The sequence below is a fragment of the Pseudomonas sp. Lb2C2 genome (assembly GCF_052112205.1).
Taxonomy (GTDB): Bacteria; Pseudomonadota; Gammaproteobacteria; order Pseudomonadales; family Pseudomonadaceae; genus Aquipseudomonas; species Aquipseudomonas kilonensis.
Genome location: NZ_JAUTYW010000005.1, coordinates 286,609 through 401,419 on the forward strand (window position 1 = coordinate 286,609; position 114,811 = coordinate 401,419).

General features: G+C 61.6%; 103 protein-coding genes, 1 tRNA gene and 1 pseudogene (1 of these 105 cut by a window edge). 52 read left to right on the top strand and 53 right to left on the bottom strand.

Annotated elements, in window-relative coordinates:
* Positions 1–124 precede the first annotated feature (124 nt).
* The gene (ybaK, locus tag Q7F16_RS16745) at positions 125–595 is read right to left on the bottom strand and encodes a Cys-tRNA(Pro) deacylase (RefSeq protein WP_014339886.1); all 471 of its coding nucleotides are present in this window, start codon (positions 593–595) and stop codon (positions 125–127) included.
* A 323-nt stretch (positions 596–918) separates the two neighbouring features.
* Between ybaK and Q7F16_RS16750 the strand changes: the two genes are divergently transcribed.
* The 11 genes from Q7F16_RS16750 to Q7F16_RS16800 all read left to right on the top strand — a co-directional run bounded on the left by Q7F16_RS16750 (position 919) and on the right by Q7F16_RS16800 (position 13,501).
* A complete protein-coding gene (locus tag Q7F16_RS16750; protein WP_046062607.1) occupies positions 919–1,770 on the top strand; it encodes an MIP/aquaporin family protein in 852 nt (283 codons plus the stop codon).
* Positions 1,771–1,843: 73 nt separating this feature from the next.
* Positions 1,844–3,349, top strand: a complete 1,506-nt coding sequence (glpK, locus tag Q7F16_RS16755) for a glycerol kinase GlpK (protein ID WP_046062608.1) — start codon at positions 1,844–1,846, stop codon at positions 3,347–3,349.
* An 85-nt stretch (positions 3,350–3,434) separates the two neighbouring features.
* Entirely contained in the window at positions 3,435–4,190 is a 756-nt protein-coding gene (locus Q7F16_RS16760) for a DeoR/GlpR family transcriptional regulator (protein ID WP_046062609.1), read from the top strand.
* A gap of 321 nt (positions 4,191–4,511) precedes the next feature.
* Positions 4,512–6,050 carry a glycerol-3-phosphate dehydrogenase gene (gene glpD, locus Q7F16_RS16765; protein WP_409556078.1) on the top strand — a complete coding sequence of 513 codons (1,539 nt, stop codon included), beginning with the start codon at positions 4,512–4,514 and terminating at the stop codon, positions 6,048–6,050.
* A gap of 449 nt (positions 6,051–6,499) precedes the next feature.
* The gene (locus tag Q7F16_RS16770) at positions 6,500–7,414 is read left to right on the top strand and encodes a glutamate/aspartate ABC transporter substrate-binding protein (RefSeq protein WP_014339890.1); all 915 of its coding nucleotides are present in this window, start codon (positions 6,500–6,502) and stop codon (positions 7,412–7,414) included.
* Positions 7,415–7,604: 190 nt separating this feature from the next.
* The gene (locus tag Q7F16_RS16775; RefSeq protein ID WP_014339891.1) at positions 7,605–8,351 is read left to right on the top strand and encodes an amino acid ABC transporter permease; all 747 of its coding nucleotides are present in this window, start codon (positions 7,605–7,607) and stop codon (positions 8,349–8,351) included.
* Positions 8,351–9,022, top strand: coding sequence for an amino acid ABC transporter permease (locus Q7F16_RS16780; protein WP_014339892.1), 672 nt, complete (start codon positions 8,351–8,353; stop codon positions 9,020–9,022). The genes Q7F16_RS16775 and Q7F16_RS16780 overlap by 1 nt, the downstream gene beginning before the upstream one ends.
* On the top strand, positions 9,019–9,753 hold the full coding sequence (locus Q7F16_RS16785; protein ID WP_014339893.1) for an amino acid ABC transporter ATP-binding protein: 735 nt from the start codon (positions 9,019–9,021) through the stop codon (positions 9,751–9,753). The genes Q7F16_RS16780 and Q7F16_RS16785 overlap by 4 nt, the downstream gene beginning before the upstream one ends.
* A gap of 160 nt (positions 9,754–9,913) precedes the next feature.
* Positions 9,914–11,818, top strand: a complete 1,905-nt coding sequence (locus Q7F16_RS16790) for a sensor histidine kinase (RefSeq protein ID WP_046062611.1) — start codon at positions 9,914–9,916, stop codon at positions 11,816–11,818.
* Complete coding sequence (locus Q7F16_RS16795) at positions 11,815–13,143, top strand: sigma-54-dependent transcriptional regulator (protein WP_409556079.1); 1,329 nt, start codon at positions 11,815–11,817, stop codon at positions 13,141–13,143. Before Q7F16_RS16790 ends, Q7F16_RS16795 begins: the two co-directional genes overlap by 4 nt.
* Before the next feature lie 28 nt (positions 13,144–13,171).
* Positions 13,172–13,501: a GlpM family protein gene (locus tag Q7F16_RS16800; RefSeq protein ID WP_167310225.1), complete on the top strand. Its 330-nt coding sequence runs from the start codon at positions 13,172–13,174 to the stop codon at positions 13,499–13,501.
* 9 nt (positions 13,502–13,510) lie between these two features.
* Here the strand turns inward: Q7F16_RS16800 and Q7F16_RS16805 are convergent, their stop codons facing one another.
* Together Q7F16_RS16805 and Q7F16_RS16810 are read right to left on the bottom strand one after the other, a co-directional pair.
* Positions 13,511–14,125, bottom strand: a complete 615-nt coding sequence (locus Q7F16_RS16805) for an NAD(P)-dependent oxidoreductase (protein WP_079303518.1) — start codon at positions 14,123–14,125, stop codon at positions 13,511–13,513.
* Between the two features lie 256 nt (positions 14,126–14,381).
* On the bottom strand, positions 14,382–15,260 hold the full coding sequence (locus tag Q7F16_RS16810; protein ID WP_046062614.1) for an MBL fold metallo-hydrolase: 879 nt from the start codon (positions 15,258–15,260) through the stop codon (positions 14,382–14,384).
* 115 nt (positions 15,261–15,375) lie between these two features.
* Between Q7F16_RS16810 and Q7F16_RS16815 the strand changes: the two genes are divergently transcribed.
* From Q7F16_RS16815 to Q7F16_RS16850, 8 genes are all read left to right on the top strand, one after another.
* Positions 15,376–16,281, top strand: a complete 906-nt coding sequence (locus tag Q7F16_RS16815; protein ID WP_018614206.1) for a LysR family transcriptional regulator — start codon at positions 15,376–15,378, stop codon at positions 16,279–16,281.
* Between the two features lie 218 nt (positions 16,282–16,499).
* Positions 16,500–18,008 (top strand): sigma-54-dependent transcriptional regulator, encoded by a 1,509-nt coding sequence (locus Q7F16_RS16820; RefSeq protein WP_046062616.1) that lies wholly within the window; start codon positions 16,500–16,502, stop codon positions 18,006–18,008.
* 428 nt (positions 18,009–18,436) lie between these two features.
* The gene (gene gcvH / locus Q7F16_RS16825; protein WP_014339901.1) at positions 18,437–18,820 is read left to right on the top strand and encodes a glycine cleavage system protein GcvH; all 384 of its coding nucleotides are present in this window, start codon (positions 18,437–18,439) and stop codon (positions 18,818–18,820) included.
* 10 nt (positions 18,821–18,830) lie between these two features.
* Positions 18,831–21,680, top strand: coding sequence for an aminomethyl-transferring glycine dehydrogenase (gcvP, locus tag Q7F16_RS16830; RefSeq protein WP_409556080.1), 2,850 nt, complete (start codon positions 18,831–18,833; stop codon positions 21,678–21,680).
* 235 nt (positions 21,681–21,915) lie between these two features.
* Positions 21,916–23,292, top strand: coding sequence for an L-serine ammonia-lyase (locus Q7F16_RS16835; RefSeq protein ID WP_079303524.1), 1,377 nt, complete (start codon positions 21,916–21,918; stop codon positions 23,290–23,292).
* A gap of 39 nt (positions 23,293–23,331) precedes the next feature.
* Complete coding sequence (gene gcvT / locus Q7F16_RS16840) at positions 23,332–24,456, top strand: glycine cleavage system aminomethyltransferase GcvT (RefSeq protein ID WP_409556081.1); 1,125 nt, start codon at positions 23,332–23,334, stop codon at positions 24,454–24,456.
* 382 nt (positions 24,457–24,838) lie between these two features.
* Positions 24,839–25,051, top strand: a complete 213-nt coding sequence (locus Q7F16_RS16845; RefSeq protein WP_003175786.1) for a cold-shock protein — start codon at positions 24,839–24,841, stop codon at positions 25,049–25,051.
* Positions 25,052–25,145: 94 nt separating this feature from the next.
* Positions 25,146–25,634, top strand: coding sequence for an RDD family protein (locus tag Q7F16_RS16850; protein WP_014339905.1), 489 nt, complete (start codon positions 25,146–25,148; stop codon positions 25,632–25,634).
* Between the two features lie 196 nt (positions 25,635–25,830).
* Here Q7F16_RS16850 and nadA read toward each other — a convergent pair whose 3' ends face one another.
* Positions 25,831–26,889 (bottom strand): quinolinate synthase NadA, encoded by a 1,059-nt coding sequence (gene nadA, locus Q7F16_RS16855; protein WP_003205010.1) that lies wholly within the window; start codon positions 26,887–26,889, stop codon positions 25,831–25,833.
* A gap of 315 nt (positions 26,890–27,204) precedes the next feature.
* Here nadA and Q7F16_RS16860 point away from each other — a divergent pair, with 315 nt between their 5' ends.
* The 6 genes from Q7F16_RS16860 (at position 27,205) to Q7F16_RS16885 (ending at position 34,238) form a co-directional block, all read left to right on the top strand.
* Positions 27,205–29,022, top strand: a complete 1,818-nt coding sequence (locus Q7F16_RS16860) for a copper resistance system multicopper oxidase (RefSeq protein WP_409556082.1) — start codon at positions 27,205–27,207, stop codon at positions 29,020–29,022.
* A 10-nt stretch (positions 29,023–29,032) separates the two neighbouring features.
* Positions 29,033–29,935 (top strand): copper resistance protein B, encoded by a 903-nt coding sequence (locus tag Q7F16_RS16865; protein WP_409556083.1) that lies wholly within the window; start codon positions 29,033–29,035, stop codon positions 29,933–29,935.
* A gap of 52 nt (positions 29,936–29,987) precedes the next feature.
* Complete coding sequence (copC, locus tag Q7F16_RS16870) at positions 29,988–30,374, top strand: copper homeostasis periplasmic binding protein CopC (RefSeq protein ID WP_409556084.1); 387 nt, start codon at positions 29,988–29,990, stop codon at positions 30,372–30,374.
* A gap of 4 nt (positions 30,375–30,378) precedes the next feature.
* Positions 30,379–31,290 (top strand): copper homeostasis membrane protein CopD, encoded by a 912-nt coding sequence (gene copD / locus Q7F16_RS16875; RefSeq protein WP_046062623.1) that lies wholly within the window; start codon positions 30,379–30,381, stop codon positions 31,288–31,290.
* 232 nt (positions 31,291–31,522) lie between these two features.
* Positions 31,523–32,710 carry a cyanate transporter gene (locus Q7F16_RS16880; protein WP_186650383.1) on the top strand — a complete coding sequence of 396 codons (1,188 nt, stop codon included), beginning with the start codon at positions 31,523–31,525 and terminating at the stop codon, positions 32,708–32,710.
* 97 nt (positions 32,711–32,807) lie between these two features.
* A complete protein-coding gene (locus Q7F16_RS16885; RefSeq protein WP_409556085.1) occupies positions 32,808–34,238 on the top strand; it encodes a hypothetical protein in 1,431 nt (476 codons plus the stop codon).
* Positions 34,239–34,388: 150 nt separating this feature from the next.
* Here Q7F16_RS16885 and Q7F16_RS16890 read toward each other — a convergent pair.
* The 18 genes from Q7F16_RS16890 to Q7F16_RS16975 all read right to left on the bottom strand — a co-directional run bounded on the left by Q7F16_RS16890 (position 34,389) and on the right by Q7F16_RS16975 (position 48,268).
* Positions 34,389–34,464 (bottom strand) — tRNA-Lys (locus tag Q7F16_RS16890).
* A 63-nt stretch (positions 34,465–34,527) separates the two neighbouring features.
* The gene (gene queC, locus Q7F16_RS16895) at positions 34,528–35,202 is read right to left on the bottom strand and encodes a 7-cyano-7-deazaguanine synthase QueC (RefSeq protein ID WP_172436014.1); all 675 of its coding nucleotides are present in this window, start codon (positions 35,200–35,202) and stop codon (positions 34,528–34,530) included.
* Between the two features lie 19 nt (positions 35,203–35,221).
* Entirely contained in the window at positions 35,222–35,869 is a 648-nt protein-coding gene (queE, locus tag Q7F16_RS16900) for a 7-carboxy-7-deazaguanine synthase QueE (protein WP_003205025.1), read from the bottom strand.
* 167 nt (positions 35,870–36,036) lie between these two features.
* The gene (ybgF, locus tag Q7F16_RS16905) at positions 36,037–36,870 is read right to left on the bottom strand and encodes a tol-pal system protein YbgF (RefSeq protein ID WP_409556086.1); all 834 of its coding nucleotides are present in this window, start codon (positions 36,868–36,870) and stop codon (positions 36,037–36,039) included.
* 6 nt (positions 36,871–36,876) lie between these two features.
* A complete protein-coding gene (gene pal / locus Q7F16_RS16910) occupies positions 36,877–37,374 on the bottom strand; it encodes a peptidoglycan-associated lipoprotein Pal (RefSeq protein WP_003205029.1) in 498 nt (165 codons plus the stop codon).
* 52 nt (positions 37,375–37,426) lie between these two features.
* Positions 37,427–38,728, bottom strand: a complete 1,302-nt coding sequence (gene tolB / locus Q7F16_RS16915) for a Tol-Pal system beta propeller repeat protein TolB (protein ID WP_041476111.1) — start codon at positions 38,726–38,728, stop codon at positions 37,427–37,429.
* Positions 38,725–39,804 carry a cell envelope integrity protein TolA gene (gene tolA, locus Q7F16_RS16920; RefSeq protein ID WP_003205033.1) on the bottom strand — a complete coding sequence of 360 codons (1,080 nt, stop codon included), beginning with the start codon at positions 39,802–39,804 and terminating at the stop codon, positions 38,725–38,727. The genes tolB and tolA overlap by 4 nt, the downstream gene beginning before the upstream one ends.
* Positions 39,804–40,256 carry a protein TolR gene (tolR, locus tag Q7F16_RS16925; protein ID WP_409556169.1) on the bottom strand — a complete coding sequence of 151 codons (453 nt, stop codon included), beginning with the start codon at positions 40,254–40,256 and terminating at the stop codon, positions 39,804–39,806. Before tolR ends, tolA begins: the two co-directional genes overlap by 1 nt.
* A gap of 23 nt (positions 40,257–40,279) precedes the next feature.
* Positions 40,280–40,975, bottom strand: a complete 696-nt coding sequence (gene tolQ, locus Q7F16_RS16930) for a protein TolQ (protein ID WP_014339916.1) — start codon at positions 40,973–40,975, stop codon at positions 40,280–40,282.
* A complete protein-coding gene (ybgC, locus tag Q7F16_RS16935) occupies positions 40,965–41,432 on the bottom strand; it encodes a tol-pal system-associated acyl-CoA thioesterase (protein WP_003205037.1) in 468 nt (155 codons plus the stop codon). Before ybgC ends, tolQ begins: the two co-directional genes overlap by 11 nt.
* Positions 41,433–41,559: 127 nt before the next feature.
* The gene (gene ruvB / locus Q7F16_RS16940) at positions 41,560–42,621 is read right to left on the bottom strand and encodes a Holliday junction branch migration DNA helicase RuvB (protein WP_003178599.1); all 1,062 of its coding nucleotides are present in this window, start codon (positions 42,619–42,621) and stop codon (positions 41,560–41,562) included.
* Positions 42,622–43,230: a Holliday junction branch migration protein RuvA gene (gene ruvA, locus Q7F16_RS16945; protein WP_014339918.1), complete on the bottom strand. Its 609-nt coding sequence runs from the start codon at positions 43,228–43,230 to the stop codon at positions 42,622–42,624.
* A 114-nt stretch (positions 43,231–43,344) separates the two neighbouring features.
* Positions 43,345–43,869, bottom strand: coding sequence for a crossover junction endodeoxyribonuclease RuvC (gene ruvC / locus Q7F16_RS16950; protein ID WP_046062629.1), 525 nt, complete (start codon positions 43,867–43,869; stop codon positions 43,345–43,347).
* Between the two features lie 163 nt (positions 43,870–44,032).
* Entirely contained in the window at positions 44,033–44,779 is a 747-nt protein-coding gene (locus Q7F16_RS16955; RefSeq protein WP_018614256.1) for a YebC/PmpR family DNA-binding transcriptional regulator, read from the bottom strand.
* 120 nt (positions 44,780–44,899) lie between these two features.
* Complete coding sequence (gene aspS / locus Q7F16_RS16960; protein ID WP_014339921.1) at positions 44,900–46,675, bottom strand: aspartate--tRNA ligase; 1,776 nt, start codon at positions 46,673–46,675, stop codon at positions 44,900–44,902.
* Positions 46,676–46,750: 75 nt separating this feature from the next.
* Positions 46,751–46,972 (bottom strand): FmdB family zinc ribbon protein, encoded by a 222-nt coding sequence (locus tag Q7F16_RS16965; RefSeq protein ID WP_003178589.1) that lies wholly within the window; start codon positions 46,970–46,972, stop codon positions 46,751–46,753.
* Between the two features lie 275 nt (positions 46,973–47,247).
* Positions 47,248–47,589, bottom strand: a complete 342-nt coding sequence (locus Q7F16_RS16970; RefSeq protein WP_046062630.1) for a ribbon-helix-helix domain-containing protein — start codon at positions 47,587–47,589, stop codon at positions 47,248–47,250.
* A 205-nt stretch (positions 47,590–47,794) separates the two neighbouring features.
* Positions 47,795–48,268: a Dps family protein gene (locus Q7F16_RS16975; protein WP_014339923.1), complete on the bottom strand. Its 474-nt coding sequence runs from the start codon at positions 48,266–48,268 to the stop codon at positions 47,795–47,797.
* 394 nt (positions 48,269–48,662) lie between these two features.
* Here Q7F16_RS16975 and Q7F16_RS16980 point away from each other — a divergent pair, with 394 nt between their 5' ends.
* Positions 48,663–49,268 (top strand): cold-shock protein, encoded by a 606-nt coding sequence (locus Q7F16_RS16980; RefSeq protein WP_003205048.1) that lies wholly within the window; start codon positions 48,663–48,665, stop codon positions 49,266–49,268.
* A 76-nt stretch (positions 49,269–49,344) separates the two neighbouring features.
* On the opposite strand, the gene Q7F16_RS16985 is transcribed toward Q7F16_RS16980, so the two are convergent.
* On the bottom strand, positions 49,345–49,551 hold the full coding sequence (locus tag Q7F16_RS16985) for a SlyX family protein (protein WP_046062631.1): 207 nt from the start codon (positions 49,549–49,551) through the stop codon (positions 49,345–49,347).
* Between the two features lie 3 nt (positions 49,552–49,554).
* On the bottom strand, positions 49,555–49,980 hold the full coding sequence (locus Q7F16_RS16990; protein ID WP_046062632.1) for an HIT family protein: 426 nt from the start codon (positions 49,978–49,980) through the stop codon (positions 49,555–49,557).
* Between the two features lie 883 nt (positions 49,981–50,863).
* On the opposite strand from Q7F16_RS16990, the gene Q7F16_RS16995 reads away from it, so the two are divergent.
* The gene (locus Q7F16_RS16995) at positions 50,864–52,156 is read left to right on the top strand and encodes an OprD family porin (protein ID WP_046062633.1); all 1,293 of its coding nucleotides are present in this window, start codon (positions 50,864–50,866) and stop codon (positions 52,154–52,156) included.
* Between the two features lie 164 nt (positions 52,157–52,320).
* Here the strand turns inward: Q7F16_RS16995 and Q7F16_RS17000 are convergent, their stop codons facing one another.
* Positions 52,321–53,163, bottom strand: a complete 843-nt coding sequence (locus tag Q7F16_RS17000; protein WP_003205055.1) for a mechanosensitive ion channel family protein — start codon at positions 53,161–53,163, stop codon at positions 52,321–52,323.
* A 144-nt stretch (positions 53,164–53,307) separates the two neighbouring features.
* Positions 53,308–53,793, bottom strand: coding sequence for a YajQ family cyclic di-GMP-binding protein (locus tag Q7F16_RS17005; protein WP_003205057.1), 486 nt, complete (start codon positions 53,791–53,793; stop codon positions 53,308–53,310).
* A gap of 142 nt (positions 53,794–53,935) precedes the next feature.
* Between Q7F16_RS17005 and Q7F16_RS17010 the strand changes: the two genes are divergently transcribed.
* From Q7F16_RS17010 to Q7F16_RS17020, 3 genes are read left to right on the top strand one after another with little or no spacing between them, the layout of a single operon-like run.
* The gene (locus Q7F16_RS17010; RefSeq protein WP_014339929.1) at positions 53,936–54,853 is read left to right on the top strand and encodes a putative 2-dehydropantoate 2-reductase; all 918 of its coding nucleotides are present in this window, start codon (positions 53,936–53,938) and stop codon (positions 54,851–54,853) included.
* 46 nt (positions 54,854–54,899) lie between these two features.
* Complete coding sequence (locus tag Q7F16_RS17015) at positions 54,900–56,936, top strand: sensor histidine kinase (RefSeq protein ID WP_409556087.1); 2,037 nt, start codon at positions 54,900–54,902, stop codon at positions 56,934–56,936.
* 2 nt (positions 56,937–56,938) lie between these two features.
* The gene (locus tag Q7F16_RS17020; RefSeq protein ID WP_409556088.1) at positions 56,939–57,520 is read left to right on the top strand and encodes a cob(I)yrinic acid a,c-diamide adenosyltransferase; all 582 of its coding nucleotides are present in this window, start codon (positions 56,939–56,941) and stop codon (positions 57,518–57,520) included.
* A 102-nt stretch (positions 57,521–57,622) separates the two neighbouring features.
* Here Q7F16_RS17020 and Q7F16_RS17025 read toward each other — a convergent pair whose 3' ends face one another.
* From Q7F16_RS17025 to secA, 4 genes and pseudogenes are all read right to left on the bottom strand, one after another.
* Positions 57,623–58,567, bottom strand: a complete 945-nt coding sequence (locus tag Q7F16_RS17025; RefSeq protein WP_046062636.1) for a Nudix family hydrolase — start codon at positions 58,565–58,567, stop codon at positions 57,623–57,625.
* Positions 58,564–58,993: pseudogene (locus tag Q7F16_RS17030) on the bottom strand (glutathione S-transferase). The gene Q7F16_RS17025 and the pseudogene Q7F16_RS17030 overlap by 4 nt, the downstream one beginning before the upstream one ends.
* Positions 58,994–59,153: 160 nt before the next feature.
* Complete coding sequence (gene argJ / locus Q7F16_RS17035) at positions 59,154–60,371, bottom strand: bifunctional glutamate N-acetyltransferase/amino-acid acetyltransferase ArgJ (protein WP_046062637.1); 1,218 nt, start codon at positions 60,369–60,371, stop codon at positions 59,154–59,156.
* Between the two features lie 122 nt (positions 60,372–60,493).
* On the bottom strand, positions 60,494–63,229 hold the full coding sequence (gene secA, locus Q7F16_RS17040; RefSeq protein ID WP_014339935.1) for a preprotein translocase subunit SecA: 2,736 nt from the start codon (positions 63,227–63,229) through the stop codon (positions 60,494–60,496).
* A gap of 306 nt (positions 63,230–63,535) precedes the next feature.
* Here secA and Q7F16_RS17045 point away from each other — a divergent pair, with 306 nt between their 5' ends.
* On the top strand, positions 63,536–63,991 hold the full coding sequence (locus tag Q7F16_RS17045) for a DUF721 domain-containing protein (RefSeq protein ID WP_014339936.1): 456 nt from the start codon (positions 63,536–63,538) through the stop codon (positions 63,989–63,991).
* Positions 63,992–64,263: 272 nt separating this feature from the next.
* On the opposite strand, the gene Q7F16_RS17050 is transcribed toward Q7F16_RS17045, so the two are convergent.
* Positions 64,264–65,751 (bottom strand): helicase HerA-like domain-containing protein, encoded by a 1,488-nt coding sequence (locus Q7F16_RS17050; RefSeq protein ID WP_046062638.1) that lies wholly within the window; start codon positions 65,749–65,751, stop codon positions 64,264–64,266.
* A gap of 289 nt (positions 65,752–66,040) precedes the next feature.
* Here Q7F16_RS17050 and Q7F16_RS17055 point away from each other — a divergent pair, with 289 nt between their 5' ends.
* Genes Q7F16_RS17055 through Q7F16_RS17065 form a run of 3 tightly spaced genes read left to right on the top strand, consistent with a single transcriptional unit; the run spans position 66,041 to position 68,938 of the window.
* Positions 66,041–67,162, top strand: a complete 1,122-nt coding sequence (locus tag Q7F16_RS17055) for a glycosyltransferase family 4 protein (RefSeq protein ID WP_046062639.1) — start codon at positions 66,041–66,043, stop codon at positions 67,160–67,162.
* Between the two features lie 16 nt (positions 67,163–67,178).
* Complete coding sequence (locus Q7F16_RS17060) at positions 67,179–67,946, top strand: DUF2334 domain-containing protein (RefSeq protein WP_409556089.1); 768 nt, start codon at positions 67,179–67,181, stop codon at positions 67,944–67,946.
* Positions 67,943–68,938: a lysylphosphatidylglycerol synthase transmembrane domain-containing protein gene (locus Q7F16_RS17065; RefSeq protein WP_409556090.1), complete on the top strand. Its 996-nt coding sequence runs from the start codon at positions 67,943–67,945 to the stop codon at positions 68,936–68,938. The genes Q7F16_RS17060 and Q7F16_RS17065 overlap by 4 nt, the downstream gene beginning before the upstream one ends.
* Positions 68,939–68,942: 4 nt before the next feature.
* On the opposite strand, the gene Q7F16_RS17070 is transcribed toward Q7F16_RS17065, so the two are convergent.
* Positions 68,943–69,116, bottom strand: coding sequence for a hypothetical protein (locus tag Q7F16_RS17070; protein ID WP_003205087.1), 174 nt, complete (start codon positions 69,114–69,116; stop codon positions 68,943–68,945).
* A gap of 221 nt (positions 69,117–69,337) precedes the next feature.
* Positions 69,338–70,186, bottom strand: coding sequence for a formyltetrahydrofolate deformylase (purU, locus tag Q7F16_RS17075; RefSeq protein WP_018614294.1), 849 nt, complete (start codon positions 70,184–70,186; stop codon positions 69,338–69,340).
* A 306-nt stretch (positions 70,187–70,492) separates the two neighbouring features.
* On the opposite strand from purU, the gene mvaT reads away from it, so the two are divergent.
* Complete coding sequence (gene mvaT / locus Q7F16_RS17080; RefSeq protein ID WP_003205091.1) at positions 70,493–70,870, top strand: histone-like nucleoid-structuring protein MvaT; 378 nt, start codon at positions 70,493–70,495, stop codon at positions 70,868–70,870.
* Between the two features lie 85 nt (positions 70,871–70,955).
* On the opposite strand, the gene sbcB is transcribed toward mvaT, so the two are convergent.
* Complete coding sequence (gene sbcB / locus Q7F16_RS17085; RefSeq protein WP_409556091.1) at positions 70,956–72,389, bottom strand: exodeoxyribonuclease I; 1,434 nt, start codon at positions 72,387–72,389, stop codon at positions 70,956–70,958.
* 331 nt (positions 72,390–72,720) lie between these two features.
* Between sbcB and Q7F16_RS17090 the strand changes: the two genes are divergently transcribed.
* The 7 genes from Q7F16_RS17090 to Q7F16_RS17120 all read left to right on the top strand — a co-directional run bounded on the left by Q7F16_RS17090 (position 72,721) and on the right by Q7F16_RS17120 (position 80,374).
* Complete coding sequence (locus tag Q7F16_RS17090) at positions 72,721–73,446, top strand: RDD family protein (RefSeq protein WP_409556092.1); 726 nt, start codon at positions 72,721–72,723, stop codon at positions 73,444–73,446.
* Positions 73,443–74,417, top strand: a complete 975-nt coding sequence (locus Q7F16_RS17095; RefSeq protein WP_018614300.1) for a stage II sporulation protein M — start codon at positions 73,443–73,445, stop codon at positions 74,415–74,417. The genes Q7F16_RS17090 and Q7F16_RS17095 overlap by 4 nt, the downstream gene beginning before the upstream one ends.
* Positions 74,404–75,948, top strand: a complete 1,545-nt coding sequence (locus tag Q7F16_RS17100; RefSeq protein ID WP_409556093.1) for a DUF4129 domain-containing protein — start codon at positions 74,404–74,406, stop codon at positions 75,946–75,948. The genes Q7F16_RS17095 and Q7F16_RS17100 overlap by 14 nt, the downstream gene beginning before the upstream one ends.
* The gene (locus Q7F16_RS17105) at positions 75,945–77,108 is read left to right on the top strand and encodes a DUF4350 domain-containing protein (RefSeq protein ID WP_409556094.1); all 1,164 of its coding nucleotides are present in this window, start codon (positions 75,945–75,947) and stop codon (positions 77,106–77,108) included. Before Q7F16_RS17100 ends, Q7F16_RS17105 begins: the two co-directional genes overlap by 4 nt.
* The gene (locus tag Q7F16_RS17110) at positions 77,105–78,109 is read left to right on the top strand and encodes an AAA family ATPase (protein ID WP_409556095.1); all 1,005 of its coding nucleotides are present in this window, start codon (positions 77,105–77,107) and stop codon (positions 78,107–78,109) included. The genes Q7F16_RS17105 and Q7F16_RS17110 overlap by 4 nt, the downstream gene beginning before the upstream one ends.
* 235 nt (positions 78,110–78,344) lie before the next feature.
* Positions 78,345–79,676 (top strand): DUF58 domain-containing protein, encoded by a 1,332-nt coding sequence (locus Q7F16_RS17115; RefSeq protein WP_409556096.1) that lies wholly within the window; start codon positions 78,345–78,347, stop codon positions 79,674–79,676.
* Between the two features lie 341 nt (positions 79,677–80,017).
* Complete coding sequence (locus tag Q7F16_RS17120; protein WP_409556097.1) at positions 80,018–80,374, top strand: DUF6124 family protein; 357 nt, start codon at positions 80,018–80,020, stop codon at positions 80,372–80,374.
* Between the two features lie 87 nt (positions 80,375–80,461).
* On the opposite strand, the gene Q7F16_RS17125 is transcribed toward Q7F16_RS17120, so the two are convergent.
* On the bottom strand, positions 80,462–80,821 hold the full coding sequence (locus Q7F16_RS17125; RefSeq protein ID WP_409556098.1) for a PilZ domain-containing protein: 360 nt from the start codon (positions 80,819–80,821) through the stop codon (positions 80,462–80,464).
* Between the two features lie 290 nt (positions 80,822–81,111).
* Positions 81,112–81,486, bottom strand: coding sequence for a tetratricopeptide repeat protein (locus Q7F16_RS17130; protein ID WP_079303549.1), 375 nt, complete (start codon positions 81,484–81,486; stop codon positions 81,112–81,114).
* Positions 81,487–81,811: 325 nt separating this feature from the next.
* On the opposite strand from Q7F16_RS17130, the gene pyk reads away from it, so the two are divergent.
* On the top strand, positions 81,812–83,263 hold the full coding sequence (gene pyk / locus Q7F16_RS17135) for a pyruvate kinase (RefSeq protein ID WP_018605630.1): 1,452 nt from the start codon (positions 81,812–81,814) through the stop codon (positions 83,261–83,263).
* A 285-nt stretch (positions 83,264–83,548) separates the two neighbouring features.
* Here the strand turns inward: pyk and Q7F16_RS17140 are convergent, their stop codons facing one another.
* A complete protein-coding gene (locus Q7F16_RS17140) occupies positions 83,549–84,484 on the bottom strand; it encodes an iron-sulfur-binding ferredoxin reductase (RefSeq protein WP_409556099.1) in 936 nt (311 codons plus the stop codon).
* Positions 84,477–85,583 (bottom strand): GGDEF domain-containing protein, encoded by a 1,107-nt coding sequence (locus tag Q7F16_RS17145; protein ID WP_046062689.1) that lies wholly within the window; start codon positions 85,581–85,583, stop codon positions 84,477–84,479. The genes Q7F16_RS17140 and Q7F16_RS17145 overlap by 8 nt, the downstream gene beginning before the upstream one ends.
* 500 nt (positions 85,584–86,083) lie before the next feature.
* Between Q7F16_RS17145 and Q7F16_RS17150 the strand changes: the two genes are divergently transcribed.
* The 6 genes from Q7F16_RS17150 to Q7F16_RS17175 all read left to right on the top strand — a co-directional run bounded on the left by Q7F16_RS17150 (position 86,084) and on the right by Q7F16_RS17175 (position 94,229).
* On the top strand, positions 86,084–87,607 hold the full coding sequence (locus Q7F16_RS17150) for a fumarate hydratase (protein WP_014339954.1): 1,524 nt from the start codon (positions 86,084–86,086) through the stop codon (positions 87,605–87,607).
* A gap of 290 nt (positions 87,608–87,897) precedes the next feature.
* Entirely contained in the window at positions 87,898–89,664 is a 1,767-nt protein-coding gene (locus Q7F16_RS17155) for a sensor histidine kinase (RefSeq protein WP_409556100.1), read from the top strand.
* Entirely contained in the window at positions 89,657–90,982 is a 1,326-nt protein-coding gene (locus tag Q7F16_RS17160) for a sigma-54-dependent transcriptional regulator (protein ID WP_014339956.1), read from the top strand. Before Q7F16_RS17155 ends, Q7F16_RS17160 begins: the two co-directional genes overlap by 8 nt.
* Before the next feature lie 308 nt (positions 90,983–91,290).
* A complete protein-coding gene (locus tag Q7F16_RS17165) occupies positions 91,291–92,610 on the top strand; it encodes an MFS transporter (RefSeq protein WP_079303553.1) in 1,320 nt (439 codons plus the stop codon).
* A gap of 297 nt (positions 92,611–92,907) precedes the next feature.
* The gene (locus Q7F16_RS17170) at positions 92,908–93,318 is read left to right on the top strand and encodes a hypothetical protein (RefSeq protein ID WP_057452574.1); all 411 of its coding nucleotides are present in this window, start codon (positions 92,908–92,910) and stop codon (positions 93,316–93,318) included.
* Between the two features lie 290 nt (positions 93,319–93,608).
* A complete protein-coding gene (locus tag Q7F16_RS17175; protein WP_079303554.1) occupies positions 93,609–94,229 on the top strand; it encodes a flavin reductase family protein in 621 nt (206 codons plus the stop codon).
* A 131-nt stretch (positions 94,230–94,360) separates the two neighbouring features.
* Here Q7F16_RS17175 and Q7F16_RS17180 read toward each other — a convergent pair whose 3' ends face one another.
* Both Q7F16_RS17180 and Q7F16_RS17185 read right to left on the bottom strand, forming a co-directional pair.
* Entirely contained in the window at positions 94,361–94,594 is a 234-nt protein-coding gene (locus Q7F16_RS17180; RefSeq protein WP_046062691.1) for a hypothetical protein, read from the bottom strand.
* Between the two features lie 43 nt (positions 94,595–94,637).
* Positions 94,638–94,991: a putative quinol monooxygenase gene (locus Q7F16_RS17185; protein WP_046062656.1), complete on the bottom strand. Its 354-nt coding sequence runs from the start codon at positions 94,989–94,991 to the stop codon at positions 94,638–94,640.
* Between the two features lie 328 nt (positions 94,992–95,319).
* Here Q7F16_RS17185 and Q7F16_RS17190 point away from each other — a divergent pair, with 328 nt between their 5' ends.
* Positions 95,320–96,249 carry an AraC family transcriptional regulator gene (locus Q7F16_RS17190; protein ID WP_046062657.1) on the top strand — a complete coding sequence of 310 codons (930 nt, stop codon included), beginning with the start codon at positions 95,320–95,322 and terminating at the stop codon, positions 96,247–96,249.
* Between the two features lie 135 nt (positions 96,250–96,384).
* Here the strand turns inward: Q7F16_RS17190 and Q7F16_RS17195 are convergent, their stop codons facing one another.
* The 6 genes from Q7F16_RS17195 to Q7F16_RS17220 all read right to left on the bottom strand — a co-directional run bounded on the left by Q7F16_RS17195 (position 96,385) and on the right by Q7F16_RS17220 (position 103,973).
* Positions 96,385–97,440 carry an ABC transporter ATP-binding protein gene (locus Q7F16_RS17195; protein WP_409556101.1) on the bottom strand — a complete coding sequence of 352 codons (1,056 nt, stop codon included), beginning with the start codon at positions 97,438–97,440 and terminating at the stop codon, positions 96,385–96,387.
* A 15-nt stretch (positions 97,441–97,455) separates the two neighbouring features.
* A complete protein-coding gene (locus Q7F16_RS17200) occupies positions 97,456–98,304 on the bottom strand; it encodes an ABC transporter permease (protein ID WP_409556102.1) in 849 nt (282 codons plus the stop codon).
* Positions 98,301–99,209 (bottom strand): ABC transporter permease, encoded by a 909-nt coding sequence (locus Q7F16_RS17205; RefSeq protein ID WP_014339965.1) that lies wholly within the window; start codon positions 99,207–99,209, stop codon positions 98,301–98,303. The genes Q7F16_RS17200 and Q7F16_RS17205 overlap by 4 nt, the downstream gene beginning before the upstream one ends.
* A gap of 361 nt (positions 99,210–99,570) precedes the next feature.
* Positions 99,571–100,674, bottom strand: coding sequence for an ABC transporter substrate-binding protein (locus Q7F16_RS17210; RefSeq protein WP_046062661.1), 1,104 nt, complete (start codon positions 100,672–100,674; stop codon positions 99,571–99,573).
* Between the two features lie 216 nt (positions 100,675–100,890).
* Entirely contained in the window at positions 100,891–102,339 is a 1,449-nt protein-coding gene (locus Q7F16_RS17215) for an aldehyde dehydrogenase family protein (protein ID WP_409556103.1), read from the bottom strand.
* Entirely contained in the window at positions 102,336–103,973 is a 1,638-nt protein-coding gene (locus Q7F16_RS17220; RefSeq protein WP_409556170.1) for a 5-guanidino-2-oxopentanoate decarboxylase, read from the bottom strand. Before Q7F16_RS17220 ends, Q7F16_RS17215 begins: the two co-directional genes overlap by 4 nt.
* A gap of 160 nt (positions 103,974–104,133) precedes the next feature.
* Between Q7F16_RS17220 and Q7F16_RS17225 the strand changes: the two genes are divergently transcribed.
* Positions 104,134–105,015 carry a LysR substrate-binding domain-containing protein gene (locus tag Q7F16_RS17225; protein ID WP_046062663.1) on the top strand — a complete coding sequence of 294 codons (882 nt, stop codon included), beginning with the start codon at positions 104,134–104,136 and terminating at the stop codon, positions 105,013–105,015.
* A gap of 174 nt (positions 105,016–105,189) precedes the next feature.
* Here Q7F16_RS17225 and Q7F16_RS17230 read toward each other — a convergent pair whose 3' ends face one another.
* Positions 105,190–106,209, bottom strand: a complete 1,020-nt coding sequence (locus tag Q7F16_RS17230; protein ID WP_046062664.1) for an alpha/beta fold hydrolase — start codon at positions 106,207–106,209, stop codon at positions 105,190–105,192.
* Between the two features lie 273 nt (positions 106,210–106,482).
* Positions 106,483–108,795: a 5-methyltetrahydropteroyltriglutamate--homocysteine S-methyltransferase gene (metE, locus tag Q7F16_RS17235; RefSeq protein WP_409556104.1), complete on the bottom strand. Its 2,313-nt coding sequence runs from the start codon at positions 108,793–108,795 to the stop codon at positions 106,483–106,485.
* 109 nt (positions 108,796–108,904) lie between these two features.
* Here metE and metR point away from each other — a divergent pair, with 109 nt between their 5' ends.
* Positions 108,905–109,822 (top strand): transcriptional regulator MetR, encoded by a 918-nt coding sequence (gene metR / locus Q7F16_RS17240; RefSeq protein WP_003205167.1) that lies wholly within the window; start codon positions 108,905–108,907, stop codon positions 109,820–109,822.
* Positions 109,823–109,927: 105 nt separating this feature from the next.
* Here the strand turns inward: metR and Q7F16_RS17245 are convergent, their stop codons facing one another.
* From Q7F16_RS17245 to Q7F16_RS17265, 5 genes are all read right to left on the bottom strand, one after another.
* Positions 109,928–110,425, bottom strand: coding sequence for a GNAT family N-acetyltransferase (locus Q7F16_RS17245; protein ID WP_046062666.1), 498 nt, complete (start codon positions 110,423–110,425; stop codon positions 109,928–109,930).
* Positions 110,422–111,060, bottom strand: coding sequence for a LysE family translocator (locus Q7F16_RS17250; RefSeq protein WP_409556105.1), 639 nt, complete (start codon positions 111,058–111,060; stop codon positions 110,422–110,424). Before Q7F16_RS17250 ends, Q7F16_RS17245 begins: the two co-directional genes overlap by 4 nt.
* A gap of 24 nt (positions 111,061–111,084) precedes the next feature.
* Positions 111,085–111,501, bottom strand: coding sequence for an NUDIX hydrolase (locus tag Q7F16_RS17255; RefSeq protein WP_046062667.1), 417 nt, complete (start codon positions 111,499–111,501; stop codon positions 111,085–111,087).
* Positions 111,502–112,082: 581 nt separating this feature from the next.
* Complete coding sequence (locus Q7F16_RS17260; protein WP_003205177.1) at positions 112,083–112,415, bottom strand: DUF6124 family protein; 333 nt, start codon at positions 112,413–112,415, stop codon at positions 112,083–112,085.
* 1,172 nt (positions 112,416–113,587) lie between these two features.
* On the bottom strand, positions 113,588–114,811 hold the 3' portion of the coding sequence (locus Q7F16_RS17265) for an HD domain-containing phosphohydrolase (RefSeq protein ID WP_409556106.1). 144 nt of this gene lie beyond the right edge of the window; 1,224 of the gene's 1,368 nt are visible here — the last part of the coding sequence; the start codon falls outside the window, past its right edge; it ends in the stop codon at positions 113,588–113,590.

Genomic DNA, 114,811 nt, shown 5'->3' on the forward strand with positions numbered 1-114,811 from the left:
CTTATCCAGTGACAGATCAGCAGAATTTTCACCCTACAGCGCCGGATAAAAACACCGACCAGGCCTTACACCCCTGTGGCGAGGGCGCTTGCTCCCGCTTGGCTGCGCAGCAGCCACCCGGCTATCAAGTCCGCCCAATATCGGCAAACGTCGCCCCGGTGTGCTCCTTCAAAACCGAAGGCGCCAACTCGACTTCCAGCCCGCGCCGCCCCGCACTGACAAACATACTGGCAAGCGGCTGTGCGGAACTGTCGATAAACGTGCGCAGGCGCTTCTTCTGCCCCAGCGGGCTGATCCCACCGAGCAAATAACCGGTCGAACGCTGCGCGGCCGCCGGGTCGGCCATCTCGACCTTTTTAACCCCGGCGGCATGGGCCAGGCCTTTCAGATCCAGGCTTCCGGCCACGGGCACCACCGCCACCAACAGCTCACCCTTTTCGCTGGCCGCCAACAACGTCTTGAACACCTGCGCCGGATCCAACCCGAGCTTTTCCGCCGCTTCCAAACCGTAGGAAGCGGCCTTGGGATCGTGTTCGTAACTGTGGATGCGATGTTCGGCGCGCACTTTCTTAAGCAGATCCAACGCGGGTGTCATGACTGCTCCTGACAAGGAAATGAAAAAAAGAGTGGCCGGATTCTAAGCCATCGCCAGCGAAAAGGCTTGGGAGGGCGTCGCGTGTTCCGGTGATCCGCCGCCAATGGAAGAGTCATTCACGCCACGAATAGTTGAAATGTGACCGACGGTTCACTTTCGACCTTTGACACCAGCGTTTCTTGTCTATATTTTTTCGAAACTGAAAGTCATATCGCAGGTCTCAAACAGCAACCCGAGATCAGGATGGGGATCCTGCCTCGGTGGAGATCGCGCCATCGAGCTTTATCGAAGGCGCAGCAAAACAACAAAAAACCGAGGTTTGAATGACAACTGCTTTACAACAGCCGTCCCTGTCCAGCCAATGCCTGGCTGAATTCCTGGGCACTGCCCTGCTGATTTTTTTTGGCACCGGGTGTGTCGCGGCGCTCAAGGTTGCGGGTGCCAGCTTCGGCTTGTGGGAAATCAGCATCATCTGGGGCGTCGGCGTCAGCATGGCGATCTATCTGAGCGCAGGCATTTCCGGCGCCCATCTCAACCCCGCCGTCAGCATTGCCCTGTGCATTTTCACTGACTTCGAAAAGCGCAAACTGCCTCTCTACATGCTTTCCCAGTTGGCCGGTGCTTTCTGCGGCGCCCTCCTGGTCTATACGCTGTACAGCAACCTATTCTTCGATTTCGAACAGTCCCGGCACATGATTCGCGGCACCGAAGCGAGCCTCGAATTGGCCTCGGTGTTTTCCACCTACCCGCACTCAGCGCTGTCCACCAGCCAGGCCTTCCTTGTGGAGGTGATCATCACGGCCATCCTGATGGGTGTGATCATGTCCCTGACCGATGACAACAATGGCTTGCCTCGCGGCCCACTGGCGCCATTGCTGATCGGCCTGCTGATTGCCGTGATCGGCAGTTCCATGGGGCCCCTGACAGGCTTTGCGATGAACCCGGCGCGGGACTTCGGTCCTAAGCTGATGACTTTCTTCGCCGGCTGGGGTGAAATTTCCCTCACGGGTGGACGCGACATCCCGTACTTCCTGGTTCCGATTTTTGCACCTATCGTGGGTGCCTGCCTCGGTGCTGCGGCCTATCGCGGGCTGATTGCCCGCCACCTGCCCAGCGCCATAACTGCTACAAAGGATGCAAAAACGGCCATTGACGGCAAGCCCAGAACATCCTGAAACAGTCGGTGCAGGCTCTTGCCCATCGAACCTGCGCCGTGGCTTCTTCCTTTTACGTCCCAAGGCAATCGACATGACCGATATCCAGAACAAGAACTACATCATTGCCCTCGACCAGGGTACGACCAGCTCGCGCGCGATCATCTTCGACCGTGACGCCAACGTGGTCTGCACCGCCCAGCGCGAATTCGCCCAGCATTACCCGCAGGCCGGCTGGGTCGAACATGACCCGATGGAAATCTTCGCCACCCAGAGCGCGGTCATGGTCGAAGCCCTCGCCCAGGCCGGCCTGCACCATGACCAGGTGGCCGCCATCGGCATCACCAACCAGCGTGAAACCACCGTGGTCTGGGACAAGACCACCGGCCGCCCGATCTACAACGCCATCGTCTGGCAATGCCGCCGCAGTACCGAAATCTGCCAGCAGCTCAAGCGCGATGGCCACGAGCAGTACATCAGCCAAACCACCGGCCTGGTCACCGACCCGTACTTTTCCGGCACCAAGCTCAAGTGGATCCTGGACAACGTCGAAGGCAGCCGCGAGCGTGCGCGCAACGGTGAACTGCTGTTCGGCACCGTCGACAGCTGGCTGATCTGGAAATTTACCGGCGGCAAAGTCCACGTCACCGACTACACCAACGCCTCGCGCACCATGCTCTTCAACATTCACTCGCTGGAATGGGACGCGAAGATGCTCGACATCCTCGACATCCCCCGCGAAATGCTCCCGCAAGTGAAATCGTCCTCGGAAATATATGGCCGCACCAAGAGCGGCATCGCCATCGGAGGCATCGCCGGCGACCAGCAGGCGGCCCTGTTCGGCCAGATGTGCGTGGAGCCGGGCCAGGCGAAAAACACCTACGGCACCGGCTGCTTCCTGCTGATGAACACCGGTAAAAAGGCCGTGAAATCCAATCACGGCATGCTCACCACCATCGCCTGCGGCCCGCGCGGCGAAGTCGCCTACGCCTTGGAAGGCGCGGTGTTCAATGGTGGTTCCACGGTCCAGTGGCTGCGCGATGAACTGAAGATCATCAACGACGCGCTGGATACCGAATACTTTGCCAACAAGGTCAAGGACAGCAACGGCGTGTACCTGGTGCCCGCCTTCACCGGCCTGGGCGCACCATACTGGGACCCCTATGCCCGCGGCGCGCTGTTTGGCCTGACCCGCGGTGTACGCGTCGATCACATCATTCGCGCAGCGCTGGAGTCGATTGCCTACCAGACCCGCGACGTACTCGACGCCATGCAGCAGGATTCGGGTGAACGCCTCAAGGCCCTGCGCGTCGACGGTGGCGCGGTGGCGAACAACTTCCTGATGCAGTTCCAGGCCGACATCCTGGGTACCCAGGTCGAGCGCCCGAAAATGCGTGAAACCACAGCCTTGGGCGCGGCGTACCTGGCCGGCCTGGCGTGCGGCTTCTGGGGCAGCCTGGAAGAACTGCGCGGCAAAGCAGTGATCGAGCGCGAATTCGAACCGCAACTGGAGGAGCAGGCGAAGGAAAAACTCTACGCCGGCTGGCAGAAGGCGGTCAGCCGCACCCGTGACTGGGAACCCCATGAAGACGCTGAATAAAGCCTGATAAGGTTCTGAAACTGGTCGGGAGTGGATTCCTGCGGCATCATGGGCAAATTTTGTACGGCAGCCCAAAGGAAGCCCCATGAATCTGCCTCCCCGCCAGCAGCAAATCCTCGAACTGGTCCGCGAACGCGGCTATGTCAGCATCGAGGAAATGGCGCAGCTATTCGTCGTCACCCCGCAAACCATTCGCCGCGATATCAACCAACTGGCGGAAGTGAACCTGCTGCGTCGCTACCACGGCGGCGCCGCCTACGACTCAAGCGTGGAAAACACCGCCTACGCCATGCGCGCCGATCAGATGCGCGACGAGAAGCAACGCATCGCCGAAGCCATCGCTGCTCAGATCCCCGATCATGCCTCACTATTCATCAACATCGGCACCACCACCGAATCCATCGCCCGGGCGCTGCTCAATCACAACCATCTGAAGGTCATCACCAATAACCTGCACGTGGCTTCGATCCTCAGCGCCAAGGATGACTTCGAAGTCCTGATCGCCGGCGGCAACGTACGGCGTGATGGCGGCGTGGTGGGTCAGGCCAGCGTCGATTTCATCAACCAGTTCAAGGTCGACTTCGCCCTGGTGGGCATCAGCGGGATCGATGAAGACGGCAGCCTGCTGGACTTCGACTACCAGGAAGTGCGGGTCTCCCAAGCCATCATCGCCAACGCCCGGCAAGTGCTGCTGGCGGCGGACTCCAGCAAATTCGGGCGCAACGCCATGGTCCGCCTGGGGCCTATCAGCCTGATCGACTGCCTGGTGACCGACCAGCAACCGGTGCCGGCCCTGGCGCAACTATTGGCCCAGCACAAGATTCGGCTGGAGGTGGTCTGACTTCACCCCCGCCCCCTCTGTGGCGAGGGAGCTTGCTCCCGCTCGGCGGCGTAGCCGTCGTAAAAACGGCCTGGTGCGGTTAGCCTGAAGAAATACGCCAGCCTGCTTGGGATGGCTTCGCCATCCAGCGGGAGCAAGCTCCCTCGCCACAGAAGCATTCCACAATTCTCTTTTTGTTCGTAAATTTTCCTTTCAGCCGCATTCGATCAGTAATTTCAATCGAATTCGACTGGTCGTGGCTGTGCTTATGGGCTAGTATTTTCGCAAATGAACATTTATGTTCGAATTCAAATATTTCGAAAAAGAGCCCGAGGCCAGCCGATGCCCACTTCTACCTTGCCTACGCCCCCTCTCGCCGAGGTTTACGACGTCGCCGTCATTGGTGGCGGTATCAACGGCGCGGGGATTGCCGCGGACGCTGCCGGTCGCAGTCTTTCGGTGTTCCTTTGCGAAAAGGACGACCTGGCCAGCCACACTTCGTCGGCCAGCAGCAAGCTGATCCATGGCGGCCTGCGCTATCTCGAACATTATGAATTCCGCCTGGTCCGCGAAGCGCTGGCCGAGCGCGAAGTACTGCTGACCAAGGCCCCGCACATCGTCAAGCAAATGCGCTTCGTGCTGCCTCACCGCCCACATCTGCGCCCGGCCTGGATGATCCGCGCCGGCCTGTTCCTCTACGATCACCTGGGCAAGCGTGAGCAGCTCGCCGGCTCGAAAAGCCTGAAGTTCGGTGCCGACAGCGCATTGAAAAGCGAGATCACCAAAGGTTTCGAATATTCCGACTGCTGGGTCGACGATGCGCGGCTGGTGGTGCTCAACGCCATGGCCGCCCGGGAAAAAGGCGCGCATATCCACACCCGCACCCGTTGTGTGAACGCCCGTCGCAGCAAAGGCCTGTGGCACTTGCACCTGGAACGTGCCGACGGCAGCCTGTTCTCGATCCGTGCCAAGGCATTGGTCAACGCCGCCGGCCCGTGGGTTGCCAAGTTCATTCGCGATGATCTGAAGCTGGAATCGCCCTACGGCATCCGCCTGATCCAAGGCAGCCACCTGATCGTGCCGAAACTCTACGAAGGCGAGCATGCGCATATTCTGCAAAACGAAGACCAGCGCATCGTGTTCACCATTCCGTACCTGAACCAGTTCACCCTGATCGGTACCACTGACCGCGAATACACCGGTGACCCGGCCAAAGTGGCGATCACCGAGGGCGAAACCGATTACCTGTTGAAGGTAGTCAATGCCCACTTCAAGAAGCAGATCAGCCGCGACGATATCCTGCACAGTTATTCCGGTGTGCGTCCGCTGTGCAATGACGAATCCGACAACCCGTCGGCCGTGACCCGCGACTACACCCTGGCGCTGTCGGGCGGTGGTGAAGAAGCCCCCTTGTTGTCGGTGTTCGGCGGCAAGCTGACCACCTACCGCAAACTGGCCGAATCGGCGATGGCGCAACTGGCCCCCTATTTCACCCAGATGCGTCCGAGCTGGACCGCCGTAGAGGCCCTCCCCGGCGGTGAAAACATGACCACCCCGCAGGCGCTTTGCTCGGCGATCCGCGACAAGTTCGACTGGCTGCCAACCGACATTGCCCGCCGCTGGGCCACCACCTACGGCAGCCGCACCTGGCGCATGCTCGAAGGCGTGCACAACCTGAGCGACCTGGGCGAGCACATCGGTGCCGGCCTCTATACCCGTGAAGTCGATTATCTGTGCAGCGACGAGTGGGCCGTCGATGCCCAGGACATCCTGTGGCGCCGCAGCAAGCTGGGCTTGTTCACCACCCCGGTCGAGCAGGAGAAACTGCAGCAGTACCTGGACAAGGTCGAACACAACCGCCGCAAGATCGAAGCGGCCTGACCGATACCCGGCTGAACCCAAGAGCCCCTGAATCCTGAGATTCAGGGGCTTTTTGCTATCTGGGCTCCACCGACGCCCCCCTGTGGGAGCGAGCTTGCTCGCGATGAGGCCAGCACATTCAACCTCTATGGGACTGACCCACCGCTATCGCGAGCAAGCTCGCTCCCACAATGGATCGAGGCAGGCTCAAGGTATTCGGTTTTCCGAACAAGACCCACCAGTCAGTTCGGCTAACCGGATAAATCAGGTCGCATAAAACCTGAAACAAAACATTAACTTCTTTTAAAAACAATGATTTACCAATACTCGACTGGCCTGGCACGACTCATGCTCTACACTTCTCGAGACGAATGCCTGTACGCCAACACAACAGGAGCTGCCAGGCACTTCGAAGTACTCAGGGCCGACAAACCGGCCGAAATAAAAAAAACAATGTCGAGGAAACATCGATGCGTATCGTTCCCCATCTCCTGGGCGCAGCCATTGCTGCCGCTCTGATCAGCACTCCGGTTTTCGCAGCCGAACTGACCGGCACACTGAAAAAGATCAAAGAGTCCGGCGTTGTCACGCTGGGACATCGCGACGCTTCCATTCCGTTTTCCTACATCGCGGACGCTTCCGGCAAGCCGGTCGGCTACTCCCACGATATCCAGCTGAAAGTCGTCGAAGCGCTGAAAAAAGACCTGGACCTGCCCAACCTGCAGGTCAAGTACAACCTGGTCACCTCGCAAACCCGTATCCCACTGGTGCAAAACGGCACCGTGGACCTGGAGTGCGGCTCCACCACCAACAACGTCGAGCGTCAGCAGCAGGTTGACTTCTCCGTTGGCATCTTCGAGATCGGCACCAAGCTGCTGTCCAAGAAAGATTCCAAGTACAAGGATTTCGACGACCTCAAGGGCAAGAACGTCGTGACCACCGCCGGCACCACGTCCGAGCGCCTGCTCAAGTCGATGAACGCCGACAAGCAGATGGGCATGAACGTCATCTCCGCCAAGGACCACGGCGAATCCTTCCAGATGCTGGAATCGGGTCGCGCCGTTGCGTTCATGATGGACGACGCCCTGCTGGCTGGCGAAGCCGCCAAGGCCAAGAAAGCCGATGACTGGGCCGTGACCGGTACCCCACAGTCCTACGAAATCTACGGTTGCATGATGCGCAAGGGCGACGAGCCGTTCAAAAAGGCTGTCGATGACGCCATCAAGGCTACCTACGCTTCGGGCGAGATCAACAAGATCTACGAAAAGTGGTTCATGCAACCTATCCCGCCAAAAGGCCTGAACCTGAACTTCCCGATGAGCGAAGAGCTCAAGAAGTTGATCGCCACCCCGACCGACAAAGCGGCTGACGAAAAGAAATCCTGATTTCTGACTAACCTTATCTCCTGAAGGGGCCCGGCCCTTTCAGGGGATGGTCACTCCCTGCTGGCAAATCTGGAAACACTCGAACCGGTGGTTGTCGAGCCGATCGCGTGTGCCTGGCCTCCAAGCCGGGCGGGAACGGAGTTTCCCCAGGCGGGCATTTGTACATCGAACGATCTGAGGGGAGACCCTAATGAATTACAACTGGGACTGGGGCGTGTTCTTCAAGTCCACCGGCGTGGGCAGCGAGACTTATCTCGACTGGTACGTGGCCGGCCTGGGCTGGACTATCGCCATCGCCGTCGTAGCCTGGATCATCGCCCTGCTGCTGGGCTCGGTACTAGGCGTCATGCGTACCGTGCCGAACCGGCTGGTGTCGGGTATCGCCACGTGCTACGTGGAGCTTTTCCGTAACGTGCCGCTGCTGGTGCAGCTGTTCATCTGGTACTTCCTGGTGCCGGACCTGCTGCCCGCCGATATGCAGGAGTGGTACAAGCAGGACCTGAACCCGACCACCTCGGCCTACCTGAGCGTCGTCGTGTGCCTGGGCCTGTTCACCGCCGCCCGGGTTTGCGAACAGGTGCGTACCGGTATCCAGGCGCTGCCGCGCGGCCAGGAATCCGCCGCCCGTGCCATGGGCTTCAAGCTGCCGCAGATCTACTGGAACGTGCTGCTGCCCCAGGCCTACCGGATCATCATTCCGCCGCTTACCTCGGAATTCCTCAACGTCTTCAAGAACTCCTCCGTGGCGTCGCTGATCGGCCTGATGGAACTGCTCGCGCAGACCAAGCAGACCGCCGAGTTCTCCGCCAACCTGTTCGAAGCCTTTACCCTGGCGACGCTGATCTATTTCACCTTGAACATGAGCCTGATGCTGCTCATGCGCATGGTCGAGAAGAAAGTCGCGGTGCCCGGCCTGATCTCCGTGGGGGGTAAATAATGGAATTCGACTTCACTGGCATCATCCCGGCCATTCCCGGCTTGTGGAACGGCATGGTGATGACCCTCAAGCTGATGGCCCTGGGTGTCGTCGGCGGGATCATCCTGGGGACCATCCTGGCGCTGATGCGCCTGTCCCACAACAAGCTTGTGTCCAATATCGCTGGCGCCTACGTCAACTATTTCCGCTCGATTCCGCTGCTGCTGGTCATCACCTGGTTCTACCTGGCGGTGCCGTTCGTGCTGCGCTGGATCACCGGCGAAGACACGCCGATCGGCGCGTTCGGCTCCTGCGTCGTGGCGTTCATGATGTTCGAGGCGGCGTACTTCTGCGAAATCGTGCGGGCCGGCGTGCAGTCGATCCCCAAGGGCCAGATGGGCGCCGCCCAGGCACTGGGGATGAATTATGGCCAGGTCATGCGCCTGATCATCCTGCCCCAGGCGTTTCGCAAGATGACCCCGCTGCTGCTGCAACAAAGCATCATCCTGTTTCAGGACACCTCGTTGGTCTACACGGTCGGCCTGGTGGACTTCCTCAATGCTTCGCGGGCCAATGGCGACATCATCGGCCGCTCCAATGAGTTCCTGATCATCGCAGGTCTCGTGTACTTCACAATCAGCTTTGCCGCCTCGCTGCTGGTCAAGCGTCTGCAAAAAAGGTTCGCCGTATGATCTCTATCAAGAACATCAACAAGTGGTATGGGGACTTCCAGGTACTGACCAATTGCAGCACCGAGGTCAGCAAGGGTGAGGTTGTGGTGGTGTGCGGGCCGTCCGGTTCGGGCAAATCCACGCTTATCAAGTGCGTGAACGCCCTGGAACCGTTCCAGAAAGGCGACATCGTGGTCGATGGCACGTCCATCGCCGACCCGAAGACCAACCTGCCGAAACTGCGTTCGCGCGTGGGCATGGTGTTCCAGCATTTCGAACTGTTCCCGCACCTGACCATCACCGAAAACCTGACCATCGCGCAGATCAAGGTGCTGGGCCGCAGCAAGGAAGAGGCCACCAAGAAAGGCCTGCAACTGCTTGAGCGGGTCGGTCTCTCGGCCCACGCCCACAAGCACCCGGGCCAGCTCTCCGGCGGCCAGCAGCAGCGCGTGGCGATTGCCCGTGCACTGGCGATGGACCCGGTGGTGATGCTGTTCGACGAACCAACCTCGGCCCTTGACCCGGAAATGGTCAACGAAGTGCTCGACGTGATGGTGCAACTGGCCCACGAAGGCATGACCATGATGTGCGTGACCCACGAAATGGGCTTCGCCCGCAAAGTGGCGAACCGGGTGATCTTCATGGACCAGGGCCAGATCATCGAAGATTGCGAGAAAGAAGAGTTCTTCGGCGACATCAGCGCCCGCTCCGAACGCGCGCAGCATTTCCTTGAGAAAATCCTGCAGCACTAAACAACACCGCTCCCCACTGTGGGAGCGAGCTTGCTCGCGATAGCGGACTGCCAGTCACCTGATTGTCGACTGATCAGCAGTCATCGCGAGCAAGCTCGCTCCCACAAGGGAGATGTGTTGGCTTGTCGATTTGTGTTGTGGTTGACCCAAGGCTTCTGTGATGAAATGCGACCCCACCCTTTATCGCGCCGCGCCGCCATCACTCGCCGTGAAACCCCGCCTGATCCGCCATCTGTTCCTGCCGCCACTGGTCATCGCCCTGATGATCGGTCTGGGTTACCTCGGCTTCTGGATCAGCGAGCACTATGGCGTACGTGGCCTCGCCGAGAATGGCGAACGCCAGTTGGAGCTGCACGCCCGTGCGGTCGAAAGCGAGATCAGCAAGTACACCTACCTGCCCAGCCTGCTGGAACTTGAATCGAGTGTCTCGCAACTGCTCGACGACCCGACGCCCGAGCACCGCAGGACCGTCAACGAATACCTCGAAGGCCTGAACCGCCGCAGCCGCAGCCGGGCCATCTACGTGATGGACACCACCGGCCGGGTGATGGCCACCAGCAACTGGCGCGATGTCGACAGTTACCTGGGCGAAGACCTGTCCTTCCGCGCCTATTTCCAGAACGCCGTGCGCGGCCAGCCGGGGCGTTTCTACGGCATCGGCAGCACCAACGGCGAACCTGGCTACTACCTGGCCCATGGCCTGGAGCAACAAGGCAAGATCATTGGTGTGGCCGTGGTCAAGGTGCGCCTCGAAGCCCTGGAGGAACGCTGGCAGCGAGCGCGGCTGGAGGCGTTTGTCAGTGATGAGAACGGCATCATCATCCTGTCCAGCGACCCGGCGCGGCGGCTCAAGTCGGTTCGCCCCCTGAGCGACGACACCAAGGAACGCCTGGCCCGCAGCCTGCAGTACTACTGGTTCCCGCTCAATGAGCTGGTGCCCCTGGCCCGGGAACGCCTGGCCGAAGGCATGGAGAAACTGACGTTCCCGGCCAACAGCGAACTGGTGTCCGACGAGCGCGCCATCAGCTACTTGTCGCAGACCCGGCCCTTGAGCGATACACCGTGGAATTTCACCCTGCTGACCCCGCTTGAAGACCTGCGTCGCCAGGCGATCAACCAAGGCATCCTGGTGGCCGTGGCGTTCGCCCTGGTGGCCTTCCTGCTGATCGCCTGGAACGAGCGGCGCAAGGTCATCGCCACCCGTCTCGCGGCCCGGGAAGCCTTGCAGCAAGCCAACAACCAGCTCGAGCGTCGGATTACCGAACGCACCACCGACCTGCGCGCCAGCAACGAACGACTCAAGGGCCAGATCCGCGAGCGGCGCCAGGCCGAAGAGACCTTGCGCCGGGCCCAGGACGAATTGGTCCAGGCCGGTAAACTGGCGGCCATCGGCCAGATGTCCACCAGCATCGCCCACGAACTCAACCAACCGCTGGCGGCGCTGCGCACCTTGTCCGGCAATACCGTGCGCTTCCTGGAACGCGGTCAACTGGACATCGCCAGCACCAACCTCAAGACCATCAACGAATTGATCGACCGCATGGGCCGGATCACCGCCAGCCTGCGCTCCTTTGCCCGGCGTGGGGACGACCAGGGCCAGGCCAGCCTCGGCAAAGGCGTCGAGGCCGCGCTGCAACTGCTGGGCGCTCGTCTTGAAAGCTTGAACATCCAGATTCATTCCGGTTTCGACGACGTCCAGGTGCAAATTGACCAGACGCGCCTGGAGCAGATCCTGGTGAACCTGATCGGCAATGCCCTGGACGCCATGCAGACGCAACCCGAACCGCAGCTGTGGCTCGAAGGCCAGGCCGGCGATGGCAAATATCGCCTGCGTGTGCGAGATAACGGCCACGGTATTGACCCAGAAGCACGCAAGCATCTGTTCGAACCCTTCTTCACCACCAAACCCGGCGAGCAAGGCCTGGGCCTGGGCCTGACGCTTTCCGCCAGCCTGGCCGCCGCCACGGGCGGATACCTGGGCGTCGAACACCCGGTTGAAGGCAGTGGAACCACATTTGTCCTCAGTTTACCGTTGGTAAGCCTTTCACCTGTCGAGCCGCTATGAACCACGACCTGAGCGTACTGATCGTCGAAGACGACCCCCACGTCCTGCTGGGCTGCCAGCAGGCCTTGAGCCTGGAAGACATTCCCTGCATCGGCGTGGGCAGCGCCGAAGAGGCCCTGGAGCGTGTCGACGATAACTTTGCCGGCATCGTCATCAGCGACATTCGCCTACCGGGCATCGACGGCCTGGAACTGCTGACCCGCCTCAAGGCACGGGACCGCAGCCTGCCGGTGGTGCTGATCACCGGCCACGGCGACATCTCCATGGCCGTCGGTGCCATGCAAAAAGGCGCCTATGACTTCATGGAGAAACCCTTCTCCCCTGAACGCCTGGTAGACGTCGCCCGCCGCGCCCTGGAGCAGCGCAGCCTCGCCCGGGAAGTGTCATCGCTGCGTCGGCAATTGGCCGAACGCGATTCCCTGGAAGGCCGGATCATTGGCCGCTCGCCCGCCATGCAGCACCTGCGCGCGCTGATCGCCAACGTCGCCGACACCTCGGCCAACGTGCTGATCGAAGGCGAAACCGGCACCGGCAAGGAACTGGTCGCCCGTTGCCTGCATGACTTCAGCCGACGCCACGACAAGCAGTTCGTCGCACTGAACTGCGGCGGCCTGCCGGAGAACCTGTTCGAAAGCGAGATTTTCGGCCACGAAGCCAATGCCTTTACCGGCGCCGGCAAACGCCGGATCGGCAAGATCGAACACGCCGACGGTGGCACGCTGTTTCTCGACGAAGTGGAAAGCATGCCCCTGCCCTTGCAGATCAAATTGCTGCGCGTGCTGCAGGAACGCACCCTCGAGCGCCTGGGTTCGAACCAGAGCGTGGCCGTGGATTGCCGGGTAATCGCCGCCACCAAGTCCGACCTGGACGAAATGGGCCGGGCAGGGCAGTTCCGCAGCGACCTGTATTACCGCCTCAACGTGGTGACCCTGGAACTGCCGCCACTGCGCGAGCGGCGCGAAGACATCCTGCAACTGTTCAAGCACTTTCTCCAGCAGTCGTCCCTGCGCTTTGACCGCACGGTGCCGGAGCTGGACAACCAGACCCTGTCGAACCTGATGAGCCACGACTGGCCGGGCAACGTGCGCGAACTGCGCAACGTCGCCGAGCGTTACGCCCTGGGCCTGCCGGCGTTCAAGCGCGCCGGTGCCAGCGGTGGTAGCCAGGGCCTGGCCTTTGCCGAAGCCGTGGAAGCCTTCGAGCGCAACCTGCTGGTGGACGCCCTGCAACGCAGCGGCGGCAACCTGACCCAGGCCAGCCTGGAACTGGGCATGGCCAAGACCACGCTGTTCGACAAAGTCAAAAAATATGGCCTGAGCCATTAATCAACTGGGCGGGAAACCTGTGGATCTGATTTTCAAGGCGGCGCTCGGTGCAGCCGTGGTGGTCATCCTGGCGATGCTGGCCAAGACCAAGAACTATTACATCGCCGGGCTGGTGCCGCTGTTCCCGACCTTCGCCCTGATCGCCCATTACATCGTCGGCAAGGGCCGCTCGGTGGACGACCTGAAGACCACCATCGTGTTTGGGATGTGGTCGATCATTCCGTACTTCGTCTATCTGGCAACGCTGTACGTGATGGTCGACCGCATGCGCCTCGAAGCCTCATTGGCCGTGGCAGCCGTCGCCTGGCTGATGGCTGCCACGGTGCTGGTCAGCACTTGGGTACGGCTTCACGGCTGATCTCTGTGATCAATAACCGACGGTAAATCGCGTGCGCGAAAACTGCGGCGTTTCCACTTCATCGATCATCGCGATGGCGTAGTCGGCAAAGCTGATCCAGCTACGCCCGGCATCGTCGAACAGCAGGTGATTCTTGCCGAGGCGAAACTGCTCCGTGCGCTCGGTTTCGACGAATTCTGCCGAAGGCGAAAGGAAGGTCCAGTCCAGGTCTTGCTCCTGGCGCAGCACATCGAGGAACAATGCTCCGGCACTGGCTTCGGCCAGGTATTCCTCCGGGAAGCCCTCGCTGTCGATCACACGAGAGCCGTCCGGGAGCAGCAACGAGCCGGCCCCACCGACCACCAGCAAACGCTTGACCCCAGCGGCTTTCACCGGTGCGATGAGCTTGTCGGCCGGCACGCTGGCGAAGTGAGCGGCACTGATCACCACGTCATGCCCGGCGATGGCCGCGGTCAACGCCTCGCTGTCCAATACATCCAATTGCTTGCTGAGCACCCCGGCCCTTTCACCAATTTTCGCGGTGTTGCGGGCAATGGCCGTCACGCTGTGACCACGGCGCAGGGCTTCTTCCAGCAATTGGCTGCCGGCACGACCGGTGGCTCCGATGATTGCGATTTTGCTCATGGTGTTCTCCAGTGATTACACAAGATGCTATTGAAGCGGTTGCTTGAATATTTCCAAGTGACAGAGCCTTCGTGGCTTGAAATGAAGCCCTTGTGGCGAGGGAGCTTGCTCCCGCTCGGCTGCGCAGCAGTCGCAAAAATGCTCATGCGGTGTGCCAGATACAACTCATTGGCTGGTATTGGGGCCGCTGCGCAGCCCAGCGGGAGCAAGCTCCCTCGCCACAAAAAGCGCATCCGCTACCTTGGAATCAGGGTGGTCACCACTTCATCTCGCCCTTCGCCACCTTGGCACTCAGTTCCAGGGAACTGTCTTCACCCAGGTTCGGGTAGCGTTGCTTCATGGCGGCGATCAGCGCGGCGGAATCCTTGGCCTTGGCGGTTTCTTCATCGAAGGCCTTGATATAGCCGGCGGTGAATGTCACCGGGGCCAGGGACCGGGCGCTTTCACCCAGATAGTGGCCCGGGATCACGGTGTTCGGCTGCAGCTTTTCAATACCGGCAAGGGTCGCCAGCCAGTCCTTGTGGGACTGCGGCGTCTGGGTGTCGGCCATCCAGACATGGATGTTCTCGGCCACCACCACACCGCCAACCACGGCCTTGATCGATGGAATCCACACGAAGCTGCGGTCCGGTTGCGGGCCATCAAGGCCAACGATCTGCAAGCGCTGGCCTTCCAGGGTCAAGCTGTCGCCCTTGAGTACCTGGGGCACGATGGCTTTGGTCGGTGCATCGGTCTTCAGAATCGGCCCCCAATATTTCAGCTTGCCATCCATGGTGTGCTTGATGTGCTCGACAGTCGGTGCGGACGCCAGCACCTTGGCCTCAGGGAACGCGGCGGTGAGGGTTTCCAAACCAAAATAGTAGTCTGGATCGCCATGACTGATGTAGATCGTGGTCAATCGCTTGCCGCTGGCGCGGATTTTTTCCACCACCTGGGCGGCCTGGGCCTTGCCGAACTGGGCGTCTACCAGGATCGCCTCTTTTTCACCGCTGACTAAAACCGAAGTCACCGGGAAAACCGCCGCCGCACCGGGGTTGTAGACGTCCAGCGTCAGGTCGGTGGCCCAGGTCTGGGCGGTGAAGGCCAAGGCGGCGGTCGCCAGCAGCAGGCGCTTGAGTGGGATAAGTCCGGTCATGGTGTGCTCCGTTGTCCAAAAACCCGTCAGGGGAATGGGGACTGAGCTTAGTTACCTGACTCGTTACAAAAAATGCGATGCTGGAACATAGTTTGTTTCTGAAATCGGGCAAATCATGGATCGTCTACAAGCAATGCGGGTGTTCGTCACGGTGGTGGACCTGGGCAGCCAGTCGGCGGCGGCCGAGCATCTGGACCTGTCGCGGCCGGTGGTGTCGCGCTATTTGGCGGAGCTGGAGGACTGGGTCGGTGCCCGGCTGATGCACCGCACCACTCGCAAGCTGAGCCTGACGGCCGCAGGCACGGAGATCCTGCCGCGCTGCCGGCAAATGCTCGAGCTGTCCGGCGACATGCAAGCCGCCGTCAGCACCCCGGACGACGCGCCAAGGGGCATGCTGCGCATCAGCGCCAGCACCTCGTTCGGCCAGGCCCAACTGGCGAGCGCCATGGCCGAATACGTCAAGCGCTACCCAGGGGTGAGCGTCGACCTGCAAATGCTCGACCGCACCGTGAACCTGGTGGATGAGCGCATCGACCTGGCGATCCGCATGAGCAACGACCTGGACCCGAACCTGATTGCCCGTCGCCTCACGGTCTGCCGCTCGGTGATCTGCGCTTCGCCACAGTATCTGCGCGAGCACTCGACACCGCTGCGCGTGGAAGACCTGAGCCGGCACAACTGCCTGACCCACTCCTACGTCGGCAAGAGCCTGTGGCATTTCGAGCAGGACGGCGAGCAGGTCTCGGTGCCGGTGCAAGGTAATATCAGCGCCAACGAAGCCAGCACATTGCTTCAGGCCACGATAGCTGGCGCGGGCGTGGCCATGCTGCCCAGCTACCAGGCCGGCGCCCACATCAAGAACGGCGAACTGATCCGCCTGCTGCCCCACGCCGAACCGCGCCGGATGAACATGTACGCGGTGTATGCCTCACGCAAACACATGCCGTCGGCACTGCGCAGCCTGCTGGATTTTTTGGTGCTGAAGTTTCCCGAGATGCCCGAGTGGGATGTGGGGCTCTAAACAGTAGTAGCCCCACCGAATTCCCCTTGTGGGAGCGAGCTTGCTCGCGAAGACGGTGTGTCAGCCAAATTAATGTCGACTGATACATCGCTATCGCGAGCAAGCTCGCTCCCACAAGGGATCTCTGTACGGCCTCAAGCTTTGCGCCAGGATTTCACCAACAGCCCGCCCCAAGGCATACTGGCCACCCTCCGCACTCCAGAACCCAAAACCGCCCCATGCGTATCCACGTCAGTTTCATCGACCGCGTCGGCATCACCCAGGAAGTCCTGGCCTTGCTCGGTGGGCGCAATCTCAATCTGGATGCGGTGGAAATGGTGCCGCCCAACGTCTACATCGACGCCCCGACCCTCAGCCCGCAAGTGCTCGACGAGTTGCGCGAGGCGCTGTTCAGCGTGCGCGGCGTGCAGGCGGTCACCGTGGTGGACATCCTGCCGGGCCAGCGCCGGCACTTGCAGCTCGATGCCCTGCTCGCCGCCATGACCGACCCGGTGCTGGCCCTGGACAGCGCCGGCAAGGTGTTGCTGGCCAACCCGGCGCTGATTGCCCTGTACGGGCGTGAACCGGCCGGGGAAAGCGTGGCCGAGCTATTCGGTGACGAGGCCTTGCTGGACGCCTTGCTGGAGAACGGTTTCCGCTTGCCGCTGCGGGAAATCACCGTCAACGGCCAGACCCTGCTGCTGGACGCCACACCCATCACCGACGCCGGCGCACTGCTGACGCTGTATCAGCCGAACCGCATCGGCGAACGCCTGTCGGCCCTGCATCACGATCACGCCGAAGGTTTCGACGCGCTGCTGGGCGAATCCCCGGCGATCCGCACCCTCAAGGCCCGGGCCCAGCGGGTCGCGGCGCTGGATGCACCGCTGCTGATCCAGGGCGAAACCGGCACCGGCAAGGAACTGGTGGCCCGGGCGTGCCATGCCATCAGCGCCCGCCATGGCGCACCGTTCCTGGCCCTGAACTGTGCGGCATTGCCGGAGAACCTGGCAGAAAGCGAACTGTTCGGCTACGCCCCCGGCGCCTTCACCGGGGCGCAACGGGGCGGCAAGCCAGGGCTGATGGAGCTGGCGAACCAGGGCACGGTATTCCTCGATGAAATCGGCGAGATGTCGCCGTACCTGCAAGCCAAGCTGCTGCGCTTCCTGAACGATGGCAGCTTCCGCCGAGTGGGCGGCGACCGGGAGATCAAGGTCAACGTGCGGATCCTCAGCGCCACCCACCGCAACCTGGAGAAAATGGTCAGCGAGGGCTCGTTCCGCGAAGACCTGTTCTATCGCCTGAACGTGCTCAATGTCGAAGTCCCGCCGCTGCGCGAACGCGGCCAGGACATCCTGCTGCTGGCGCGTTATTTCATGCAGCAGGCCTGCGCGCAGATCCAGCGCCCGGTCTGCCGCCTGGCCCCCGGCACTTACCCGGCCCTGCTGGGCAACCGCTGGCCCGGCAACGTGCGGCAATTGCAGAACGTGATCTTCCGCGCCGCGGCCATCTGCGAAAGCAGCCTGGTGGACATCGGCGACCTGGACATCGCCGGCACCTCCGTGGCGCGCCAGGGCGATGTGGAAGTCGAAAGCCTGGAACAGGCCGTGGAAAGCTTCGAGAAGCACCTGCTCGAAAGCCTCTACGTCAACTACCCCTCCACCCGCCAGCTCGCCAGCCGCCTGCAGACTTCCCACACCGCGATTGCCCATCGGTTGCGCAAGTACGGGATTTCCAACAAGCCATAAGCCCACCACATCCCCCTGTGGGAGCGAGCTTGCTCGCGATAGCGGTGTATCAGTCAACCTATGGCTGACTGGGCTACCGTCATCGCGAGCAAGCTCGCTCCCACAAGGGTTCTGTGTTGTGGTCGAAATCGCGTTAAAAACGACCTCCACCTGTACTGAAAGCGCTACAGTGGAACGATATCGCTACAATTATCGCCAGCCTGCGCTGCGCAAGGCTTTGATCCCACAACGATTTTATCCAGCCTCCCCGCTGTAGCGATTTCGCTACAGCGCAGTCGATCCCAGCTTCGACAAAACCAGTCAAATCATTGATATATAAGCAATTATTAATATTGGCCGCATTCTTGCTATGGGTATTAGCATTCGGCCGGGCCAAGCCCCGCGCCTTTCTTCGCGTCCACCAGACGAATCTGGCCCCAGGAGTTTCCATGAGCGAGTTGCGTTTCACTGAAGATCACGAATGGCTGCGCACCGAAGCCGACGGCAGCGTTACTGTCGGTATTACTGCGTTTGCCCAGAACGCCTTGGGCGATGTGGTCTATGTTCAGTTACCGGAACTGCAAAGCTACGACAAGGGTGCCGAAGCCTCCACCGTGGAATCGGTGAAAGCCGCCAGCGGTGTCTACATGCCATTGGACGGTGAAGTGCTCGAAGTGAACCCGGCCCTGGAAAGCAATCCGGAACTGGTCAACGAAGATCCGTTGGGCGAAGGCTGGTTTTTCCGTTTCAACCCGGCCAACGCCGCCGAAGTCGACCAACTGCTGGACCAGGACGCCTACGACCGCCTGATCAAAGCCAACGCCGAAGCCTGAGGAGCGCCACATGACCGTTAATCTCGGCACTGCCAACGAATTCATCGCCCGCCACATCGGCCCGCGTGCCAGCGACGAGCAAGCCATGCTCGAGCGCCTGGGCTACGACTCCCTGCAAGCCCTGAGCGCCAGCGTCATCCCGGAAAGCATCAAGGGCACCAGCGTGCTGGACATGGGCGACGGCCAGAGCGAAGCCGACGCACTGGCCTCGATCAAGGCCATCGCCGCCAAGAACCAACTGTTCAAGACCTACATCGGCCAGGGCTACTACAACTGCCATACGCCGGCACCGATCCTGCGCAACCTGCTGGAAAACCCGGCCTGGTACACCGCCTACACCCCGTACCAGCCAGAAATTTCCCAGGGCCGTCTCGAAGCGCTGTTGAACTTCCAGACCTTGATCAGCGACCTTACCGGCCTGCCGATCGCCAACGCATCCTTGCTCGACGAAGCCACCGCCGCCGCCGAAGCCATGACCTTCTGCAAGCGCCTGAGCAAGAACAAGGGCAGCAACACGTTCTTCGCCTCCGTCCACAGCCACCCGCAAACCCTCGACGTACTGCGCACCCGTGCCGAGCCCCTGGGCATCGATGTGGTGGTGGGCGATGAGCGCGAACTGAGCGACGTCAGCGGCTTCTTCGGCGCGCTGCTGCAATACCCGGCCAGCAACGGTGACCTGTTCGACTACCGCGAACTGACCGAACGCTTCCACGCCGCCAACGCCCTGGTGGCGGTAGCCGCGGACTTGCTGGCCCTGACCCTGTTGACCCCGCCAGGTGAATTCGGCGCCGACGTGGCCATCGGCAGCGCCCAGCGCTTCGGTGTGCCGCTGGGCTTCGGTGGCCCGCACGCGGCGTATTTCTCCACCAAGGACGCCTTCAAGCGCGACATGCCGGGCCGCCTGGTCGGCGTTTCCGTGGACCGTTTCGGCAAGCCGGCCCTGCGCCTGGCGATGCAGACCCGCGAGCAACACATCCGCCGCGAGAAAGCCACGAGCAACATCTGCACCGCCCAAGTGCTGCTGGCCAACATCGCCAGCATGTACGCCGTGTACCACGGTCCCAAGGGCCTGGTACAAATTGCCAATCGCATCCATCACCTGACCGCGATCCTCGCCAAGGGCCTGGGCGCGCTGGGCCTGAGCGTCGAGCAAGAGAGCTTCTTCGACACCCTGACCCTGCGCGCCGGCGCGCAAACCGCGGCCCTGCACGACAAGGCCCGCGCACAGCGCATCAACCTGCGTGTGGTGGACGCTGAACGCCTGGGCCTGTCCCTGGACGAGACCACCAGCCAGACTGACGTCGAAGCCCTGTGGAACGTGTTGGCCGACGGCAAGGCACTGCCGGACTTCGCGGCACTGGCCGCCAGCGTGCAAAGCCGCATTCCGGCCGAGCTGGTGCGCCAATCGGCGATCCTCAGCCACCCAGTGTTCAACCGCTACCACTCCGAAACCGAGCTGATGCGCTACCTGCGCAAGCTCGCCGACAAGGACCTGGCCCTGGATCGCACCATGATCCCGCTGGGTTCCTGCACCATGAAGCTCAACGCCGCCAGCGAAATGATTCCGGTGACCTGGGCCGAGTTCGGCGCCCTGCACCCGTTCGCCCCGGCCGAACAGAGCGCTGGCTACCAGCAACTGACCGACGAGCTGGAGGCCATGCTCTGCGCCGCCACCGGCTATGACGCGGTGTCGCTGCAACCCAACGCCGGCTCCCAGGGCGAATACGCCGGCCTGCTGGCGATCCGTGCCTATCACCAGAGCCGTGGCGAAGACCGTCGCGACATCTGCCTGATCCCGTCCTCGGCCCACGGTACCAACCCGGCCACCGCCAACATGGCCGGCATGCGCGTGGTCGTGACCGCCTGCGATGCCCGCGGCAACGTCGACATCGAAGACCTGCGGGCCAAGGCCATCGAGCACCGCGAACACCTCGCCGCGCTGATGATCACCTACCCGTCCACCCATGGTGTGTTCGAAGAAGGCATCCGCGAAATCTGCGGCATCATTCATGACAACGGCGGCCAGGTGTACATCGACGGCGCCAACATGAACGCCATGGTCGGCCTCTGCGCCCCAGGCAAGTTCGGCGGCGACGTGTCGCACCTGAACCTGCACAAGACCTTCTGCATTCCCCACGGCGGTGGCGGCCCGGGCGTCGGCCCGATTGGCGTCAAGTCCCACCTGGCACCGTTCCTGCCGGGCCACGCCAACATGGAACGCAAGGAAGGCGCGGTGTGCGCGGCGCCGTTCGGCAGCGCGAGCATCTTGCCGATCACCTGGATGTACATCCGCATGATGGGCGGCGCCGGCCTCAAGCGCGCCTCGCAACTGGCGATCCTCAACGCCAACTACATCGCCCGTCGCCTGGAAGAGCACTATCCAGTGCTCTACTCCGGCAGCAACGGCCTGGTGGCCCACGAATGCATCCTCGACCTGCGTCCACTCAAGGACAGCAGCGGCATCAGCGTCGATGACGTGGCCAAGCGCCTGATCGACTTCGGTTTCCACGCGCCGACCATGTCGTTCCCGGTGGCCGGCACGCTGATGATCGAGCCGACCGAAAGCGAATCCAAGGAAGAACTGGACCGTTTCTGCGACGCCATGATCTGCATCCGCGAAGAAATTCGCGCGGTGGAAAACGGCAGTCTGGACAAGGACGACAACCCGCTGAAGAACGCCCCGCACACTGCGGCGGAAATCGTCGGCGAGTGGACCCACCCTTACAGCCGCGAACAGGCGGTGTACCCGGTGGCATCGTTGATCGAAGGCAAGTACTGGCCGCCCGTGGGCCGGGTCGACAACGTGTTCGGCGACCGCAACCTGGTCTGCGCCTGCCCGTCGATCGAAAGCTACGCTTGACCTGAAGGGGGCGGGCTAGGCTCGCCCTCTCAACAACACCGCAAACCTTGTGGAAGATCACTGCCTCAAGGAAACCCCATCCCCCTGTGGGAGCGAGCTTGCTCGCGATAGCGGTGTGACAGCTGACAGAGATGTTGACTGACACTCCGCTATCGCGAGCAAGCTCGCTCCCACAAGGGACCTGTACCCGACTTCATAATCGTCGATCCTCATAAAAAGAAACCGGAGAAACACCATGTCGTTAAGCGTGTTCGACCTGTTCAAGATCGGTATCGGTCCTTCCAGCTCCCATACCGTCGGCCCGATGCGTGCCGCTGCCCGTTTCGCCGAAGGGCTGCGTCGTGACGATCTGCTTGAAAGCATTACCAGCGTCAAGGTCGAGCTCTACGGCTCGCTCGGCGCCACCGGCAAGGGCCATGGCAGTGACAAGGCCGTGCTGCTGGGCCTGGAAGGCGAACACCCCGACACCGTGGACACCGAAACGGTGAACGCCCGGCTCCAGGAGATCCGCAGCAACGGTCGCCTGAACCTGCTCGGCGAACACTCCATCGAATTCAATGAAAAGCTGCACCTGGCGATGATCCGCAAGCCGTTGGCCTTTCACCCCAACGGCATGATCTTCCGCGCCTTCGATGCCGCCGGACTGCAAGTGCGCAGCCGCGAGTACTACTCGGTCGGTGGCGGCTTTGTCGTCGATGAAGACGCGGCTGGCGCCGACCGCATCGTCGAAGATGCCACACCCCTGACCTTCCCGTTCAAGAGTGCCAAGGACCTGCTGGGCCATTGCAGCACCTACGGCCTGTCCATCAGCCAGGTGATGCTGACCAACGAAAGCGCTTGGCGCCCCGAAGCCGAGACCCGCGCCGGCCTGCTGAAAATCTGGCAGGTGATGCAGGATTGCGTGGCGGCCGGCTGTCGCAACGAAGGGATTCTGCCAGGCGGGCTGAAGGTCAAGCGCCGGGCCGCGGCGTTGCACCGCCAGCTGTGCAAGAACCCCGAAGCCGCACTGCGCGACCCGCTGTCGGTGCTGGACTGGGTCAACCTGTACGCCTTGGCGGTCAACGAAGAAAACGCCTATGGCGGCCGCGTCGTCACCGCGCCGACCAACGGGGCGGCGGGCATCATCCCGGCCGTGCTGCATTACTACATGCGCTTTATCCCCGGGGCCAGCGAGGATGGCGTGGTGCGGTTCCTGCTGACCGCCGCCGCCATCGGCATCCTGTACAAGGAGAACGCTTCCATCTCCGGCGCCGAAGTCGGTTGCCAGGGTGAAGTGGGCGTGGCCTGTTCCATGGCCGCCGGCGCCCTCTGCGAAGTGCTCGGTGGCAGCGTGCAGCAAGTGGAAAACGCCGCCGAGATCGGCATGGAACACAACCTTGGCCTGACCTGCGACCCGATCGGCGGCCTGGTGCAGGTGCCATGCATCGAACGCAACGCCATGGGTTCGGTGAAGGCCATCAACGCGGTACGCATGGCCATGCGTGGCGACGGGCATCACTTCGTCTCCCTCGACAAAGTCATCCGCACCATGCGCCAGACCGGCGCCGACATGAAAAGCAAATACAAGGAGACCGCCCGCGGCGGTCTGGCGGTCAACATCATCGAATGCTGATGCGCTTGCCTCACTTCTACATTTTTTCCAGGAGCTGATATGTCCACCGAACAACTGCTGAAGACCCCGCTGCACGCGCTGCACCTCGAACTCGGCGCCCGCATGGTGCCGTTCGCCGGCTACGACATGCCAGTGCAGTACCCACTGGGGGTGATGAAGGAACACCAGCACACCCGTGATCAGGCCGGGCTGTTCGACGTGTCCCACATGGGCCAGATCCGCCTGACCGGCGCAGGCGCCGCCAAGGCCCTGGAAGCCCTGGTGCCGGTGGACATCATCGACCTGCCGGTGGGCATGCAGCGCTACGCCATGTTCACCAACGAGAACGGCGGCATCCTCGACGACCTGATGGTCGCCAACCTGGGCAATGACGAACTGTTCCTGGTGGTCAACGCGGCCTGCAAGGACCAGGACCTGGCCCACCTGCAGGCCCACATTGGCGCGCAGTGCAGCATCGAGCCACTGTTCGAAGCCCGCGCCCTGCTTGCCCTGCAAGGCCCGGCCGCGGTCACTGTGCTTGCACGCCTGGCGCCGGAGGTGGCGAAGATGACCTTCATGCAGTTCCAGCGCGTCACGCTGTTGGGCGTGGACTGTTTTGTCAGCCGTTCGGGCTACACCGGTGAAGACGGTTTCGAAATTTCGGTACCCGCCGCCGACGCGGAAAAACTGGCCCGCGCCCTGCTGGCTGAGCCGGAAGTCGCGGCCATCGGCCTCGGTGCCCGTGACTCCCTGCGCCTGGAAGCCGGCCTGTGCCTCTACGGCCACGACATGAACACCGAGACCACGCCGATCGAAGCCAGCCTGTTGTGGGCGATTTCCAAAGTACGTCGTGCCGACGGCGCCCGCGCTGGTGGTTTCCCCGGCGCTGAAACCGTGTTCGCCCAACAACAGGGCGGCGTGAAGCGCAAACGCGTCGGCCTGCTGCCCCAGGAACGCACACCGGTGCGCGAAGGCGCGGAGATCGTCAACGAAACGGGCGAGATTATCGGGACGGTGTGCAGCGGCGGTTTCGGCCCGACCCTGGGCGGTCCGTTGGCGATGGGTTACCTGGACAGCGCCTATGTCGCACTGGATACGCCAGTCTGGGCCATCGTGCGTGGGAAAAAGGTGCCTTTACTTGTAAGCAAAATGCCATTCGTCCCACAGCGCTACTACCGCGGTTGATTGACTGTTTCTATAAGTAACGCGATTGCGTTATACGTGCACTAATGTGTAACGCAACCGCCATAAAAAGGTGCATATCTTTAGACTTATAACGGTCGCAAACAATTGAACTAGCCTATCGAATAAGCTCCGCCCGGTGGTGTATGTAAATGCTTGAAGCTGAGCAATTACGGGCTTCCCCGGGGGGTTGTTTTTTCGTTCGTAGTTGGCGTAGAGTTTGGTCACTGTGTTTGCATGGGTCGCTTGGAATCGTGACCTGGGCAGTAGCTTATGAAGTTTGCTACATCCCGTTCGACGTCTCTTACTTTCCTGCAACCCAGCCCCAGTACTCTTTCATGCGAAAGAGGCTGTCATCAATTTTAGCGTCAAAGGAAATAAGAAAATGTCTCAACGTCAGAGCGGTACCGTCAAGTGGTTCAACGACGAGAAGGGTTTTGGTTTTATCACGCCTGAAAGCGGTCCGGACCTGTTCGTGCATTTCCGCGCCATCCAGGGCAACGGCTTCAAGAGCCTGAAAGAAGGCCAGAAAGTCACTTTCGTTGCTGTGCAAGGCCAGAAAGGCATGCAGGCTGACGAGGTTCAAGCCGAAGCCTAAGGCTTTCGCATACTAAAAAGCCCCTGATTGATATCAGGGGCTTTTTTATGGGCGTAAACCCGTAAAATGGCTTCTTTTTTCAGCCGAGGCCGTCATGCCGAAACACCTGCTCACCCCCCAGGGCGACTTTCCTCCCGCCGGCCTGGGCCGTCGCCTGGCAGCGATGTTTTATGACTTCTTGCTGTGCACGGCGCTGCTGATCGTCACCAGCGGCGCCTACAAGATGATCCAGATGGCGATCATCGGCGAAGAAAAAATGCGCGCCCTGACCGAAGCCGGCGCGCTGGACGGTGACCCGTTGCTGTCCACCGTGCTGCTGTTCGTGCTGTTCGGCTTCTTCGCCAAGTTCTGGACCCACAACGGCCAGACCCTGGGCATGCAGGTGTGGTGCATCCGTGTACAGAACGCCGATGGCACGGCCATCAGCCTGTGGCAGGCGCTGTTGCGGTTCGTGGTATCGATTGCGTCACTGCTGCTGGTGGGGCTGGGCTTCATCTGGGCGCTGTTCGACAAGCGCAAGCGCAGTTGGCATGACATCTACTCGGATACGCAGTTGGTGCGGATTCCCAAGAAGACCAAATAGGAATACCACAAACCCGTGGCGAGGGAGCTTGCTCCCGCTCGGCTGCGCAGCAGCCGTGGATGGCTGGTGTGATTTATCTGGAGAAATGCGGCGCTGGCAAGAGGGGGCTGCTTCGCAGCCCAGCGGGAGCAAGCTCCCTCGCCACAAAAAGCGTCATAGGCCTCAAGACTTCTTGAAGCCTCAAGCCTTCCAACAATCAGGCATTGCCCGCCAGCTTCATCCGCGCCGCCTGGGTAAAGTCCAGCATGCGCTTGAGCGGGCGAATCGCCTGGGGGATCAGCGCCGGGTCGACGAAGATCTCGTTGGCACCCTCCTGCAAGCTCTTGAGCGTGCGCTCCAGGGTATTCATCGCCATCCATGGGCAGTGTGCGCAACTGCGGCACGCCGCGCCGTTACCGGCGGTAGGGGCTTCGATGAAGACCTTGTCCGGGCACAGCTGCTGCATCTTGTAGAAAATGCCCCGGTCGGTGGCGACGATCAGCGTCTTGTTCGGCAGGGTCTGGGCCGCGGCGATCAATTGGCTGGTGGAGCCCACGGCATCCGCCAGTTCGATCACCGACGTCGGCGACTCCGGGTGCACCAGGATCGCGGCGTCCGGGTACAGTGCCTTCATGTCCTCCAACTGCTTGGATTTGAACTCTTCGTGGACGATACAGGCACCGTCCCAGAGCAGCATGTCGGCGCCAGTCTTGCGCTGGATGTAAGTGCCCAGGTGCTTGTCCGGCCCCCAGATGATCGTCTCGCCGTTGTCCATCAGGCTCTCGACGATTTCCAGCGCACAACTGGACGTCACCACCCAGTCGGCCCGGGCCTTCACTGCCGCCGAGGTGTTGGCATACACCACCACGGTGCGCTCCGGATGCTGGTCGCAGAACGCCGAGAACTCGTCCACCGGGCAGCCCAGATCGAGGGAGCAGGTGGCTTCCAGGGTGGGCATCAGCACACGTTTTTCGGGGTTGAGGATCTTGGCGGTCTCGCCCATGAACTTGACCCCCGCCACCACCACGGTCTTGGCCGGGTGGGCATTGCCGAAGCGGGCCATTTCCAGGGAGTCGGACACGCAACCACCGGTCTCTTCGGCCAGGGCCTGGATGATAGGGTCGCAGTAGAAGTGCGCGACCAGCACCGCGTCCTGAGCCTTGAGCTCGGCGGCGATGGCGGCGCGGTACCAGGCCTCTTGCTCGGCGGTCAGCGGCTTGGGCTGCTTGGCGTCGAGGTGGGCCTGGACCAGAAGGCGTTCGGAAATTTGCGTCATGTTCGCAAGACCTGCAAGCGCGTTTAGCGCGAAAGTCGAGTATACACCCGGCTCCGGACCACTCGGGTACCGCCGGGAAAGTGGGTATCAATCAGGCACGGGACAGCGTGAAGCCGGCAAGGCTACAGAATATCCCGTCGATGCAAAAGATCATTCTGACCTGTGCCCGCCCCTGGAACCGGACGCGCGCCCCAGCGGGAGCAAGCTGACCGAAATGTAATCACCTGCCCGGCCGGCTTATGTCATCTTCTTTTCAAAGCGACGCCGGGGGATTGCCCCGTGTTCGCGGCGAATCGACTGACGGACTTCCATCGTATGCAAACAAAAACTTCCCGGCGAACCTTCGTAAAGGGCCTGACTGCCGGCGGCATCCTCGGCGGCCTGGGCTTGTGGCGCGCGCCTGTCTGGGCGGTCACCGGCCCGGGCCAGCCCAACGTCCTGAGCGGCACCGAGTTCGACCTGTTCATCGGCGAAAGCCCGGTCAACTTCACCGGCAACCCACGTACCGCCCAGACCATCAACGGCGGCATTCCCGGCCCGCTGCTGCGCTGGCGTGAAGGCGACACCGTGACCCTGCGAGTACGCAATCGCTTGAAGGACACCACGTCCATCCACTGGCACGGCCTCCTGCTGCCAGCCAACATGGACGGCGTTCCGGGACTGAGCTTCAAGGGCATCGAACCCGACGGCATGTATGTCTATCAGTTCAAGGTCCGGCAAAACGGCACCTACTGGTACCACAGCCATTCCGGCTTCCAGGAACAATCCGGGGTCTACGGCCCGCTGGTGATCGACGCCAGGGAACCGGAGCCCTTCCAGTACGAACGGGACTACGTGGTGATGCTCACCGACTGGACCGATGAAGACCCCGCCGACATCCTTCACAAGCTCAAGAAACAGTCGGACTACTACAACTACAACAAACGCACCGTCGGCGACTTCATTGACGACGTGGGCAAGAACGGCTGGGCCAGCACCGTGGCCGATCGCAAGATGTGGGCCGAGATGAAGATGAATCCCACTGACCTGGCCGACGTCAGTGGCGCCACCTACACCTACCTCATGAACGGCCAGGCGCCGGACATGAACTGGACCGGCCTGTTCAAGCCTGGCGAACGTCTTCGCCTGCGCTTTATCAACGGCTCAGCCATGAGCTATTTCGACGTGCGTATTCCCGGCTTGAAGATGACGGTGGTGGCGTCCGACGGCCAACACGTCAAACCGGTGAGCGTCGACGAGTTCCGGATCGCCGTGGCCGAAACCTATGACGTCATCGTCGAACCGACCCAAGAGGTCTACACCCTGTTCGCCCAGTCCATGGACCGCACCGGCTACGCCCGCGGCACCCTCGCGGCCAGGGCCGGGCTGTCGGCGCCAGTGCCGCCCCTGGACCCGCGGCCATTGGTGACCATGGACGACATGGGCATGGGTGGCATGGACCACGGCAGCACGGGCGACATGGGGCAGATGAGCGGCATGGACCACGGCTCGATGCAGGGCATGGCGGGAATGGACGACAGCTCGATGCAAGGCATGGATCACAGCCAGATGCAGGGCATGGGCGACATGGCCGGTATGGATCACGGAGCCATGCAAGGCATGGACGGCATGCTCTCGCATCCCGACACCGAGAAAGACAACCCATTGGTAGACATGCAGGCCATGAGCGTCAAACCCAAGCTCGACGACCCGGGCATGGGGCTGCGCAACAACGGCCGCAAAGTGCTTACATACTCGGACCTGCGCAGCACCTTTCCCGACCCCGACGGCCGCGAGCCGGGCCGTACGATCGAGCTGCACCTGACCGGGCACATGGAGAAGTTCGCCTGGTCGTTCAACGGCGTGAAATTTTCCGACGCCGCGCCGCTGCTGCTCAAGTACGGCGAGCGACTGCGCATCGTGCTGATCAACGACACCATGATGACCCACCCCATCCACCTGCACGGCATGTGGAGCGACCTGGAGGACGAGAACGGCCAGTTCATGGTGCGCAAGCACACCATCGACGTGCCACCGGGCGCCAAGCGCAGCTACCGGGTCACCGCCGATGCCCTCGGGCGCTGGGCGTACCACTGTCATCTGCTGTTTCACATGGAGATGGGGATGTTCCGTGAAGTTCGGGTGCAGGAATGAGGAGCCGACCATGACCACTGTTTTTCAATACCCCATGGCACTCATTGCCAGCCTGACCCTCGGCGCCAGCACCTCGGCCTGGGCGGCGGGCAACGACATGCAAGGCATGGATCACAGCCAGATGCCCGGGATGGACCATAGCCAGATGCAAGGCATGGACTCGATGCAGAGCATGGAACCCATGCAATCAGCGCCGACCACCAGCCGCACACCGATCCCGGAACTGACCGCCGCCGACCGCGCCGCCGTCTACGAGGATCATGGCGGACACGCGGTGCATGACAGCGCCATCAATTCGTTTTTCCTCATCGACCAACTCGAATGGCAAGACGCCGATGATGGCAGCGCCCTGAGCTGGGACGCCTCCGGCTGGATCGGTGGCGACATCGACCGTTTGTGGCTGCGCTCCGAAGGCGAACGCCTCAACGGCAAGACCGAAGAGGCGGAACTTCAGGCCCTGTGGGGCCACGCCATCAGTCCTTGGTGGGACGTGGTGGCCGGCATACGCCAGGACTTCAAGCCGGGCGATCCACAAACCTGGGCCGCTTTCGGCGTGCAAGGCATGGCGCTGTACAACTTCGAAGCCGAGGCCACCGCGTTCATCGGTGAAGGTGGCCAGAGCGCGGCGCGGCTGGAAGGTGACTACGACATCTTGCTGACCAATCGGTTGATCCTGCAGCCCACCGCCGAGGTCAACTTCTATGGCAAGAACGATCCCGCCCGTGGTGTTGGCTCAGGGCTGTCGGACACCGAACTCGGCGTGCGGCTGCGTTATGAAATACGCCGCGAATTCGCGCCCTACATTGGCTTCACCTGGAATCGGGTCTACGGCAACACCGCCGATTACGCCCGGGAAGAAGGCGAAGACCGCAGCGAAGCGCGCCTGGTGCTGGGCGTGCGCATGTGGTTCTGAGCTGCTTACCTGCTTCACTAAAAACTAAAAACCAAGCTGTAGGAGTCCTTGCATGTCATTCATCAAAACCGCTGTTGTCGCCGTTGCCTTGTCCGCCGGCCTGCTGGTCAGTGGCCTGGCCCAGGCCCACCCGAAACTGCTGTCCTCTACACCCGCCGAAGGCGCCGAAGGTGCGGCACCGGCAAAGATCGAGCTGCACTTCTCCGAAAACCTGCTGACCAAGTTTTCCGGCGCCAAGCTGATGATGACCGCCATGCCCGGCATGGCGGCGCATTCACCCATGCCCATGCCAGCCAAGGTTTCCGGCAGCGAAGACCCGAAAAACATGGTTATCACGCCGAATGCGCCCCTCACCGCCGGCACCTATCAGGTCCAGTGGCGCGCGGTGTCGTCCGACACTCACCCAATCACCGGTAACGTCACGTTCAAGGTGAAGTGAGTTGATGAGCGACTCGATCAACATTGTGCTGCGCTTTGCCCTGTACCTGGATTTGATGCTGTTGTTCGGCCTGGCCGCGTTCGGCCTCTATAGCCTGCGAGGCCAGGAGCGGGTGTCGGGCGCGCAGTTGCCTTTCACGCCGCTGCTGCTGACCACGGCGGTGCTGGGCGGGTTGCTCTCCCTGGCCGCCATGGCGTGCATGGCCTGGGCCATGAGCGGCGTTGCGGACTGGGCCGAGCTGTGGCCGCACATTGAAATGATGGTACTGGAGACCGATGTCGGTATGACGTGGACGCTGCGCATGGCGGCGCTGCTGCTGGCCGGCTTCGCCGTGACGCTCAATACACGCTGGCCGACCGCCAGCCTGGGCCTGGCGATGCTGGGCGGGGCGGTGGCCTTGGCGACGCTGGCCTGGGCAGGGCACGGCGCCATGGACGAAGGCGCACGCCGGAACTGGCACTTCATCACCGACTTCCTGCACCTGTGGGCGGCGGGAGGCTGGGTCGGCGCCTTGGCCGCGTTCGCCCTGCTGCTTCGCCAGGCCGCCCCCCAGTTGGCGGTACTGGCCCGGACGTTGACCGGGTTTGAAAGCGCCGGGGCGGTGATCGTGGTGGTCATCAGCGTGACGGGGGTGGTGAATTATCTGTTTATCGTCGGCCCAAACGTCGCAGGCTTATTCGACAGTACCTATGGACAGTTGCTGGCGCTCAAACTCATCTTGTTCGCGGCCATGCTGGTGTTCGCCGCGCTGAACCGCTTTCACCTGAGCCCACTGCTGGAGCAGGCCCGACAGACCGGTGAGCACGGGGTCGCTGTGAATGCCCTGCGGCGCAGCATGGTCCTGGAGTTCACTGTAGCGGTGATCATCCTGGGATTGGTGGCGTGGCTGGGGACGCTGAGCCCGATGCCGGATTAAACCGTCCCTCTGTGGGAACGAGCTTGCTCGCGATAGCGGTGGGTCAGCTTGTATTGATGTGAAGATATTGCTGCCATCGCGAGCAAGCTCGCTCCCACAAGGAATGGGCATTGAGCTCTCGGACAAGCGCCCGTAGCGCCATCGGATTTTTAAATACCGCTTTCCGATTTTCAATTTGCCCACAACGACTGGAGCCAGCCTAAATGCCCCTTTGTCCAGCAAAGGCGGCTCCATGGAAAACATTCGAACCTCAAGCACCCACGCCGTCTGGCTGATGGTCAGCATCGTCTTGGTCGCGCTGAACCTGCGGCCCTCAATGGCGGCAGTCGGGCCGTTGTTGTCGGCTATTCGCGGCGAGGTGCCCTTGAGTTTCAGTACCGCCTCGCTGTTGACCATGTTGCCCGTCATGGCGATGGGCCTGGCGATGTTCCTGGGCATGCGCATCGCCCTGCGCATCGGTGAACACCGCACCATCGTGCTGTCGCTGTTGATCATTGGTCTCGCCACGGCCTCGCGCTTGTACCTGGACAGCGCCGCCGGATTGATCGCCAGTGCGGTCGTGGCCGGGCTCGGGATTGCCTTGATCCAGGCGGTGATGCCGGCACTGATCAAATCGCGCTTCGCCGACAACGTCTCGCTGTTCATGGGCTTGTACGTCACCTCCATCATGGGCGGGGCGGCGCTTGCCGCATCGTTTTCACCCTTTGTCCTGACGCAGACCGGCAGTTGGCGCATCGGGATGGCGATCTGGGCACTGTTGGCGCTGGTCGCCCTGGGCTGCTGGTACGCCCAGCGCTCGAACGTCACGCCCTTGCCCGAAGCGGCGTCCCGACGTCACGAAGCGTTTTCCAGCAACGCCCGGGCCTGGCTCCTGGCGATTTTCTTTGGCCTGGGTACCGCCTCCTACACCTGCGTGCTGGCCTGGCTGGCGCCGTACTACGTGGAAAAGGGCTGGAGCGAACAGCACGCAGGCCTGCTGCTGGGGTTCCTCACCGCAATGGAAGTGCTATCTGGGCTGGTCACCCCGGCGATTGCCAACCGCAGCCGGGATAAACGCCTGGTTCTCACCGTCCTGCTGGCCCTGATCATCGGCGGCTTCTGCGGCCTGATCCTCAGCCCGGAACGCTTCAGCCTGCTATGGGCCTGCCTGCTGGGGCTGGGTATCGGCGGCCTGTTCCCCATGAGCCTGATCGTATCCCTCGACCACCTGGACAACCCACGCCGGGCCGGCGGCCTTACTGCCTTCGTGCAGGGTGTCGGCTATCTCATCGCCGGGCTCTCGCCATTGATTGCCGGGATGATCCGCGACCAATTGGGGAGTTTTCAGTGGGCCTGGTGGTCGCTCACGGCGGTCATGGCGTTGATGATGGTGATGGTATTGCGCCTGGACCCGAAACATTACGGACAGCACATCCGCTGAATTTCCAGTAGGAGGACTTGCCAGGTTGAAGATTTAGCGGGTGCGACTTGGCGTTACTATACCTGCCAGGATTTTTACCTCGTAAGGGAGCTACGCCTTGTCCGTCATACCTGACAGAACCTTCGCTGAAGTGCTCAAGCACACCGTCAAACGCATTCTTTCCTATTGGACCCAGATCACCGTCACGTTAGGCCTGCTCGCGACAGGGCTTGGGTTCATCACGCTGTATCTCTATACCCGCACGATTGGACGTATCGATCTGTTCATGCCGTCCATCGATGTGAAGTCTGCACTGCTGGTCTGGGTCGTGCTGGTCCTGCTGCTGATGCTGTCGTACTTGTTCATCCTGGGTGCGACAACGTGGATGTTCGGCTGCTCGGTTTCGCTTTTTTCAAACATGAAGGACCACCAACCGAAGATTGTTTTCTATCTGGTGTTCCCCACGGTTGTGGGATTTAGCGCGTTCATCTGGGCCACCTTCTTCCTGTCCACATTGAACGCCTGGACGATATTCGCGGCATTGCTCCTGATCGTCTTCGTTGCGTGCTTTCTCATGTACGCATTCACGCCGTTCAAAAGAATCATCAGGAAAAGCACACTTGTCCAAGCCAGGCTGGAGCGAGCCCGCTTGAAACGCCTGGCAGCCCATCAACAAATAAAGCGAAAAAAGCTGCAGCCGCATAAGCCTGCCCGTCCCCGGAAGGCCTGCCTGCAAAAATGGCTTACCCGTCTGCAGGCACTCAAGAACAAGACGACGCCAGCGTGGCTCTGGCTAAAAGAAAAATGGCAGCAGCTGCAGTCGTGGGTATGGGCCCGCAAAGAATTCTGGCTCGTCACCCTGCTCTCGATCTCCATATTCGTCACCGTGATCTTCGCCGCTTTTCCAATCCTGCTGACGATACGTTCATATATGGAGAGGGAAACGCCTGACACCGTCCCCTACGTGGCGGGCCTGTCCTGGCTGACACTCATCTTCACCCTGCTACCGGTCGTCATATTTTATTGTTTCAAGGGGGACATCTACAGACGGACCTTCAATGGCCTGATCGCAATGATCCTCGCCTTCTGCGCCTTCACATTGCTCTCGCCGGGCAGTTTGAGCCAGATCACCTACATCGCAGCAGGCGGCTTATCGGTTCGCCAACAAACGGCGGAGCGATACACCTTGCCCGAGGATATAAAGCTGCAAGATCTGAGCGCCACCCTGTGGAAAACACGTCAGGTTGCTGCGCAAAAAATAGAAGTCGAGGCGTTCCAGTTGTATTCCTTTGGGGACGTACTGTTGTTGTGCCCGAAAGACATGCTGTCGCTTGAACTCAAGGAACTGAAAAACTACTCGAAGTTCTGTGTGAGCACGCTCAATAGCAAGGTTGTGCGCAAGCCTCGGCTGCCGGTATTCGCCAGGAAACCACAGGACGAATGGTCCTGTCGGGTGCCCTCATGGCAGATCCACGCAGGACGTTGGCTCGCGTGGGAAGCGCTGGTTCCGGGAATTCATCGCTCCACGCTGGGCGAGAAAAAGAACTGATGGCCCTGGCAGTCGTGAGCATGGCGACGGCTCCACGACAGGACTGCTGACTCCCTGCCCTTGGGCGGGGGGACACTTAATTTCAGGCAAAAAAAAAATCCGGAAATCCTCACTTTCGTGGGCCTTCCAGACTTTTAAAACTGCAAAAAATGGTGGGTCGTGTGGGATTCGAACCTACGACCAATTGGTTAAAAGCCAACTGCTCTACCAACTGAGCTAACGACCCGCTGTGTGGTGGCGCGTATAATACTGATTTCTAAGGACTATTCAACACCTAATTTGAAATAAATCAAAAATAACGGGTTGGATCGCTCACGCCTGCCGCCGCAAAGCCTTCTGCACGCAGGCGGCAGCTGTCGCACTTGCCACACGCGCGCCCCTGATCGTCGGCCTGATAGCAGGAAACAGTGAGCCCGTAGTCCACTCCAAGCTTCACGCCCGCCTTGACGATGTCGGCCTTGCTGAGATTCTGCAGCGGCGCCTGGATGCGGAAACCCTGCCCCTCTACGCCGGCCTTGGTCGCCAGGTTCGCCATGCGCTCGAAGGCTTCGACGAACTCCGGGCGACAATCCGGATAACCGGAATAATCCACGGCATTGACGCCGATGAAAATGTCACGGGCGCCCAGCACTTCGGCCCAGCCCAATGCCAAGGACAAAAATACGGTGTTCCGCGCCGGCACATACGTCACCGGGATGCCTTCGCCAGGCGTCTCGGGTACATCGATGGAACTGTCGGTCAAGGCCGAGCCGCCGATGCCGTTGAGGTTCAGGCCGATCACTTTGTGTTCCACCACGCCCTGGTCCCGGGCAACTCGCTCGGCGGCGTGCAGTTCAGCGCGGTGGCGCTGACCATAATCGAAACTCATGGTATAGCAGCGGTAACCCTCGGCACGGGCCATGGCCACGACGGTGGCCGAATCCAGGCCGCCGGACAACAGGATGACCGCACGTTTTTCTGCAATGTTCGAATGTTCAGTCATATCAGCGCCCCGGCTCGTCGTTCCAAAGATATTTATGCAGCTGCAGTTGCAGGCGCACCGGCAGATTATCCGCCACCACCCAGTCCGCCAGGTCCCGGGCGCTCAAATCGTGATGGCTCGGCGACAACAGCACTTCACCAGCCCGCTGGTCGAGTCCGTACTGGATCAGCTTGGACACGGCCCAGTCATAATCCTCCCGCGAACAGATCACGAACTTGACCTGATCGTTGGGCGTCAGCAGTTCGATATTCTCGTAACGGTTGCGGTGCGCTTCCTTGGAACCTGGAGTCTTCAGGTCCACGACGCGACTGACGCGCGGGTCGACGGCCGAGATGTCCAAGGCGCCGCTGGTTTCCAGCGAAACCTCGTAACCGGCATCACACAACTGCTTGAGCAAGGGGATAGCGTTGGGTTGTGCCAATGGCTCGCCGCCCGTGACGCAGACATAACGCGGACGATAACTGGCCACTTGCTCCAGGATATCGTCGAGGGTTCGCAAGGTGCCGCCGCTGAACGCGTAGGCACTGTCGCAGTATTGGCAACGCAACGGGCAACCGGTGAGGCGCACAAATACTGTGGGCAGCCCAGCCGTCCGCGTTTCACCCTGCAACGAGTAAAAAACTTCGGTGATTCTCAATGTGTCTTGCATAGTCGCCACGGGCGTAACAGCTAAACAGGCTGTCCGCCTCCGTCAGGCACTTCAAGGAACCCCGCCAACGCGCAGATCCCAAAAAGCGTGTTTCATAAAAAGGGCGTGAATTCTAACGAAAAAACCCGCGACAGGCGCGGGTTTCTTCAAGACAGGGTCAACCCGGCTTACATGCGTTGCAGATCACGTTGGGCCAACTGGGCCGCAGATGTGCCCGGGTACTGGGCCACCACCTGTTGCAGAATGCCTTTTACCTTGTCGGTGTGACCGAGGCGGCGCTCTACGTCAGCCAGCTTGTACAGCGAATCCGGCACTTTGGCATGCTTGGGATACAGCTGCGAAACCTTGGCGAACGCCTGGCCAGCGCCTTGCAGGTCGCCCTTGGCCAGGTTCACTTCGCCCAGCCAGTATTGGGCATTGCCCGAGTACTGGCTGTTTGGGTATTTGCGCAGGAAAGCGCCAAAGGCCTGGCTGGCCTTGTCGAAATCCTTGGCCTTGATCAGGTCGAAGGCAGCATCGTAATAGAGCTTTTCCTTCGCCGGATCAGCCGGCTCGCCACCGGCGGCAGGTGCTGCGGGAGCGACTGCCCCCGCGCCTGCGGCTGCACCGGGGGCGTTCAAGTCGCCACCGGTTGGAGAATTCTCGGGAGTCGCGGCAGGTGCAACGCCGGATCCTATGCGCCGATCAAGATCCTGGTATCGCTCCAGGTTTTCCTGCTTCATGCGCGAAATATCATTCTGCAGAACTTCGATCACGCCTTGCTGGCGCGACAGCTGATCCTGCATTTGCTGGAGCTGGTTGAACAGCTCGCCCTGTGCCGAGACAGGGGCCGAAACCCCTCCCCCGGCATAGGCGCCGTTCGTACCGTAACCTGCAGGCGGATAGCTGCTCCCGCTATTGTTATAGCCGGCATCGTTATCGACCACAGGAACCGCAGCCCACGCCGCAAGCGGCGCGAGGCTGAGAGCCAGAACAGTTACAGCACGACGGCACGTTCGCATGACGAATTACTTACGCAGTTCGACGCGACGGTTTTGAGCCCAGGACTGCTCGTCGTTGCCGGTAGCAACTGGACGCTCTTCGCCGTAGGAAACCAGTTCCAGCTGAGCTGGGGAAACACCTTGCAGTACCAGGTAGCGTTGAACGGCTTTCGCACGACGCTCGCCCAGTGCCATGTTGTACTCACGAGTACCACGTTCGTCGGTGTTGCCTTCCAGAACAACGCGAGCGCCGTTCGACTTCAGGTCTTTGGCGTGAACGTCCAGAGCGCGCATGGCTTCTGGCTTCAGGTCCGAGCTGTCGTATTCGAAGTAGAAGGTGGTGATTGCGCGCAGAGCAGCTTCTTCGCTCAGGGAGCCGTCAACTGCACCGGTGTTAGCGCCGTAACCAGCGTTTGGATCAACAGCGCCTTCACCGGCATTGTCGCCGCCTTTGGACGAGCAACCTACAGCTACAGCCATGGCCAGAGCCAGCGCAGCAAATTTACCAAACTTCAGCATTTCCATCGTGAAACTCCTAATGAACCCCAGTGTGTTAAGTAAAACGTATAGCGCCGCGTCAGTTCAGGTAAGGGGACCAGGACGGTTCTCTGACTTCGCCTTGAGCGGTAGGAAGCGGGAGCCTCACGCGTCCGTTAATGGACACGAGCATCAAGACTCCCCGGCCCTGCTGGCGGGTGGCGTAGATTACCATGGTGCCGTTGGGCGCAACAGTAGGTGACTCGTCCAGAGTGCTATCAGTGAGGATTTTTACGCTACCGCGCTGCAAATCCTGGGCCGCCACCTTGAAATTGGTGAAACCATCCTGGCGATGGATCATAACCAGGGTCTTTTCGTCCGCCGACAGTTTAGGGTTGGCGTTGTAGTTACCGACGAACGTCACGCGCTCGGCACCGCCACCACCGGCACTGGTCTTGTAGATCTGTGGCTTGCCGCCGCGGTCGGAGGTGAAGTAGATGGTCGAGCCATCCTTGCCCCAGAACGGTTCGGTGTTGATGCCCGGGCCGTTGGTGACGCGGGAGATCGAACGCGAAGCAAGGTTCATCACGTAGATGTCCGGGTTACCGTCCTTGGACAGCACGAACGCCAGGCGCGAACCGTCCGGCGACCAGGCTGGCGCGCCGTTCAGGCCTTCGAAGTTGGTGATCTGCTCACGACGACCGGTGTCGATGTGCTGCACGAAAATGCGCGGACGCTTCTGCTCGAACGAGACATAAGCGATGCGCTTGCCATCGGGAGCGAAGCGCGGCGACAGGATCGGCTCGCGCGACTGCAGCAGGGTCACCGCACGTGCGCCGTCATAGTCGGAACGCTGCAGGGTGTAGCGGGTGTTGTTCTCGGAGAAACGCTCAGCCGTCACGTAGAGCATGCGGGTAGAGAACGCGCCCTTGATGCCGGTGAGTTTTTCGAACGACTGGTCGGCGATGTAGTGCGCCATGTCACGCAGCTGATCGACGCTGCCCGACACGCTGCCGGTCAGCACTTGCTGCTCGGTGGCGACGTTGAACAGGGCGTACTGGACCTGCAGGCGACCGCCGGCCGGAACGATGCTGCCGACCATGATGTACTGGGCGCCCAGGGCCTTCCAGTCACGGTAGATGACTTCGCTGGCCTGGGTCGGCAGGCTGATCATGTTCTGCTTCGGAATCGGCGCGTAGTAACCCGAGTTGCGCAGGTCGTTACCGATGATTTCCGCCATGTCGTCCGGCAGGACGCTACCGCCCTGCCAGCCGAACGGTACGACGGCGATCGGGGTCGCCCGGTCGCTGCCGCTGGTGACCAGAATGTTCTTTTCCTCTGCTACCGCTATCCCTGCCAGGCAGCAGATAACGACCAGCATTGATCGAAGAAGGTTTCTCACAAGGCTAGATCCTCAGGTGTGAATGTCATCTTGAATGAACGATAGGGAGCAAAGTCGCTCGGTTTCATTCCTTGCATTTCCGTCAATCGCCCAATGTTCTTGACCGCTGCGACCGCCGAAGCGTCGAACGGACCGTCACCACTGGACTTGGCGACGCTGACCGAGGTAACCGTACCGTCGGGCAACATGCCGATTTGCAATACTACCGTCATGCCTTTGCGCGCCGAAGGTGGACGAGCCCAGCCTTCTGCCGCTCGGGCACGAATCAGATCATCGTAGCTGCCGGCGACTTCATCGCCCTGTTCATCGGCCAAGGCCTGCTGGCGCTCCGGCGTATCGGAAAGCAAATCTGCCAAGGCCTGGGCCTTTTTGTCTTCGGCGGATTTACGCGCTGCGTCCTGGGCCTTTTTCTTGGCGGCGTCGGCGGCGGCTTTCTTCTTCGCGTCTTCGGCGACTTTCTTTTTCGCCTCTTCAGCTTCAGCTTTCTTCTTGGCGTCCTCGGCCGCTTTTTTCTTCGCGTCCTCGACGATCTTTTTCTTCGCTTCTTCAGCGGCCGCTTTCTTGGCCTCTTCTTCAGCGGCTTTCTTGGCTTCTTCTTCGGCTTTCTTCTTGGCTATATCAGCCAATTGTTTCTCTTCTGCCTTTTTTGCCTCGGCGGTTTTCTTCGCTTCGTCGGCTTTCTTGGCTTCGTCAGCCTTTTTCGCCTCGTCCGCTTTCTTCGCCTCATCGGCTTTCTTGGCTTCTTCGGCCTTTTGAGCCGCTTCCTCTTTCTTTTGTTCCGCGGCCTTTATCGCTTCCTGCTCGACCTTCTTCTGTTCCATCTGCTCGACTTCAGTCTGGCGCGCGGCGGATTTCTTCGCCTCACCGGCAAGCTTCTGGTTGGTCTGCGTGGTGGCCTGGCTTTTCGACTTGAGCTGGTACAAGGTCGCCTGCACGATCGGCTTGGCCGGCGGCAGCTCCGGGGTCATGGCAAAACTGACGAACAGCATGCCGAACACCAGCACATGCAGGCCGATGGCCAGGACACTGGGCCAGAAATAGCTTTCCGAGGCGGACGGCTCTCGCTGTTGCTGCATCAGGGGGCCTCGGTGATCAAGCCAACATTACCGACCCCGGCTTTCTGCAGGCCGCCCATGGCGCCCATCACGGCACCGTAGTCGACGGTCTTGTCGCCGCGAATGAAGACCTGCGTGCGCTTGCCGGCATCGTTGCCGACACGAATGATCTTGGTCACTGCATCGGTCATCTGCGGCAAGGTCCTGGCCCGGTCCTGCTGCTTCTCGGTGTCGACTTCACTGCCAAGGTTCCAGTAGTAGGTCTTGTCAGCCTTGATCGAAATAGTCAGTACCTGGGTGTTGTTGTCCTGCGGCAAGGCTTCGCTGGAAACCTTGGGCAGATCGACCTTCACGCCCTGATTGAGCATCGGCGCGGTCACCATGAAGATGACCAGCAGCACCAACATCACGTCGATGTAGGGCACCACGTTCATCTCGGCAACCGGCTTGCGCTTTTTTCGGGCTCGAGCGATTAAAGCCATTGGGAAATACCTGCTTATTCTTCGCTGGTGTGCACTTTGCGGTGCAGGATCGCCTGGAATTCATCGGCGAAGGTGTAGTAACGGCCGGTCAGCATTTCGCTGCGGGCGGCGAAGCGGTTGTAGGCGATAACGGCCGGGATGGCCGCGAACAGACCGATGGCGGTGGCGATCAGTGCCTCGGCGATGCCCGGGGCCACGGTGGCCAGGGTTGCTTGCTGGGCAGAAGCCAGGCCACGGAAGGAGTTCATGATCCCCCACACGGTACCGAACAGACCGATGTACGGGCTGACCGAACCGACGGTGGCCAGGAACGACAGGCCTTGTTCGAGCTTTTCTTCCTCGCGGGAAATGGCAACGCGCATGGCACGGGCCACACCTTCCATCACCGCTTCAGGGTCGACGCCCGGCTGCTGGCGCAGGCGGGAGAACTCCTTGAAACCGGCACGGAAGATCTGCTCGACGCCCGAATCCGGGTCCGGGTTGCTGCCAGCCTGGCGATAGAGCTTGGACAGGTCGATACCGGACCAGAAGCGCTCCTCGAAGCTCTCCAGGGCACGACGACCGGCGCGCAGCATGTTGCTGCGCTGAAAGATCATGATCCATGAGGTCACCGATGCGGCTACCAGGGTCAGCATTACCAGTTGCACCACGACGCTGGCATTGCTGACCAGGCTCCACATGGAGGAATGGTCGACGACGTTAGCTTCCACGCTTTATCTCCTGCTCTGAGTGTGTACCCGCGCCGCTCACGCCAGCAAAGGCCGCACGTAGAGCTTCGGGAATGGCCCGGGGTTTCAAACTATGGGTGCGCACACAGGCCACCAAAAACTGCCCTTCACAGAGCAGCACGTTATCCGTAGCCCGCCTGACCTGCTGCTTGAAGCGCAGGCTGACACGGTTCAATTCGATGACATCGGCACTTACCACCAGTTCGTCGTCCAGTCGCGCCGGCGCGTGGTAGCGCGCTTCGCTGGAATGCACGACGAATAACAGGTCCTCCCCTGCCAGCGCGGATTGGGCAAAACCCAGTTCCCGCAGCCGTTCGGTTCGAGCCCGTTCCATAAACTTGAGGTAATTGACGTAGTAGACGATGCCGCCAGCATCGGTGTCCTCGTAATAAACGCGACAGCGATGTGCGAACGACTCCAGCCCGTTTTGCGCGCGCATACTCTAGTGCTTACTCCTCAGGTTGCCAATCGGCCAGGCAACTGTTTTTTCATTCTCGAACGCATTGACGCTCCAGGCGTCGTCTGGGACAGCACGAACTGGAAAAAAGTCGGCGTACCGAGTTCGGTCAATCGTCCACGGCATCGAGGAATTCGTCTACCACTGGCATCTCACCCATTCGTGTCGGGATGTTTAAGCCAAAATGCAGATAAGCATGGCGGGTCACCACGCGCCCGCGAGGGGTACGCATGATGTAGCCCTGCTGGATCAGGTACGGTTCCAGTACATCTTCAATGGTGTGGCGCTCTTCGCTGATGGCCGCGGCCAGGCTGTCCACGCCCACCGGGCCACCGTCGAACTTCTCGATCATGGTCAGCAGCAGGCGCCGGTCCTGATGGTCGAAGCCACGCTCGTCGATGTCCAGCAGGTTCAACGCCAGGTCGGCAATCGGCTTGGTGATGTGGCCCTTGGCCCGGACTTCGGCAAAATCCCGGACCCGGCGCAGCAGGCGGTTGGCGATCCGCGGCGTGCCCCGGGCACGCCGGGCGATCTCATACGCACCGTCCGGGTCCAGCGGCAACCCGAGGATGCCCGCCGAGCGACTGACAATCGTCGCCAGGTCGGCGTTGTTGTAGAACTCCAGGCGCTGGACGATACCGAAACGGTCCCGCAACGGGTTGGTCAGCATACCAGCGCGAGTGGTGGCGCCCACCAGTGTGAAAGGCGGCAGGTCGAGCTTGATGGAGCGTGCCGCCGGGCCTTCGCCGATCATGATGTCGAGCTGGAAATCTTCCATGGCCGGGTACAGCACTTCCTCGACGATCGGCGACAGCCGATGGATTTCGTCGATGAACAGCACGTCATGGGGCTCAAGGTTGGTCAGCAGCGCCGCCAGGTCGCCCGGCCGCTCGAGGACCGGCCCCGACGTGCTCTTGATCGACACGCCCATTTCCTGGGCAATGATGTTGGCCAGGGTGGTCTTGCCCAGGCCCGGCGGGCCGAAGATCAAGGTGTGGTCCAGCGACTCGCTGCGCCCACGAGCCGCCTGGATGAACAGCTCCATCTGCTCGCGCACAGTCGGTTGACCGATGTAGTCAGCCAGGCTGACAGGACGAATCGCGCGGTCCTGGATTTCCTCGCGGTCACGGGGCGCGCCCGTGGCGGCGATCAGACGGTCAGCTTCAATCACTTAAATCATTCCCTTCAGGGCACGACGAATCATATCTTCAGTGCTCAGGCCTTTTTCCTTGATAGCGGAAATCGCCTTGCTGGCTTCCTGCGGCTTGTAGCCCAGGGAGATCAGTGCGGTGACCGCATCGTTTTCGGCGCTGACCGCAGGCACCGGCGCGTCCGGCTGGTTCGGCACCAGGGCGAACATCGCCGGCACCGTCTCCCAGGCCTTGAAGCGGTCCTTGAGTTCGACCAGCAGGCGCTCGGCGGTTTTCTTGCCCACCCCCGGCACCTTGGTCAGGGCCGAGGTGTCCTGGGACTGCACACAACGCACCAACTCATCGACTTCCAGGCTCGACATCAAGGCCAGGGCCAGTTTCGGGCCGACGCCATTGAGACGAATCAGTTCGCGGAAGAAGTCCCGCTCGCGCTTGCCGACGAAGCCATAGAGTAACTGCGCATCCTCGCGCACGACCAAATGGGTGTGCAGGGTCAGCGGCTCGCCGACCGACGGCAAGCGATACAGCGTGGTCATGGGCACTTCCAGCTCATAGCCCAGGCCGTTTACATCCAGAATCAGGTGCGGCGGCTGTTTTTCAGCCAGGGTGCCGCGCAAGCGTCCAATCACGGTTCAGATCCTTGGGTGTTGGCCAGCGCGCTGGCTGGCGAATATCAACACGAGCATAAAGGCCGGCAACACAGGCGCAACTGACTCGAGTTCATGAATGAAGCGCTGATGCTATCAGAGACGCAGGCGCCCGCCACGACTGCGTGCGGCCCCCAGGCCATGAGGCAACAGGCTGGAACGGGTGTGGGCATGGCAAATGGCGATGGCCAGGGCGTCGGAGGCATCGATCTGCGGCTTGCTGACCAGTTTCAACAGGTGCATCACCATCATTTGCACCTGCTCCTTGTTCGCCGCCCCTGTTCCGACGACCGCCTGCTTGACTTGCGTCGCGGTGTATTCGGCGATCTCCAGGTTTTCCTCGGCACCCGCCACGATTGCCGCGCCCCGGGCCTGCCCCAGCTTCAGGGCCGAATCGGCGTTGCGCGCCATGAAGACCCTTTCGATGCCCATGGTCACCGGGCCGTAGGTCTGGATGACCTCGCGCACGCCGCGATAAACGATCTGCAAGCGCTCGTGCAGCTCACCCGCCCCGGTGCGGATGCAACCAGACGCGACGTACACACAGCCGCGCCCGGTATCGCGAACCACACCGTAGCCGGTGATGCGCGAACCAGGGTCGATACCAAGGATTAAAGTCATAGCGCCTGCGGTTTGAAGGGGAGTTATCCAGACCTGTGGGAGCGAGCTTGCTCGCGATGGCGTTGGATCAGCAAGCACAGTGTTGACTGAAGTACCGCTATCGCGAGCAAGCTCGCTCCCACAGGTTGATCATTGGCAATCGTCAATAGTTGAACAGGCCTTCTCAGCCCAGCTGTTCAGCCACCGACTCCGGAATGTCGGCGTTAGAGTAGACGTTCTGCACGTCATCCAGGTCCTCAAGCATGTCGATCAGCTTGAGCACCTTCTCGGCGCCTTCCAGGTCCAGTTCGGCACTGGTGGTCGGTTGCATGACGATTTCCGCGTCGGCGGGCTTGAAACCGGCCGCCTCCAGGGCGTTGCGCACGGCATAGAAGCTGGCGAACGAAGTGAACACGTCGAATGAGCCGTCTTCGTGGCTGACCACGTCATCGGCGTCGGCCTCCAGGGCGGCTTCCGTCAGGGCATCTTCATCGAGGCCCGGCGCGAAGCTGATCTGGCCCTTGCGCTCGAACAGATAGGCCACGGAGCCGTCGGTGCCCAGGTTGCCACCGCATTTGCTGAACGCGTGACGCACGGCTGCCGCAGTACGGTTGCGGTTGTCGGTCATGCATTCGACCATCACCGCCACACCGCCTGGGCCGTAACCTTCGTAGGTCAGCTCTTCAACGTTGTCGGCCTCGGTCGCACCGGCGCCACGGGCGATGGCCCGGTCGATGATGTCGCGACTCATGTTGGCACCCAGCGCCTTGTCCAGGGCCAGGCGCAAGCGCGGGTTGGAACCCGGATCGCCGCCGCCCTGGCGGGCCGCGACCGTCAGCTCACGGATCCACTTGGTGAAGATCTTGCCTCTCTTGGCATCCTGACGTTCTTTGCGGTGCTTGATGTTCGCCCACTTGGAATGACCTGCCATAACTCGCTCCGTTTCTCTTTGGAACATTGCCCGCCCTGCGCGTACGCAGTGGCCGGCAATCAGAAATATCGACCCCAATGAAAAGGCGCATCCGAAGATGCGCCCTCTCAGGTGCCAGCCTTACTCAGCCTTTGGCTGTTCACGCAGACGAATGTGCAACTCGCGCAATGCCTTGGCATCCACTACACCCGGCGCCTGGGTCATGACATCGGCCGCGCTCTGGGTTTTCGGGAATGCGATCACTTCACGGATCGACTGGGCGCCGGTCATCAGCATCACCAGGCGGTCCAGGCCGAAGGCCAGGCCACCGTGGGGCGGCGCACCGTACTTCAGGGCGTCGAGCAGGAAGCCGAACTTCTCTTCTTGCTCGGCTTCGTTGATGCCCAGCAGGCGGAACACGGCCTGTTGCATTTCCTTGCGATGGATACGGATCGAACCACCACCCAGCTCGGTGCCGTTCAGGACCATGTCGTAAGCGCGCGACAGAGCGGTGGCCGGGTTGGCCTCCAACTCTTGCGGCGAGCACTTCGGCGCGGTGAACGGGTGGTGCAGCGCGGAGAAGCTGCCGTCGTCGTTTTCTTCGAACATCGGGAAGTCAACGACCCACATTGGCGCCCACTCGCAAGTCAGCAGCTTCAGGTCGTGACCCAGCTTGATGCGCAGCGCGCCCAGGGCTTCGCTGACGATCTTGGCCTTGTCGGCACCGAAGAACACGATGTCGCCGTCAACCGCGCCCACGCGATCGAGGATCACATTGAGGTTGGCTTCAGGGATGTTCTTCACGATCGGCGATTGCAGGCCATCAACACCCGCGGCGCGCTCGTTGACCTTGATGTAGGCCAGGCCCTTGGCACCGTAGATACCGACGAACTTGGTGTAGTCGTCGATCTGCTTGCGCGGCATGCTGGCTCCGCCAGGAACGCGCAGGGCCGCGATACGGCATTTCGGGTCGTTGGCCGGGCCGCTGAACACCTTGAAATCCACTTCCTTGAGCTGGTCGGCCACGTCCACCAGCTCCAGCGGGTTACGCAGGTCTGGCTTGTCGGAACCGTAGCGGCGCATGGCCTCTTCGAAGGTCATGTGCGGGAACTCGCCGAATTCCAGGCCCAGCACTTCCTTGAACAGGTTGCGGATCATGCCTTCGGTCAGGCCCATGATGTCTTTTTCGTCGAGGAAACTGGTCTCGATGTCGATCTGAGTGAACTCAGGCTGACGGTCGGCACGCAGGTCTTCGTCGCGGAAGCACTTGGCGATCTGGTAGTAGCGATCGAACCCGGCGACCATCAGCAGTTGCTTGAACAGCTGTGGCGATTGCGGCAAGGCGAAGAAGCTGCCGGGGTGGGTACGGCTCGGCACCAGGTAGTCGCGAGCGCCTTCCGGCGTGGCGCGGGTCAGGATCGGCGTCTCGACGTCGAGGAAGCCGTTCTCGTCCAGGTAACGACGGATGCTGGTGGTCATGCGCGAACGCAGGCGCAGCTTCTCGGCCATTTCCGGGCGACGCAGGTCGATGAAGCGGTAGCGCAGGCGGGTTTCTTCGCCCACGTCGGAGTATTCGTTGAGTGGAAACGGCGGGGTTTCCGATTCGTTGAGCACTTCCAGCTCGTAGCCCAGCACTTCGATCATGCCAGACGCCATGTTGGCGTTGCCGGCGCCAGCCGGGCGCAGACGCACCTTGCCGGTGACCTTGACCACATATTCGCTGCGCACGCGGTCGGCGGCGGCGAAGGTTTCAGCGCGGTCCGGATCGAACACCACCTGGGCCAGGCCTTCACGATCACGGATATCGAGGAAAATCACCCCGCCATGGTCACGGCGACGATGGACCCATCCGCAAAGAGTAACTTCCTGACCTTCCAGGCTTTCGTTCAGTTGGCCGCAATAATGGCTGCGCATCATGGTAGTGGTTTCACTTCTCGTAATTCGAAATTCGGTTGGAGGACCTGCCCGTGCAAGCACTCGCGCGTGTTCAACTCAATCAGCTTTGTCGCCACCGGCCAAATTCTTCTTGGCGCCGGTCTTGAAGTCGGTTTCATACCAGCCTGTGCCGCCGAGGCGGAAACCAGGCATGGACAGCATCTTTTTCAGTTCCGGCGCCTGGCAGGCAGGGCAGTCGACCAGCGGTGCCGCGCTGATCTTTTGAATGGCTTCCATCTGATGACCACAGGAAGCACATTGATAGTCGTACATCGGCATGGGGTTGTCTCGGCGATCAGGTTACTCGCGCAAAGGCTGGGCTTTGCGGCAAAGAGCGGGATTATATCCATTAAATGCGGCCTGTGCAGCCGTAAGACCGCACAGTCATTGCCGACCATGTTGCTCATTCAAGGCTTGCGTGACTCATTGTGGCGAGGGAGCTTGCTCCCGCTTGAGTGCGAAGCGCTCACAAAGAGGGCTGCTGCGCAGCCCAGCGGGAGCAAGCTCCCTCGCCACGGATTGGGGGATGCACCGCATTGGCAGTCATTGACGGACTAGACCCCACAATGATCCATCCCGGCCTCCTTCAAACTGTGCACCACGCAAACCACACGCACCAGTGCGCTGAAATTGCGCACCCCGCCATGGCGCAGGTGCACCTCCCTGTCCACATGGGACAGCAACGTACTGATGGAGCAGCTGTTGAGCTGGGCCATGTCGCCAAGGATATCCCAATAGACCTGCTCCAGCCGCAGGCAGGTGGCGAACCCGTTCAGACGAATGGATCGGGCCAGGGGACGCACCAGCTGCATGTCGAACCCCCTGACGAACGGATCGACGCTGATGGACTGAAAGCGCCCATGCACACCCTCCCCCGGTTCTTTTCCTTGAATCATACCGTTGACACTCCTTTGCCATACGAACCTCTCAGTTGGAACACTCCATCTGTGGCTCTATGGAAGCTCAACGGCATCGCCAGTTCCAGACGACTTTATGACCGTGGACGTAGGACAAGCCAACAGCAGGCAGGCGACGAATTACGCCGTCCTACACGCCGCGCGCTGGGAATGCTGCCCACGCCCCGCCATCACCTGCCTGGGGTTACTGGCCCTCCAGCAGCGCGCGCAGCATCCACGCGGTCTTTTCATGAACTTGCATGCGCTGGGTCAGCAAGTCGGCAGTGGGCTCATCGCTGACCTTGTCCAGTAAAGGAAAGATGCCACGGGCCGTACGCGTCACCGCTTCCTGGCCCTCAACCAGTTGCCGGATCATGTCCTCGGCACCCGGCACGCCTTCCTCTTCCTTAATAGAAGACAGGCGCGCATACACCGAGTAAGCACCCGGGGCCGGGAAACCCAAGGCGCGGATGCGCTCGGCAATCAGGTCCACCGCCAGGGCCAGCTCGTTGTATTGCTCCTCGAACATCAGGTGCAGGGTCCGAAACATCGGCCCCGTGACGTTCCAGTGAAAATTGTGGGTCTTGAGATACAGCACATAGGTGTCCGACAGCAGGCGCGAAAGCCCGTCGACGATGGACTTGCGGTCTTCTTCACTGATACCGATATCAATTGCCATGGTGGTTGATCTCCTGACGGTGATGAATTCGACAACGCCCCCAACTCTAGTGGTTTTGGCGGCCTATGGCCTGCGACAGATCGCCAGCCCTCCTGAACCGACAAGCCGGGACAGCGGGCAGTTCCGCCCACCAGGGGAATTCAACGCCGCTTGCCCGGCGCCTTCAAGCACCGGCGGGGCTTTTCTGGCCGACGAACAGCGCGGTACGCGCCCGTAACGCGTTTGAGAAGGCCGGGGCTTTGCTGTTAAATAGGCAGTGTGTCGCTACGCCTATTTTTCCGGGCGTAACGCATAGGCTGATTCGGGTACGTGTCCAACGCCTCTCATTGTTTCGAAGCGAACCGTCCCCGACCCGCTCTTCCTTGTGATCTGTCTTAACCGTGAGCCAATCAAAATGTTGAAAATCGTCCACTTGCTAATGGGCGCAGCTGCCCTGCTGCTGTCCTTCATCCCTAGCCTGGGTTCCGAAGCCACACCTTACCTGCAACACCCCGATGCACTGTACCTGGCCTTTTTCGGCCTGCTCAACCTGACCCTTGCACCCGTCATCCCTTACTGGAACAAAGGTCCACGTCACCAACTGCAGAACCTGGTCAGTGCCCTGCTGGTGCTGGCCGTTGCCCTGCAAACCCTGGCCCTGCTGGCGCCTATGCCGGAAATCGGCGGTCAACCGGCCATTCTGTTCAGCCTGGGCGCAGCGCTGCTCGCCGTGGCACTGCACCTGGCCGTCAGCTTCTACAAGAAGTCGTCGCCGGCCGCCGCTGCGCAGAACTACGACATGTCCAACCGCGATACCGGCACGGTGAAGTGGTTCAACACCTCCAAAGGGTTCGGCTTCATCTCCCGCGACTCTGGCGATGACATTTTCGTGCATTTCCGGGCCATTCGTGGCGAAGGCCATCGCGTCCTGGTGGAAGGCCAGCGCGTGGAGTTCTCCGTGATGAACCGCGACAAGGGCCTGCAGGCCGAAGATGTGATCGCCGCGCTGCCGCGCCGCTGATCCACGCGTAAAAAAACCGCGATGCAGCCTGGCTGCTCGCGGTTTTTTATTGCCCGTCAATCAGAAACCGGGCAAATCAGTAGTGAGGAGGCGGCGCCTCTTCTTCGAACGACTCGAACTGCCCGACCATCTCTTCCTGACGCTTGAGCAGCGCCGCCATCTGCAGCTGCAGACGCTCGACGACCCGCTGCTGCGCCACCAGCACATCGTTCAATGCCTGGATGGTGTCATCCTGAAACGCCAGGCGGCTCTCCAGATCGGTTACACGGTCTTCAAGGTTCATGGTTCAGCCCTCCAGAAACTTGAAATCATCGGTCAAGGCCACTCGCAACCGTTCACGAATGGCCGCGACCTGCCCTGCATTATAAGGCTGGGCCGGGTGCTTGCCCCAGACCGGCGCAGGCCAGGCGGCGTCATCCCGTTTGCGCACGATGACGTGCATGTGCAGTTGACTGACAACGTTACCCAAGGTTGCAACGTTCATCTTGTCGGCATCGAACGAATCCTTGAGGGTTTCGGCCAGCGCCGTGGTTTCTTTCCACAGTTGTTGTTGATCAGCGTCATCCAATTGAAACAATTCGCTGATATCTTCCCGCCGCGGCACGAGGATGAACCACGGGTAATTGGCGTCGTTGGACAAGAGCAAACGGCACAACGGGAAATCGCCGATGGGCAATGTGTCTTGTTGCAGTCGTGGATCTAAGGCAAACACCGCGCATACTCCTCGTTATCGATTCTGCCCGGCTCGGCGACCCGCAGGCCTGCGTCGGACACAGATGTGCAGCATACCCGCGAACGCCGGATCGATCACTGCGTAGCGCCCCAACGCCGCGTTTCTTCGATTTTTTTTCAACACACGGCATCAACCTGTGCCAGCTGACGCACCAACACGGCGCAAGCGGTACGGCAAAGTCCTGAGAGGACCGCGCCAGGGCCCAGGCAAAGCCGCGAAGCTGTAAGATTTTCGTACAGCCGGAAAATTTTTTGCACCAAAACAGCACAGTGCGTCTACGCTCAGTGCACAAAGCATCCGTGATTTACTCACTGGGTAGGGTGAACCGGTAACGTTTTTGGTGGTCTCGCCACTTTTACGGGCGTCAATCATGAGAGCCGCACACGAGTCAACCCTATTTAAAACAAGGCCTTTGGAGCCCGGTTTCATGAGGTTTCACCGCGTCAACTGGTGAAATGTGAAAAAAATGTAAACGAAATTCGGGTTTGAGCATGCTTGTTGCATTCATACTCGCACTGTCCAAAGGTCTCGCCGGAAGCGAGAACCTGCCGACATACAAATTAAAGTGGCAAGGCTGCCCACAGGAGCTTCAAGCGCGGTAATGACGGACTCTTTACACCGATGCCGGAAAAGAAAAAACAACATTAAGTTGTGGATACGGTTGCGTCGGATCAGCTGAAATGCGACATGGATCGAGCCATTGGCGACATGGTCGTAAAGAAGCTGAAAGGTTGAATGGGCAAGTATCGCCAATAATGTCGTCGTGATATAAGTTTGCGCCGACACAAAAAGAAAGAGCCGCCCATATAAAAAAACAGGTGGGACGGCAGTACTCTTCTAAAAACCAAAGGAGCAAATCACGATGCGCGTGATGAAGTGGAGCATGATCGCACTGGCTGTATCGGCCAGCGTTTCGCAGTTCGCAGTGGCCTCTTCCCAGGAAGAATCCAAGGGCTTTTTTGAAGATCAGAGCCTGACTGTTAAAAGTCGTATGCTGTACATGAACCGTGATTTCAAACACGGTGCTTCCAACAACCAAAATACCGGTGGCAAGGCACGTAGTACTGGCTACCGCGAAGAAACTGGTCTTGGCGTGCAGGCTGTTTACGAGTCCGGCTTCACTCAAGGCACCGTTGGTGTCGGTGTGGACGCTCTGTTCAATGGCCAAGTCAAACTGGATAGCGGCGCAGGTCGCACCGGTAACAGCATCTTCGGCACAGGTGACGACGGCAGCCCGGAAGACACCCAGTCTGAAGTTGGCGGCGCGGTCAAGTTCCGCTTGTCTGACACCGTCCTGAAATACGGTAACCAGTACACCACCAGTCCAGTGTTCTCCACGGATGACAGCCGTCTGAATCCGGAAGTTGCTACCGGTACGCTCATCACCAGCAAAGAAATCAAAGGTCTGGAACTGACTGCTGGCCGCTTCACCGCTATGAATGCACAAAACTACACGGGCCGCGACAGCATCAATGGTCGGCACAGCCAAGGTCTGCCGTCCGCCAATATTGCTGGCGCAACCTATCAGTTCACTGACAATTTCGTAGCAGGCGTAGCAGCTTCCGACGTTGAAGATTACTTCAAGAAGAAGTACCTCAACGTGAACTACACCCTGCCGATCAACGAAGATCAGTCTCTGAACTTCGACTTCAACGGCTACGACAGCAAGAGTCAGGGTCAAGAGCTGAGCGGTGATATTGACAACCGCATCTGGTCGCTCGCAGCAGCTTACAGCCTCGGTGCGCACAAATTTACCTTGGCTCACCAGCGCTCCTCCGGTGATAGCGGCTACGCTTATGGTGTTGACGGTGGCGGTACTATCTACCTCGCCAACTCCGTGCAGTATTCCGACTTCAACGGTCAAGACGAGACGTCCTGGCAGGCTCGTTACGACCTGAACATGAAGACCTACGGCGTTCCTGGCCTGAGCTTCATGACTCGTTACATCACCAGTGACAACATCGCTACCGCTACCACCGATGCCAAGGCCCACGAGTGGGACTTCGAAACCAAGTACGTTCTGCAAAGCGGTCCAGCCAAAGACCTGTCCGTGCGTTTGCGTAGCGCGGTTTATCGGACTAGCACCTCTAACCCGGATTACACCGACAACAACGACTTCCGCGTAATCGTCGAATACCCACTGAGCATCTTGTAATTCAGTGCTAGTTCGATAGCTGCACCCGCAACAAACAAAAACCGCTCACCTAATCCAGGTGAGCGGTTTTTTTATATCCATCGCATGTCAGCTTTAACACAACTTGTTAAATAGCAAGCTAACTAAACATAACCTGACCCCAGCGCCAAGTTATAGTCGAATCGTTATTGCGCTGGCCCTTCCTGAACGACCCGAATCACTCGCTGTGGAAACGGAATATCAATGCCCGCGTCCTTCAAGCGATCTCGCGCCTGCTCATTAAGCATGAACATCACGTTCCAATAATCCGCTGTCTTGACCCAGATACGCAGCGACACCGTGATGGAACTGTCGCCCAAGGTAGAAATCACCGCTTCAGGCGCCGGATCCGCCAGCACGCGCTCATCCTTGGCCAGCGCCAGCAACACTTCCCGGGCCTTTTGCAGGTCGGCCTGGTAATCCACGCCGACATCGAACACCACTTTGCGGGTCGGCTGGCGATTGGTATTGGTGATGATGCCGTTCGACAGGTTGCCGTTGGGCACGATCACGGTTTTGTTGTCACCGGTACGAATCACGGTGTGGAAGATCTGGATGCTGTCGACCGTACCGGCCACACCCTGGGCTTCAATCCAGTCACCGATGCGGAACGGGCGGAACAGCAGGATCAGCACGCCACCGGCGAAGTTCGCCAGGCTGCCTTGCAAGGCCAGGCCAATCGCCAGGCCGGCGGCACCGATGGCGGCGACGAACGAAGTCGTTTCCACACCAATCATTGAAGCGACGCTGACGATTAGCAATATCTTCAGAATGATGTTGGCCAGGGTACTGATGAACCCTTGCAGGGCCAGGTCGGCGTTACGCAAGGCCAGCAACGCACCCAGTTTCTGTGTCACTTTGTTGATCAACCACCAGCCGATGGCCAGGGTGATGACCGCCAGCAGCACGCGGCTGCCGTATTCCATGATCATGGGGATCCAGGTCTGGGAAGCCTTGACCAGGTTGTCCACTTCAGCATTCAAATCCATCTTTCTCTCCTATTCCTGTTGCACGCGGCATTGTGGCGAGGGAGCTTGCTCCCGCTGGGCTGCGTAGCGGCCCCTTCGATGGGTGCTGCGCCCCCAAGCGGGAGCAAGCTCCCTCGCCACAGTGTTTCCCTATAACGAACGGGATCAGTCGCGGAAATTGTTGAATTGCAGGGGCATGCCGAATTCCTTGCCGCGCAGTGCCGCAATGGCTTCCTGCAAGTCGTCACGCTTCTTGCCGGTGACCCGCACTTGCTCGCCCTGGATGGCGGCTTGCACCTTGAGCTTGGCGTCCTTGATATGAGCGACGATCTTCTTGGCCAGTTCCTTGTCGATGCCTTCCTTGAGCACGGCTTCCTGCTTCATCAGCTTGCCCGAGGCATAGGCGTCCTTGACCTCAAGGCACTGCACATCGATCTTGCGCTTGACCAGCGCCAGCTTGAGGATCTCGATCATCGCCTCGAGCTGGAAATCGGCCTCGGCGGTCAGGTTCACGGTCAGGTCTTTTTCCTTGAACTCGAAACTGCCCTTGCCCTTGAGGTCATAACGACGGTCGAGTTCCTTGACGGCGTTTTCAACCGCGTTGGTGACTTCGTGCTTGTCCAGTTCGGATACCACGTCGAATGACGGCATGTAGTGTTCTCCAAATAAAAAGGCGCGCCAGTATCAACGGCGCGCGCTTGGCTTGTGGTTAAAATCGGGCTCATTATAACGGCTCTTTTCCTGCCGACACTGCGAGCCCTCAGATGCCTGCGCCAATCCGAGTAAAAAACTGATGTCCACTACCTGGCATGTCCTCGGGGCCGGCAGTCTCGGCACGTTGTGGGCCACGCGCCTGGCCCGGGCCGGGTTGCCGGTGCGGCTGGTGCTGCGCAACGAAGCCCGCTTGCAGGCCTACCGCAGCGCCGGCGGCCTGACGCTGGTGGAACAGGGCCAGGCGCAGTGTTACCCGATACCTGGCGAAACGGCGGACAGCCCGGAACCGATCAGGCGCCTGCTATTGGCCTGCAAAGCCTACGACGCGGAAGCGGCCGTGGCTTCGGTGGCCCATCGCCTGGACGCCGAATCGGAACTGATCCTGTTGCAGAACGGCCTCGGCAGCCAGGACGCCGTAGCCAACTGTGTGCCCCAGGCCCGTTGCATCAGCGCTTCCAGCACCGAAGGCGCGTTCCGCGACGGTGACTGGCGCGTGGTGTTCGCCGGCCACGGCTACACCTGGTTGGGCGACCCCGCGCACCCGGTGGCACCGTTCTGGCTGGACGACCTGAGCGCCGCCGGCATTCCCCACGAATGGAGCGCCGACATCCTCACCCGGCTCTGGCGCAAACTGGCGCTCAATTGCGCAATCAATCCGCTGACCGTGCTGCATCACTGCAAGAACGGCGGCTTGCAGGAACACCGTTGCGAAGTGGCGACCCTGTGCGTGGAACTCACCGACCTGCTCGAACGATGCGGCCAGCCCGCAGCGGCCGAAGACTTGCAGCCGGAAGTCGAACGGGTGATCCAGGCCACTGCCGCCAATTACTCCTCGATGTACCAGGATGTCGCCAATCGGCGCCGCACCGAAATCAGCTACTTGCTCGGTTACGCCTGCAAGGTCGCCCAACGCCACGAGCTGACCGTGCCGCACCTGGAGCAACTGCGCCAGCGACTGATTGCCCACTTGCACAACCTCGCATTGCCCAGCGACTGAGCAGCGGCTACGCTGGCCCTCGTGTTCCTTTTTAGCGACGAGTCTGATGCCATTGCGCCAGCGCCTTGAAAACCTCCCGGTCGGCCAGAAACTGCTGGCTGCCCTGTTGGTGTTGTTGACCACTGTCCTGCTGGTGGCCAACCTGACCTTTATCAGCGCCGCCTACTACATCTCCCAGGAAAGCATGGCGCCCCAGGCCCTGCAGACCATTGGCCGGCTGGTGGCCAACCCGAGCCTGATCTCCGACGCCCTGCAATCGCCACAAAGCGCCCAGCGCTTGCTCGATGAGCTCAACAGCTACGCACCGCTGCGGGCGGCGGCGCTGTATGACGGCCAGGGCGAACGCCTGGCACAACTGCAACAGGGCGAAAAGCTCAAGCTGCCGGACCATTACCGCAACATGCAGGCCTGGCAGGCCGGTGAGTTTCGCAGCAACCAGGTCATTACCCTGCCCCGTCCCGGCACGGCGCCTGGCCATCTGTTGCTGGTGGCCAGCAGTGAATTGCCGACCGCGTTCTACACCGGCACCCTGACCGCCAGCCTCGGCATCCTGATTTTCAGCGTGTTGCTGTGGTTGATCATTGCCCAGCAGATCAAGCGCCTGATCACCCAGCCGATTCATCAGCTTGAAGAACTGTCACGCCAGGTCACCCGCGAAGAGAACTATGCCCTGCGTGCCGCGCGCGGCAACCACGATGAGATCGGCAGCCTGGCCGAGGCGTTCAACACCATGCTGTCGCGGATCGAAGCCCGGGAACAACAACTCAAGCGCGCGCGGGACGACTCCCAGGCCGCCTACGACCAGGCCCAGGGCCTGGCGGAAGAAACCCGCCATACCAATCGCAAGCTGGAGCTGGAAGTCCAGGTGCGCAGCAAGATCGAGAAAAAGCTCACCGGCTTTCAGAATTACCTCAACAGCATCATCGACTCCATGCCCTCGGCGCTGATCGCCCTCGACGAGCAACTCTACGTCACCCAATGGAACCAGGAAGCCAGCGCCCTCTCCGGCACACGGTTGGACGAGGCGCTGAACCAGCCGATCTTCCTCGCTTTCGAACCGCTCAAGCCGTACCTGCCCCAGCTCAAGCAGACCGTCGAGCAACATACGGTCGCCAAGATCGAACGCGTCACCTGGACCAAGGACGACGAAGCCCGCCACTACGCCCTCACGTTCTACCCGCTGATGGGCGGTGCCGGGCGTGGCGTGGTGATCCGGATCGATGACATCACCCAGCGCCTGTCGCTGGAAGAAATGATGGTGCAATCGGAAAAAATGCTCTCGGTCGGCGGCCTCGCGGCGGGCATGGCCCATGAAATCAACAACCCGTTGGGGGCGATCCTGCACAACGTGCAGAACATCCGCCGACGCCTGTCGCCGGAACTGCCGAAGAACCTCGAACAGGCCGAGCTGCTGGGTATCCCGTTAGAGGAGGTCAATCGCTACCTCCAGGGTCGGGAGATCCCGCAGTTGCTCGACGGCATCCAGCAAGCCGGCGCACGAGCGGCAAAAATCGTCACCCATATGCTCAGCTTCAGCCGGCTCAGCACGCGGCAGATGGCACCCTGCGACCTACCGGCGCTGATCGACCAGGCGGTAGAAATCGCCGGTAACGACTTCGACCTGGCGATCGGTTTCGACTTCAAGGGCCAAGCGATCATCCGCCAGTTCGACCCGAACCTGGGCCCGGTGCCCGGCACGGCCAACGAACTGGAACAGGTGCTGCTCAACCTGCTGAAAAACGCCGCCCAGGCGATCCATCAACGCCAGGACGACAGCGAACCGGGGCGTATCATCCTGCGCACGCGGTTGAATCCGCCTTGGGCGGAAATCCAGGTCGAGGACAATGGCATCGGCATGAGCGAGAACGTGCGCAAACGTACCTTCGAACCTTTCTTCACCACCAAGGAGATCGGCCAGGGCACGGGCCTGGGGCTGTCGGTCTCGTATTTCATCATCACCAACAACCACAAGGGCCAGATGGAAGTGCAGTCGGCGCCGGGCCAAGGCACCTGCTTCACCTTGCGCCTGCCCCTGGCGGGCACTTCGATGGTGCCGCAGGAACACAAACAATTGGAGCGCTGAGCATGGGTTTTCGCCTGTCGAAGATTTACACCCGCACCGGCGACAAAGGTGAAACCGGGTTGGGCGATGGTCGCCGCGTGGCAAAGGACCACCCACGGGTCGAGGCCATCGGCGAAGTGGATACGCTGAACAGCCAGCTGGGTTTATTGCTGGCCGGGCTCGCCACTGAAACGGCCCAATACCCGGCACTGAAAGAGGTCAGCGCAGTACTGGGGCCTTGTCAGCATCGCTTGTTCGACCTCGGTGGTGAACTGGCGATGCCGGCCTACCAGGCCTTGAACGTGGCGGAAATCGAGCGGCTGGAAGCGGCGATCGACGTGTGGAACGAGGAATTGGGGCCCCTGGAAAACTTCATCCTGCCCGGTGGTTCGACGCTGATCGCCCAGGCCCATGTCTGCCGCAGCCTGGCCCGCAGCGCCGAGCGCCGTTGTCAGCAACTGAACGCGGTGGAACCGCTGGCCGGGCCGGGGCTGGCCTATATCAATCGGTTGTCGGATCTGCTGTTCGTGGCCGCACGGGTCATTGCCCGGCGGCAAGGGGTGGCAGAGGTGCTTTGGGTGGCGGCGGCCAAGCCTGAGGGCTGAATCGTTCTTGAGGCCGCCATCGCGAGCAAGCTCGCTCCCACACTGGATCTTCGGCGTTCACAGAACCCTGCTCGCGATGGCGTCAGCGGTTACACCACAAAATCACGCCTCAGGCCAAAACGCCCGAATCCCCGCCACACCCTGCGCCCCGGTCTCCCAGGCTTTTTGCCGCTCGCCGGGCCCGACCCCACCCAACAGATAGACCGGCCTGTTGAAGCCCTCGATCAACCGCGCCGCCTCTGCCCACCCCAACGGCTGTGCGTCAGGATGGGTCTGGGTCGGTTGCACCGGCGAAAGCGTGACGAAGTCCACGTCCATCTGCTGCGCCAGGGAGAGTTCTTCGGCGTTATGGCAGGAGGCCGCCAGCCAACGGTCCTTGCCGAACGGGCGCCCGGCCGCGGCATGCTTGCGCAGTTGCGCGGCGGTAATGTGCCAACCGGCGGAGGGAAAATCCCCCAGCCATTCGAACGGCCCCTTGAGCATCAGTTGGGCCTTGCCGGCACACAACCCCACCGCATCCACCGCCAGATCGCGGTATTTCGGGTCGTAGCCACCGGGGGCACGCAGTTGGAGCAACTTGATCCCACCGGCAATCGCCTTCTGCATACCGCGCAGCAAGGCCGGCGTCTCAAGGCCCTCCGGGGTAATCAGGTACTCACCCGGCAAACGGGCCGCCGCGACGATCGGCTGATTGGCCGCCGGAAACGCATAATTCGTCAGGTCGCGGGCCGTCACCCAGGCCAACGGCTGCCCTTCGGCACCGTGGGGCTCGCCAGTGAAGGCCGAGACTTCCCAGACATCCAGCAACACCTGTTTGTCCGGGTAGTCGTGACGCACCTTGATCAACGGCCGGGCGGCACCGACAACGATACCCAGCTCCTCATGAAGTTCGCGGGCCAGGGCGGCTTCGACGGACTCATCGGCCTCGACCTTGCCACCGGGGAATTCCCACAGGCCACCCTGGTGCTGGGTGTCGGCCCGTCGGGCGATCAGGATTTTACCGGCGGCATCGCGAATGACCGCCGCCGCCACATGGACTCGTTTCACCGCGTAGTGTCCTCCAGGCCAGCCTGTTGCCACGCCTTGAACGCCGGCCATTGATAAAGGGTTTCGACGTAGGCCTCATCGACCTCCGACAGTTTCACCTGATAAGTGCGCAAGCGCACGGCAACAGGGGCAAAAAACGCATCGACCAGGCTCACGCGGCCAAACAGGTAGGGACCGGTTTCGGTCGCCGCGGCACGGCATTCAGCCCACAGCGCCAGCATCCGCTCGATTTCCACCTGGACGTCAGCCGGCATGGGCGACAGCGGAGCATCGTGCAGCAGGTCAAACGGCATGTTGCTGCGGATGGAGAAAAAACCGCTGTGCATTTGCGCACAGGCCGACCGCGCCGGTCAGCGCCAGGGCCAGCGCGCCGCGCAGGGACCAGGAAGAAATGCGTTGGTCGCCGATGATCAGGTGCAGGCTCATGTGGATTCCCTTCTTATGGTTCTGAGGTGTCTGTTCTGGCGCAATCGCGAGCAAGCTCGCTCCCACAGGGGATTTGTGTCGAGACCACTATCGATGCCACTCAACAAATCCCTGTGGGAGCGAGCTTGCTCGCGATTGGAGCAACTCGGTCCCGAGCCTGTTAAGTCCGGTACTCAGCGTTGATCTTGACGTACTCGTGAGACAGGTCGGTGGTCCAGATGGTTTCGCTGCAATCACCCCGTCCCAGCTCGATACGGATGGTGATTTCTTCCTGTTGCATGACCGCCGCGCCCTGGGCTTCGGTGTAGGTCGCAGCACGAGCACCTTGGCTGGCGATGCAGACTTCACCGAGGAACACGTCGATCTTGCTCACGTCCAGCTCAGGTACGCCGGCACGGCCCACGGCGGCTAGGATACGGCCCCAGTTCGGGTCGGAGGCGAACAGCGCGGTCTTGATCAGCGGCGAGTGGGCCACGGTGTAGCCGACATCCAGACATTCCTGGTGATTGCCACCGCCGTTGACCTGCACGGTCACGAACTTGGTTGCGCCTTCGCCGTCACGCACGATGGCCTGGGCCACTTCCATGCACACCTCGAACACCGCCTGCTTGAGGGCGGCGAACAGCGCGCCGCTGGCCTCGGTAATCTCCGGCAGGTTGGCCTTGCCGGTGGCGATCAGCATGCAGCAGTCATTGGTGGACGTGTCGCCGTCGATGGTGATGCGGTTGAACGACTTGTTGGCACCGTCGAGCATCAGGTCTTGCAGCACCTGGCGCGAGACTTTGGCATCGGTGGCGATGTAGCCGAGCATGGTCGCCATGTTCGGACGGATCATGCCGGCGCCTTTGCTGATACCGGTGACGGTGATGGTCACGCCATCGTGCTCGAACTGGCGACTCGCGCCCTTGGGCAAAGTGTCAGTGGTCATGATGCCGGTGGCGGCCGCAGCCCAGTTGTTCTCCGACAGGTCATCAAGGGCGGCTTGCAGCGCGCCTTCAATCTTCTCGACCGGCAGCGGTTCGCCGATCACGCCGGTGGAATACGGCAGCACCTGGCTGGCGTCAACGCCGGTCAGTTCCGCCAGCTTGGCGCAGGTGCGCTCGGCGGCGGCCAAACCTGGCGTACCGGTGCCGGCGTTGGCGTTACCGGTGTTGGTCAGCAGGTAACGCACCGGCCCCTGCACGCGTTTCTTGGCCAGGATGACTGGAGCGGCACAGAAGGCGTTGAGGGTGAACACGCCAGCCACCGTCGAGCCTTCGGCGCAACGCATGACCACGACGTCCTTGCGCCCGGGGCGCTTGATGCCCGCCGAGGCAATACCGAGTTCAAAACCGGCAACCGGGTGCAACGTTGGCAACGGACCAAGACCAACAGCCATGAATGCGCTCCTAAATTAGATGTATATCGACGCCGGCTTCATCGAGACGGCGAATCAAATGGCAAAACGCCGCGACAGGGGCTGGCCTGTCGCGGCGCGGGTCGTTCAGCGTTGAAACGGGTTTATTGGATCTGCCCGTGGCAATGCTTGTATTTCTTGCCCGAACCGCAATAGCACAGTTCGTTACGGCCCAGCTTCTGCTCGTTGCGCACCGGTGCGGTCGCCAGGGCGACATCCACATCGACGCCCTCTTCGGCGACCACTTCCAGGCCTGGGGCTTGGGCGTGTTCGAACTGCATGCGCGCAGCCAGGGCTTCGGCTTCCTGACGCAGGCGAGCTTCTTCTTCGGCCGGGTCTTCGCGGCGAACCTGAACGTGGGACAGCACACGGATCGAGTCGCGCTTGATCGAATCGAGCAATTCGGAGAACAGCGTGAAGGACTCGCGCTTGTACTCCTGCTTCGGGTTCTTCTGGGCGTAACCACGCAAATGGATACCGTGACGCAGGTGGTCCATGGTCGACAGGTGGTCTTTCCACAGGTCGTCCAGTACTCGCAACACAATCTGCTTCTCGAAGGAGCGCAGCGCCTCGGCGCCCGCCTGGTCTTCCTTCTCGTTGTAGGCAGCGATCAGTTCGGCCAGCAGTTTCTCGCGCAGGGTTTCTTCGTACAGGTGATCGTCTTCGTCGAGCCATTGCTGGATCGGCAATGCCACGCCGAAGTCGCTCTGCAGCGCGGCTTCCAGACCGGCGACGTCCCACTGTTCCGGCAGCGACTGCGGCGGGATATGGGCGCTGACAGTGGCGTTGAGCACGTCCTGGCGGAAATCGGCGATGGTTTCGCCAATGTTGTCGGCGGCCAACAAACTGTTACGCATGTGATAGATCACTTTACGCTGTTCGTTGTTGACGTCGTCGAACTCCAGCAGTTGCTTGCGGATATCGAAGTTGCGGCCTTCGACCTTGCGCTGGGCTTTCTCGATGGCGTTGGTCACCATGCGGTGCTCGATCGCCTCGCCTGGCTGCATGCCCAGGGCCTTCATGAAGTTCTTCACCCGGTCAGAGGCGAAGATGCGCATCAGGCTGTCTTCCAGGGACAGGTAGAAACGGCTGGAACCGGCGTCGCCCTGGCGACCGGCACGGCCACGCAACTGGTTGTCGATACGACGCGATTCGTGACGCTCGGAAGCGATCACCTGCAAACCGCCGGACTCGAGTACCTGCTGGTGACGCTTCTGCCAGTCGGCCTTGATCTGCGCGATCTGCTCAGGCGTAGGGTTTTCCAGGCTGGCGACTTCCACTTCCCAGTTGCCGCCCAACAGGATGTCGGTACCACGACCGGCCATGTTGGTGGCGATGGTCAGCGCACCCGGGCGACCGGCCTGGGCGATGATCTCGGCTTCCTTCTCGTGGAACTTGGCGTTGAGGACCTTGTGCTCGATGCCTTCCTTGTTGAGCAGGGCGGACATGTGCTCGGAGGTCTCGATGGTGGCGGTACCCACCAGGATCGGACGGCCCTGGGCCATGCATTCCTTGATGTCGTTGATGATCGCCGCGTATTTCTCATCGGCGGTCAGGAACACCAGGTCGTTGTAGTCTTTACGGGCCAGCGGCTTGTTCGGTGGAATCACCATCACTTGCAGGCCGTAGATCTGGTGGAATTCGAACGCTTCGGTGTCCGCGGTACCGGTCATGCCGGACAGCTTGTTGTACAGGCGGAAGTAGTTCTGGAAGGTGGTCGAGGCCAGGGTCTGGCTCTCGGCCTGGATGTTCAGGCCTTCCTTGGCTTCGATGGCCTGGTGCAGGCCTTCGGACAGGCGACGGCCCGGCATGGTACGACCGGTGTGTTCGTCCACCAGTACGACCTGGCCGTCCTGCACAATGTATTCAACGTTGCGATGGAACAGCTTGTGAGCACGCAGGCCGGCATAGACGTGGGTCAAAAGGCCCAGGTTATGGGCCGAGTACAGGCTCTCGCCTTCGGCCAGCAAACCAATACGGGTGAGCATTTCCTCGACAAACTGGTGACCGGCTTCGTTGAGCTCGACCTGGCGGGTCTTTTCGTCAACGGTGTAGTGCCCGGCCTGGGTCACTTCGCCTTCGACTTCCTCGACATGCAACTTGAGCTGCGGGATCAGCTTGTTGATCTCGATGTACAGCTTGGAGCTGTCCTCGGCCTGACCGGAAATGATCAGCGGGGTACGGGCTTCGTCGATGAGGATGGAGTCGACTTCGTCGATCACGGCAAAGTTGAGTTCACGCTGGAATTTTTCTTCCATGCTGAACGCCATGTTGTCGCGCAGGTAGTCGAAACCGAATTCGTTGTTGGTGCCGTAGGTGATGTCGGCGGCGTAGGCGGCGCGCTTCTCTTCCGGCGGCTGGAACGGCGTGACGACGCCGACGCTCAGGCCGAGGAATTCGTAGAGCGGGCGCATCCAGTTGGCGTCGCGGCGCGCCAGGTAGTCGTTGACCGTCACCACGTGCACGCCCTTGCCGGACAGCGCGTTGAGGTAGACACCCAGGGTCGCCACGAGGGTCTTGCCCTCACCGGTACGCATTTCGGCGATCTTGCCTTCGTGCAAGGTCATGCCGCCGATCAACTGGACGTCGAAGTGGCGCATGCCCATGACCCGCTTGCCGGCTTCACGGGCGACCGCAAAGGCTTCGGGCAGGAGTTGGTCAAGGGTTTCCCCCTTGGCGATGCGGTCCTTGAATTCGGCAGTCTTGGCGCGTAACTGATCGTCCGAAAGGGCCACCATTTGCTCTTCGAAGGCATTGACAGTCTGTACCGTCTTGAGCATGCGTTTGACTTCACGCTCGTTCTTGCTTCCAAAAAGTTTCTTTAACAAAGGCGCAAACATATCGGCAGGATCTTCCACACTAAAGGGATGGAGGGCGGCCCCGTGAGTCGCCCGTGCAGCCCTCATGGCCGCATGCGAACGAGCATTCTACCCGGAAACGATGGAGAGGAAAGTGGCGTTATTCCACGATGCTGGCACAGCGCTGTGACGGGGCTCGCTTAAAATAAGGGCTTTTGCGCGAACTTCAAGCCACAAAACGCAGAAGTTACTCATTGATTGTGCAGCTAAAAGCCGCTGGGCGAAGGGTCGAGGCCCATCCGGCGCTTTCTGCTACCATGGCGCCTCTGTCACTTGCGGTATTCATTCATGGCCTTTCGCCCTCTTCCAGCCAAGGCTCCCGCCGTTCTGCTGCGCGAAGCCAAGCCGCTGAAAGCCATCTTCGGCCACGCCAAACGCCTGGGTCACTTGCAACGTCTGCTGGACAGCCAATTGCAACCGGCCGCGCGCGAGCATTGCCACGTGGCTTCCTGGCGCGAAGGCAGCCTGCTGCTGATCGTCACCGACGGCCACTGGGCCACACGCCTGCGCTACCAGCAAAAACGCCTGCTGCGCCAACTCCAGGCGTTCGAAGAATTCGCCAACCTGACGCGGATCCTCTTCAAGGTACAACCGCCCACCGTCCAGGTCGGCGTCAAGGGACACACGCTGGATTTGTCCACCGACGCCGCCGCGACCATTCAAGCCACGGCGGATGGCATCAGCGATCCCAACCTGCGGGCGGCGCTGGAGCGGTTGGCGGCGCATGCGCGGCCCAAGGATTGAGATTTTCGGCGCCCGCTAAATAGCTATCGCGAGCAAGCTCGCTCCCACAGTAGATTTTTGCCAGACACAAAATGTGTGTACGACGCTGATCCAGTGTGGGAGCGAGCTTGCTCGCGATAGCGGTATATCAGCCGACCGATTTTTCGCCTGCCAGACCGTCTTCGCGAGCAAGCCCGCTCCCACAGTGAATCTGCGGCAGGCACACATTCTGTGTCTGGCAAAAATCTACTGTGGGAGCGGGCTTGCTCGCGAAAGGAGCGACTCGGTCCTGACTACCGGCGCTTGCTGCCACCGAGCAACGACCCCATCAACCCACGCACCAATTGCCGGCCCAACTGATTGGCCGCCTGGCGCATCGCCGATTTAAGCGCCTGGCCGGCCGCGGTGCCTAGGAACTCGCCGGCTTTTTCGGTAAAGCTCGGTTCTTCCGCCGTCGGCTTGCCCGGCGCCTCTTCGGCCTGCGGTTCCAGCCCTTTGCGGCCCATCAGCACTTCATAGGCTGATTCACGATCAATGGGTTTGTCATAGCGTCCTTGCAACGGCGAACTGGCGATCAACCCGGCGCGTTCGGCCTCGCTCAGCGGCCCGACGCGCGATTGCGGTGGCGCCACCAGCACGCGCTGGACCACTTCCGGCGTGCCTTTTTCCTGCAAGGTGCCCACCAGGGCTTCACCGATGCCCAGTTCGGTCAGCACCGCCAGGGCATCGAATTGCGGGTTGGGCCGGAAACCGTCAGCCACCGCCCGCAGGGATTTCTGCTCCTTGGCAGTAAAGGCCCGCAACCCGTGCTGGATGCGCAAGCCCAACTGCGCCAGCACGTCATCCGGCAAGTCGCCCGGCGACTGGGTCACGAAATACACCCCGACGCCCTTGGAACGGATCAGCCGCACCACTTGCTCCAGGCGCTCCTGCAAAGCCTTGGGCGTATCGGCAAAGAGCAAGTGCGCCTCGTCGAAGAACAGCGCCAGCAGCGGTTTGTCCGCATCACCGCGTTCAGGCAACTGCTCGAACAGCTCGGCCAGCAGCCACAACAGGAACGTCGCGTAGACCTTCGGCGCTTCATGGACCAGGCGGCTGGCGTCGAGCAAGTGGATGCGGCCACGGCCATCGCTGGCCGGTTGCAGGATGTCTTCGAGCTGCAAGGCCGGCTCGCCGAACAACGCATCCGCACCCTGCTGTTCCAAGGTGGACAAGCGTCGCAGCAACGCCTGGCTGGAGCCAGTGGTCATCAGCGCCGCGTCGTCCCCCAGCAACTCGGGATTGTCCTTGAGATGGTTGAGCAGCGCTTTCAGGTCCTTGAGGTCCAGCAGTAACAAGCCTTCGCGGTCGGCCACCTTGAACGCGGCGTAGAGCGCCGACTGCTGGCTGTCCGTCAGTTCCAGCAGGCTGCCGATCAACAACGGACCCATTTCACTCAAGGTGGTGCGCAGTGGATGACCGGACTGGCCGTGGATATCCCACAAGGTCACCGGATAAGCCTGGGGCTTGTGATTGAGCCAAGGCATGCCGGCGATACGCTCGGCGATCTTGCCCTGGGGGTTGCCGGCCGCGCCGAGGCCGCACAGGTCACCCTTGATGTCCGCCGCGAACACCGCCACGCCGGCATCGCTGAACATTTCGGCCAGGCGCTGCAAGGTGACGGTCTTGCCGGTACCGGTGGCGCCCGCCACCAGACCATGACGATTCGCCAGGCGCATGGCCTGGGCAATGGGCTGGCCGCCAAGGTCGGCGCCGATAATGAGTTGCGATGAGTCAGGCATGTGGTCACCCGTGGTGTTTGCGATATGACGCCATTTTGCACGCTTATATAAAAGCATGCCTGGCGCATTAAGCCCCTGGCGCCAGGAAATAATAGTCTGCAAACCCGGACCGCCCCTATCGCGAGCAAGCTCGCTCCTCATGGGATCTGTGCCCCCCCTGTGGGAGCGAGCTTGCTCGCGATGAGGCCCTGTCAAACCCAGCAATACTCCACTGACACCCCACCCCCACAACCCCAACCGAACATCTATTCTTACTAAAGGTCAACACAGGAGAACACTGACCGGAGGGATGCTCATCGTGCATATAGCGGACATCACCATGTTCTACGCCCCTGCCAGCGGAGGCGTACGCACTTATCTGGATGCCAAGCACCGGCGCCTGGGTGATCGACCCGGAATTCGCCACAGCCTGCTGATTCCCGGCGCGCATTTGAGCGTGCATGACGGAATCTACAAGGTTCCAGCCCCAGCACTGCCATTCGGCAAGGGCTATCGCTTCCCCCTTCGCCTGGCCCCCTGGCGCAATGTCCTGCGCGATCTACAGCCCGATCTGATTGAAGTCGGCGACCCTTACCTCACGGCCTGGGCCGCATTGGATGCCCGTCGCCAGCTCGACGTGCCCGTCATCGGTTTCTATCACTCCGACCTGCCACTGCTGGTCAGCAACCGCATGGGCAACTGGTTCACCCCCAACATCGAAGCTTATGTCAGCAAGTTGTACGGCAATTTCGACAGGGTCCTGGCGCCGAGCCAGGTCATGGCCGACAAATTGACCGGATTGGGGGTCAAGAACGTCTTCGTGCAACCGTTGGGCGTCGACCTGCAAACCTTCAACCCGGCCGCCCGCGACCCGGAGTTGCGGGCCGAGCTGGGCATCGCCGAAGACGCGCGCCTGCTGATTTTCGCCGGGCGCGGCTCCAAGGAAAAAAACCTGCCGGTGCTGCTCAAGTGCATGAAACGCCTGGGCGAGCGCTACCACTTATTGTTGGTGGGCTCGTCGATGCCCGCCGTGGTGCCGGACAACGTCACGGTGGTCGATGAATTCTGCCCGGCGCCACAAGTCGCCCGGCTCATGGCCAGCGCCGATGCCCTGCTGCACGCTGGCGACCAGGAGACCTTCGGCCTGGTGATTCTCGAAGCCATGGCCAGCGGTATTCCGGTCGTGGCGGTGGCGGCCGGGGCGTTCACTGAAATCGTCGATGAAGACTGCGGCCTGCTGTGCACACCCAACAATCCACAGGCCATGGCCAATGCCGTGCGACAACTGTTTGCCGAAGGCTGCCAGCGCCGTGGCGTGCTGGCGCGCCGGCATGTGGAGCGGCATTACGCCTGGGATACCGTGGTCAACAGCTTGCTGGGGCATTACTACGCCGTGCTCGGCGAACAAATGCCGCTGCTGGCCAATGGTTGAGGCGAGGTCCGTGTCGATGAATCATTCGCCCAGCGTGCTCTTGGTGTTGCACGACTTGGCCCCGCAAACCTGGCCCGACTACCAGCCCTTCGTCGAAGCCGTTGACGCCCTCGGCCAGGTGCCGATGACCTGGTTGGTGGTGCCGGACTTTCATCGCAACAATGCCCTGGAGTCTAATCCCGGCTTTCGGCGCCTGCTCGACAGCCGGGTCGAGCGCGGCGACGAACTGGTGTTGCATGGCTACTACCATTGCGACGACGGCCCTGCCGCCCGTCACCCCAAAGATTGGTTCATGCGCCGGGTCTATACCCATGAGGGGGAGTTCTACAACCTGTCCGAGGCCGCCGCCCTCGCCCGCCTGCGCGCCGGTATCGAAACCTTTGAACGCTACCACTGGCCACTGGAGGGTTTCGTCGCCCCGGCCTGGCTGATGAGCGAAGGCACGCGCCAGGCCTTGCGCCAGTTGCCGCTGAGCTACACCAGCGATACTCAACACCTTTATCGCTTGCCCGACTTCACCGCCATCGATGCGCCGGGGCTGGTCTGGAGTGCTCGCAGCGCCTGGCGCCGTGGCCTGTCGAAAGTCATCAGCGACCAACGCGAACAGCGCTGGCGCCAGGCCCCGGTGATTCGCCTGGGCCTGCACCCGGTGGACATGCGCCATACCTTTTCCCGGGACTATTGGCTGCGCACTCTCGAACGCCTGCTCAACGACGGTCGTGTGCCAATGACCAAAGTCGACTGGCTGGCGACCCAGGGGCTGCGGGTCAGCAGCGCCGCATGAAACGGCTGATCTGGCTGGGTGTCGCCCTGCTCACGGCGCTACTGGTGCCGCTGCTGGTCGGCGGCGGGGAAATGTGGTCGCGGGTGCAGCGCTTTCCGTTGTCGCTACTGCTGGCCATGCTCGGCATGATCGTGCTGTGCTGGTGCTTGAACTCCGTGCGCTTGCGCCTGCTGCTGGGGGAACACCGTGGGCGCATCGGCGGGCTGAAAAGCATCGGCGTGGTGATGTCCACCGAGTTCGCCATGTGCGCGACGCCCGGTGGCAGTGGCGGCCCACTGACGCTGATGGCCCTGCTGGCGCGCAACGGCGTGCGCCCGGCCCATGGCAGCGCGGTGTTTGCCATGGATCAGTTGAGCGACTTGCTGTTCTTCCTCTGCGCCTTGGTGGGCATTGTGTTTTATGCGCTGTTCCAGAACCTCAGCCAGCGCATGGAGTGGATGCTGGCGTTAAGCGCGATTTCATTGTTTGGCGGGCTGTTCGGCTGCGTGCTGGTGGCCCGGTATCACCGCAGATTGATTCTGCTGGGCGCTCGACTGCTGCGCCACCTGCGCGTAAAAGCCGTCACCCGTCGACGCTGGGCCCGCAAGATCCTGAGCTTTCTGGCGGCATTCACCGACACCTTGAAGTTGCCGCGACAGACACTGTTCCAGGTTTTCGGCCTGACCTGCCTGCATTGGGCACTGCGCTACAGCGTGTTGTACCTGGCATTGAGGGGACTGGGGGCAGATCTGCAGTGGGCCTGGAGTTTCCTGATCCAGATGCTGTCCCTGAGTGCGGGACAGTTCAGCCTGCTGCCGGGCGGCGCCGGGGCGGCCGAATTGACGTCGGCGGCGCTGCTGGCACCCATGGTGGGCAAATCCACCGCAGCGGCGGCGATTCTGATCTGGCGGGCGGTGACCTATTACTTTTATCTGGTGGCCGGCGGGCCGGTGTTCTTCCTGATGGTTGGGCGGCCGTTGCTCAAGAAACTGATCAGGCTCAGGCAGACCTGACATATCACGGTTTCTGTTCGGGCTCGTCCTGGGGATGCAGTTGCTCCCACAATTGCGCGGCATCGGGAAACTCAGTGCCGTCCTCCGGGCCCAACGCATCTGGGTCATAGCGGCTGAGGCAGCCCTCGCCCAGGGTCGCCGGCGCCTTGGAGGTGGCTTTGTCCAATGGATCGGTCATGGCGCAATGCTGCTCCCTTGAGGTTGCATGAAAGTCACCGTGGCGAGGGAGCTTGCTCCCGCTCGGCTGCGCAGCAGTCGTAAAGCCTGCCTACTCTATTTTCCCCGGTGCACGGTGTTGAATTGTTTTGGGGCTGCTTCGCAGCCCAGCGGGAGCAAGCTCCCTCGCCACAGTAAATAAAAAGGCCTGGCGATCGCTCGTCCAGGCCCTTTGCAGTGTAGTCAGAACACCACGGTCTTGTTGCCGTGCACCAGCACCCGGTCTTCCAGGTGATAACGCAGGCCGCGGGCCAACACCATCTTCTCTACGTCACGGCCGAAACGCACCATGTCTTCGATGCTGTCGCTGTGGCTGACGCGCACCACGTCCTGCTCGATGATCGGGCCGGCATCCAGCTCTTCGGTCACGTAGTGACAGGTGGCGCCAATCAGCTTCACACCGCGCATCGACGCCTGGTGGTACGGCTTGGCACCGACGAACGATGGCAGGAAACTGTGGTGGATGTTGATGACCTTATGGGCGTATTCGCGGCACAAGGCCGGCGGCAGGATCTGCATGTAGCGGGCCAGCACCACCACCTCGGCATCGTGCTGCTTGACCAGCCGCGAGACTTCGGCGAACGCCGGCTGCTTGTCTTGCGCGTTGACGGGTACGTGGTAGTACGGGATGCCGTGCCATTCCACCATGCTGCGCAAGTCGTCATGGTTGGAAATCACACAGGCGATGTCGCAATCGAGCTCATCGCTGTGCCAACGGTGCAACAGGTCGGCCAGGCAGTGGGACTCACGACTGGCCATCAGCACCACGCGTTTTTTCTGCGCGGTGTCGGTGATACGCCAGTCCATCGAGAACTCTTCGGCAATGGGGGCGAACGCTTCACGAAAGGCTTCGATACCAAAGGGCAGCGAGTCGGCACGAATCTCGTGACGCATGAAAAACCAACCACTTTGATTGTCCGAGTGATGGCTTGCTTCGGTGATCCAGCCGTTATGGGACGCCAGAAAGTTACTGACTTTAGCAACGATGCCGACGCGGTCCGGGCAAGCAATCACCAGACGAAAAGTGCGCATTAGGGAAACTCCAGAACTTCGCAAAGGCGGCCATTCTAGCCATTGCGCGGCAAAACTGCAGTATCGATGACACGCCAAACCCTCGACGACGGCCTATCGCCGCGATCTGCGTGGTCTGGGGAAGCAGGCTATATGTGTGAAAAGATGTGAAGACACTGTCGCGGCATTTAACTGCAACAGGCGTTTTTGTGGCACAGCACTAATTAATTAAATAAAACACCGGTTAAATGTTTACTTGATGAAACTGTCTGATTACTATTGCCGCACTGTGTCCTTGTCACCCGCGTCCTACATAAGGTAGTCCACATGTCCTTGATCAATGAATACCGCGCCACAGAAGAAGCCATCAAAGAACTGCAAGCTCGCCTGAAAAACCTGTCCCAAGACGACAAACTGCAAACCGAGCTTGAATTCGAAGGCAAACTGCGCACTCTGATGGGCGAATACTCCAAGTCGCTGCGCGACATCATTGCCCTGCTGGATCCAGAAGCCAAGTCGAGCAAAGCACCACGTGGCGCCGTGAAAACTACCGGTACCAAACGCGCTCGCAAAGTTAAGCAATACAAGAACCCGCACAACGGCGAAGTCATCGAAACCAAAGGTGGCAACCACAAGACTCTGAAAGAGTGGAAAGCCAAGTGGGGCGGTGACGTGGTTGAAGGCTGGGCAACCCTGCTGGGCTAAGCCTCACCGGTTCGCACCGTTCTTAGCGAACAAAAAAACGCCAGCGATTGCTGGCGTTTTTTATGCCTGTCATCTTTTTACTTCATCACGGCTCAAGGCTTAAACGTTTGCGCAATTGCTGGCTGTAGCTCTGCCACTCCCGGAGTACTTCTTGCTGCACGGGTGTAGACAGGTCCATCCACTCCCTCATCGCCGCATCAAAACTTTCCAAGGTATTAGGCGCCCCCCACTCCGGGGATGACAGCCGTTGTTGACAGAAAAGTCTCCAACGCGCCTGCTCTTCAGGATTCAACGTGTCTGGAAAGTTGCGTGCGCGATATCGGAACAATAGTTCCGGCAAACGCTCATCATCGAAAGGCCAGCGCTCTTGAGCCAATTGCGCGGGGTCAGCCAGGCGGACTTGTTCACATAAACGTCGATCGCGATCCCCCAGGAAGCCCGCGTATAACTGTTGCTCGGGATCCTCGCTGGCGGTGAAATCCTCGCACCCATAAATGGCCTGAAGTTTATCTTGCCAAACTTTCTGTGCGTCAGTTAGCCGCAATGCCCGTTGCTGATAGCCCTCCATGTCCAGTTCCAGTCGCTGCTGGTCCTCGGCACGCAGCACCGACAATGGCGCGATCACCGGGCATTTGTTGATATGGATAAGCTTGAGCGGCACCGGCAACTCACCTTCGAGCAATTCTTCACGGCGGGTATACAAACGCTGGCGCAGGCTTTCGGCATCGTCATCCAGCAGGCCCTGGGGGTCCAGGTGCAGGTCGCAGACGATCAGGGCGTTGCGGTTTTTCGGGTGCCAGGCCAGCGGCAAGACCACACCGATGTAGTTGCGCGCCGCCGAGAAGCGACCGGAAATATGCACCATAGGCTGCAACAGGCGGATCTGATCCATCACCTTCTGTTTGCTGCGCAACTGGAACAGCCAGTCGTAGAGCCGGGGCTGCTGCTGACGGATCAGGCGGGCCAGGGCGATGGTCGCGCGCACGTCCGACAACGCATCGTGGGCCTGGCCATGGTCGATGCCATTGGCAGCGGTCAGGCGCTCGAGCTTGAGGGTCACCCGACCGTCCTCTTGCGGCCAGGTGATGCCTTGCGGGCGCAACGCATAGGCCGCGCGCACCAGATCGATGAGGTCCCAGCGACTGTTGCCGCCCTGCCATTCCCGCGCGTACGGGTCGAAGAAATTCCGATAGAGGCTGTAGCGGGTCATTTCATCGTCGAAGCGCAGGGTGTTGTAGCCGGCGCCACAGGTACCGGGCGCAGCCAGTTGCCCGTGGACACGGGTCATGAAATCGGCTTCGCTCAAGCCTTTTTCGGCCAGGCACACCGGGGTGATGCCGGTAATCGCGCAGGCCGCCGGATGCGGCAGGATGTCATCGCTGGGCCGGCAATACAGGTTCACCGGTTCATCGATTTCATTGAGTTCGAAATCGGTACGGATACCCGCCACCTGCAAGGGCCGGTCGCAACGCGGGTTGATGCCGGTGGTTTCGTAGTCGTACCAGAAAATGGAAGTCACGGGCTGTTCCTGAACTGAAGACTGGCGAAGTCTAGGCGCTCGAACCCGCCTGCGACCAGCAGTCCTGTAACTTTTGAAGACTAATGCGCCGCTCCACCACCCCCCCCATGTGGGAGCGAGCTCGCTCGCGATAGCGGTGCCTCAGCTTGCATTCATGTTGAATGGACTGCCGTCATCGCGAGCAAGCTCGCTCCCACAATTGATCTGCGGTGCCCACGAATCCTGTTGCAAACCATGAAATGACCTGCACAGTTGTATCGTTTGCCCGCACGAAGACTGCTAGCATCTGGGCCGAGATTGAACATTCGGTCTGGCCCATCACAGGTTGCCCATGCTCGAGACACCAGCACTGCAAAGGAACGCGACGCTGCCCGCGCCCCTGGACACGCGCTATCAGGTTGAAACGCCCGAAGGCATCGACCTGCCGCTGCGCCCGGCGGGATTGATGCCGCGTGCAATCGCCTTCGCCATCGACCTGGGCATACGCGGGCTGGTCCTGGTTTTTTTCTTCCTGGTCCTGGCGTTTTTCGGCGAACTGGGGATGGGCCTTGGGTCCATCCTGCTGTTTGTCGTCAGTTGGTGGTACATGGTGCTGTTCGAGGTGCTCAACCAGGGGCGCTCTCCCGGCAAGCAGATCATGGGGCTGCGCGTGGTGCAGGACGATGGCCGGCCCATCGGCTGGTCGGCGTCGTTGATCCGCAACCTGCTGCGTTTCGTCGACATGCTGCCCTTCGGCTACACCTTCGGGGCCATCAGTTGCCTGCAGCATCCGACGTTCAAGCGCTTGGGCGACCTCGCGGCCGGCACGCTGGTGGTGTATCGCGAACAACCGGTCAAACGCCCCGCCTTGCCGATGGCCCCGCCGATACGCACGCCTTTCACCCTGAGCCTGAATGAGCAACGCGCCGTGCTGGGCTTCGCCGAACGCCAGGCAGAACTGTCCCAGGCGCGGGTCAACGAACTGGCTGCCATCCTGGCCGCGCCACTGAACGTCCAGGTGCCAAACGCCGCGGCCGAACTCAATGGCGTCGCCCGCGGCCTGCTGGGGCCAACATGAAACAAAGCCTGTTCGAAAGCCGTCACCAGGGGGAATGGGAGCACCTGACCCGGCAACTCGACCAACTGGAGCGCAGCCGCAGCGTGCCCCAGAGCAGCGACTTCCCCGCCACCTACCGCCGGCTTTGCCATCACCTGGCACTGGCCCAGGCCCGGGGCTACAGCAGCTTGCTGGTCGACACCCTGCAACAACTGGCGCTGCGCGGTCACCAGCAACTCTACCGGGATCGCAGCCGGCCATCGGCCAGTCTCTCGGCGTTTATCCTGGTCGGTTTTCCCCGACTGGTGCGTGAACAATGGCGCTTCGTGCTGGCCGCCAGCCTGATGTTCCTGGGCAGCCTGGTGGGCATCGGGCTGCTGGTCTATCTGTTCCCGGAACTGGTCTACAGCGTGCTCGGCGCCGACGAAATCAGCCAGATCCGCAGCATGTATGACCCGGCATCCGGGCACCTGGGGCGCTCGGTCGAGCGGGCCGCCAGCGAGGACTGGGTCATGTTCGGTTACTACATCATGCACAACATCGGCATTGCCTTTCAGACGTTTGCCAGTGGCTTGATGTTTGGCCTGGGGAGCGCGTTTTTCCTGTTTTTCAATGGCCTGACCATCGGCGCGGTGGCCGGGCACCTGACCCAGATCGGCTCCGGGGGAACGTTCTGGTCGTTCGTGATCGGCCACGGTGCCTTCGAACTCACTGCCATCGCCCTGGCCGGGGCCGCAGGCCTGCAACTGGGCTGGGCCTTGATCGCGCCGGGACGCCTGACCCGGGGCGAGGCCTTGCGGCTCGCGGCGGGCAAAAGCGTGCTGATGATCGGCGGTGTGATGCTGTTCCTGCTCATTGCCGCGTTCATCGAGGCCTACTGGTCTTCCAGCGCCGTGACGCCCGCCACCAAGTACACCGTAGGCGCCTTGTTGTGGCTGTTGGTGATCAGCTATCTGTCGCTTGCCGGACGGGTCCGCCATGCGCCTGAGTGACGCCACCGTCGTCATCCGCCCACGCACCACCTGGGAAGCCATGGATCTTGGCGTGTTGATGAGCCAGCAGCATCGACGCCTGCTGATGACCAGTTGGGCGATCATCACGTTGCCGGTGTACCTGTTGCTGACCCTGCTGCTGTGGGACTCACCGTCGCTGGTGGTGATGCTGTTCTGGTGGTTGAAGCCGGCCTTCGACCGTCTGCCGCTGTACATTCTGTCCAAGGCGCTGTTTGGCGATACCCCCACCTTGCGGCAGGCGTTGCGCCAGTGGCCTGCGCTGCTCAAGCCGCAGTTGCTGGCCAGCCTGACCTGGCGTCGGCTGAGCCTGAGCCGCAGTTTCCTGATGCCGGTGGTGCAACTCGAGGGGCTTAGCGGTGAGGCCCGGGCGCAGCGCTTGCGGGTATTGCAGCAACGCAACCGCGGCGCGGCGCAATGGTTGACCATCATCGGCATGCACCTGGAAACCGCCTTGTGGTTCGGCCTGATGGCCCTGTTCTATCTGTTCGTGCCGCAACAAGTCGAACTGCAATGGGATTGGGAGACGCTGGTGTCAGCGGCCGAGCACGACTGGTTGTGGTTCGAACACCTGGTCAACTTCCTGTACCCGCTGCTGCTGATCTTATGGGAGCCGGTGTATGTCGCCTGTGGCTTCAGCCTCTACCTGAACCGGCGCACGATCCTCGAGGCGTGGGACATCGAGCTGGTGTTCCGACGCCTGCGCCAACGCCTGAGCGGCGTCGCCCCGGTGCTGATGCTGCTGGTGTTCATGCTGCTGCCGCTGGCGCCCCCGGCGTTTGCCGCCGAGGACAGCAGCGGCCCCGACAGCCCGCGACTGCTCAACCAGCCCCTCACCAGCGAAGCCTCCCGGGACAGCATCAAGGCTGTCCTCGACGCCCCGCCGTTCAAGAATCCCGAGACCGTCATCCGTTATCGTTTCGGCGAAGAAACGGCCGAATCCCCCGAGACCGAGACCGAGGCGAAATCGAACTGGCTCAAGACCCTGTTCAAATGGCTCGGCAGCCAACGCTTCGACATCGCCGCCGCACTGATCCAGGTGGTGCTGTGGGCCTGCCTGGTGGCGGCGATCGTCTGGCTGGCCTGGCGCTACCGTGAAAGACTCAAGGCCCTGGCCAATCGCCGACCGACGCAGCGCCTGCCGGTGGAACGCGCCGTGCCAGCGCGCATGTTCGGCCTGGATATTCGCGAAGAAAGCCTGCCCGCCGACGTGGCGACCAGCGTCGAACAACTGTGGGCCACACAGCCCCGTGAAGCCCTGGGCCTGCTGTACCGGGCGCTGCTCAGCCGGTTGCATCATGACTTCAAGATCCCCTTGAAACCGGCCGACACCGAAGGCCAGGTGCTGGAACGCGTCGAACAGCTCAAGCAGGACAACCTGCTGGGCTTCAGCAAAAACCTCACCCTGCATTGGCAGAACATTGCCTACGGGCATCGCCCCCCACCGACACACCTGCAACAGGAACTGTGTGACGGCTGGCGCGAGCTGTTCGGTCCGGGGGCGTCTCGATGAGCCGGCACGCGGGGTGGCTGATCGGCGCCGTGCTGGCCGCCGTGGTGTGCGCATTCGGTCTCTACCTCTACACCAAGGCCGTGCCCTATGAGGAGGTCGTCGAGCACGGCCCCTCCCCTGAAGCCCAGGCCAATCCTTACCTGGCCGCCGAGCTTTTCCTGCGCCAGAAAGGTATCAACGTCGAGCACGCCAACAGCCTGGATGTGCTGCCCACCCTGGAGCCTCGCCAGCACAGCCTGCTGTTGCTGGGCGAACGAACCCACATGACGCCACGGGAAGTCGAGCAGTTGATGAACTGGACCCGGGCTGGCGGGCGCTTGCTTTTCGTCGCCGAAGCCTTGTGGGATAACAGCACCGGCAACAGCGGCGACCTGCTGCTCGACCGCGTGCGCCTGCGCCAATCCTTGAGCAAGGACCTCAAGGAACCGGCGCCCAAACTGATCAAGGACCGTTACCCGGAACTGACCAAACTCTATCTGGAAGACGAAGAGGCGCCGGCGTATGTCGGCTTCGACACCGACTTCCACCTCGAGGACCCGCATGACCTGGCCCAGGCCTGGGCCAACAGCGCGCTGGCGACCCACATGATGCAATTGAACCTCGGCCTCGGCTCGATCACCGTGATCACCGACGCCGAGCTGTGGAAGAACGAGAACATCGACCAGTACGACAACGCCTGGCTGCTCTGGTACTTGAGCGTCGACACGGACGTCACGCTGCTGTTCAACACCGACCACGACAACCTGCTGACCCTGCTGCTGCGCTATTTTCCCCAGGCATTGGTGGCACTGCTGGCCTTGATTGCCCTGTGGTTCTGGCGTTCAGCGGTACGCCATGGCCCACTGCAACAACCCGCCTCCAAGGCGCGGCGTCAGTTGGAAGAGCATGTGCAGGCCGGCGCCGGTTTCCACCTGCGGCACAACGGCCAGGAGTACCTGTTGCATGCCTTGCAACAAGACGTGCTGCGCCGGGCACGTCATCTTCACCCAGGCTTCGAACAACTGGCCGTCGCCGAACAATGGCAGGTACTCGCCCGCCTGACCCGACAACCGACGCGGGCCATCAGCCAGGCCTTGAGCCCACGACCGAAACAGCGCCTGTCCCGCGCCGAGTTCTGCCGCCAGGTCGCCCATTTGCAAACCCTTAGGAATGCCTTATGACTGAACAGAACGAACCTGTCGACGGCCAGGCCCACGCCGCCCAACAGCGCCAGCGCGCCAGTCAGTTGGCCCAGGCCATCCGCACCGAACTGCGCAAAGCGGTGGTCGGCCAGGGCGCGGTGATCGACGATGTGCTCACCGCGCTGATCGCCGGCGGGCACGTGCTGCTCGAAGGGGTTCCCGGGCTGGGCAAGACCTTGCTGGTGCGGGCCCTGGCCCGGTGTTTCAACGGCGAGTTCGCACGTATCCAGTTCACCCCCGACCTGATGCCCAGCGACGTCACCGGGCACGCGGTGTACGACTTGCAGACCGAGCAGTTCAAGCTGCGCAAGGGCCCGGTGTTCACCAACCTGCTGCTGGCCGACGAGATCAACCGCGCACCGGCCAAGACCCAGGCCGCGCTGCTCGAAGCCATGCAGGAACGCCAGGTCACCCTTGAAGGCCGCGCCCTGCCCATCAGCCAGCCGTTCATGGTGCTCGCCACCCAGAACCCCATCGAACAGGAAGGCACCTACCCGTTGCCGGAAGCCGAGCTCGACCGCTTCATGCTCAAGGTGCGCATGGACTACCCGGACGCCGACCAGGAGCTGGACATGGTGCGCCAGGTCAGCCGCTCGACCCGCGCCGACATGCTCGACGTGCAACCGCTGCGCATGGTGTTGCAGGCCAAGGACGTGCAAGCGCTGCAACGCATTGCCAGCGACCTGCCGATGGACGACCAGGTACTCGACTACGCCGTGCGCCTGGCCCGCACCACCCGCAGCTGGCCGGGCTTGACCCTCGGCGCCGGCCCGCGCGCGTCGATTGCGCTGGTACGTTGCGCCCGGGCCCGAGCGTTGTTGCGTGGCGGCGAGTTCGTCGTGCCGGATGACATCAAGGGCTGCGCCCTGGCCGTGCTGCGCCATCGCGTACGCCTGGCGCCGGAACTGGACATCGAAGGGCTGTCGGTGGACCAGGTGCTGGGGCAACTGCTCGATCAAGTGCCGGCGCCGCGGTTGTGATGAGGGCGTCTGTGCCAAGCGTGCTTTTTGTGCCAGGAGTATTCTTTGTGGCAGGCATGCTTTTTGTGGCGAGGGAGCTTGCTCCCGCTGGGCTGCGAAGCAGCCCCCAAGTTCTATCTGACACACCGCCAGGGGACGCTGCGCGTCCAGCGGGAGCAAGCTCCCTCGCCACAGGAAACCTCACCGCAGTAAATTTCTTTGCCAAGGCAAACATCCCCTGCAAGAGCACGCACCCATGAAACCCTCGCGCCTGCTGCTGACCTGGCTCGCCGTGCTGCTGGCCGTGAGTATCGTGCTCGGCGCGCTACGGGCCTTGGGCATGGCGGTGCCATCGGCGCTGCTGTCGATCAACTGGGGGTTGCTGTTGGCCTTGCTGGCCCTGGCGCTGCTCGACGCGGTGCGCGTCAGGCGCCTGCCCTCGCCGCGGGTTCAACGGCAGATGCCGGGCAGCCTGGCCCTGGGTCGCTGGGGTGAAATCCGCTTGGACATCAGCCATGACTTTGCCCAACCGCTGCACGTGCAGCTCTTCGACCATGTACCCGATGGCCTGGACTTCGAAAACCTGCCGCTGTCGGTCGAGCTACAAACCGGCCAGCGCAGCCAGGTCGGCTACCGCCTGCGCCCGCTCAAGCGCGGTCACTTCGCCTTCGCCCGGTGCGAGACCAGCCTGCCGAGCCCGCTGGGCCTGTGGACCGACAGACGCCTGCTGGACGCTGTCGACCACACCCGCGTCTACCCGGATTTCGCCAGGCTCTACGACGGTCAACTGTTGGCGGTGGACAACTGGCTGAGCCAGCTCGGCATCCGCCAGCGACAACGGCGCGGCCAGGGCCAGGAATTCCATCAACTGCGCGAATTTCGCGAGGGCGACAGCCTGCGCCAGATCGACTGGAAGGCCACGGCCCGCCATCGCACGCCGATTGCCCGGGAATACGAAGACGAGCGCGACCAACAGATCATCTTCATGCTCGACTGCGGCCGGCGCATGCGCAGCCAGGACGGCGAGCTGTCGCACTTCGACCACGCCCTCAACGCCTGCCTGCTGCTCAGCTACACCGCGCTGCGCCAGGGCGATGCCGTGGGCCTGAACACCTTCGCCAGCGATCAGACCCGCTACCTCGCCCCGGTCAAAGGCACCGGCCAGCTCAACGTGTTGCTCAACACCGTGTACGACCTCGACAGCAGCCAACGCCCCGCCGACTACCAGGCAGCCGTCACCCAGTTGTTGGCCCGGCAAAAACGCCGGGCCCTGGTGGTGCTGGTGACCAACTTGCGGGATGAGGACGACGCGGATCTGCTCGCGGCCGTCAAACGGTTGGGCCAACAGCATCGGGTGCTGGTGGCCAGCCTGCGGGAAGAGGCCCTCGACCGGTTGCGCCAGACGCCTGTGCAAACCTTGCCCGAGGCCTTGGCCTACTGCGGGACGGTGGACTATTTGAATGCCCGGGCCGAACTGCACAAGCAGTTGGCCGCCCACGGCGTCCCGGCCCTGGATTCGCGTCCTAGTGAATTAGGTGCGGACCTGGTGACCCAATACCTGGCCTGGAAAAAGGCCGGGACCGTCTAGGTCCTACAGCGAGCCAGCAAAAGTCCGGCTGACTACAACGCCTTGCGCAACGGACTACAGATCCGCCAGAATCCGCCGGCTTGTGCGCTTTGGCCTTGCCCCGTAACTTGATTCGCGTCGCTGATATCCAGCGATCGGGTTTAGTCGCCCGGTGGTAAAAACGATGTGCACAAGCGTCCTTCAGTCGGGTTCCCCTATCCCCGCACTTGATGGTGGCTGTGCGCAGGGCGCCCTCGGGCGCGCCGGGTTTCGTTTTTCCACCGGTCGACTAACCTGCGTCCAGCCGCCACCCCTCGTTTAGTCGCGAACAGGGTGGCTGCTCCAATCACGGAAAAACGACTATGTTCAAGCAAACCCCAAATCCTCCGCACACAGCCCCAGAAACCCTCGACCCCGAAAAGCTCGACGAAGCCGCTCAAAGAGCCCTCGACTACTACCTCAAGCCCAACCACGGCCAACCCGATAAAAAACCATACAAACAGCCGGACTACTTCATCGTCGCCCCCGACGCCGACCCCGAAGGCATGCTCGCGCACACCTACGAAACCTTCTGTTCGGTGAGCACGCTGATCCTGGATTTATCGGAAGACCTGGAAGGCGCCCCGCGCAACCTGGCCCTGGCGATTCACCAGATGGGCGAGATGGGGGTGTTGTTGCTGGAGAAGATGCTGGATAACGAGGCGAAGGTTCAGCGCTGAAGCTTTGGACTGTTTCTGAGTAACCTGTGGGAGCAAAGCTTGCTCCCACAGAGGTATCAACCAGGCTGGTTATTCCATAGCCCGATCTCAGGCCGATGCCGGCAACGAATGAAAACTGAAATACTGCTGCAACGCGCTGACCAGTTGCCCGTACTCCGGCGGCGCCCACTGCAGGCTGAAACCGGCGTCGAAATGCTGCGGCGTCACGTCTTCGCGGCACCACAGGCAATTGGCTCTGAGCACAATGTTCTGCTGTGGTCCCTCATCGGCAGGGATTTTCAGGTGCAGGTCAAAGTCCGCGCCGACCATCAACGGTAAATGGCTGATCAGCATCAGGCCATCTGCAGAAACGTTGCCCAGGAAACCGATGGGCTTGCCGTTGACGCCATTAAACACTCTCAGGAAACACGGCAGCTGCTGCCGCTCGATTCGCCGTTTTTTGTACATGTCCTGTATCGCTTTTTGAACGACCCCGAATCGGGGCAACCTAATACTTCGGAACGAGCATACGTCGGCTCGCTCTCCCCGATCCCGGTGCCAGACGCTCACAAACGTCTTGGCCTTACTGCTGCCGGTCACAGGTGCCGCTTGAAGTTAGAGATTTAGCTCTAGTGACGATTTGTACAAATATAGCTCATGGTCGTGTAACAGCCAGTCCTTGCGCACACCTTTCATAAACAAAAAACGCCAGGCGCTTGTGGCCGGGGATCGTCCCGGCCAATGGCTTGGTGAGCCTGTCAGGACGCCGTCGGGCGGATCGCCGACGCGCTGCGGGCCGGGTAATGGCCCAGGCTCTGCAGGGTTTCGAGCCGGGCGCGGGCGCGGAAGGCGTATTCGCTGTTAGGGTATTGGGTGATGATGAACTGGTAGGTCTGCGCCGCATCGATAAACAGCTTCTGCCGTTCCAGGCACTGGCCGCGCAGCATCGAGACTTCCGGCTGCATATAGCGACGGGCACGGCTGGCGCGGTCGACCTGGGACAGCTCGAGCATGACCTGCTCGCAATTGCCGCGGTCATAGGCCTTGTAGGCCAGGTTCATGTGGTGGTTCATCGACCAACGGGTGCAGCCCGTGACGCTCAGGGCCAGGGCAACAAAAAGCACGAATCGCATGGGAGGTTCTCCTGTCTTGAGCTCTGTATCGACCTGGGCCAGAAAATCTTCAGCCCGAAAACGCTCGCCATGGTGAACACCTGTGGCGAGGGAGCTTGCTCCCGCTCGGTTGCGTAGCGACCGCAAAATCCTGGGGCCGCTGCGCAGCCCAGCGGGAGCAAGCTCCCTCGCCACAAGAGCGATGTTCGGCTTTAGTAGTTAAAGGCGCAAAAATTTTCAGGAATGTTCATTTCGAAAAACAAACGAAAAAGTAGTGCATATGAACAATGACTACACCCAAAGAGCATAGTAGCCTTCGCTGGCGCTTGAACTTGAGGAGTCTTGCATGTCCGTCCGTCGCACCAAAATCGTCGCTACCCTTGGCCCGGCCAGTAATTCGCCGGAAGTTCTCGAACAGCTGATTCTGGCTGGCCTGGACGTTGCCCGCCTGAATTTCTCCCACGGCACCCCCGACGAGCACAAGGCTCGTGCCAAGCTGGTGCGCGACCTCGCCGCCAAGCACGGCCGCTTCGTTGCCCTGCTGGGTGACCTGCAAGGCCCGAAGATCCGTATCGCCAAATTCGCCAACAAGCGCATCGAGCTGAAGATCGGTGACGCCTTCACCTTCTCCACCAGCCATCCACTGACCGAAGGCAACCAGCAAGTGGTCGGTATCGACTACCCGGACCTGGTCAAGGACTGCGGCGTGGGCGACGAGCTGCTGCTCGACGACGGTCGCGTGGTAATGCGCGTCGAGACCGCCACCGCCACTGAACTGCACTGCGTCGTGACCATCGGCGGCCCGCTGTCGGACCACAAAGGCATCAACCGTCGCGGCGGTGGCCTGACCGCTCCGGCCCTGACCGAAAAAGACAAGGCCGACATCAAGCTCGCTGCGGAAATGGAAGTCGACTACCTGGCCGTGTCCTTCCCGCGTGACGCCGCCGACATGGAATACGCCCGTCAACTGCGCGACGAAGCCGGCGGTACTGCCTGGCTGGTGGCCAAGATCGAACGCGCCGAAGCCGTGGCCGACGACGAAACCCTCGATGGCCTGATCAAGGCGTCCGACGCCGTGATGGTGGCCCGTGGCGACCTCGGCGTGGAAATCGGCGATGCCGAGCTGGTGGGCATCCAGAAGAAGATCATTCTGCACGCACGCCGCCACAACAAAGCGGTGATCGTCGCGACCCAGATGATGGAGTCGATGATCCAGAACCCGATGCCGACCCGCGCCGAAGTGTCCGACGTAGCCAACGCCGTACTGGACTACACCGACGCCGTGATGCTCTCGGCCGAAAGCGCCGCCGGCCTCTACCCGCTCGAAGCGGTGCAGGCCATGGCACGCATCTGCATCGGCGCTGAAAAGCACCCGACCAGCAAGACTTCCAGCCACCGCATCGGCAAGACCTTCGAGCGTTGCGACGAGAGCATCGCCCTGGCGACGATGTACACCGCCAACCACTTCCCGGGCGTGAAGGCGATCATCGCCCTGACCGAAAGTGGCTACACGCCGCTGATCATGTCGCGCATCCGCTCCTCGGTGCCGATCTACGCGTTCTCCCCGCACCGCGAAACCCAGGCGCGCGCGTCCATGTTCCGTGGCGTCTACACCGTGCCGTTCGACCCGGCCGCCCTGCAACCGGGCGAAGTCAGCCAGGCGGCGGTGGATGAACTGGTCAAGCGCGGCGTGGTGCAGACTGGTGACTGGGTCATCCTGACCAAGGGCGACAGCTACCACACCATCGGCGGCACCAACGGGATGAAAATCCTGCATGTTGGCGACCCGATGGTCTGAGTGACCGAGCGCTGAAAAACAAAAGCCCTGCCATGTGAATGGCGGGGCTTTTTGGTTTTTGCCTGCAAGAAATGTGGCACTTGGACTGGCCCCATCGCGAGCAAGCTTTGCTCCCACAGTTCGGCCGGCGTACACATCTCACCTGTGGGAGCAAAGCTTGCTCGCGATGACGCCGGGCCAGGCGCTGCAAAACCCAATGCCTGTTGATAAACCCCGACAACGCGGCTACCTGCGCCCTCTTCCTCAATCACCTTGCGCAACTGTTCCCAGTCTGGAAATCAGCGCTCAACCACGGGGAAGGAAGACGTCGGCCAGCACTTGATTACGCGGCAAACCCGCCAGGTACAAGCGCTTGGCAAAGGCCTCGACCCGGTCGGGATGGCCGCAGAGCAAGGCCTGGGTTTGCCGGGAAACAATCCGCAGTTGCGCCAAGGCAGACGGCGCCTCGGCCGCGGTCAGCAGCTCCACGCTGAGGTTTTGATGCTTGGCCGCCAGCGCCGCCAGGGGTTTGGCCAGGTAATGCCCGGCGGCATCATGGGCCACGTGAATAAGGTGAATCGCACCTAGGTGATGCTGGCGCAACGCTTCGCGCAGCAAGCCAAACAACGGCGCCAGGCCAGTGCCGGCAGCGAGCAGCCACAACGGCCTGTCGCGCCAGTCGGGGTCGTAATGCAGGGCACCGCCGCGCAGTTCGCCCAGGCGGATCGGGTCACCGGCCTTCATCTGCCGAGCCGCCTCAATGAATTGGCCGGGCTCGCGGCAATCGAGGTGGAACTCCAGAAATCGGTCTTCCTCGGGCAGGCTCGCCAGGGAATACGGCCGGGCTACGTCGCCGGCCCACAGCACCAGATGCTGCCCGGCCCGATACCGCAGCGGCCGCTCGGGGGTGACGCGCAGGCGCAGCACCTCGCCACCGAGCCAGTCCACCGCTGCCACGTGAGCGGCCTGGCCGTCGCGTTGCGGGTCGAAGGTGTGGATCTGCACATCCTCGACTACCTGGCATTGGCAGGCCAGCCGCCAGCCCTGGTCGCGTTGCACCGGGTTCAAGGCATCGGGACGACTGTCGCGTACATCGCCGCCCACGCACTGCACCAGGCAGGCGTGGCAACTGCCGGCACGACAACTGTAGGGCACGGCCACGCCGGCACCGTTCAACGCGTCCAGCAGGTTACTGCCCGCCGCCACCGTCCATTGCCGACCGGCGACTGTCAGTTCAGGCATCGACGTTCTCCCAAGCGGCGGCGCACCGATTGCGGCCGTCTCGCTTGGCACGGTACAGGGCCTGGTCGGCACGCTGCAACGCGTTGTCCAGGTCATCGCCCATGTCCAGCATTGTCATGCCCGCCGACAAGCTGAGGGCGCCGACCTGCAGGCCGATCAGCTCGACTTCGGTGAACGCCAGCCGCAACCGCTCGCAACAGGCCGTCAGGCGCGACGGATCGCAGGCAGGCAGCAGCATGACGAACTCTTCACCGCCATAGCGGGCCAGCACATCGCCTTCACGCAGGCACGCCGTGGCGACCGCGGCAAATGCCTGCAGCACCTGGTCGCCGGCAGCGTGGCCGTGCAGGTCGTTGATGCGCTTGAAATGGTCGAGGTCGATCAGCGCCAGGCCATGGGCGATGCCGGGCCTGAGGGTGTTGAGTTCGCGCGAAGCAAGGCGCAGGAAGTGCCGGCGATTGAACAGCCCGGTCAGCTCATCGGTGGCCACCAGGTCTTCGAGCTGGCGCATCATCCCGCGCAAGGTGTCCTGGTGCGCCTGCAGGGCAAACCGCCGCTGGCGCATGCGCTGGCGTGAGATCTGGACGTAGCGGGCGTAAAACACCAGCCACACCAGCACGAGAAACAGCACGGCCACCTGCAACCCGGCCAAGGTGGGGTCGGGAAGCCTGAAGAAATAACCGTCCCAAAGGGTAATCGCGGTGAAGCTGATGAACACCAGCGTCGCGCAGCGCACGAAGGCCCGGCGTGACAGGTGGAACAGCCCGAACAGCAGGATCAATACATAAAACACCAGGAACACGCCCCGAGCCTGGTCCAGGTGCGCCATCATCCAGGTCTGCCAGCCCAGGCCGATCAACACCTGCACTTCGGTCAGGCTGGGGTCGGCGAAACGCAGGTTGCGGTCGGTGATAAACAGCGCGAACAGCCCGGCCTGGCACAGCACCACCAACACGCTGCCGATGATGACACCGCGCAACGAGTCGAGGTAATGACCACTGAAAAATGCCAGCCACAACAAAACCAGTGCCAGCGCGTACGTCGCGGCCGCCAAAGCGAAGCGTTTCAGCAAAAGACGTTGAATGGCGTTATGGGTCAATCGTTGACTCACCATGGGAAAGGAAACTGACAGGAGGCGTCCTACGCTACAGGCCAGACGCCACTTTAGTGGCGTGTAGGACAAATGACCATTCAATTCTGGAGCAGAAAAATGGCGTCAAAGCAATGGCCTAGATTGACGCAGTGGTTCGAGGCCTGACACATAGCCTGCACATCGCCCTGTTGGGCTGTGGGAGAAAGGTTTCTGTGGGAGCAAGGCTTGCCCGCGATGAAGACAACGCGGTCTCCCGGGGAATCGAGGCGCCTGCATCGCGGGCAAGCCTTGCTCCCACAGAAAGCTTTGCTCCCACAGTCTTGCTCCCACAGCCTTGCTCTCACAGCTCGCTCCCACAGGGGGCCGGCCTGCGATATACTGCCGCGCCTTTTTAGCGTCGCGCCAGCATGCCCGGCGTGCCTTATAGAGGTGCCGCCCGTCGACCGATGCACCCAAGCGGCCGGCACCTTATTGAATGTTCCCGTCTTTAGAGAGGAGCGCGACTCATGACCGTGATCAAGCAAGATGACCTGATACAGAGCGTTGCCGACGCTTTGCAGTTCATTTCCTACTACCACCCCGTGGATTTCATCCAGGCGATGCACGAGGCCTACCTGCGCGAAGAATCTCCGGCGGCCCGTGACTCCATGGCGCAGATCCTGATCAACTCGCGCATGTGCGCCACCGGCCATCGGCCGATCTGCCAGGACACCGGCATCGTGACCGTGTTCGTGCGCGTGGGCATGGACGTGCGCTGGGATGGCGCGACCATGAGCCTGGACGACATGATCAACGAGGGCGTGCGTCGCGCCTACAACCTGCCGGAAAACGTCCTGCGTGCCTCCATCCTCGCCGACCCGGCAGGCGCACGCAAAAACACCAAGGACAACACCCCGGCGGTCATCCACTACTCCATCGTCCCGGGCAACACCGTGGAAGTGGACGTGGCGGCCAAGGGCGGCGGCTCCGAGAACAAGTCGAAGATGGCCATGCTCAACCCGTCCGACTCCATCGTTGACTGGGTGCTGAAAACCGTTCCGACCATGGGTGCCGGCTGGTGCCCACCGGGCATGCTCGGCATCGGCATCGGCGGCACCGCCGAGAAAGCCGCGGTCATGGCCAAGGAAGTGTTGATGGAGTCCATCGACATCCACGAGCTCAAGGCGCGCGGCCCGCAGAACCGTATCGAAGAGATGCGCCTGGAGCTGTTCGAGAAGGTCAACCAACTGGGCATCGGCGCCCAGGGCCTGGGTGGCCTGACCACCGTGCTCGACGTGAAGATCATGGACTACCCGACCCACGCCGCCTCCCTGCCGGTGTGCATGATCCCCAACTGCGCCGCCACCCGTCACGCCCACTTCGTGCTCGACGGCACTGGCCCGGCGTCGCTGGAAGCGCCACCGTTGGACGCCTACCCGGAAATCGTCTGGGAAGCCGGCCCGTCGGCCCGTCGCGTCAACCTCGACACCCTGACCCCGGAAGACGTGCAGAGCTGGAAACCGGGCGAAACCGTGCTGCTCAACGGCAAGATGCTCACCGGCCGCGATGCCGCGCACAAGCGCATGGTCGAGATGCTGAACAAGGGTGAAACCTTGCCAGTGGACCTCAAGGGCCGCTTCATCTACTACGTCGGCCCGGTCGACCCGGTAGGCGACGAAGTCGTCGGCCCAGCCGGTCCGACCACCGCCACGCGGATGGACAAGTTCACCCGCCAGATCCTCGAGCAGACCGGCCTGTTGGGCATGATCGGCAAATCCGAGCGCGGCCCGACCGCCATCGAAGCGATCAAGGACAACAAGGCTGTCTACCTGATGGCCGTCGGCGGTGCCGCTTACCTGGTGGCCCAGGCGATCAAGAAATCCAAGGTCCTGGCGTTCGCCGAACTGGGGATGGAAGCGATCTACGAGTTCGAGGTCAAGGACATGCCAGTGACCGTTGCGGTCGATAGCAAAGGCGAGTCGGTACACATCACCGGTCCCGCCATCTGGCAGAAGAAGATCAGTGACAGCCTGGCGGTCGAAGTGCAGTAACAGGCATTTTGGCGCGGTGAAAAAGGCCGGTGGGGCGACAAGTCCACCGGCCTTTTTTTGTGGGTTACCAAACCCTGTCCTCACAAGGTTTATACCCAGCATTCAGGCAAACTGAACCACCGCCATCGCGAGCAAGCTCGCTCCCACAGGGGATATGTGGTGGATTGAGGTATTGTGGTCGCCTGAGACCCAGTGTGGGAGCGAGCTTGCTCGCGATGGCGGTGGTACAGGCCCCAAGACGTTCCAACATGCTATCGTGCCCGCCCGACTTTCCACTGGTTTACGCCAGCATGCTGCCGACTCCCCGTACCTTGCGTCTGTCGTTGTATACCTTGCTGATCCTCACCGGCGCAGCCGTTGCCGCCACCCTCGCCGTGCGCCATGCCGAACGTGCGGCCCTGGAGGAAGACGCCAGCCGGGCCAACCAGCAACTGGCGCTGTACGCCACTTCGCTGCACACCCTGATCGAACGCTACCGCGCCCTGCCTGCCGTGCTGGCGCTGGACCCGGAATTGCGCTCGGCCCTCAAGGGGCCGGTCAGCGCGGCGCAGCAGGACGCGTTGAACCGCAAGCTGGAACAGATCAACGGCGCCGCCCAGTCATCCACCCTGGAACTGCTCGACCACACCGGCCTGGCCGTCGCGGCCAGCAACTGGCGCCTGCCCAGCAGCTATGTCGGGCACAACTATGGCTTTCGTCCGTATTTCCTCCAGACCCGCACCCAGGGCACCGGGCGTTTTTATGCGGTAGGCGTGACCAGCGGCATCCCGGGGTACTTCCTCTCCAGCGCCGTGACGGGCGACAACGGCGAGTTCCTCGGCGCGATGGTGGTAAAGCTGGAATTTCCAGAGTTGGAGCGCGAATGGCGCCAGGGCAACGACACTCTGTTGGTCAGCGACGCCCGGGGCATCATCTTCATCGCCAACCGCCCGGGCTGGCGTTATCGACACTTGCAGCCGCTGAGCGACAGCGACCGCGCCGAGCTCAAGGCCACCCGTCAATACGACAAACAACCGTTGCAACCGCTGGCCTATGAGCCCGTGCGGCGCTTTGACGACAATAGCCATCTGGCCCGGGTCGAGACCCCCGATGGCTCAGCGCACTACCTGTGGGAATCCTTGCCACTGACCGCCGAAGGCTGGACGCTGCACTTGCTGCGCCGTCCGCAGATCGCCTTCGAAGACCGTCGCAATGCCGGGCTCGCCGCCGCCGGGTTATGGCTGACGCTGGTGTTCCTGCTGCTGTTTCTCAACCAGCGCTGGCGCCTGGCAAAATTGCGCCAGCGCAGCCGCGAAGAGCTTGAACGGTTGGTCGAAGAACGTACCCGGGATCTGCGCACGGCCCAGGACGGGTTGGTGCAATCGGCCAAGCTGGCGGCACTGGGGCAGATGTCGGCGGCCCTGGCCCATGAAATCAACCAGCCCTTGACCGCCCAGCGCATGCAATTGGCGACCCTGCGTTTGCTGCTCGATCACGGTCGGGTCGATGACGCCTACAAGGCCCTCAAGCCGGTGGACGACATGCTGACCCGCATGGCCGCCCTCACCGGCCACCTGAAGACGTTTGCCCGCAAAAGCCCCAGCGGCCTGCGCGAACGCCTCGACCTCGCGGCGGTGGTCGACCAGGCGCTGCAATTGCTGGACACGCGCCTGCGCGACGAACAGGTCAGTACCGTGCTGCACCTGACTCGACCGGCCTGGGTGCGCGGCGATGCGATCCGCCTCGAACAGGTGTTGATCAACCTGCTGCGCAACGCCCTCGACGCCATGGTCGACCAACCCATCAAGCGCCTGGAAGTGCGCCTGGAGGCCGATGAGCAATTGTGGCGCCTGACCGTCAGTGACAGCGGCACCGGCATCGCCGAGGAACACCTGGCCCAGGTGTTCGATCCATTCTTCACCACCAAGGCAGTGGGCGATGGCCTGGGCCTGGGGTTGGCGGTTTCGTTCGCAATCATCCATGAATCCGGTGGACGGCTGACGGCGGACAACCACGAGCACGGCGCGGTATTCTGCGTGACCTTGCCCATTGATCAGGAGGCGCAACTGCATGCTTGATTCAGTCATGGTCGTGGATGACGAAGGCAGCATTCGCAGTGCCGTCGAGCAGTGGTTGAGCCTGTCGGGGTTCCAGGTGCAGCTGTTCAGCCGCGCCGACGAATGCCTGGCCCGGTTGCCGGAGCATTTCCCCGGGGTGATCCTCAGCGACGTACGCATGCCTGGCCTCAGCGGCCTGGAACTGTTGGCCGAAGTGCGCCGCCGCGATCCCGACCTGCCGGTGATTCTGTTGACCGGCCACGGCGACGTGCCGATGGCCGTGGAGGCCATGCGCGACGGTGCCTACGACTTCCTGGAAAAACCCTTCAGCCCCGAAGCCCTGCTCGGCAGCCTGCGCCGGGCCCTGGACAAGCGCACCCTGGTCCTGGAAAACCGTCGCCTGCATGAACAGGCCGACGCCCGGGCTCGCCTCGATGGCACGCTGCTGGGGGTTTCCCGTGCGTTGCAAAACCTGCGGCGCCAAGTGCTGGACCTGGCGGCACTGCCGGTCAACGTGTTGATCCGCGGCGAAACCGGCAGCGGCAAGGAACTGGTCGCCCGTTGCCTGCACGACTTCGGCCCGCGGGCGAGCAAGCCTTTCGTCGCGTTGAACTGCGCGGCCATTCCCGAACCGCTGTTCGAGGCGGAGCTGTTCGGCCATGAAAGCGGCGCCTTCACCGGCGCCCAAGGCAAGCGCATCGGCAAGCTCGAATACGCCGATGGCGGCACACTGTTTCTCGACGAAATCGAGAGCATGCCCCTGGCCCAGCAGGTCAAGTTGTTGCGGGTGTTGCAGGAACAGAAGCTCGAACGCCTGGGCTCCAACCAGAGCATCCGGGTGGACCTGCGCATCATCGCCGCCACCAAGCCCGACCTGCTGGACGAAGCCCGGGCCGGGCGTTTTCGCGAAGACCTGGCCTATCGCCTGAACATCGCCGAGCTGCGCCTGCCGCCGCTGCGAGAACGGCGCGAGGACATTCCCCTGCTGTTCGAACACTTCACCCACAGCGCGGCCGAACGCCTGGGCCGCTCCGCTGCGCCCCTGAGCGGCCCGCAATTGAGCCATCTGCTCAGCCACGACTGGCCGGGCAACGTGCGGGAACTGGCCAATGTCGCCGAACGCCAGGTGTTGGGGCTCGATCAACTGCCCGTCCTGGAGACGGAGCCGGGCCAGTCCCTCGCGGCCCAACAGGAAGCCTTCGAAGCCCAATGCCTGCGCGCCGCCCTGACTCGGCACAAAGGTGATGTGAAAGCCGTGCTCGAAGAACTGCAACTGCCGCGCCGCACCTTCAATGAAAAGATGCAGCGGCATGGGTTGAGTCGGGAGATGTTTTTGTAGGGCCCGCTGAATTTGCTGTGCCTGTACCGGCCTCATCGCGAGCAAGCTCGCTCCCACAGGGGCATGTGTAAGCCGGACGAAATGTGGGAGCGAGCTTGCTCGCGATGGGGCCAGTACAGACAACAACTCTCCCTCTGCATAAGCGGATTCCCGCCCACACCCCCAGCCACAATGAGCGGATTCCCGCTCACGCAACACCATAAACCCCTCTAAACCGGCCTTCTGCCACCTGGCACAGCTCCTGCTATAGCCCTGTCAGGCTGCGTCCACACGCGCTCCACAAAAACAATTAAACGAAGGATCCTTCAATGGACAACTCCAACGCCCTGCCCATTGGGTCGGCTGCCGTGCCCGCCCGTGAAAGAACCACCGCCAGCCGGATCAAATCGATCTTCAGCGGCTCGGTCGGCAACATGGTCGAGTGGTATGACTGGTACGTCTACGCCGCGTTCTCGTTGTACTTCGCCAAAGTCTTCTTCCCCAAGGGCGACACCACCGCCCAATTGCTCAACACCGCCGCGATCTTCGCCGTAGGCTTCCTGATGCGCCCGATCGGCGGGTGGTTGATGGGTCTGTACGCCGACCGTGCCGGTCGCAAACGTGCGTTGATGGCGTCGGTGTACCTGATGTGCTTCGGCTCGCTGATCATCGCCCTGAGCCCGAGCTACGAAACCATCGGCGTCGGCGCACCGATCCTGCTGGTGTTTGCCCGCTTGCTCCAAGGCCTGTCGGTGGGTGGCGAGTACGGTACCTCGGCCACCTACCTGAGCGAGATGGCGACCAAGGAACGTCGCGGCTTCTTCTCCAGCTTCCAGTACGTGACCCTGATCTCCGGCCAGCTCATCGCCCTGGGCGTGTTGATCGTGCTGCAACAGACCCTCACCACCGAAGAACTGTATGCCTGGGGCTGGCGCATCCCGTTCGCCATCGGCGCGCTGTGTGCGGTCGTGGCGCTATACCTGCGACGCGGCATGGAAGAAACCGAGTCGTTCACCAAGAAGGAAAAAGCCAAGGAAAGCGCGATGCGCACCTTGATGCGCCATCCAAAAGAGCTGATGACTGTGGTCGGCCTGACCATGGGCGGTACCCTGGCGTTCTACACCTACACCACCTACATGCAGAAATACCTGGTGAACACCGTCGGCATGAGCATCTCCGACTCCACCACCATTTCCGCCGCTACGCTGTTCCTGTTCATGTGCCTGCAACCGGTGATCGGCGGGCTGTCGGACAAGATTGGCCGCCGGCCGATCCTGATTGCCTTCGGCATCCTCGGCACGCTGTTCACCGTGCCGATCCTCACCACCTTGCACACCATCCAGACCTGGTGGGGCGCGTTCTTCCTGATCATGGCCGCGCTGATCATCGTCAGCGGCTACACCTCGATCAACGCCGTGGTGAAAGCCGAGCTGTTCCCCACCGAAATCCGCGCCCTGGGCGTCGGCCTGCCCTACGCGCTGACCGTGTCGATCTTCGGCGGCACCGCTGAATACATCGCCCTGTGGTTCAAGAGCATCGGCATGGAAACCGGCTACTACTGGTACGTGACGGCGTGCATCGCCGTGTCGCTGCTGGTGTACATCACCATGAAAGACACCCGCAAGCACTCGCGGATCGTCACCGACTGACATTCCAGTCGGACAAACAAAAGGGGCGAACCTGAACAGGTTCGCCCCTTTTTTCGCTCCTGTCTAAAGATTTATCCGAGATTAATCTCTGGTTAATGCCCGTCTTCCATCCTCACGCTCAACAGAACGCCATTTGATACGCCGGTAATGGGCCTCATTGACCGTTCTGTGGCAACCGATAACCAATCGATTTAATAGATGTTTTTAAGCATTTTTTTGCGCTTTTTAATCAAATTAACGAGCGTAATATGAATTCCACACCCAGGCACTCACGCCAAAACATTCTGGAGCACGACCATGAAAACCAAACTGATCATCGCCCTGACCCTGTCCGTACTGGCCGCCAACACCTTCGCTGCCGACGGTTTCGACCGCACCAGCTCTGCCATCGCCGCCGACGGTTATGACCGTACTAGCGCTGCCACTGTTGCGGCTGATGGCTTCGACCGCACTAACGGCGCCACCGTTGCTGAAGATGGTTTCGATCGCACTGGCGGCGCCACCGTCGCTGAAGATGGCTTCGACCGCACTGGCGGCGCTACTGTCGCTGAAGATGGCTTCGACCGCACTGGCGGCGCTACCGTTGCTGAAGATGGTTTCGATCGCACTGGCGGCGCTACCGTCGCTGAAGATGGCTTCGACCGCACTGGCGGCGCCACCGTCGCTGAAGATGGCTTCGATCGCACTAACACTGCTGCCATCAGCTAATCCGATAACGACACCCTCACAGCCCGGCTTCGGCCGGGCTTAGTTATTTATGGCGCAAGTGGAACCAACACGGCTATGGCAGCGGAACACGATTTGTCTGATTCTAGAAATCCAGTGTGGGAGCGAGCTTGCTCGCGATAGCGGAGTTTCAGTCAATAACGATACTGGCTGATCCATCGCTATCGCGAGCAAGCTCGCTCCCACAGGGTTCCATGAGTGCTGACAAAAACAGTGAGGCCCTGCACTATCCTCAAATCCCTCGAAACTCAACCGCAGGACCTTCTTCAGCCATGCCCGATGACATCCATTTCTACGAACCCGCCAACGGCCACGGCCTGCCCCATGACCCGTTCAACGCCATTGTTGGCCCACGGCCCATCGGCTGGATTTCGTCCCAGGATGCCGAAGGCCGCCTGAACCTGGCGCCCTACAGTTTCTTCAATGCGTTCAACTACATCCCGCCGATCATTGGGTTCTCCAGCGTCGGGCGCAAAGACAGCCTGAACAACATCGAACAGACCGGCGAATTCGCCTGGAACCTGGCCACGCGCCCGCTGGCCGAGCAGATGAACCAGAGCTGCGCGATGGTCGCGCCAGAGGTCAATGAGTTCGAACTGGCGGGTTTGACGACCGCCCCGTCACGCGTGATCCAAGTGCCGCGCGTCGCCGAAAGCCCGGTGTCCTTCGAATGCAAGGTCACGCAGATCATTCAATTGCAACGGGCGGACAAAGGACTGGTGCCGAGCTGGCTGATCCTCGGCGAAGTGGTCGCCGTGCATATCGCCCAGTGGCTGTTGAAGGATGGGGTATACGACACCGCCGCCGCCGAGCCGATCTTGCGCGGTGGCGGGCCGGCGGATTATTTCCAGTTGGGGCCTGAGGCGTTGTTCAAGATGCATCGTCCAAAGTAGGAGCAGCGCGATCCCCTGTGGCGAGGGAGCTTGCTCCCGCTTGGGTGCGAAGCACCCACAAAAAAAGGGGCCGCTTCGCAGCCCAGCGGGAGCAAGCTCCCTCGCCACAAAAGCACTCACATCAATGCTGATTACCAGACCAACCCGCCCTCGTCGTCGACACCCTTGAGGTGGGTCAGCTGCAGGGCTGCCGCTTCATCGGCTTTGACAGCAGTGTCGAAGGTCTGCTCTTCAAGGATCTTGTTGAAGCGCGGCGCACCTGAGCCGCCTATGGCCTTGGTGGCAATGGCGGCATGGTAGCCGCCGCCTTCCTTGGGAACGACTGCGGAAACAGCTTCAAAGGTTTCAAAGGCTTTACGTGCCATGTCTTGTGCATCCTGGCGGTGGAAAATGACGCTCATTAAACCTTCAACCAACCAGTTTGTGTACCTGCGCCCGGCACCCTTCGGTCGCCTGGGCGGCGGAAACTTCCCGGAAGGTGTGGAAATCCAGACTGCTCACCACCAGGTCCTGCACCAGCTCGGCGAAAATCGCCATGGCCGGTGAATTGAAGTAGGCGTCCATCGACGGCTGATTGACCCACAGCCCGGACACCAGCCACAAATCAGCGTCGCATTGCGATTGCTGCAAGGCAAAATGCAAGCAACCGGGAGCCTGGCGCGAGGGCGCGATCAGCGTACTCAGGCGCGCCCCCAGTTGCCTGGAGCAACCGGCACGGGCCCGGACGAAAGCCATGTGGCTGACGGGGATCTGTGTAGTCATGTTCAACCCTCCCAGGTAATCCGTTGTGCAGCCGGGGACAGGCTGCGACAGGATCAAAGGTTAAGCGCCACGACGCCAGCTTCGTTAGTCGGATCCTGCCGACCCATTGCACAATCCTGCGCATCGACGTAACAAAAATCGACACGAATAGGGCTGGAACCGGGGAAGTTGAAACAAAAGGTTTCAAGCAAGTTTCCACAGCGTTGCACCGTCATGGCCCCTTGCGCCGTGCAGGATCAGGCAAGCTTTCAACAGGATGTTGCTACCGCTGCGCCTTGCACAAACATAAGCTTTTGTTCATCGCTCCCTACCGCCTGAGGATCCCGGCATGTCGCCACTCGACCACGCCCACGTCCCGCTGGACACGTATCTGGAACAACAGCGCGCCGAACTGGCGTCGATCATCGACCGCAACACCAGCGAAGACGGCAGCTACGCCACGGCCATCGGCTCGCTGAACCTGTCGCGCCACAGCAAGCCCCAGAATTTCGCCCCGGTGCTGGCCCAACCGGCGCTGTGCATCATGGCCCAGGGCAGCAAACAGGTGCGCCTGGCGGATGAGTTCTTCAACTATGACCCGCTCCACTACCTGGTGGTCTCGGTGTCGATGCCGTTGAGTGGCTGCATCGCTGACGTTTCGCCGCAAGAGCCGATCCTCGCCCTGCGCCTGGACATCGACCCGGCGGAAATCACCGCGTTGATCGCCGACGCCGGCCCCCTGGGCGTGCCGACCCGCCCCGCCGGGCGCGGGCTGTATGTCGAACGCCTGGACACGCCGACGCTCGACGCCGTGCTGCGCCTGGCGCGGCTGCTCGATACGCCGAAAGACATCGCCATGCTCGCCCCGCTGGTGCGCCGGGAAATCCTCTATCGCCTGTTGCGCAGTCCCCAGGGCTATCGGCTGTACGAAATCGCCATCGCCAACAGCCAGAGCCATCGCATCAGCCAGGCGATCAAATGGCTCAACGGCCATTTCGAACAGCCGCTGCGCATCGATGACCTGGCCCGGGAAGTGAACCTCAGCGTCTCGACCCTGCATCACCGCTTCAAGGCCATGACCGCCATGAGCCCGCTGCAATACCAGAAACAACTGCGCCTGCAGGAAGCCCGCCGGCTGATGCTCGCCGAAGGGCTGGAAGCCTCGGCAGCGGGGTATCGGGTGGGTTATGAAAGCCCTTCGCAGTTCAGCCGCGAGTACAGCCGGTTGTTCGGCGCGCCGCCGTTGCGGGATCTGGCGCGGTTGCGGATGACCGTTTGACCTGGGGTTTGTGGTGACTGGGCCGGCCCCATCGCGAGCAAGCTCGCTCCCACAGGGGTTCGCTGTTCACAACAATCAACTGTGGGAGCGAGCTTGCTCGCGATGAGGCCAGCAAAGACACCTCATCTCTTGAACTCAGGCACCGAGCAACCGACACGCCTGCGCCGGTATGGTCACCGACACCGCATGCCCAATCCCCAGGTCCATGCCCTGGCAAGGCGTGCTCAGCGCGGTGAACGAGATCCCGGAACATTCCACCGTGGTCTCGACGGTCGCGCCAATGTCGCGCACGAACGTCACCTTGCCCAGCAACCGGTTACCCGCCGAGGCCTGGGGCGAGGACAGTTGCAGGTCTTCGGGGCGCACCAGCAACTTGATCTTCTCGCCAGCGATGACGCTATGGCTGGCCGGCACGTCCAGCGTGTCCCCGCCCGGCAGCCCGACCCGTCCGTTGCCCAGGGTGGTCGCCGGAAAAATGTTGCCTGAGCCGATGAAGTCGGCAACGAATTCATTGGCCGGGTGCCGGTAGATCTCGATCGGCGTACCGACCTGTTGCACCCGATGCTCCCCCAGCACCACGACGATGTCGGCCATGGTCATGGCTTCGCGTTGATCGTGGGTCACCAAAATGGTGGTGATGTTCAACCGCTGTTGCAGTTGGCGGATTTCCACTTGCATCGACTCGCGCAGCTTGGCGTCCAGGGCCGACAGCGGTTCGTCCAGCAAGAGGATCTTCGGCCGGGCGGCAATGGCCCGGGCAATCGCCACGCGCTGGCGCTGGCCGCCGGACAGTTTCGCCACGGGCCGATCGATCATTGCCTGGAGCTGGATCAGTTCCAGCAACTCCACCACCCGCGCCTGTTGCTCGGTCTTGCCCACGCCCCGCAGCTTCAGCGGATAGGCGATATTCTCGCCGACGGTCATGTGGGGAAACAGGGCCAGCGATTGAAACACCATGCCGAAGTTGCGCAGGTGCGCCGGGGTGTGGCCGATGTCTTGGCCATCCAGGCGGATTTCGCCGCCGCTGAGGCTTTCCAGGCCGGCGATCATGCGCAGCAAAGTGGTCTTGCCACAGCCCGAAGGCCCGAGGAAACACACCAGTTTGCCCTCGGGCAAATGCAGGTTCACGTCCGTGACCGCACAGGCCGAGCCGTAATGTTTCTCGACGTTTTCCAGTATCAGTCCAGTCATGTCTTCACCTCGAAATCAAAAGGAAACGCCGCCTTCGCCCACCAGTTTCTCCAACGCCCAGATCAGCACGAAGTCGATCAGCACGATGAGCACGGCAAACGAGAAAACGGTGGGGTCCAGCGACGACACGGTGCGGCTGTACATCCAGATCGGCACGGTCATGACATCGATGGTGTAGAGGAAATAGGTCACGGTGAATTCGTTGAACGAGACAATGAACGCCAGCAGCATCCCGGCAAGGATCCCCGACTTCATCAACGGCACCACCACATCGACGATGGCCCGCCGTGGTGTCGCCCCAAGCATTCGCGCGGCTTCTTCGACTTCGCTGCCGATGCCCAGCATGGCGGCGGTGCAGTTCTTCACCACGAACGGCAAGGCCAAAATAACGTGGGCAATGACCAGCCGCGAGGTGGTCATCTGGAATGGCAAGCTGTCGAACACCAACAGCAGCGCCAACCCCAACACCACCATGGGAAACACCAGCGGTAGCGACATCAGTTGCAACGCCACGGCCTTGCCACGGAACTCGCAACGGGTCAGTGCGTAGGCCGCCGGCACCGCGATCAGCGTGGCGAATATCATCGTCAGGCAGGCCACCCACAAACTGGTGCCCATGGCCTGGCCCAGGCTCAGCACATCGCTGGCATCCGGCGATACGAAGGTGTGCCAGGCCGCCCGATACCATTGCAGGCTGTAGCTGCTCGGCGGAAAGTCCAGGTTCGCCGCGCCGCTGAAGGACATGACGATCATGGTCAGGATCGGCATTACCGCCAGCAACAGAATGAAGCCCGACAGCAGCCCCACTGCGCGCCCGGTTTCACCGGGCAACAGCGACTGGCGTTTTTTGCTCAACGTACTCATTGAGAAGCCTCCAGCATCCGCCGACGACGGCCGGTGAAATATTCGGACAGGGTCATGATCATCAACGTGGTGACAATCAGCACCACCCCGGCGGCGGACGCGGCGGGCCAGTTCATCAACGGGGCAATCTGATCGTGGACCATCACCGCCAGCATCGGCACCCGCCGCCCGCCCAACAGCAGCGGCACGACAAAACTGCTGGCGTTGTAGGCAAACACCAACGTCGCGCCAGTGATGATGCCCGGCAGGCTCATGGGCAGCACCACTTGGCGAAACACCTGGAAGCGGCTGGCGCCGAGGGTGGCGGCGGCCTCTTCATAACTGCGAGCCACGCCACGCATGGCGCTGGCGATGGGCAGCACGGCCAGCGGGAAGGCCGTCTGGACCAGGCCCATCAACACACCATTCTGGTTGTACAGCAGCATGATCGGCCGCTTGATCAGGCCCAGGCCCATGAGTGCCTGATTGAGCATGCCGGCAGGGCCGAGGATCACTAGCCAGCCGTAGCTTTGCAGCAGCAGGTTGACCAACAGCGGCAACAGCACCGCCGCCAGGAACATCCGCCGCAACAACGGCGAGGCCAGGCGCGACATGGTATAGGCCACAGGGATCGCCAGCAGCACGGCGATCACCGCGCTGATCAACGCAAGGCGCAAGGTCAGCAGCAGGGACTTGAGGTAATAAGGCTCCAGCAACTGCCCGTAGCTGGCGAGGCTGAACCCACTCCACTCCGCGCCCTTGGTGCCGACGCTCATGCGCAGCACCAACAGGCTGGCAGCGATCAGCACACCGAGAAACAACATCGACGGCGACAGAAACAGCCAGGCTCGGCGGGTAGGGGAAATCTCCCGGGGTGGACGCATGGGCGCGACACTCTGGTGATGGGTTAACGGTAGGTGTTCCATGGCAAGATCTCGTCAGAGGAAAACGACAGAACAAACACAATCTCAAAACAACCCAATCCCCTGTGGGAGCGAGCTTGCTCGCGAAGGCGGCGGCACAGCCAACATCTCCATCAACTGACCCACCGCTATCGCGAGCAAGCTCGCTCCCACAATGGTTCTCGGCTGGGCCGCAAGACCAATGCACACCCCAATCCCCTTGTGGGAGCGAGCTTGCTCGCGAAGGCGGCGGCACAGCCAACATCCCCGCCAACTGACCCACCGCTATCGCGAGCAAGCTCGCTCCCACACTGGATCCCGGGTGGTCACAGAGGTCGCGCACCCCCAACTCCCTATGCTGGGCAGGCGGTGTCTGGCATTCGTTTCAGGAAGAGAAGATTTCCGTGTACCGGCGAATCCATTGGTCATGCACCGTCGCCAGGAAGGCGTTGTCGTGCATGATCGCTTTGTCGGCGATTTGCTCCGGGGTGAGGATGTAGGGGCTCTTGCGCGCTTCGCTGGAGATGATGGCCTTGGCGTTGACCGGGCCGTTGAAGATGTCTTCGGCCATCTTGCCCTGCACCAGCGGGTCGAGAGAGTGGTCGATGAAGGCGTAGGCCAGGTCGGTGTCGCCCGGGCGGTTTTTCGGCATGACCGAGAGCATCAGGTCGGTGTAGAAACCTTCTTTCATGCCGAACGTCGCCCCCAGGCTGTAGGCCGGGTCGCGGATCTGCTTGGGGAAAAACGCCGGCGCGTACAAGCCGCCCATGTCCAGGGAGCCGGTGCGAAACAACTCGGCGATCTGGTTCGGGTTTTCCCCCAGGGTCACCACCCGCTCCTTGAGCTCGGCGAGTTTCTTGAAGCCGGGTTCGATGTTGTGTTCGTCACCACCGGCCAGCTTGGCGGCGATGATGATCAGGTCCATGGCCTCGGTCCAGTTCGGCGGCGGCAGGAAAATGTTCGGCGCCAGGTCCGCATCCCAAAGGGCGGCGTAACTGTCCGGCGCCTGACTCAAGGTCCGGGTGCTGTAGACCAGGCTGTTGCACCACAGCAGGTAACCAATGCCATGGCCGCCAGCGCCGGTGCGGTATTGCGCCGGCACGTCGGCCAGGTTGGGAATGCGGTTGAGGTCGGGTTTTTCCAGCAGCCCGGCGGCGGCCAGGCCTTCGGCGCCGACGCCGGCCAGGGTGATGATGTCGTACTGCGGCCGCTCGCCACCGGCCTTGAGCTTGGCGACCATTTCCGAAGTACTGCCGGTGCGGTCGGCAATGACCTTGGCCCCGGTCTTGGCCTCGAAGGTGGCCGCGATGTTGCGCAACGCCGCCAGCCCGGTGTCATCGGACCAGGTGAGCAGGCGCAGGGTCTTGCCGACGAACCGCGTATCGCTGGCCCGGGCGCTGATGAAGGGCACGCTCATGGCGGCCGCCGCTACCGAAACCACACTTGCAGTCTTGATGAATTGACGCCTGTTCAGATCATGCTCGCCCATGGAGGACTCCCTTTATTCTTTTAAGTATGAGGTGGGTAAAAACCGTTGCGCCCGCACCGTTCGACGTCGAGCAAAGCCCCGTACTGCAAGGGCTTCACCGCCGCCTGCGGCCATCCTGAGGTTGTGCAAAATCCCTGACTATCGAAAAAAACTCATTGGAGCCATGTTCCTGGCGCATGCCTTTTTTCGAGGCATGCGTGACCTGATAACGTGCTGTCAGACCGCCCGGATCACATGCTTGATTTCCTGAAACGCGGCCAATCCCCAAGGCCCCAATTCGCGACCGAGGCTGCTCTGCTTGTAACCGCCCCATGCCGCCTGGGGAAAAATCACCTGGGGCGCGTTGATCCACACCAGCCCTGCCTGTAGAGCATTGGCCACCTGTTCGGCAGCCGTCGTATCACGGCTGACCACACTGGCCACCAAGCCGAAACGGCTGTCGTTAGCCAAGGCGATCGCCTGCGCCGGGGAGCTGAAACGGCGTACGCACAGCACCGGCCCGAAGATCTCCTCGCACCACAACGCACTGTCCAGGGGCACGTCGGTGAAGATTGTCGGCTGTAAAAAAAAGCCGCGCGGCAGATGCGCGGGCCGCTGCCCACCGCACACCAGCGTCGCTCCGGCGCTCAAGCCTCGGTCGATGTGCCCCAGCACCCGCTGGTATTGCGCCTGGTTCACCAGCGCGCCCATCTCCACGTCCGGGTCGAACGGGTCGGCCACGCGGATCGCCTCGGCGCGGGTCTTGAGCCGTTGCAGAAATTCATCGGCCAGTTCATCGGCGACCAGCACACGACTGGTGGCCGAACACATCTGCCCGGCATTGAAGAAACCACCACCGCAGGCCAGCTCCACCGCCAAGTCCAGGTCAGCATCGGCCAGCACCAGCAGGGACGATTTGCCGCCCAGTTCCAGGCTCACGCCCTTCACCGTTTCCGCCGCCCGCTGCATCACTTGCACGCCCACCGCATTGCTGCCGGTGAAGGAAATCTTTGCCACGCGCGGGTCCGCCGCCAATGGCGCCCCAACGGCCAGGCCCGTGCCGCAGACCAGGTTGAACACGCCGTCGGGCAACCCGCATCCGGCGATGATCAAGGCCAGTTCCAGCTCCGGCAACGGCGTGACCTCCGAGGGCTTGAATACCACGCAGCAGCCGGCAGCCAATGCCGGGGCGAGTTTCCAGGCCGTGGTGACCATCGGGAAATTCCACGGCACGATCAGGCCGACCACGCCGCAGGGTTCGCGGCGCAGGCGTGCGCTGAAATCAGCACTGGGCAACGCCAGCGAGCTGTCTTGCCGGGCGTCCAGGCCTTCGGCCAACTCGGCGTAATAGTCGAAGGTGGCGACCACATCGTCGACATCGATGGCCGCTTCGAACAGCGGTTTGCCGTTGTTGCTCGATTGCAGGTGCATCAACCGTTCACGAGCGTCCCGCACGCCAGCGGCAATCCGACGCAGGATCGCGCCACGCTCGGCGCCGGTGGTGTTCGACCAGTGCGTGAAAGCCTGGGTCGCCGCGTTCAACGCCTGATCGACAGCGCCCTCATCGCCGCCATAAACGGTGGTCAGCAGCGCTTCGGTCGCCGGGTTGATCACCCGCAGCGGTTGATCGCCGGCCAACCACTCACCGTTGATGTACAGCCCGTCTTGCGTCGTAGGGAAATTCATTTCGACACCTGCGCCATCCAGGTTGCCTGGTCGATCTCGATCAGCGTCGGGCCCTGCCGGTCGCAAGCGGCGAGCAACGCGGCGTGCAGTTGCGCCACGCCGTCGATGGCTTCGGCAGCGCAGCCCAAGGCCTTGGCGACGCCGATGAAATCCGGGGTGTAGATGTCCACGCCCACCGGTTCGATGGCGCGGTTGACCATGTATTTCTTGATCTCTTCGTAGCCCTGGTTATTCCACAGCAGCACAATCACCGGCGTGCGCGCTTCCACGGCGCTGGCCAGTTCCGGCAGGGTGAACTGCAACCCGCCGTCGCCAATCAAACACACCACCGCCGGGCGACCATGGCCCAGATCCTTGCCACCAAGCCAGGCGCCAATGGCCGCCGGCAAGGCGTAGCCGAGGGTGCCGTAGCCGGTGGATGAATTGAACCAGCGGCGTGGCTGCTCCGGGTTGAAGGTCAGGTTGCCGGTGTACACCGGTTGAGTCGAATCGCCGACGAACACCGCCTCCGGCAGCGCTTGCAAGACGGTGTCGAGAAACAAGGTCTGGGCACGGGTCGCCGCGTCCCAACTGCCTTGAAGATCCGCGCGCAACCGGGCGGCACGCGTCGCGCCCCAATCGTCACGGCGCTCGGCCAAGGGGTGCTGGCTCAAGGCGTCGAGCACGGCCCGGGCGGCGACACGGGCGTCGGCCACCAACGCCAGGTGCGGCGGGTAGTTGCGCACGGTCTGGTCCGGGTCGATGTCGATGCGCAGCAGCGCACCGGGAATCTCGAAGCCGCCGGCGAAGGTTATGTCGTAGTCGGTCTCGGCCAGTTCGGTGCCGATGGCCAGCACCACATCCGCTTCGGCCACCAACGCGCGAGTGGCGACCAGGCTCTGGGTGGAGCCGATCAGCAACGGATGCCGGGACGGCAACAGGCCTTTGGCATTGATGGTCAACGCCACTGGTGCGCCGAGACGTTCGGCCAGTTCGGTCAATTCGGCCGCCGCGTCGAGGGCGCCGCCGCCGGCCAGGATCAATGGCCGCTTGGCCGATGCCAGCTTTGCCGCCATTTGCGCCACGGCACTCGGCGCAGCACCGGCGCGGTTGATGTTCACCGGCACGCTGGCGAGCAAGGCATCGGCGTCTTCGACCAGCACGTCCAGCGGGATTTCAATGTGCACCGGCCGCGGGCGTCCAGCCTGGAACACGGCGAACGCCCGGGCCAGCACGCTGGGCAATTCAGCGGCGGACATCAGCGTGTGGGAAAACGCCGCCACCCCGCCCACCAGCGCGCTCTGGTTCGGCAGTTCATGCAGCTTGCCGCGTCCGCCACCCAACTGGCTGCGCGACTGCACGCTGGAGATCACCAGCATCGGGATCGAATCGGCGTAGGCCTGGCCCATGGCGGTGGTGATGTTGGTCATGCCAGGGCCGGTGATGATGAAACACACGCCGGGCTTACCGCTGACCCGGGCGTAACCATCGGCCATGAAGCCTGCCCCTTGTTCATGACGCGGGGTCACATGGCGGATGCTGGAACGGGCCAGCCCGCGGTACAACTCGACGGTGTGCACGCCAGGAATGCCGAACACCTGCTCCACGCCATACGCTTGGAGTAACTTGACCAATACTTCGCCGCACGTCGCCATTGCCATTGCCTTTTTCTTGTCGTGTAAAGGGCCTCGCACAGCCTGCGGCGGGACCCTTTTTTGTCTTGGGAATGGCGTTATTGGAACGGGCAGGCCATAGCGGCAACAATGGATAAAAAGTCATACTAGCCATGTCCTCACGTCATGGCTTGGATCCGAAATGAAACGACTTCCTCCGCTGCCGGCGCTGCACACGTTTCTGATCACGGCCCAATGCTGCAACTTCACCCGGGCCGCCGAACAACTGCACATCACCCAGGGCGCGGTGAGTCGGCAGATCGCCGGGCTGGAAGATCATTTGGGTTATGCGCTGTTCCAGCGCCAGGCACGCGGCCTGAGCCTGACCGCCGAAGGCCAGGCGTGGCTACCCCGGGTGCAGCAGGTGTTCAGGCTGATCGGGGACGCGGTCGAGCAGGTCGGCGAAAAACGCCAGACCCTGCAACTCAAGGCCCCGACCTGTGTCATGCGCTGGCTGCTGCCGCGCCTGTTGCAATGGCAGAAGGAACGGCCGGACGTGCCGGTGGAGTTGACCACCACGGTCAGGCACGGCGTGGATTTCCAGCGCGAAGCCTTCGACGCCGCGGTGGTCTATGGCCCACCACCCGACGCCTCGCTGGCGTGCGTGCATCTGTTCGATGAACAACTGACGCCCGTCTGCTCCCGCCCGATCCTGGAAGGGCCTGTGCCGCTGCGTGAACCCGCCGACCTGCAACAACACCTGCTGTTGCACCCCACCCGTGACGAGCGCGACTGGAACGCCTGGCTGAAGGCAGCCGATGTGCACTTGAGCAATGTCAGCAAGGGCCAGCATTTCGAAACCCTGGACCTGGCGATGTCCATGGCTTCCCAAGGCACGGGCGTGGCGATCGGCGACTGGTCGCTGATCGGCGACGACTTGAGCGCCGGTCGGCTGGTGATGCCGTTCGAACTGAAGGTCAAGACCGGGCTGGGTTATCACCTGGTGCACCCGCACAAACCCCAGGTGTCAGGGCCGTTGCAGGAATTGATGGGGTGGTTGGTGGAGCAGGCACGGGCGCGGTAGGTGCTAACCCCCCTGATCCTTCAAGGGTGAATGAAACTGTGGCGAGGGAGCTTGCTCCCGCTTGGGTGCGAAGCGCCCACAAAAGGGGTCTGCTGCGCAGCCCAGCGGGAGCAAGCTCCCTCGCCACAATGGATCAAACACGCCTCACGTCATCAGCGTTACAACAAGGCATGGTTAGAGCAGATTCGGCGCCTGCACCGGTTCGATCTGCGCCCAGTGCGACGTGTCTTCACGGTGCTGCTGCAGATACGGCAACACGGCCCCCAGCAACGGCGCCTTGAACGCCTCCTGGAAACGATGGGCCAGGCCCGGGATCAGCTTCAACTGGCTGCCTTGGATGTGCGCCGCCAGATGCACGCCGTGCATCACCGGCAGCAAAGGGTCGGCGGTGCCGTGGACCACCAGGGTCGGCACCCGCAGTTGATTGAGCAGCGCCACCCGGCTCGGCTCGGCCATGATCGCCATGATCTGGCGCTTCACGCCTTCGGGGTTGAAGGCCCGGTCATAGGCCACCGCGGCCTGATGCAGCAGTACCTGGCGATCATCCACCACCATCGGGCTGCCCAACGCGGCCAGCAGATCGGCCTGCTGCTGCAGGGCCGCTTCGCGATTCGGCGCACTGCGCCGCGACAACAACTGCACCAGCGCGGCGCTGGGTGCGGGCAAGCCTTCGGCACCGGAACTGCTCATGATCAGGGTCAGGCTTTCGACCCGCTGCGGCGCCATGGCGGCCATGTGCTGGGCGATCATCCCGCCCATGCTCACGCCCAATACGTGGAAGCTTTGCACCTGCAAGGCATCCATCAACCCCAGCCCGTCGTCGGCCATGTCGGTCAAGGTATAAGGCGCAGCCACGGGCAAACCGAGTTTATAGCGCAGGGCTTCGAAGGTCAGGTTGGCACTGCCGGGGGCCTGGCGCCACGTGGACAGGCCGACGTCGCGGTTGTCGTAGCGAATCACCCGGAAACCCTGCTCGCACAGGGCGACCACCACTTCGTCCGGCCAATGGATCAACTGCCCACCCAGGCCCATCACCAGCAACAGCGCCGGATCCGAGGCACGGCCAACGCTCTGGTAGGCCAGGCTCACCTGATCCAGATCGACCCGTTGGGTCGCAACATTGATGTCACACCGAGAAGCCGCCATCGACGGCAGGCCGAAAAACAACGCGGCCAGGAAAATGAATACACGCATGAAGAAACACCGAAACGCAGAACCCCAGTAGAGCGCGAGTCTGATGAAGTTTGTTCAAGCGCGCTGCCACAGTTGCGTGACAGTTTGATGAAGATTGCCGAGTGGTCTCCTGCGCGAAGGATGTATCTGTGGGAAAGGATGTATCTGTGGGAAAGGATGTATCTGTGGGAGCAAAGCTTGCTCGCGATACAGGCACCTCGATTCCAGAGAAATCGTGTTGGCTTCATCGCGAGCAAGCTTTGCTCCCACAGATCCCCGCTCAAGGCGTCGGCTTCAGGCCAGTTGGCTACGCAACTGCCGCGCCGCCGCCACCATGTTCACCAGTGCCGCTTCCGTTTCCGGCCAGCCACGGGTTTTCAGCCCGCAGTCGGGGTTGATCCACAGCCGCTCGGCGGCGATCCGCTTCACCGCCTTGCTCATCAGCGCAACCATCTCGGCCGTGTCCGGCACCCGGGGCGAGTGGATGTCGTAGACGCCCGGGCCGATGTCGTTCGGGTAGTCGAACGCCTCGAAAGCCTCCAGCAACTCCATGTCCGAACGCGAAGTCTCGATGGTGATGACATCGGCGTCCATGTCGGCGATGGCCTTGATCACATCATTGAATTCGCTGTAGCACATGTGGGTATGGATCTGGGTTTCGTCGCCCACCCCCGACGCGCACAAACGGAACGCGTCAACCGCCCAGTCCAGGTACTCCTGCCATTGTCCGCGACGCAACGGCAACCCTTCGCGGAACGCCGCCTCGTCGATCTGCACAATCTTGATCCCGGCTTTTTCCAGGTCCAGCACTTCGTCGCGCAGGGCCAGGGCCAGTTGTTGCGCCTGGACCTGGCGCGACACGTCTTCGCGGGGGAACGACCACATCAGCATGGTCACGGGGCCGGTGAGCATGCCTTTCATGACTTTGTCGGTCAGGCTTTGCGCGTAGCGGATCCAGTCGACGGTCATGGCGTTCGGCCGACTGATGTCGCCATAGATGATCGCCGGTTTCACGCAGCGCGAACCGTAGCTCTGCACCCAACCGAAACGGGTGAAGACGTAGCCGTCCAGTTGCTCGGCAAAGTATTCCACCATGTCGTTGCGCTCGGCTTCACCGTGCACCAGCACGTCCAGGCCCAGGCGTTCCTGGATCTGCACGGCATGGCGGATCTCGGTGTGCATGGCGTCCTGATAGTCGTTGGCCGACAACTTGCCTTGCTTGTAGGCCTGGCGTGCCAGGCGAATGGCCGGGGTCTGCGGGAAGGAGCCGATGGTGGTGGTGGGAAAGGCCGGCAGTTTCAGACGGGCGCGCTGGCGTTCGATGCGTTTGGCAAACGGCGAACGCCGCTGGCTGTCCTGTGGCCCGATTGCCGCCAGGCGCGCCTGGACCGCGGGTTTGTGAATGCGCGCCGAGCTGGCGCGACTGGCCTGCACCTCGCGGCTGTCGGCCAAGGCCTGCTGCACAGCGGGGGCCTGTGGATCGTTCAGGGCATCGCGCAGCACCGCGACTTCACCACACTTCTGCACGGCAAAGGCGAGCCAGCTCTTGAGTTCCGGATCGAGCCGGTCTTCGCGCTCCAGGTCCACCGGGCTGTGCAGCAGCGAGCACGAGGTGCTGACCCAGAGGTTGTCGCCAAAGCGCTCCTGGGCCGGTTGCAATTGCGCCAGCGCCTGTTCCAGTTCGCAGCGCCAGACGTTGCGACCGTTGACCAGGCCCACCGAGAGAATCTTGTAGGTCGGCAGGCGGTCCAGCACCTGGCCCAGTTGTTCCGGGTCACGTACCGCGTCGATGTGCAAGCCGTCCACCGGCAGGCTCACCGCCAGGCCGAGGTTGTCTTGCAGACCACTGAAATAGGTGGCCACGAGTTTTTTCAACGGCGAGTACTGGAGGATGTGATAAGCCCGCTCGAAAGCGCTCTTCCAGGCCAGGGGCAGGTCGAGTGTGAGGATCGGTTCGTCGATCTGCACCCATTCCACGCCCTGGGCCTTGAGGCGGTTGAGGATTTCCCCGTAGACCGGCAACAGGCGCTCCAGCAGGTCGAGCTTGTCGAACGCCTCGCCCTTGACCTTGCCCAGCCATAAGTAGGTCAACGGGCCGATGATCACCGGTTTGACCTGATGACCCAAGGCATGGGCCTCGTCCACTTCCTCGAACAGCTGTTCCCAGCTCAGGGCAAAGGTCTGGTCGGCGGAAAACTCCGGGACCAGGTAGTGGTAGTTGGTGTCGAACCACTTGGTCAGTTCCTGGGCGTATTGCGCCTGGCCATGGTCGGCACCGCAGCAACTGGCCGTGGCGCCACGGGCCATGGCGAACAGGGTGTCGAGGGTCGGCCGGCCCTGGGCATTCAAGGTGCTGTGGAAACGCTGTGGAACGGCGCCCAGGGTCAAGGAGTGACTGAGCACCTGGTCGTACCAGGCAAAGTCGCCGACGGGCAGCAGGTCGATGCCGGCGTCTTTCTGCAGTTGCCAGTGCCGGGCCCGTAGTTCGCGCCCCACCGCTTGCAGCGCGGCCGGGGCCAGGTCGCCCTTCCAGTAGGCTTCGAGGGCTTTCTTCAGTTCGCGGTCGGCGCCGATGCGGGGAAAACCGAGGGTGTGGGCCAGGGCCATGGTGTGCGTCCTCCTATAAAAGATGGCGCCATTGTCGACAGCTCGCCCTACATGAGACAAACTCAACCTTTTCGTGTTGATCACAAGTTTTACTCATGGAGCAACTCCGGTGCTTGAACTCCGTCACCTCAAGACCCTGCACGCCCTGCGCGAAGCCGACAGCCTGGTCGAAGCCGCCGAACGCCTGCACCTGACCCAGTCCGCCCTCTCCCACCAGTTCAAGGAACTGGAAGAGCGCCTGGGCATGCAGTTGTTCGTGCGCAAGACCAAGCCGGTACGCTTCACCAGCGCCGGCCTGCGCCTGTTGCAACTGGCCGATGCCGCCCTGCCCTTGCTGCGCGGCGCCGAACGGGACATCGCCCGGCTGGCGGGCGGCACCGCCGGACGGCTGCACATGGCCATCGAGTGCCATAGCTGCTTCCAATGGTTGATGCCGACCATCGACCAGTTCCGCGATGCCTGGCCGGAAGTCGAACTGGACCTGGCCTCGGGCTTCGCCTTCGCGCCGTTGCCAGCCTTGGCCCGGGGCGACCTCGACCTGGTGGTGACCTCCGACCCGCTGGAGTTGGCCGGCATCACCTATGTGCCGTTGTTCACCTACGAGGCGATGCTCGCCGTGGCCAACCAGCATCGACTGGCGGGCAAGGCGTACATCGTCCCCGAGGACCTGATCAGCGAAACCCTGATCACCTACCCGGTGGAGCGCGACCGGCTGGACATCTTCACCCGTTTCCTGGAACCGGCCGACATCGAACCGGCCCAGGTGCGCACCTCTGAACTGACGGTGATGATGATGCAACTGGTAGCCAGCGGCCGCGGCGTGTGCGGCATGCCGCACTGGGCCCTGCATGAATACAGCTCGCGGGGCTATGTGAAGGCCAAGCGGCTGGGAGAGAAAGGCTTGTTTGCCACGCTGTACGCGGCGGTGCGCACCGACATGCTCGACGCGCCGTACATGCGCGATTTTTTGCTGACAGCCAAGGACACGTCGTTTTCAACATTGGATGGGGTCAGTGCCGTGCGCTGACAGCTTCTGTGGGAGCAAGGCTTGCCCGCGATGGCGATTGCGAAAAAGCATCGCGGGCAAGCCTTGCTCCCACAGAAGCCCATACACAGGGGATCTGCGGTGAGGTTAAAGTTCGAGCCACATATGGATTTTGTCGTGGTATTCGTCGCCCACGCGGATCGCCATCGGCTCAAGGCCATACAGGACGAAGCCGCAGCGCTGGTAGAGCTTGATCGCCGGGTCGTTGCCGGCGGTGACGGTCAGTTGCACCAGACGCAGGAAGGCATGGCGCCGGGCTTCGTCGAGGGCGGCTTGGACCAGTTGGTAGCCGAGCCCGCGATGGCGCTGTTCATCGGCGACGTACATGCCGAACAGCAGCGCCTTGTGCCGGGCTTTTTCCCGGGGCTCCAGGGCCAGGCCGACGATACCGACCAACTCCTGCTCGACAAACGCCCCCAGCAGCACATCGAGCCGGCTGCCCAGGCGTGACTCCCACCAGTTGATAGGCAGCTTGGCCCGCTCGGTGACGCTGGAGGTGAAGGCCTGCGGATGCAGTGCGTACGCCTGCAGCATCAGCTGGCGATACGCCTGGGCATCGCCGGCCCTCAACCGTCGGATACTCACGTCGAACGCCGTTGCTCAAACATCAGGCGCAACGCCAGCGCACCGAGGACAAACCCCATGAAGTAGCGCTGCGCCGCCAGCCAGGTGGGGTTGTGGACGAACCACGAGGCAATGCCGGCGGCGAACAGGGCGATCAACAGGTTGACGCTGAAACTGACGCTGATTTGGGTCAGCCCGAGGATGATGCTCTGGGTGAACAGCGAACCGTGTTCCGGGCTGATGAACTGCGGGAACACCGACAGGTAGAACACCGCGATCTTGGGGTTCAGCGCGCTGGTGAGAAAGCCCATGGTGATCAGCTTGCGCGTCGAGTCCGCCGGCAGTTGCTGGGCCTCGAAGGGCGAACGCGCGCCCGGCTTCACGGCCTGCCAGGCCAGCCACAACAGGTACAGCGCACCGGCCCATTTCAATACTTCATAGGCCACCGGTACTGCCAGGAACACCGCCGTCAACCCGGCGGCCGCGGCGAACATGTGCACGAAGAACCCCGCCACCACCCCCAGCAGGGAGGTGACGCCGGCCTTGCGGCCCTGGCAGATCGAACGGGAAATCAGGTAGATCATGTTCGGCCCGGGCGTCAGTACCATCAGCAACGCGGCGGCAGCGAAAATCAACAGGTCCGGCAATGGAATCATGAGCATCAGTCCTTGAGGCGTGAATCAGCAGGTAGCGGGAAGTGTCGCTCGATAAAACGGCAGGATCACCTCGCCTGTCAACGGTGCCAGCAAAAGATCGCTGTCGCCGGCCGGGTCGATCCAGCACACCTCTTCAATTTCGGCTGCCGGCGAAACCGGGGCATCGATGCTCAGCAAAAACACCTCGGCCTGCACGGTAAACCCCGGCTCGTTGGCCGCCGGCGCGCTGAACACGCCCAGGTAATGGGCCTGTGCCGGGTCGATCTGCAACCCCAGTTCCTCTTCCAGCTCACGGGCCAGCGCCTGCACCGGTTGTTCATGGGCCTCGATCTTGCCGCCCGGCTGCATGAAGGCCCGGGTGCCGCGCTTGCGCACCAGCAGGGTTCGACCGTCGGGCCCGAGCAACAGGGCTGCGGCGATGCGGATGAGGGAAGTGGTCATGGGTGATCAAAGCCTTGGCCGGGGAAGTGACGGGGAGATTACAGCGCGTAGAGGTGGGAGCAAAGTCTGGTGCTGGACTAAAAATCAGCGCAGTTCCTGTGGTCAGTTTCGACCGATTGGGGTTGGTGTGTATATCCGTTGCTGCAGTCACGGCGACTTAGGGTTCCGCCCTGACGGCGGCTCACTTTTGAGAAGCGCAAAAGTAAGCAAAACGCTCATGCCCCACCACTCGGCACCTCGCCTAGGCTCGGTGTGCCCTCACTCCGGCATTGCTCCGTGGGCCCGCCGCGAAGGGCCATCCATGGCCCAGCGCGGCTAACCCGGCATCCATGCCGGGTTGCCCACTGCGCAATGCCTGCGTTCGGCCAGCGTGGTTAACGGGGCGCCGAGATCAACGTCCACCGCGAGGCGGCCTTATAGCCGACCTGGTTCTCCTGGTCGTACACCCATCAGATCTGTTTGAGCAGGACCTGTGGGAGCAAAGCTTGCTCGCGAGGCGGCCTTACAGCCGACCTGGTTCTCCCGGTCGTACTCCGGTCCAATTGTGGAAGCGAGCCTTCTCGCTTCTGCGCGCGGTGTGGTCAGGGTTGTGTATTGACGTTATCCAGCATCCGATTCGCCAATAAAGCGCCCAGCTCGATCAGTTGCTGAATGCCAAGGGCAACATGGCGTCGCGAGCCTTTAAGGTCGAAGGCAAGGTCGCTGACCATGGCATCGGCTGAGGCCAAAGTTTCGCTGAGGTTGGCCAGCAGGCTTTCGGTGTCGACACCGTCCACGACGGTGAACAGTTGACCTGAGGGCTTTTTCTTTTTGGCTTGAGGCTTGGGGTCGAGATAATGGTCGATGGCGCGCTTGGCGGCCTCATCGAGTTCTTGGGGATCGGTTTCGGGGGGATTGGGTGTGGCTTTGAACATAGGGTGACACTCCGTCTACAGGTTGGAGCTGCCACGTTCGTTTCCAAGCGAGGGGTGGCAGCCGTACGCAGGTTGGAAAACCGGGGTAAACGAGCCCGACAGACCCGAAGGTCTCCCGCGCACAGCCGCCATAACGAAAGCATGGTCAAAAAACGACCGCAAGCATACGTCATGAAGGGCGCTTTCGCGCCGTCTACTTATCGGATTTCCAAGCCCGGCCGCTGAATTTGCAGCGACGGAAAAAGACTAGCGACAGCCCTTCCCACCCGGCAACCGCCAGAGTTCGTCGGAAAAATCTGCTGCAACCCGGAGGATTGTCCGACCATTCCCACAATCCTGGTCGGCTGTCAGGCCGCCATCGCGAGCAAGCTCGCTCCCACACAGGTTTTTGGTCGTTTATAAGATCCGTGCCCACCGCCGATCCCTGTGGAAGCCGAGCTTGCTCGCGATAGCGATGGGTCTGCTTGCATCCATGTTGAATATGCCGCCGTCTTCGCGAGCAGGCTCGCTCCCACAGTTTGATCGAAGTACAACCGGGAGAGCCAGGCCGGCTATAAGGCCGCCTTCGCGAGCAAGCTTTGCTCCCACAGATCTGACAGGTGTACGACCAGGAGAGCCAGGCCGGCTATAAGGCCGCCTCGCGAGCAAGCTTTGCTCCCACAGATCTGACAGGTGTACGACCAGGAGAGCCAGGCCGGCTATAAGGCCGCCTTCGCGAGCAAGCTTTGCTCCCACAGATCTGACAGGTGTACAACCAGGAGAGCCAGGCCGGCTATAAGGCCGCCTCGCGAGCAAGCTTTGCTCCCACAGATCTGACAGGTGTACAACCAGGAGAGCCAGGCCGGCTATAAGGCCGCCTCGCTTTTGATCTTGATCTTGATCTCGGACGCCCCGTTAACCACGCTGGCCGAACGCAGGCATTGCGCAGTGGGCAACCCGGCATGGATGCCGGGTTAGCCGCGCTGGGCCATGGATGGCCCTTCGCGGCGGCCCACGGAGCAATGCCGGAGAGAGGGCACACCGAGCCTAGGCGAGGTGCCAAGTGGTGGGGCAAAGCGCTTTTGGTTACTTTTGGCGCTCTTCCAAAAGTGACCCGCCGTAAGGGCGGAACCCTAAGCCGCCGTTACCGCAGCAACGGATATATCCCCAATCCAATCCAATCCCCCCCCCAGTCACCCCAAAATCGGCTTCGGCGCCAAAGGGTCGGCCTCCTCCTCGGGAATCTTGACGAACACGCTGTAACGGGCCCCCTCCATCGATTCGAAGGCAATGAGTTTTTCAATCAACGGCCCACTCAGGATTTTGCCAGCGTTGAGCAGCAACATGCCGTTGTCGGCATTGAGGTTGCGCGCCAGGATCATCCCCGCGGTCAACTCGCGCGTGGTGGAGACTTGCACCGTCGGGTCCGACAGGGTCACGTCTTCCAGGTATTCGGCACACGCCTTGATAAAGTCCTCGATCATGTCCGGGTCGTACAGCTTGCCGGCGTACTTGCGGATGTAGACCAGCGCTTCGTCGCTGTTCATCTGCCGCTCCAGGATCAACCCGCGCTGCAGCTCGATGAAGTCCACCGCCAGTTTCAACAACCGCGAACCGAACGGAATGGCCTCGCCCCTGAGGTGTTCGGGGAAGCCACTGCCGTCCCAACGCTCCTGGTGATGGCGAATGATCCGCGCTGCGTCCTTCATCGGGTCCAGGGTCATCAGCAGCGATTCGCTCTGCTTCGGATAGGCGCGATACAGCTCAAGTTCAGTGTGGTGCAGCAAGTCGGCGGGCGTGACCATCATGTTGTCGGTCCAGCTCAGCTTGCCGATGTTGTAGAGCGCCGCCGCCATGGTCAGGTCGCGATCGGTGGACTCATCGAGGAAATGCAGCCGGCTGTAAACCCTGATCAACTCAATGATCTGCCGGTTGGTCTGCTTGGACTTGGGCAGGCGCAGGTTGGCGATCAGCGAAAACACTTCAGTACTGGTCACATAACTGCGCTTGAGCTCGTCATAAGCCAAATCGAGCATGTCGGCGGTCTGCTGCAGCTCGGAGGTGCGCGACGCCACGCGTTTTTCCAGGGTGGCGTTCAGGGTCTTGAGTTGCTGGTTCTGCTCGCGGTTCAGCGCTTCGAGGCGCTGGCGCTCGCTTTCGGAATGCTGGTGGGACAGGGCCTGGCGCAAAGCCTGCACCAATTCCTCATCGTTCCAGGGCTTGCTGAGGTAGCGATAGAGCTGCCCCTCGTTGATGGCCTTGGTCATCATGTCCACATCGGCATAACCGGTGAGCAGGATGCGCAAGGTCGATGGGTACAGCTTGCGGATCTCGGCCAGCAGCGTGGCGCCATCCATGTTCGGCATGCGCGCGTCGGTCATTACCAGGTCGACCGGCCGCTCCTTGAGAATTTCCAG

What these genes read in the sequence shown, in the direction of transcription:
- Q7F16_RS16805 (WP_079303518.1), bottom strand. Translation starts at nt 14,125, where the DNA reads ATGAGCAAAATCGCAATCATCGGAGCCACCGGTCGTGCCGGCAGCCAA.
- ybgF (WP_409556086.1), bottom strand. Translation starts at nt 36,870, where the DNA reads ATGCGAACGTGCCGTCGTGCTGTAACTGTTCTGGCTCTCAGCCTCGCG.
- pal (WP_003205029.1), bottom strand. Translation starts at nt 37,374, where the DNA reads ATGGAAATGCTGAAGTTTGGTAAATTTGCTGCGCTGGCTCTGGCCATG.
- Q7F16_RS17250 (WP_409556105.1), bottom strand. Translation starts at nt 111,060, where the DNA reads ATGATTCCATTGCCGGACCTGTTGATTTTCGCTGCCGCCGCGTTGCTG.
- Q7F16_RS16835 (WP_079303524.1), top strand. Translation starts at nt 21,916, where the DNA reads ATGTCGTTAAGCGTGTTCGACCTGTTCAAGATCGGTATCGGTCCTTCC.
- pyk (WP_018605630.1), top strand. Translation starts at nt 81,812, where the DNA reads ATGTCCGTCCGTCGCACCAAAATCGTCGCTACCCTTGGCCCGGCCAGT.
- Q7F16_RS17190 (WP_046062657.1), top strand. Translation starts at nt 95,320, where the DNA reads ATGTCGCCACTCGACCACGCCCACGTCCCGCTGGACACGTATCTGGAA.
- Q7F16_RS17205 (WP_014339965.1), bottom strand. Translation starts at nt 99,209, where the DNA reads ATGGAACACCTACCGTTAACCCATCACCAGAGTGTCGCGCCCATGCGT.
- Q7F16_RS17100 (WP_409556093.1), top strand. Translation starts at nt 74,404, where the DNA reads ATGCGCCTGAGTGACGCCACCGTCGTCATCCGCCCACGCACCACCTGG.
- copC (WP_409556084.1), top strand. Translation starts at nt 29,988, where the DNA reads ATGTCATTCATCAAAACCGCTGTTGTCGCCGTTGCCTTGTCCGCCGGC.
- Q7F16_RS17095 (WP_018614300.1), top strand. Translation starts at nt 73,443, where the DNA reads ATGAAACAAAGCCTGTTCGAAAGCCGTCACCAGGGGGAATGGGAGCAC.
- Q7F16_RS16780 (WP_014339892.1), top strand. Translation starts at nt 8,351, where the DNA reads ATGGAATTCGACTTCACTGGCATCATCCCGGCCATTCCCGGCTTGTGG.
- Q7F16_RS17020 (WP_409556088.1), top strand. Translation starts at nt 56,939, where the DNA reads ATGGGTTTTCGCCTGTCGAAGATTTACACCCGCACCGGCGACAAAGGT.
- Q7F16_RS17160 (WP_014339956.1), top strand. Translation starts at nt 89,657, where the DNA reads ATGCTTGATTCAGTCATGGTCGTGGATGACGAAGGCAGCATTCGCAGT.
- Q7F16_RS17090 (WP_409556092.1), top strand. Translation starts at nt 72,721, where the DNA reads ATGCTCGAGACACCAGCACTGCAAAGGAACGCGACGCTGCCCGCGCCC.
- Q7F16_RS16810 (WP_046062614.1), bottom strand. Translation starts at nt 15,260, where the DNA reads ATGACCGGACTTATCCCACTCAAGCGCCTGCTGCTGGCGACCGCCGCC.
- Q7F16_RS17200 (WP_409556102.1), bottom strand. Translation starts at nt 98,304, where the DNA reads ATGAGTACGTTGAGCAAAAAACGCCAGTCGCTGTTGCCCGGTGAAACC.
- Q7F16_RS17055 (WP_046062639.1), top strand. Translation starts at nt 66,041, where the DNA reads ATGCTCATCGTGCATATAGCGGACATCACCATGTTCTACGCCCCTGCC.
- Q7F16_RS17005 (WP_003205057.1), bottom strand. Translation starts at nt 53,793, where the DNA reads ATGCCGTCATTCGACGTGGTATCCGAACTGGACAAGCACGAAGTCACC.
- Q7F16_RS17115 (WP_409556096.1), top strand. Translation starts at nt 78,345, where the DNA reads ATGAAACCCTCGCGCCTGCTGCTGACCTGGCTCGCCGTGCTGCTGGCC.
- Q7F16_RS17150 (WP_014339954.1), top strand. Translation starts at nt 86,084, where the DNA reads ATGACCGTGATCAAGCAAGATGACCTGATACAGAGCGTTGCCGACGCT.
- Q7F16_RS16965 (WP_003178589.1), bottom strand. Translation starts at nt 46,972, where the DNA reads ATGCCGATGTACGACTATCAATGTGCTTCCTGTGGTCATCAGATGGAA.
- Q7F16_RS16985 (WP_046062631.1), bottom strand. Translation starts at nt 49,551, where the DNA reads ATGAACCTTGAAGACCGTGTAACCGATCTGGAGAGCCGCCTGGCGTTT.
- copD (WP_046062623.1), top strand. Translation starts at nt 30,379, where the DNA reads ATGAGCGACTCGATCAACATTGTGCTGCGCTTTGCCCTGTACCTGGAT.
- Q7F16_RS17105 (WP_409556094.1), top strand. Translation starts at nt 75,945, where the DNA reads ATGAGCCGGCACGCGGGGTGGCTGATCGGCGCCGTGCTGGCCGCCGTG.
- Q7F16_RS16975 (WP_014339923.1), bottom strand. Translation starts at nt 48,268, where the DNA reads ATGGCAATTGATATCGGTATCAGTGAAGAAGACCGCAAGTCCATCGTC.
- Q7F16_RS17070 (WP_003205087.1), bottom strand. Translation starts at nt 69,116, where the DNA reads ATGACCGATCCATTGGACAAAGCCACCTCCAAGGCGCCGGCGACCCTG.
- Q7F16_RS17060 (WP_409556089.1), top strand. Translation starts at nt 67,179, where the DNA reads ATGAATCATTCGCCCAGCGTGCTCTTGGTGTTGCACGACTTGGCCCCG.
- Q7F16_RS17065 (WP_409556090.1), top strand. Translation starts at nt 67,943, where the DNA reads ATGAAACGGCTGATCTGGCTGGGTGTCGCCCTGCTCACGGCGCTACTG.
- Q7F16_RS16845 (WP_003175786.1), top strand. Translation starts at nt 24,839, where the DNA reads ATGTCTCAACGTCAGAGCGGTACCGTCAAGTGGTTCAACGACGAGAAG.
- Q7F16_RS17010 (WP_014339929.1), top strand. Translation starts at nt 53,936, where the DNA reads ATGTCCACTACCTGGCATGTCCTCGGGGCCGGCAGTCTCGGCACGTTG.
- Q7F16_RS16815 (WP_018614206.1), top strand. Translation starts at nt 15,376, where the DNA reads ATGGATCGTCTACAAGCAATGCGGGTGTTCGTCACGGTGGTGGACCTG.
- Q7F16_RS17050 (WP_046062638.1), bottom strand. Translation starts at nt 65,751, where the DNA reads ATGCCTGACTCATCGCAACTCATTATCGGCGCCGACCTTGGCGGCCAG.
- gcvP (WP_409556080.1), top strand. Translation starts at nt 18,831, where the DNA reads ATGACCGTTAATCTCGGCACTGCCAACGAATTCATCGCCCGCCACATC.
- Q7F16_RS16850 (WP_014339905.1), top strand. Translation starts at nt 25,146, where the DNA reads ATGCCGAAACACCTGCTCACCCCCCAGGGCGACTTTCCTCCCGCCGGC.
- Q7F16_RS16955 (WP_018614256.1), bottom strand. Translation starts at nt 44,779, where the DNA reads ATGGCAGGTCATTCCAAGTGGGCGAACATCAAGCACCGCAAAGAACGT.
- queE (WP_003205025.1), bottom strand. Translation starts at nt 35,869, where the DNA reads ATGCAAGACACATTGAGAATCACCGAAGTTTTTTACTCGTTGCAGGGT.
- Q7F16_RS17255 (WP_046062667.1), bottom strand. Translation starts at nt 111,501, where the DNA reads ATGACCACTTCCCTCATCCGCATCGCCGCAGCCCTGTTGCTCGGGCCC.
- Q7F16_RS16750 (WP_046062607.1), top strand. Translation starts at nt 919, where the DNA reads ATGACAACTGCTTTACAACAGCCGTCCCTGTCCAGCCAATGCCTGGCT.
- Q7F16_RS17185 (WP_046062656.1), bottom strand. Translation starts at nt 94,991, where the DNA reads ATGACTACACAGATCCCCGTCAGCCACATGGCTTTCGTCCGGGCCCGT.
- Q7F16_RS16860 (WP_409556082.1), top strand. Translation starts at nt 27,205, where the DNA reads ATGCAAACAAAAACTTCCCGGCGAACCTTCGTAAAGGGCCTGACTGCC.
- Q7F16_RS17230 (WP_046062664.1), bottom strand. Translation starts at nt 106,209, where the DNA reads ATGCGTGTATTCATTTTCCTGGCCGCGTTGTTTTTCGGCCTGCCGTCG.
- nadA (WP_003205010.1), bottom strand. Translation starts at nt 26,889, where the DNA reads ATGACGCAAATTTCCGAACGCCTTCTGGTCCAGGCCCACCTCGACGCC.
- Q7F16_RS17180 (WP_046062691.1), bottom strand. Translation starts at nt 94,594, where the DNA reads ATGGCACGTAAAGCCTTTGAAACCTTTGAAGCTGTTTCCGCAGTCGTT.
- Q7F16_RS16790 (WP_046062611.1), top strand. Translation starts at nt 9,914, where the DNA reads ATGAAATGCGACCCCACCCTTTATCGCGCCGCGCCGCCATCACTCGCC.
- tolA (WP_003205033.1), bottom strand. Translation starts at nt 39,804, where the DNA reads ATGCAGCAACAGCGAGAGCCGTCCGCCTCGGAAAGCTATTTCTGGCCC.
- Q7F16_RS17140 (WP_409556099.1), bottom strand. Translation starts at nt 84,484, where the DNA reads ATGCCTGAACTGACAGTCGCCGGTCGGCAATGGACGGTGGCGGCGGGC.
- gcvT (WP_409556081.1), top strand. Translation starts at nt 23,332, where the DNA reads ATGTCCACCGAACAACTGCTGAAGACCCCGCTGCACGCGCTGCACCTC.
- Q7F16_RS16760 (WP_046062609.1), top strand. Translation starts at nt 3,435, where the DNA reads ATGAATCTGCCTCCCCGCCAGCAGCAAATCCTCGAACTGGTCCGCGAA.
- Q7F16_RS16980 (WP_003205048.1), top strand. Translation starts at nt 48,663, where the DNA reads ATGTTGAAAATCGTCCACTTGCTAATGGGCGCAGCTGCCCTGCTGCTG.
- Q7F16_RS16970 (WP_046062630.1), bottom strand. Translation starts at nt 47,589, where the DNA reads ATGATTCAAGGAAAAGAACCGGGGGAGGGTGTGCATGGGCGCTTTCAG.
- Q7F16_RS16995 (WP_046062633.1), top strand. Translation starts at nt 50,864, where the DNA reads ATGCGCGTGATGAAGTGGAGCATGATCGCACTGGCTGTATCGGCCAGC.
- Q7F16_RS17210 (WP_046062661.1), bottom strand. Translation starts at nt 100,674, where the DNA reads ATGGGCGAGCATGATCTGAACAGGCGTCAATTCATCAAGACTGCAAGT.
- ybgC (WP_003205037.1), bottom strand. Translation starts at nt 41,432, where the DNA reads ATGCGCGCGCAAAACGGGCTGGAGTCGTTCGCACATCGCTGTCGCGTT.
- Q7F16_RS17045 (WP_014339936.1), top strand. Translation starts at nt 63,536, where the DNA reads ATGGCCTTTCGCCCTCTTCCAGCCAAGGCTCCCGCCGTTCTGCTGCGC.
- secA (WP_014339935.1), bottom strand. Translation starts at nt 63,229, where the DNA reads ATGTTTGCGCCTTTGTTAAAGAAACTTTTTGGAAGCAAGAACGAGCGT.
- Q7F16_RS16785 (WP_014339893.1), top strand. Translation starts at nt 9,019, where the DNA reads ATGATCTCTATCAAGAACATCAACAAGTGGTATGGGGACTTCCAGGTA.
- Q7F16_RS16865 (WP_409556083.1), top strand. Translation starts at nt 29,033, where the DNA reads ATGACCACTGTTTTTCAATACCCCATGGCACTCATTGCCAGCCTGACC.
- argJ (WP_046062637.1), bottom strand. Translation starts at nt 60,371, where the DNA reads ATGGCTGTTGGTCTTGGTCCGTTGCCAACGTTGCACCCGGTTGCCGGT.
- Q7F16_RS17110 (WP_409556095.1), top strand. Translation starts at nt 77,105, where the DNA reads ATGACTGAACAGAACGAACCTGTCGACGGCCAGGCCCACGCCGCCCAA.
- mvaT (WP_003205091.1), top strand. Translation starts at nt 70,493, where the DNA reads ATGTCCTTGATCAATGAATACCGCGCCACAGAAGAAGCCATCAAAGAA.
- aspS (WP_014339921.1), bottom strand. Translation starts at nt 46,675, where the DNA reads ATGATGCGCAGCCATTATTGCGGCCAACTGAACGAAAGCCTGGAAGGT.
- Q7F16_RS17130 (WP_079303549.1), bottom strand. Translation starts at nt 81,486, where the DNA reads ATGCGATTCGTGCTTTTTGTTGCCCTGGCCCTGAGCGTCACGGGCTGC.
- Q7F16_RS16770 (WP_014339890.1), top strand. Translation starts at nt 6,500, where the DNA reads ATGCGTATCGTTCCCCATCTCCTGGGCGCAGCCATTGCTGCCGCTCTG.
- Q7F16_RS17195 (WP_409556101.1), bottom strand. Translation starts at nt 97,440, where the DNA reads ATGACTGGACTGATACTGGAAAACGTCGAGAAACATTACGGCTCGGCC.
- metE (WP_409556104.1), bottom strand. Translation starts at nt 108,795, where the DNA reads ATGGCCCTGGCCCACACCCTCGGTTTTCCCCGCATCGGCGCCGACCGC.
- Q7F16_RS16795 (WP_409556079.1), top strand. Translation starts at nt 11,815, where the DNA reads ATGAACCACGACCTGAGCGTACTGATCGTCGAAGACGACCCCCACGTC.
- Q7F16_RS17215 (WP_409556103.1), bottom strand. Translation starts at nt 102,339, where the DNA reads ATGAATTTCCCTACGACGCAAGACGGGCTGTACATCAACGGTGAGTGG.
- purU (WP_018614294.1), bottom strand. Translation starts at nt 70,186, where the DNA reads ATGCGCACTTTTCGTCTGGTGATTGCTTGCCCGGACCGCGTCGGCATC.
- Q7F16_RS17260 (WP_003205177.1), bottom strand. Translation starts at nt 112,415, where the DNA reads ATGTTCAAAGCCACACCCAATCCCCCCGAAACCGATCCCCAAGAACTC.
- Q7F16_RS17170 (WP_057452574.1), top strand. Translation starts at nt 92,908, where the DNA reads ATGAAAACCAAACTGATCATCGCCCTGACCCTGTCCGTACTGGCCGCC.
- Q7F16_RS16880 (WP_186650383.1), top strand. Translation starts at nt 31,523, where the DNA reads ATGGAAAACATTCGAACCTCAAGCACCCACGCCGTCTGGCTGATGGTC.
- Q7F16_RS17165 (WP_079303553.1), top strand. Translation starts at nt 91,291, where the DNA reads ATGGACAACTCCAACGCCCTGCCCATTGGGTCGGCTGCCGTGCCCGCC.
- Q7F16_RS17220 (WP_409556170.1), bottom strand. Translation starts at nt 103,973, where the DNA reads ATGGCGACGTGCGGCGAAGTATTGGTCAAGTTACTCCAAGCGTATGGC.
- glpK (WP_046062608.1), top strand. Translation starts at nt 1,844, where the DNA reads ATGACCGATATCCAGAACAAGAACTACATCATTGCCCTCGACCAGGGT.
- Q7F16_RS16820 (WP_046062616.1), top strand. Translation starts at nt 16,500, where the DNA reads ATGCGTATCCACGTCAGTTTCATCGACCGCGTCGGCATCACCCAGGAA.
- ruvC (WP_046062629.1), bottom strand. Translation starts at nt 43,869, where the DNA reads ATGACTTTAATCCTTGGTATCGACCCTGGTTCGCGCATCACCGGCTAC.
- Q7F16_RS17120 (WP_409556097.1), top strand. Translation starts at nt 80,018, where the DNA reads ATGTTCAAGCAAACCCCAAATCCTCCGCACACAGCCCCAGAAACCCTC.
- ybaK (WP_014339886.1), bottom strand. Translation starts at nt 595, where the DNA reads ATGACACCCGCGTTGGATCTGCTTAAGAAAGTGCGCGCCGAACATCGC.
- Q7F16_RS17125 (WP_409556098.1), bottom strand. Translation starts at nt 80,821, where the DNA reads ATGTACAAAAAACGGCGAATCGAGCGGCAGCAGCTGCCGTGTTTCCTG.
- Q7F16_RS17015 (WP_409556087.1), top strand. Translation starts at nt 54,900, where the DNA reads ATGCCATTGCGCCAGCGCCTTGAAAACCTCCCGGTCGGCCAGAAACTG.
- Q7F16_RS17225 (WP_046062663.1), top strand. Translation starts at nt 104,134, where the DNA reads ATGAAACGACTTCCTCCGCTGCCGGCGCTGCACACGTTTCTGATCACG.
- gcvH (WP_014339901.1), top strand. Translation starts at nt 18,437, where the DNA reads ATGAGCGAGTTGCGTTTCACTGAAGATCACGAATGGCTGCGCACCGAA.
- Q7F16_RS17000 (WP_003205055.1), bottom strand. Translation starts at nt 53,163, where the DNA reads ATGGATTTGAATGCTGAAGTGGACAACCTGGTCAAGGCTTCCCAGACC.
- Q7F16_RS16775 (WP_014339891.1), top strand. Translation starts at nt 7,605, where the DNA reads ATGAATTACAACTGGGACTGGGGCGTGTTCTTCAAGTCCACCGGCGTG.
- Q7F16_RS17155 (WP_409556100.1), top strand. Translation starts at nt 87,898, where the DNA reads ATGCTGCCGACTCCCCGTACCTTGCGTCTGTCGTTGTATACCTTGCTG.
- glpD (WP_409556078.1), top strand. Translation starts at nt 4,512, where the DNA reads ATGCCCACTTCTACCTTGCCTACGCCCCCTCTCGCCGAGGTTTACGAC.
- Q7F16_RS17175 (WP_079303554.1), top strand. Translation starts at nt 93,609, where the DNA reads ATGCCCGATGACATCCATTTCTACGAACCCGCCAACGGCCACGGCCTG.